The sequence below is a fragment of the Micromonospora sp. GCM10011542 genome, assembly GCF_042650685.1.
Classification (GTDB): Bacteria; Actinomycetota; Actinomycetes; order Mycobacteriales; family Micromonosporaceae; genus Micromonospora.
The window spans coordinates 56501-169958 of the sequence record NZ_JBHSBO010000007.1; the positions used below are offsets into that span (position 1 = coordinate 56501).

Below are 113458 nucleotides of genomic sequence, written 5' to 3' on the forward strand. Positions count from 1 at the left end.
CGGTGCCTGCGTCGGCGAGGTCGTCCTCAACAACTGGGACCCGCCCAACCGGAACTGCAACTTCCGCACCCTGCTCGGCGCCGCCGGGCGGGACCGGGGGCTGGGCACCGAGGCGGTACGCCTCATCGTCGGCCACGGCTTCGAGCAGCTCGGCCTGCACCGGATCTCGCTGGAGGTGTTCGCCTTCAACCCCCGCGCCCGACGGGTCTACGAGAAGGTCGGCTTCGTCGCCGAAGGCGTACTGCGACAGGTGCTGCGCGACGGCGACGGCTGGACCGACGCCACGGTCATGTCGATCCTCGCGGCCGAGTGGGCGACGCATCGGGGGTATCCCGAGCGGTAGGGCCGCCACGCCCTGGGCGGGCCGGACTGACGGCGGGTTGCCGGAGCCCGACGCCGGACCGCCGGCCGTTCACTGGTCCCGGCGGCCCTGCTGGCGGTGCTGGGCCATCCCACCCTGGATCGCCTCCCAGACGCTGCGACCGGCCTGCCGCAGGCTCTCCCCCGCCTGTTCCGCGAGCTGCGCCGCGCTCTGCGCCCCACCCGGCAGCTCACCACGCCGGCCGCCTCCACCGTCACCGGGCTGCTGTCCCTGCGGCCGCTGCGTCTCCTGCCGCTGTTGCTGACCCGGTCCCTCGCGCCGCTGCCCCTCCTGCTGCTGACCCGGCTGGCCCTCCCGCCGCTGACCACCCGGCTGGCCGCCCTGCGGCTGGCCGCCCTGCGGCTGGCCGCCCTGCGGCTGGCCCTCACGCTGCTGGCCCTCACGCTGCTGGCCGCCCTGCTGGCCCTCACGCTGCTGGCCCCCCTGCGGCTGGCCGCCCTGCGGCTGGCCCTGCGGGCCGCTCGTTCCGGGGGCGCCCCGGCCGCCGGCGGTCATCTGTTGAGCCCGGCCGCCGATCGCGCCCACCTGCTGGCCCAGTTCGTCGGTGGCACCGCCGGGCCGCTCCCCTGAGGCGGCGAGGTCCACAGCCCGGGCCGCCAACTGCTGGTTGCTGCGGTTGACGTCCTCGATGGCCGGACCGGCCGCCCGGGAGAGGGCGTCGATGATCTGCGGGTTGTCGTCGATCGTGCGCAGCGTCCGGTCGAGGATCGCCACCAGCTTCTCCAGCCGCACGGTCAGCTGGGCCTCGGCGTGCACCCCCGTGATGTCCAGTTCGACGCCCTTCAGGTGCACCCGTACGCCGGCGTCCAGCTGGAGCAGGTTGGCCAGCCGGGTCCGGAGGGACAGGTCAGCGTCCAGGCCGTCCACCGCCAGCCGAATCGAGTCGACCGACACCTTCGGAATGTCGAGCCGTACGTCCGGGTCCCGGCCGCCGTCGCCGCGATCCGGCTGACCGCTCTCCCGTTGCGGCTCCCCCTGCTGCGCGCTATCGCTCATGGTCTCCGCTCCGCCTCGGACCGGCCGGGTCGTCCGGGCCGGTCCGGCGCGGTTACCCGCTTTCCGGGCGGGCACCCTTGGTGACCGCACGACAACCGACTGTCCGGAACCGGGCACCTCGCGAAGCTGCACACCGGGGAACCAGCCGGTATGGTCCGGGCCTATGGGACAGGGGATGGCTGATCCGGCCGACATCCGGCAGGACCTGGAACGGTTCTCCTTACGGTGCAGCCTCCTCGTCCCCGGCCCCGCGGAGCACGCGTTCGCGGTCTTCACCGGCGAGCTGACCGACTGGTGGGTCACCGAGTACACCTGGTCCGGCCCCGAGGCCCTCGCCGAGCTGGGCATGGAGCCCAGGGCCGGCGGCATGCTCTACGAGGTCGGCCCGTACGGCTTCCGCGCCGACTGGGGCCGGGTGCTCACCTGGGACCCGCCGCGCCGACTGGTCTTCGCCTGGCAGCTCGGCCCGGACCGGGTGCCGGTGCCGGACCCGGCCCGGGCCAGCGAGGTCGAGGTGCTCTTCCTCCCCGACGGCCCCGAGCGCACCCGGGTCGAGCTGGAACACCGGCACTTCGACCGGCACGGCGAGGCCGCCGAGGGTTATCGCAAGGCGCTCACCGCCGGCTGGCACGAGCTGCTCACCCGTTACCTCGGCTCGGTCGGTCGTACCCGCCCGACCACCACCGGCTGAGACCCGACAGCGGGCGCGAGGATCGGCCAGCGGCCGGGTCGGCCCGCGGGGGGGGTCAGCGGCCGAGCCGGCGTGCCCGACCCGCGCCGGCGTCGATGTCCCGACCGCCCAGATCCGCCCGTCGCCCGGCCTCCGCTCCGGAGCCGAAGCCGGTGCCGGCCAACCGGCGGGGCGGTGCGGTACGCAGCCGTGGGTACACCTCGGCGAGCCGGCGGGCCACCCGGTCGGAGCGATCGGCCAGCACCAGCGCGACCGACGGTGTGTCGGTCCCGGTGGCCGCCGCCGTCTCGGCCGCCCACAGCCGTCCGCCGACCACCTGGGCGAAGCCGGCCAGCCAGGACCGGCGGAACGCGGCCGGGTGCTCGTCGGCCGGCACCACCGTGCCGGCCAGCCCGTGTGCCGCCTGCACCAGCAGTGAGGTGAAGAGCAGGTCGACCCGTTCGAGGTCGCTGGCGAAGCCGAACAGGTGCAGCGCGAACCCACTGCCGTGGCGACGGCGCACGCAGCGGCAGCGCAGCGGTTCGGCGACCGCGGCGAGCAGGCCGGCCTTGTCCCGGGCGTACGGGGCGACCACCTCGACCACGCGGTCGCCGACCGGGTCGGTGGTCGGGTCGCGGGCGGCGAGCAGCGCCCGGTCCACCCCGTAGCGGGCGATCAGCTCCGTCGCCTTGGCGGTGAACGCCGCCGACTCGGCCGGGGTGCAGGCTGGATCCTCGGCCTGCGCCAGCAGCTTGCGCACCTTGCTGAGCATCGCCTCGGACATGCCTCAGAGCTATCACACCCCGCCGACCGACACGGGGCCGCGGGACAACTGATCGATTCGTATCATCGCCACGATCGGTCCTCCGTCCAATACGGACGGTCAGTTAACTGTTCCGGAGGCACGCATGTCATCGCCGACCGCACCGACTCCTGCAACTACTGGACCTACCTGCCCGCCAAGTCCGGCTGGATCGTGGTGGCGACCAACGTCCGCGACGGGGTCAACTTCCGGGTCCGCTTCGACAACCTGCGCTACGAGTACGAGTCGCTGGTCGCCCGCCACGCCTTCTGACCAGCCGACGCGGCGCCCGCCCCCCGACGGGCGCCGCGTCGGTGCGGTCAGTCGGCTCGGCTGCGCAGGGTGGCGATCGTCGAGCCGGCGAGCGTGAGCAGGCAGTCCGGCAGCAGCCCGTCGGCCGCCGCCGCGCCGAACAGCGCCTCCCCGGTCGGCACGTCGGAGTTGGCGTACGCGCTGACGAAGCGGGCCACCCAGCGGGTGTCGTAGCCGGCCTGGTCGATGCCGGGGAAGTCCAGCGCGCATCCGCCCGCCGACGGCGTGTCACCGACCATGGTCGCGGCGAGGCACCAGGCCACTCCGTACGCGCCGCTCAGGCCGGAACGGTCGACGACCGCGTCGAACGCGCCCACCACGGCGTCGCCGTCCCCGGCCAGCGCCGAGTGGAGCACGGCGGTCGCGTCGTCGAGCGTCTGCTGTGGTAGGTCCGTCACGCAGCGCACAGTAGGAGGGGCGGTCAAGGACCACTCCGATCCTCACCCCGATCCTCACTCTGCGTAGGCGACCCGGGCGACCTGCGCATTGCGTCACCTCCACGGTCCCGCCGTCGGCGCGGGCACGCTAATGTGCGCAGCGGACCTTCGCCGGAGGAAGGACGACCATGCTCGTATCTCGCCGCTCGCGGGTGGCCTCACTGGCTGCCTGCGCGACGATCCTGCTCGCCACCAGCGCCTGCGGGACTGACAAGCCCGAGGAGGCGACCACCCAACAGGTGCGCCTCTACGGCACCGACGGCAACATGCTCAACTCCTACCCCGCGGAGTTGAAGGAACGTGCTGATCTCGTGGACGGGATGAAGGGCACCACGCCACTCACCCCGCTGCCGGAGGACTTCAAGAGCCGGCTACGGTCCGTCGACCCGGCGCTGACGGACTACCTCTACGCCGCGGAGACGTACGACGCCGTGGTGATCAGCGTGCTCGCCGCCCAACTGGCCGGCAGCACCGACCCCGCGGCCATCGCCAAGCAGATCGTCGGCGTGACCAACGGCGGCCAGCGCTGCGAGGACCCGGCGAGCTGCCTGGCGCTGGCCCGCGCCGGGCAGGACATCGAGTACCGCAGCGTGTCGCTGACCCGGGCCGGCTTCACCGACGAGGGCGAGCCCTCCACCGCGAGCTACGCGACCCTGAACTTCGACGGCCAGCAGATCAACGACGGCAAGACCGAGTTCGTCGGGGCCGGCAGCGAGTCGTCGGCGAGCACGAAGACGCCGCCGAAGCCGAAGAAGCAGCGCCCCGGTGGGGCGGAGGGCCAGAAGTCGCTGATCATCGGCGGCCTCCTGCCCAAGACCGGTGACCTCGCGCTGGCGTACCCGCCGATGGCCGCGGGCGCCACGCTGGCGCTCAAGGAGATCAACGCTGCCGGCGGCGCGCTCGGCAAGCCGGTGGTCTGGATGGACGGCGACGACGGCACCAGCACGGCGGTCGCCAAGGTGACCGTGGCCAAGCAGGTCGCGGACGGCGTCAGTGTGATCATCGGCGCCGGCGCCTCGGGCATCTCCCGCGAGGTGCTGCCGGACGTGGTGAAGGCCGGGAAGATCCTCTTCTCCCCCTCGAACACCGACAGCACCCTGACCGAGGTGGAGGACAAGGGCCTCTACTTCCGCACCGCCCCGCCGGACAGCCTCCAGGGGCGCGCGCTGGCCGACGTGATCCTCCGCGACGGCTCGCAGAAGATCGTCATCGTGGCCCGGAAGGACTCCTACGGTGAGGGCCTGCAGGCCACCGTCCGTGGCGAGCTGGAGAAGGCCGGCATCCCCGCCGACCGGCTCAAGCTGCTCACCTACGAGCCGCCGGCGGACGCCAAGGCCCCGCCGCTGGACTTCACCTCCGGCGCCAAGGAGATCAAGGAGTTCGGCGCGGACGCCGTACTGATCATCGGCTTCGGCGAGTCGGCCCAGGTGATCCGTGCGCTGGCCGACGCCGGGGTGCAGATCCGGCACTGAGCACCGACCGCGGACCCACGACGGCCGCACCGGCAACTGGCCGGTGCGGCCGTCGCCGTCGTGGGGTCAGCGCTCCCGCCGGCGCTCCAGGAACTCGGTCATCCGCCGGTGCTTCTCCTCGTCCTCGAAGAGCACCGCCTGGCTGACCAGGTCGAGCTGGGGGTGCGCGGCCGCCGGCGCGTCCACGGCCAGCTTGGTCAGCCGCAGCGCCAGTGCCGAGCCGCGGGCCATCTCGTCCAGCAGTCCGTGCGCCACCGTGAGCAGTTCGTCGGGCTCGTCCACCACACGGTTGACCAGGCCGATCCGTAGTGCCTCCGCAGCGTCCACGCGCCGGCCGGTGAAGAGCAGTTCCTTGGCCCGGCCTTCGCCGACCAGGGCGGGCAGTCGGTGGGTCGCGCCCGCGCCGGCCAGGATGCCCAACCGCACCTCCGGCTGGCCGAAGACCGCCCGCGCCGTGCACACCCGCAGATCGCAGGCGTACGCCAGCTCCGCGCCGCCGCCCAGCGCCGGCCCGTCGATGGCCGCCACGCTCGGCATCGGCAGGGCCCGGATCCGGGCGAAGGCGGCCGAGTTGATCGCGGCGAGGGCGTCCAGCCGGCCGCGCTCGCGGAGCTGACCGATGTCCGCGCCGCCGGCGAAGATGCCCGCCGCGCCGCCGGTGAGCAGCAGCAGTCGGGGGCGCGCCTCCAACTCGGCACAGACCTGGTGCAGTTCGGCGATCAACTCGGCGTCGATGGCGTTGCGCTTCTCCGGCCGGTCCAGGGTGACCACCAGCCGGTCCGGCCGCTCCTCGATCCGCAGCCCGCTCATTGCCTGACCCCGCCTTCCCAGCGGTAGAACCCCTGCCCGGACTTCTTGCCCAGCCGCCCGGCGGCCACCATCTCCTCCAGCAGCGGCGGCGGCGCGAAGCGCTCCCCGTACGCGGCCTGGAGGGTGCGGGCGATGTCCAGCCGGACGTCCAGGCCGACGAGGTCGGTCAGCTCCAACGGCCCGACCGGGTGCCGGTAACCGAGCACCATCGCCTTGTCGATGTCGGCGGGGCTGGCCACCCCGTCGGCGACCATCCGGATCGCCTCCAGCCCGAGTGTCACCCCGAGCCGGGACGTGGCGAAGCCGGGCAGGTCGCGTACCACCACGGGGTCCTTGCCCAGCCGCCGCGCCAGCTCGACGGCCGCGGCGGTGGTCTCCGCGGCGGTGGCCGGGCCGACCACGACCTCCAGCAACGCCATCGCCCAGACCGGGTTGAAGAAGTGCAGGCCGAGGAAGCTCTCCGGGCGATCCAGCCCCTCGGCCAGCTCACCGATGGCGATGCTGGACGTGTTGCTGCCCAACAGGGCGGGGTGCAGTGCCGCCGCATCCCGCAGCACCGCCCGCTTCAGGTCGAGCCGCTCGGGCACCGCCTCCACGATCACCTGCGGGGCGGCGGCGACCTCGGCGAGGGCCGGGCGCAGCGTCACCCGCTGCCGGTTCGCGGCGGCCTCGTCGGCGCTCAGCCTGCCCCGTTGCACCGCCCGCTCCCACAGCTCGGCGAGCCGATTCTGGGCAGCCCTGCCCCGGGCCGGATCCACCTCGACCAGCTCGACGTCGTACCCGGCCCCGGCCGCCACGTAGGCGATGCCGAGCCCCATCGTGCCGGCCCCGACGACCACGAAACGATCGCTCATCACGCCTCTCCATCCCGCCTGGCAACGCGCGGGGTCGCCGCCGCGCCGGCCCGGACGATCCGCCCACTCAGCTCGCTCATGGTGCGACCCTATGCAGCGCGGCGGCCCGGGCCATGCGTGGGGGAGCGTGGGATCGGGTACAGACGGCCGTCAACCGAGGGAAGGACCAGTCGACATGAGCCAGGCACCGGAGAGCGTCACCGACCCGGGCAGCACCGACGGCGAGACCGTGGAGACCCGGGGGGACGAGCGGGTCGACCTGCTGCGCGCCGACACCAACAACGACGGCCGGACCGACGTGTGGGTGGTGGACACCGACGGCGACGGCAAGGCCGACCTGTTCCAGTTCGACACCGACGGGGACGGCAAGGTGGACATCACCATGGTCGACCTCGACGAGGACGGCACCCCGGACGAGGTGGTCGACGGCGACGGCGGCCTCCCGCCCGAGCAGTTGCCCCCGACCGTCCAGGTCTGAGCGGTAAGGAGGGGCCCCTTGTTAACGCCTGGGCGTTAACAAGGGGCCCCTCCTTACCGGCCCAGGCGCAGGGTGGCCAGGTAGTACGGGGCGTCGGAGTCGTCCACGTCGGTGAGCCGCCAGCCGCTGCCGTGCACCAGACCGGCGAACTCCTCCGGGGAGCAGACCAGGTAGTCGAACCAGTCGGTGCCCAGTTCCCGGTAGCGCAGCCGCAGCCGCAGTTGCCCGCCGAGCCGGCCGCGGTCCCGGTTGCGCTGGTGGTAGCCGGTGTGCAGCGGGTCCGTGGTGCCGTACGGGTCGGTGCCGTGCGCGATGACCTGCGCTCCCGGCCGGGCCAGTGCGGCGAGAGCGGCCAGGAAGGCGGGTGCCCGCTCCCGTCCCTCGATCAGCCCGAGATTGTTGCCGAGCAGCAGGAACGTGTCGTAGCGGTGGCCGTCGGCCACGTGGCTGTCCACGGTGCCGTGCGCCAGCCGGCGGACGCCGCGGCGGCGGCACACCTCCAGCGCGCCGGCCGAGGTGTCCAGGCCGGTGACCGGTACGCCGCGCTCCTGGAGCAGCAGCGCGATCCGGCCGGCGCCGGTGCCGATGTCCAGCGTCTCGCCCCGGACCCGGTCCACCGCCCGGTGGTCGTACGGCTGCCAGTCGGCCGGCGCGTCCAGGTAGTGCGCGGCGGGCGCCCCGTTGATCAGCCCGTCGTCGCGCTCGATGATCTCGATGACCGGTCGGGGCAGTCGACCGCCGACCAGCGGCCGGGGGCCCACCCCGGTGGCCACGGCGAGCGCGTCGCGCAGCAGTTCACCGACGACGTCACCGATCAGTGGCTCCCCTGTCACGGCGTTCACGCTATCTGGCCGTCCGGCGGACCGCGCGGTCGTATCCTTGCGGCGTGACCACGTTGGACCGCCTGTCGGCCGAGAAGTACCTCCTGCTCACGACCTTCCGCAAGGACGGGCGGGCGGTGCCGACGCCGGTCTGGGCGGTCCGCGACGGCGAGGCGCTGGCGGTCTGGACGCGGGCCGACTCGGGCAAGGTGAAGCGGATCCGCCGCAGTGGCGACGTGACCGTGGCGCCGTGCGACGTGCGGGGCCGTCCGCACGGCGCGGCGGTACCGGCCCACGCGACCCTCTACGGCGGTGCCGAAACCCGCCGGGTCCGCGACCTGCTGAAGCACAAGTACCGGCTGATCGGCCGGCTGAGCCTGCTCGGTAGCCGGCTGCGCCACGGCGAGGGCGGCACGGTGGGGATCAGGGTGACGCTAGCCGACGGGCAGAGCGGATAGCGGGTCGGGCTCCAGAAACGCGTCAGGGGCGGCGGACCGAAGTCCACCGCCCCTGACCGTGAAAAGCTGGTGCCGGCTCAGTCGCCCTGGCGCTGCTGGGGAATCTGCCCCTGCAGCAGGGCCCTGACCTCCGACTCGCGGTATCGACGGTGGCCACCCAGGGTGCGGATGGCGCTCAGCTTTCCGGCCTTGGCCCACCGGGTCACCGTCTTCGGGTCGACACGGAACATCGACGCCACCTCGGCCGGCGTGAGTAGCGGCTCTGGTTCGTGCGTTCGCGATGCCATCGGTCACTCCTCCACATGTATAGACATCGGCCGGGGTCCCGCCGGCCGACGCGTCTCCCATGGTCCGGCTAGTCCCCGATGTCCGACATGGGCCGAACGGATGAAGGTCCCTAGACGGACGGATGAACCATGCCCGATTTTTACGACTTTTACACGGCAGAAAGTACCTTATTCGGACTCATGATCACGGTTCGTGATGTGCCAACTACGAGCACGCCTCACCTTGGAAGCGTTCCTCGGGCGATTTGCCTCAGTTGCACCGCTCGAGCAGCTGCACCGCGCGCCACCGGGCCACCAGGGTGTCGTACGCCGCGGACGCCTCGTCGGCCTCGCCCCGGGCCAGCCCGGCCAGCCCGCCGGCGACCAGCTCGGGCGAGTCGTCCGCGGCCAGTGTCTCGTCGGAGAGCAGGTCGACCAGGCCCCCGTAGTCCAGCTCCACCATCGAACGTGGGTGGAACTCCTCCAGCCAGCGGGCCGCCTCCTCCACCGCCTCGGTGATGGGCGCGTCCCCGACCGACTTGCGCAGCACGGACAGGGCGCGCGAGGAGCGCCGCCGGGCCTTGGAGATCTCGGTGCGGTAGCGCAGCGACCGGCGGTCGGGCCGGGTCACCAGCTCGCGCTCCTCCGGGTCGACGAGCACGAACCAGCGCAGCGGCACGCCCCAGGTGGCGATCTGCTCGTGCACCCGGGGCACCCCGTGCTCGAGTACGCGGGCGCCACTGCGCCAGTCCTCCACCACCGCGCGGGCCTGACCGGCCAGCACGGGCGGCACGAAGGCGTCGGCGAGCACCGAGGGCACCCCGTCCCGGGCGCTGAGCGCCGCCTCGGCGACCCGGATCCGGAGGTTCCAGGGGCAGACCAGCAGGCTGTCGTCCGTCTCCAGGACGTACGCCTCCTCCGGCAGGTCCGGCAGCCGGGTCCAGCCGGCGCCGAGCGCCTCGATCACCGCCGTCCGCTGCCGGCCCGGCCCCTCGACCGGGGCCACCGCCCGTCCCTCGGAGACGTAGCGCCGCCAGTAGCTCTGGCGGTCCCGGTCGAAGGCGGTCAACGGCTCGTACACGCGCAGGTATGAAGCGAAGAGCGACGGCACCGCGCGATCCTCCCACGAACGGCACCCGCACGGCGTCAGCGGCCGGACCGCGCGTGCCGCGACGTGGGACGGCGGCGGCGCGTCGGGCGCCGCGACGGGGGCCGATACTAGGCTCGACGGCACCGGCAGCATCCCCGCCGGGGTCCACGAGGTCCGCGTCCCACAAGGACGCACACCACACCAGGAGCCAGTCATGGGCGTATTCGCCAGCACCGACGACCCGGTATCGACCGGTCACGAACAGGTCGTGTTCTGCCAGGACAAGCAGAGCGGCCTGAAGGCGATCATCGGGATCTACTCGACCGCGTTGGGGCCGGCGCTGGGCGGCACCCGCTTCTACCCGTACGACAGCGAAGAGGCCGCGCTCGCCGACGTGCTCGACCTGTCCCGTGGGATGGCGTACAAGAACGCCCTGGCCGGGCTCGACCTGGGCGGCGGCAAGGCGGTCATCTGGGGCGACCCGGAGCAGGTCAAGAGCGAGGCGCTGCTGCGCGCGTACGGCCGCTTCGTGGAGTCGCTGGCCGGCCGCTACTACACCGCCTGCGACGTCGGCACCTACGTGGCGGACATGGACGTGATCGCGCGGGAGACCAGCTACGTCACCGGCCGCAGCGTCGAGCACGGCGGCGCCGGCGACTCGTCGATCCTCACCGCCTGGGGCGTCTTCCAGGGCATGCGGGCCGCCGCCGAGCACGTCTGGGGCACCCCGAGCCTGCGCGGCAAGCGGGTCGGCGTGGCCGGCCTGGGCAAGGTCGGCAAGTACCTGACCGGGCACCTGCTGGAGGAAGGCGCCGAGGTGGTGGCCACCGACGTCAACCCGAAGGCGCTGGCCTGGGTGCGGACCAACCACCCGCAGGTCACCCTGGTCGACGACGCCGCCGCGCTGGTCGCCGCCGACATCGACGTGTACGCCCCCTGCGCGCTGGGCGGTGCGCTGAACGACGACACCGTGCCGGCGCTGCGCGCCAAGGTGGTAGCCGGTGCGGCCAACAACCAGCTCGCCCACCCGGGCATCGAGAAGCTCCTGGCCGACCGGGGCATCCTGTACGCCCCGGACTACGTGGTCAACGCCGGCGGCGTGATCCAGGTGGCGGACGAGATCGAGGGCTTCAACTTCGACCGGGCCAAGCTGCGGGCCACCCGGATCTACGACACCACCCGGGAGATCCTGCACCTGGCCGACGCCGAGGGCGTGCCACCGGCGGTGGCCGCCGACCGGCTGGCCGAGCGGCGGATGGCCGACGTCGGCCGGCTACGCACGATCCACCTGCGCTGAGCACCCCGGAGGCGGATCGACCGGGATCCGCCTCCGGGCCCTCTCCGGGCACCCTGGTCGGTAAGCTGATGCCGGGCTAATTTCGCGTGGTTTGTCCGGTGTCACGGGTGCTCTCGGTTCCGCTCCTTACCAGGTACACTGGGTGACGGCCGGCTCGCCGCGACGCGCAGAGCCGACTGGCGGTAACCCGAGGTGCCGAACGATGGCATCCCCATGTACCGTAAGAGCCACGAGAGATGCCTGACGTCATCGGGGCCCGCCTTCGGGCTGCCCCGCATTCTGTGCGAGGGGGTCGAGCCATGGGGCGCGGCCGTGCTAAGGCCAAGCAGACGAAGGTGGCCCGGGAGTTGAAGTACCACTCCCCGAACACCGACCTCACCGCCTTGCAGCGTGAACTGGCGGGTGCTGGTAAGTCTGAGCACCACATCGACGACGACTACAAAGAGTTCGTCGACGATGATGATGAGGATCACGCGGACGAGGACCCGGATCCCTGGGTCCGTCCGACCCGCTGACCTCTCGACGCAGCTGAGCACGCGGTACGCCCCGCGTGCTCACGCATGTGCCCGTCGGGAGCTGAGCCGGGCCGATGATCAGGGACCTGGCCAGGCCGGACGCCGTTCCGGCCGGTCGGCAGGTCCCTGATCTCGGTTACCTTCAGCGCGGCCGGTTGTTCCAGTTGTAGAAGGTCGGGATGTTCTCGAAGTGGTTCCAGGCGCAGACCGCGCTGGCACCGTCCCCGCCCGACACCTCCGCCCGCAGCCGGCGCGCGTCCGCGGCTTCCTGAAGCAGCGCGACCAGCCCAGGGGCCACCTCCCGCACCCGCTCGGTGACTCCGTCCGGGGCGTCGCCCGCTTCGCGCTCAGGCCGCCGGTCACTGGTGGTCTCGGGCATGCTCCAACACTCCCTCCAATAGGCGGATCTTGCTGTTGCGGCAGTGCTCGGTCTCGGTACCGTCGAAGCGCCCCAACTCGAAGTAACGGTTGGCCGCATGGCCACCGCCGCAGAAACCGAAGTACGGGCAGGACGCCCGACACGCCTCCACGCCGGCGAGGAACTCGCCCACCCACGGCGTCGCCGCCGCACCGGCCAGGATCTCGGCCAGCGGGGTGGTCAACACGTTGCCGCTGCTGAAGTCGCCGTACTTGGGGTCGGTGAAGCCGGCCAGCTCCGGGGAGAGCACGGTCACCGAGCCGTCGTGCCCGATCGTCGGGATCGGGTCCAGTTGACGGGGCAGCACGTCGTCCGCCGCGTCGTCGAGCACCGCCGCGGCGAAGCGCAGCGACCACTCGACCTCCCGCAGGTGGATCCGGGGCTCGCGCCGCCAGGCTGCCACCAGCTCGGCCCAGAACCCGGTCACCGCCGCGGGGTCGTGGCTGTTGTCCCGGGTGTTGACCCCCTCGGTCTCCTCGATGTTGATGCCGAGCACGTCGCAGCCCAGGCCGAGGAAGTAGTCGTACAGCTCGCTGGCGAGCCCCGGCGCCGGCTCGGACACCACGGCCAGGGCGGAGAACGGCAGGCCGTGCCGGCGCAGCGCCGCCACGCCGCGCAGGATCCGGTCGTACGCCGGCTGCCCGCCCCGGCCCACCCGGTCCCCGTTGCGCTCCCTCGGGCCGTCCACGCTCACGCTCACCCGCACCTCGCGTGCGGCGAAGAACGCACACCAGTCGTCGTCGATCAGCGTGGCGTTGGTCTGCACGTGGTGCTCGACCTCCGGCCCGAACGGGGCCAGCAGGGCGGCCAGGTGCTCCCGCCCGGCCGCCAGCGGCTCACCGCCGTGCCACACCACCGAGAACCGGCCGGCCGTGGCCCACGGGTTGACCGCCTCCGCCACCGCTTCGGCCACCGACACCGGCATCCGCCGGTCGGCCGCGCGGAACGGCAGGTAACAGTAGGCGCAGTCGAGGTTACACAGGGTGGTGGGCTGCATGACGACGTACGACGGAATGGCGGCCAGGCCGCGCATCCCGCTGAATGACTGTCCCCGAGCAGCCATCGCCCTCCTCCGCCTAGTCTGAAGGGTGCCCTTCAGGCTAGGCGGCATCGGCCACTCGGGTGAAGCCCTGATCAGGTGCCCGTACGATCACCGGAGCGTGATCATCCTCGGGTGTGCTGGCCGACCATCTGCACGTTGCCGGTGCCCTCGATGATCTCGCCGGCCTGCCACGCCTCGACCCCGCGGCCGGTCAGCGTGGCCAGCGCCCGGTCGGTGTCCTCGGCGGAGACGATCGCGAACATGCCGACGCCCATGTTGAAGGTCGCCTCCATCTCCGGGTCGTCGATCCGGCCCTTCGACTGGATCAGGTCGAAGACCGGCTGCGGCTTCCAGGTGGACCGGTTGACGACCGCGTCGACGTGCTCCGGCAGCACCCGGACCAGGTTGCCGGGGATGCCGCCGCCGGTGACGTGGGCCAGCGCCCGCACCTCGGTCTCGGCGATCAGCTTGAGGCAGTCCTTCGCGTAGATCTTGGTCGGGGTGAGCAGTTCCTCGCCGAGGGTGCGCTGCCGGCCGAAGTCGTCGATCACCACGTCCAGCCGCATCCGGCCGGCACCCAGCAGCACGTGCCGCACCAGGGAGTAGCCGTTGGAGTGCAGGCCGGAGGAGCGCATCGCGATCACCGCGTCGCCCACCTCGACCCGCTCCGGCCGGAGGATGTCGCTCTCCTCGACCACGCCGACGCCGGTGGCGGAGATGTCGTACTCGTCCGGGCGGAGCACGCCCGGGTGCTCCGCGGTCTCGCCGCCCAGCAGCGCGCAGCCGGCGTACCGGCAGCCGTCGGCGATGCCCGCGCCGATCTCGGCGACCTTGTCCGGCACGACCTCGCCGGTGGCGATGTAGTCGAGCAGGAACAGCGGCTCGGCGCCGCACGCCACCAGGTCGTCGACGACCATCGCGACCAGGTCGATGCCGACCGTGTCGTGGATGTCCATCTGCTGCGCGATCACCAGCTTGGTGCCCACGCCGTCGGTGGACGAGGCCAGGATCGGGTTCTTGTACTTCTTCGTGTCGAGCCGGAACAGGCCGGCGAAGCCGCCGAGGTCGCCCAGCACCTCGGGGCGGCGGGTCTGCTTCACCTTCGACTTGAGCAGCTCCACCGCGCGGTCGCCCGCCTCGATGGACACCCCGGCGTCGGCGTACGAGACCGAGCGTTTGCGCGCCGGACGGCCGGCGCCGGCCGTCCAGGGCTGGCGGTCGCCGCCGGCGCCGGTCGGGCTGCTTCCTGCGCCGCTGCGCTCGGACACGTGCGTCACGGTTCTCCCCTTTGTGGTTCTCGGTGCCGCGCCGGCGGTGGCCGGGCCGCGCCGGTGGTGCTACGGGCGGTGTGCGGTCACGCCGCCCGGAGTGGCGACGAGCGGAAGGGCGGAGTGCCCCGGGGCGTCCGGAGCCGAGTTGGCGACCCGCCGGCCCACCCCTTCGAGCACGTGCTTGCCGATCAGGTTGCCGGCCGGCAGCTCGATCGGGTACTCACCATCGAAACACGCGCGACACAGCCGGGTCTTCGGCTGCTCGGTCGCGGCGATCAGGCCGGGAAGCGATACGTAACCCAGCGTGTCGGCGCCGATCGAGCGCCGGATGCCGTCGTTGTCCAACCCGTTGGCCAGCAGCTCCGCCCGGGTGGCGAAGTCGATGCCGTAGAAGCACGGCCACCTGACCGGCGGCGAGGAGATCCGGACGTGCACCTCCAGCGCGCCCGCCTCGCGCAGCATCCGCACGATGGCCCGCTGGGTGTTGCCCCGCACGATCGAGTCGTCCACCACCACCAGCCGCTTGCCCCGCACGTTCTGCCGCAGAGGATTGAGCTTGAGCCGGATGCCGAGCTGACGCAGGGTCTGCGACGGCTGGATGAAGGTACGCCCGACGTACGGGTTCTTCATGAGGCCGGCGCCGTAGGTGATGCCGGAGGCCTCCGCGTAGCCGATCGCGGCCGGGGTGCCGGACTCCGGCACCGGGATGACCAGGTCGGCCTCGACCGGGTGTTCCTTGGCCAGCTGGCGGCCGATCTGCACCCGGGCGGCGTGCACGTTGCGCCCGGCGATGGTGGCGTCCGGGCGAGCGATGTAGACGTACTCGAAGAGGCAACCCTTCGGCTCCGGCGCGGCGAACCGGGTGGAGCGCAGCCCGTCCTCGTCGATCGCGATCAGCTCACCGGGCTCGACCTCGCGGACCACGCTCGCCCCGACGATGTCCAGCGCGGCGGTCTCGCTGGCCACCACCCAGCCGCGCTCCAGCCGGCCCAGCACCAGCGGACGGACGCCGTGCGGGTCGCGGGCCGCGTAGAGGGTCGACTCGTCCATGAAGACGAAACTGAAGGCGCCGCGCAGTTGCGGCAGCACCTCCAGCGCGGCCGCCTCCACGGAGAGATCCGGCCGGCTGGCCAGCAGCATGGTCACCAGCGAGGTGTCGTTGGTCGAGCCGTCCGCGACGAGGCCGCGCTCGGCGACCTCCTTCTGCAGCTCGGCGGTGTTGACCAGGTTGCCGTTGTGGGCCAGCGCGATGGTCGTGCCGGAGCTGGTCGACCGGATGGTCGGCTGCGCGTTCTCCCAGGTCGAGCCGCCGGTCGTGGAGTAGCGGGCGTGCCCGATTGCCAGGTGGCCGCGCAGGCTGGCCAGGGTCGGCTCGTCGAAGACCTGGGCGACCAGGCCGAGGTCCTTGTAGACCACCACCCCGGAGCCGTCGCTCACCGCGATGCCCGCCGCCTCCTGGCCCCGGTGCTGGAGCGCGTAGAGACCGAAGTAGGTCAGGTTGGCGACCTCTTCCCCCGGCGCCCAGACGCCGAAGACGCCGCAGGCGTCCTGGGGACCGGGTCGTTGGGGGTCAAGGTCGTGGCTCAGCCGGCCGTCGCCTCGGGGCACCTACCGCTCCCTCATGCTGGTCTGGACCGACCCGGTGGGATCACGGGGCGATCCACACGCCCGGGTCGGGACCACTGTCGTCGCCTGACAGTGTACGCGAATCATCGTCGATACAGATAGTCACGATTTGTGCGCCGAGCGTTACCATCATCCGGACGTCTACGCAGCTAGAGGGGCAGATGGGCGGAGAGGTCCGCGCGGACACCGCTCACCTGGACACGACCCTGGGTAACCGCCTCGGCCCACGCGAGTCGCCCGGTGGCCAGCGCGAGCCAGGTGTCCGGGGCCATCTCGACCACGTTTGGCGGGGTCCCCCGGGTGTGTCGGGGCCCGGGAACGCACTGGATCGCGCCGTAAGGTGGGACGCGCACCTCCACCGATCGGCCGGGGGCGCGCTCCGCGAGGACGGCCAACAAGGACCGGACCGCCTCCCGGAGTACCGGCCGTTCGGGCGTACGCCCATCATCGAGCGCCGACAACGCCGCCGCTACCGCGGCGGACTTAATGTGCGGAGTGGACACGACGGGACGATACGACCTGACGGTAGGACGCCTGACGCTGGCCCTGGGTCGCGCCGACCCGGTCGGACAAGGCATAGTTGCCGACGGCGTATTCGTACCGTGATGATCCCCGGCCGGCGCCTCGCCGGTCAGGGAAGTCAGCCCGGAAGGCGGTGGACGTGTCAACACACCGACGTGCCTGGAAGCAGCGGGCCGGTGTGGTCGTAGCGCTGGTTGCCGGCGCCCTACTGGCCGTCCCCGCCACACCAGCCCTGGCCGCGCCCGACGTCACAGACGTCTCGGCCTCGCCGAGCAGCGTCGAGGCTGGCAAGACTACAAAGATCAGCTACAAGCTGGCCTTCCAGGATGGCGCTCAACCTGCCGACATCAGTTTCAGCTCGAGCAACCCGAAGCTGACGTGCGTCGACGGGTGCTCCCGCGGCCGGGTGACGGAGAGTGGGACCTACGACGCCACCTTCAAGCTCGCCGACGACGCTGCCAACGGCACCGCCCAGATCACTGTGAAGGCCACAGACTCCAACGGCCCGATCAAGCAGAGCCAGGATGCGTCGACCACCGTCACGCTGGTCGCCAAGGCCGCGCCGCCACAGCAGGCGCAGACCGTGCGGTCGATCTCCGGCAAGGTGGTCAAGAAGGCCGACAGCGAGGCGGTGCCCAACGCCTTCGTGGTCCTCCAGGACACCGCCGGCCACCGCTACGACACGATGAGTGACGGCAGCGGCAACTTCCGCTTCACCGGCACCACCGAGAAGCCGATCGCTCCCGGCCGGATCGACCTGGGCGCGTCCTTCGACAACATCAAGGCCTTCAAGACCGTCAACGCGACCGCCGGGCAGGCCGTCACCGGTCAGCGGATCGCCTTGGAGATCAAGGTCGAAGTGACGCCGAGCGCCACCCCGTCCGCCAGCGCCGAGGCCACGCCCACCGAGGAGGCGACCGAGGAGGGTGCCGCGGAGGAGCCCTCCGAGGAGCCCAGCCCGGGCGCCCCGGCGAACGCCGCGAACAACGAGGACGACGGCGGCGGCTTCGGCTCCTACCTGATCATCCTGCTCGGCGGCCTGCTCGTCGCCGCCGGCGTGGGCACGATCGTGCTGCTCTGGATGCGGCGCAAGGAGAGCGGCGACGACGACGCGGACGTGCCGGCGGGTGCGGCCGGCGCGGTGCCGGCGGCCCGAGGTGCGTACCGCGACGCCGACGACCGGACCCGCGTGGTCAACCGCGTCGGCGGCGGACCGGACCCGACGATGGCCGGCGGCGCGGCGCTGAGCGACGCACCGACGATGATGCACCGCCCGGTGGTCGACGACGTCCCGCCGGATCCGTACGGCGCGCCCGCGCAGCCGTACGGTGCGGCGGGTCAGCAGAACTGGGGCGGCGCCAGCTACGGCGAGGAGCCGGCCTCTGGCGGCTACGGCGCGGGCGGCTACGGCGCCGCACCGGCCTCCGGTGGCGGCTACGGCACGGCGGCGACCCCCGAGGCTGGCTACGGAGCCGGCGCCCCCGGTGGTGAGGGCTACGGCGCCGCACCGGGTTCCGGTGCCGGCTACGGCGGCGCACCGTCCTCCGGCGGCGGTTACGGCAGCCGTGACTACGGTGCCCCGGCCGGCGACGCGGCCTACCCGCCGGCCCCGGCGGGCCCCGCCTACGGCGAACGGTACGACGAGCCGACCGGCCGCTACACCGGCGACAGCACCCAGTACCCGGCCCCGGCCGACCCGTACGCCACCGGCGTCTACCAGCCGGAGCAGGGTGCGGGGTACGGCCAGGCCGACCCCGCGCCGTACGGCCGGGGCGCGGAGCCGGCCGGCGGCGGCTACAACCAGCGCGGTGGTTACGAGCAGGGCGGCTACGGCCAGGCCGGCGGCTACGGCCAGGAGTCGCAGCCGGAGCACGGCAGCTACGGCCAGGAGGCTCCCCCGCAGCGCGGCGGATACGAGCAGGGCGGCTACGGCCAGGCCCCTGGCTACGGCCAGGATGCCCCGACGCAGCGCGGTGGCTACGACGATCGCGGCTACGAGCAGGGCGGTTACTACGGTGACCAGGGTCAGGCCGGCCGGGCGCGCCCGGATGCGCCGCCGCAGCAGGATCGCGGCGGCCGGCGACTGGACTGGCTGGACGACTGACGATCAGCGGGCTCACGCCCGTCGCACGACCACGGAAGGGCCGTCGGGATTCACCGGCGGCCCTTCCGCTTGCGGCGAGTGCTCCCCTGCGCACGACAACGGGCCGACGGAAGGTCGCGGGCCGGCTGATCACGGGTAGCGGGTCCGCGACGACCCGCGTACCGGTCAGGCGGCGGAGAAGACGCCGTGCCGGAGCAGCGGGACCACGTCCGAGACGCCGACCTGGACGGCGACCTCGACGTCCTCGGCGAACCCGCCTTCGACCAGTTCCCGACCGGAGACGCAGCCGCGTACGGCGGCGGGCAGGTCCGGAGTGCTGGCCAGCGCGGCGAGCGCCATGGCCGCCTCGACGGAGAGCCCGCCCGGCACTCCGGAAAGCGCGTCCAGCACGCTGGCGGCGCCGAGCTGGTCCTCCACCGACGGGCGGAGCGAGCCGTCCGGCCAGCGCTCCCCCGCCGCGATCACGCCGATCGGGGCGTCCGTCGTGCCGTACCCCTGGCGGCGCAGCCAGCTGCCGACGGCCGGGGCGTTGCGCAGGCAGGCCGCCACCACCGGCAGGCCGGTGGCGCTCGCCGCGGCGCTGATCGCGGAACCGTTCGGCGAGGGCAGCACCAGGTCGGACACCACCGGCGCGGTGCTCAGCGCGGCGGGCGAGAGCGACCACGGATGGTCCGCGGTCGTCCGTCGGCGGCCCACCGCGGCGACCGCACCGACCCGTACGGCGTAGTCGGCCGCCTGCTCGCCCCAGGGGAACGGGTGCACCCGCATGCCGCGCGCCACCGCGACCTCGACGGCGGTGGTGAACGAGAGCACGTCCACCACCACCAGCACCGCGCAGACGCGGCCGAGCTCGGCCGCCCCGCTCAGCCCCCAGTCGAACCGGGCACCGGAGCCGGGCTGGCCGTAGACGGCGGCCGCCACCGCCTCAGCGCTCGTCGGGCGCTTCGGTGACACCGGAGTCGGACTCGGACCCGCTGGTCGGCGCGTCCGGGTCGGCGGCTGCGGGCTCCGCGCCGGGAACGACCGGCTCCACCGCGCCGGTCGACGGAACCGGCCCGGCCGAGGCGATCGGCTCGGCGGCCACCGCCGCCGGGTCCACCGGCGCCATCTGCGCACCCTCGGCGACGGGCAGCGGCGCGGCCTCGACCGCGCCCGCCACTCCGGCCGCCGGCGCGGGCACCTCGACGGCCGCCGCGCCACCGAAGAGGCGCGGCAGGGTCGCGGTGTGCGCGGCACGCAGCTCGTCCAGGCCGATCCGGAACTGGCCGTGCACCTCCAGCGCACCGCCGGCCGGGTCGGTGACGCCGATCAGCTCGAACGGCACGCCACGCTCGGCGCAGAGCGCCGCGAACGCCTTGTCGTGGCCACGCGGCACGGAGACCAGCGCCCGCCCGGCGGACTCGCTGAACAGGTAGACGAACGGCATCGAGCCCTCGGCGAACTGCTCCGGCACCGCGATCCGGGCGCCGACGCCGCGCCGCAGGCACGACTCGACCAGGCTCTGGGCCAGGCCACCGTCGGAGAGGTCGTGTGCCGAGCTGAGGTGCCCGACCCGGGCCGCCTCGGCCAGCAGGTCACCGAGCGCCTTCTCGCGGGCCAGGTCGACCTGCGGCGGAATGCCGCCCAGGTGCTCGTGCGTCACCCAGGCCCACTCCGAGCCGGAGAGCTCCACGTGCGTCTCGCCGAGCAGGTAGAGCTGGTCGTGGTCGCCGCCGGCACGCGGGACGAAGCCCATCGACACCCGGTTGGCCACGTCGTCCAGCACGCCCAGCACACCGACCACCGGGGTCGGGTGGATGGCTGCCGCGCCGGTCTGGTTGTAGAAGCTGACGTTGCCGCCGGTCACCGGGATGCCCAGCTCCAGGCAGCCGTCCGCCAGGCCGCGCACGGCCTCGGCGAACTGCCACATCACGGCCGGGTCCTCCGGCGAGCCGAAGTTGAGGCAGTTGGTCACGGCGATGGGCTTCGCGCCGGTCGCCGCCACGTTCCGGTACGCCTCGGCCAGCGCCAGCTTGGTGCCGTGGTACGGGTCGAGCCGGGTGTACCGGCCATTGCCGTCCACGGACAGCGCGACGCCGAGCCCGGTCCGCTCGTCGATCCGGATCACGCCGGAGTCCTCCGGCTGGGCGAGCACGGTGTTGCCCAGCACGTAGCGGTCGTACTGCTCGGTGACCCAGGTCTTGTCGGCCAGGTTTGGCGAGGCGATCATGCGCAGCACGGTCTCCCGCAGCGCCTCCGGGTCGGCCGGGCGGGGCAGCGTCTCGGCCCGGTCGGCCTGCAGCAGGATCAGGTCGGCCGGCTCGCGCATCGGGCGGGCGTAGACCGGACCGTCGTCCACCAGCGAGCCCGGCGGCACGTCCACCACCAGGTGATCCCGCCAGGTGATCAGCAGACGGCCGGGCCGGCCGTCCGGCTCCGGCGCGGTGACCTCGCCGATCGCGGTGGCCAGCACGCCCCACTTCTCGGCGGTCTTGAGCACCGCATCGAGCTTCTCCGGCTCGACGACCAGCAACATCCGCTCCTGCGACTCGCTGGCCAGGATCTCGTGCGGCTCCATCGAGGGCTCGCGCAGCGGCACCCGCTCCAGCCACACCCGCATGCCGGTGCCGGCTGCGGCGGCGGTCTCGGTGAGCGCGCAGGTGAGCCCGGCGCCACCCAGGTCCTGGATGCCGACGACCAGCTGGCCGTCGTACAGCTCCAGGCAGGCCTCGATCAGCAGCTTCTCGGTGAACGGGTCGCCGACCTGCACCGACGGGCGGCGCTGCTCGCTGCCCTCGTCGAAGGTGGCGCTGGCCAGCACGGAGACGCCGCCGATGCCGTCCCGGCCGGTCTTCGCGCCCATCAGCACGACCACGTTGCCGGGGCCGGCGGCGGCCTTGTTCTGCAGCCGGTCGACCGGCAGCACACCCAGGCAGAGCGCGTTGAGCAGCGGGTTGCCCTGGTAGCTGGGGTCGAAGACCAGCTCGCCGCCAATGTTCGGCAGGCCGAGGCAGTTGCCGTAGCCGCCGACGCCGGCCACCACGCCGGTGAGCACCCGGGCGGTGTCGGGGTGGTCGGCGGCGCCGAAGCGCAGCGGGTCCATCACCGCGACCGGGCGGGCCCCCATGGCCAGGATGTCCCGGACGATGCCGCCGACGCCGGTCGCCGCGCCCTGGTAGGGCTCGACGAAGCTCGGGTGGTTGTGCGACTCGACCTTGAAGGTCACCGCCAGCTCGTCGGAGACCTGCACCACGCCCGCGTTCTCGCCGATGCCGGCGAGCAGCCGGTCGCTGTGCGGGGCCTTCTCACCGAACTGGCGCAGGTGCACCTTGCTCGACTTGTACGAGCAGTGCTCGCTCCACATGATCGAGTACATGGCCAGCTCGGACTGGGTGGGCCGGCGGCCGAGGATCTGCCGGATCCGGTCGTACTCGTCGTCGCGGAGCCCCAGCTCGGTGTACGGCTGCAGCTCGGCGGGAGTCCCGTCAGCGCGCGGCACGGTGTCGACGCCCTCGGTCCAGTTGGCGACGGCCGGCTGTGCGGGGACGGCCGCCGGAGCGGCCGGTCGCGACTCGGCGGACTGCGCCGGGTGGGGCTCGGTCGCCTGCGCCGGGGCGGGGAACGCCTCCGGCGTGTCCCGTACCGGGTCCGGATGGGTGGTCATGACCTCTCCTCGCTGCGCTCGTGCCCGCCGAATGAGCGGTCGAGCAGACCGAACATGCCGCCGCCGGTCACGCCGGCGCCCCCACCAGGTGCTTGAGAACCGAGGTGAAGAAGCCGAGGCCGTCCAGCGAAGGGCCGGTAAGCGCCTCCACCGCGTGCTCGGGGTGCGGCATGATGCCGACCACGTTGCCGGCGGGGTTGGTGATGGCGGCGATGTCACGCTGCGACCCGTTGGGGTTGCCGCCGACGTAGCGCGCGACCACCCGACCCTCGGCTTCGAGCTGGTCCAGCGTCGCGGTGTCGGCGACGTAGCAGCCCTCGCCGTTCTTGACCGGGATCAGCACCTCCTGGCCGGGCTGGAACGCGTTGGTCCACGCGGTGCCGGCCGACTCGATGCGCAGGATCTGGTCCCGGTTGCGGAAGTGCAGGTGCTGGTTGCGGGTGAGCGCGCCGGGCAGCAGGTGCGCCTCGCAGAGGATCTGGAAGCCGTTGCAGATGCCGAGCACCGGCAGGCCGCCCCGGGCGGCGTCCACGATCGTCTCCATCACCGGGGCGAACCGGGCGATGGCGCCGCAGCGCAGGTAGTCACCGTACGAGAAGCCGCCGGGCAGGACGACCGCGTCCACCCCGTGCAGCGCCGGGTCACCGTGCCAGAGCCGGACCGGCTCGGCGCCGGCGATCCGTACGGCGCGGGCGGCGTCCCCGTCGTCGAGCGAGCCGGGGAAGGTGACCACACCGACCCGGGCGGTCACGAGCGGGCGTCCGCGGTCTCGTCGGCCTCGACCAGGCGGACGGTGAAGTCCTCGATGACCGGGTTGGCGAGCAGCTTGTCGGCGATCTCCCGGGCCCGGTCCAGGTCCGGTTCACCGGTGAACTCGATCTCGATCCGCCTGCCGATCCGAACTGAGGCGACGTCGCTGACGCCGAGCCGGGGCAGCGCGTTTGCGACGGCCTGGCCCTGCGGATCGAGGATCTCGGGCTTGAGCATGACGTCGACGACGACGCGAGGCACTGGGCACTCCTGACTGTGTACGCAGTTGGGTGCCGACCCACAACGGGCGAGCGCAGCCAGCGTACCTGGCAGATTCCGTGCCGGACGCACCGGCCGGGTGCAGTTCAGGCAGTGATCAACATAACCGGCGGTCCGGATGGCCCGGAACCGACCAGTAACCCATGACATGCCATCCCACCAGGGCATGTATGGCGCAGCGGGTCGCCGAATCGTTACATTGGTCAGCCTCGATCGAATTCTTGAAAACGGACGCCGGAGGCCCTACTGTTCATCGACATCAGTCGATGAATGCGCCGGCGGGACCCCGCCGACGTGAATCCCGAGACCCGGCGACCCCGGGTCCGCCCCCGCCAAGGAGTCCCCCGATGCGCATCCGTCCCCTGCTCGCCCTCATCGGCACCGCGCTGGTCGGCGTCCTCGCCGCCGCCTCCGGCGCGTCCGCCGCCCCGGCCGGCCCGCAGCCCATCATCGGCGGCAACACCGTCTCCTCCGCACCCTGGGCCGCCGCGGTGTTCAGCAACGGCTCGTTCACCTGCTCCGGCAGCGTGATCGCCGCGCAGTGGGTGCTCACCGCCCGGCACTGCGTCAACGGCTCGATGTCGGTCCGAGTCGGCAGCGTCTACTACGCCTCGGGCGGGACCACCCGCACCGTGAGCGCCACCTACACCCGCAACGACCTGGCCCTCCTGCGGCTCTCCAGCGCGGTGAGCACGTCGGCGGTGACGCTGGCCAGCAGCAACCCGCCGGTCGGCTCGACGAACTCGATCTACGGCTGGGGCAGGACCTGCTACAGCGGCTGCTCGGCGTCCAGCCAGCTCAAGACCGCCACCGTCCAGGTCACCAGCAACAACGCCACCGACGCGTACGGCGGGCAGGCCATCCGGAGCACCGAGATCAGCGGCAACGCCTGGAAGGGCGACTCGGGCGGTCCGCAGTTCTACAACGGCCGGCAGGTCGGTGTCGCCTCCACCGCCGACGGCTACAGCATCCAGAACTACGGCAGCGTCGCGTACAACCGGGCCTGGATCACCTCGGTGGCCGGTGTCTGACGGTTAGCGCCGGCGCGGCGCGGATGGTCGGGCGATCACCCGCCGTCCGCGCCGCGTCGTTTTGCAGCATCCGATCAGGTGAACACGGCTCGCGATCGGGCCGGGCAACCCCTGACAGCATCGGAAACGTGCTGGTCGTGACGACGGAGCAACTGCCCGGCTACGAGATCCGCCAGATCCTCGGTGAGGTGGTGTCATCGATGGCCAGGACGCGCAACCCGTACCGCGAGGGGGTCAAGAACCTGCGCGGTGGCGCGTACGACCCGATGGCGCCGGACAACCTGACCCGGTGGCGCACCGACTCGGTGGCGCGACTCGGCGAGGAGGCCATGCGGCTGGGCGCGAACGCGGTGATCGGCATGCGGTTCGACAGCCGGGACTGCGGCGAGATGTGGATGGAGATCTGCGCGTACGGCACGGCGGTGATCGTCGTACCCAAGGTGCCCGACGTCATGCCGGCCGACCAGCCGGCCGTTGCCGCCGACACCGCGCACCAGTCCGAGTTCGCGTCGTCCCCGGGCGGCATCGCCGAGCCGGCCAGTGCCCCCAACCTCCGCAGCGCACCCGAAACTCCCACCGGCGGCTGACCGCCCGCCCCACTCGCCGCCTTGACCAACCGGGTCAGAGGATGGGGGGTGGGGTGTAGGTGGCCGCGGCGGGGTGGTTTTCGACGATCTTGGTGATGCGGCGGGTCACCGCTTCCACCTGGGATCGGGCGGCGCCGGCGAAGGCGTTGCGGTCGGCGACCAGGGTGTCGATGTCGGCGCGGGAGAGGCCGAGTCGGCCGTCCGCCGCCAACCGGTCGAACAGGTCGTTCTCCGGGGCGCCCTTCTCCCGCATGGCCAGCGCCACGGCGACCGCGTGCTCCTTGATCACCTCGTGCGCCACCTCCCGACCGACGCCGCGCCGGACCGCCGCCACCAGGATCTTCGTGGTGGCGAGGAAGGGCAGGAAGCGCTCCAGCTCCCGGTTGATCACCGCCGGGTACGCCCCGAACTCGTCGAGCACGGTGAGGAAGGTCTGGAACAGCCCGTCGGCGGCGAAGAAGGCGTCCGGCAGCGCCACCCGGCGGACCACCGAGCAGGACACGTCCCCCTCGTTCCACTGGTCGCCGGCCAACTCGCCGACCATCGACAGGTAGCCCCGGATGATCACCGCGAAGCCGTTCACCCGCTCCGACGACCGGGTGTTCATCTTGTGCGGCATCGCGCTGGAGCCCACCTGGCCCGGCTTGAAGCCCTCGGTGGCCAACTCCTGGCCGACCATCAGCCGGATCGTGGTGGCCAACGACGACGGCGCGGCGGCGGTCTGTGCCAGCGCGGCCAGCACGTCGAAGTCGAGCGAACGCGGGTAGACCTGCCCGACGCTGTCCAGCACCCGGGAGAAGCCCAGGTGCTCGGCCACCCGCCGCTCCAGCTCGGCCACCTTGTCGGCGTCGCCGTCGAAGAGGTCGAGCTGGTCGGCGGCCGTGCCGACCGGCCCCTTGATCCCGCGCAGCGGGTAGCGGCCGATCAGGTCCTCCAGCCGCTCGTACGCGATCAGCAGCTCCTCCGCGGCCGACGCGAAGCGCTTGCCCAGCGTGGTGGCCTGCGCCGCCACGTTGTGCGAACGACCCGTCATGACCAGCTCGGAGTGCTCGTGGGCGAGGTGGGCCAGCCGAGCCAGGGTGGCCACCACCCGGTCCCGGATCAGCTCCAGCGAGGCACGCACCTGGAGCTGCTCGACGTTCTCGGTGAGGTCCCGCGAGGTCATCCCCTTGTGCACGTGCTCGAACCCGGCGAGCGCGCTGAACTCCTCGATCCGGGCCTTCACGTCGTGCCGGGTGACCCGCTCCCGCTGTGCGATCGACGCCAGGTCGACCTGGTCGAGCACAAGCTCGTACGCCTCGACCACGCCGTCCGGGACGGCCACGCCCAGGTCCCGCTGCGCCCGGAGCACGGCGAGCCAGAGCCGCCGCTCCATCCGTACCTTCTCCTCGGGTGACCAGAGGGCGACCAGCTCGGGCGAGGCGTAGCGGTTGGCGAGCACGTTCGGGATCGTCACGTGCCTCAGTCTTTCATGAGCGCGGACGCGGCCCGGAGGAGGACGTCCCGGCCGCTCACCGGCCGCGACGCCGCCGGCCGCGCTACCCGACGACCACACCAGGGCAGAGCCGTCCCTGCTCCGTGCGTCGGGACCACTCGACACGGGCGGCGAGAACGTCGCCCGCGCGCCGCCGTTCGGACGATCAGCGCTCCAGGATCGCGGTGACACCCTGGCCGCCGGCCGCGCAGATCGAGATCAGGCCCCGCCCGCTGCCCTTTTCGGCGAGCAGCTTGGCGAGCGTGGCCACGATCCGCCCACCGGTCGCGGCGAACGGGTGCCCGGCCGCCAGCGACGAGCCGTTGACGTTGAGCCGGTCGGTGTCGATCGCGCCCAGCGGCGCGTCCAGGCCGAGCCGGTCCTTGCAGAACTCCGGCGACTCCCATGCGGCCAGGGTGGCCAGCACCTGCGAGGCGAACGCCTCGTGGATCTCGTAGTAGTCGAAGTCCTGCAACGTCAGCCCGGCCCGGGCCAGCATCCGGGGCACCGCGTACGCGGGCGCCATCAGCAGCCCCTCGTCGCCGTGTACGAAGTCGACGGCCGCCGTCTCCGACCAGCTGAACCAGGCCAGCACCGGCAGGCTGTGCTCGCGCGCCCACTCCTCGCTGGCCAGCAGCACTGTGGACGCGCCGTCGGTGAGGGGCGAGGAGTTGCCGGCGGTCATGGTGGCCTGCTCGGCGTCCGGGCCCTTGGCGCCGAAGACCGGCCTCAGTGAACCCAGCTTCTCAAGACTGGTGTCGGCGCGCAGGTTCTGGTCGCGGGTGAGCCCGAGGTAGGGGGTCATCAGGTCGTCGAAGAAACCGCGCTCGTACGCGGCCGCCAGCCGCTGGTGTGAGCGCAGCGCCAGCTCGTCCTGCGAGCGCCGGTCGATCTGCCAACGCAGCGCGGTGCGCGCGGCGTGCTCCCCCATGGACAGGCCGGTACGCGGCTCCGCGTTGCGCGGGACGTCCGGCTTGAACGGCTGGAGCGGGCGCAGCCTGGCGGCGATCTTCAGCCGCTCGCCGAGGGTGCGGGCGCTGTTGAGCTTGAGCAGCGTCCGGCGCATCTCCTCGTTGACCGCCAGCGGCGCGTCCGAGGTGGTGTCGACGCCACCGGCGATGCCGACGTCGAGCTGGCCGAGGGCGATCTTGTTGGCGACCAGGATGGCCGCCTCCAGGCCGGTGCCGCAGGCCTGCTGGATGTCGTACGCCGGCGTGTGCGGGTCGAGCCGGGAGCCGAGCACCACCTCGCGGGTGAGGTTGAAGTCCCGGGAGTGCTTGAGCACCGCCCCGGCGACCACCTCGCCGACGCGCTGCCCGGCCAGCCCGTACCGGGCGATGAGACCGTCCAGCGCCGCGCCGAGCAGGTCCGCGTTGGACGCGTCCGCGTAGCGGGAGTTGGAACGGGCGAACGGGATGCGATTGCCGCCGATGACCGCGACCCGCCGGATGCTCTGCACGATCCGCCTCCTCGACATGTGTTGCTCGAACCCTACTCGCCAGTAGGCTACGCCCATGACCGACAGGTACGCGAGCTTCGTCCAATCGGCGGCCGGCCGCGCGCTGGTCAAGCGCCTCGGGCTGCCCGACCCGCCGCGACTGCGCCGGCACGGCCCCGGTGCCCCACTGCTGCCTGGCCCCGCCCTGCTCGGGGCGGCCACCGGCGGCCGGCTCACCGAGCCGGTCACGAAGATCCTCACCGCCGCCGGGGTCGAGCTGACCGACCCGGCCGCCGTCGAGGCCACCGCACGGTTCGGCGCCCTGGTGTACGACGCCACCGGCATCACCGACTCGACCGAGCTGCGCCAGCTCTACGACTTCTTCCACCCGCAGGCCCGCTCGGTGCTGCCCAGCGGTCGGGTGATCGTGCTGGGCACCCCGCCGCGGGAGTGCGTGTCGCCGCGCGAGGCGACCGCCCAGCGGGCCCTGGAAGGGCTGGTCCGCAGCATCGGCAAGGAGTTCGGCCGGGGTGTCACCGCGCAACTGGTGTACGTCACCCGCGACGGCGACCCGAGCACGCTGACCAGCCTCGAATCGACCCTGCGTTTCCTGCTGTCGGGCCGGTCCGCGTACGTCTCCGGGCAGGTGATCCGGGTCGGCGCCGGGGACGCGAGCACGCCGGCCGACTGGGACCGCCCGCTGGACGGGCAGGTCGTCCTGGTCACCGGCGCGGCCCGGGGCATCGGCGCCGCCCTGGCCCGGGTGCTCGCCCGGGACGGCGCGCGGGTCGTCGCGCTGGACGTCCCGGCCGCCGGCGACGCGCTGGCCGCGGTGGCGAACGACATCGGCGGCACCGCCGTCCAGCTCGACCTGACCGCCCCGGACGCGCCGACCCGACTCGCCGAGCACCTGGCCAGCCGGCACGGCCGGGTCGACGTGGTGGTGCACAACGCCGGCATCACGCGGGACAAGACCCTCGGCCGGATGGACGCCGACCGGTGGGACCAGGTCCTCGACGTCAACCTCTCCAGTCAGGAACGGATCAACGACGTGCTGCTGGAACGGGAGCTGATCCCGGCCGGCGGGCGGATCGTCGCGGTCTCCTCGATCGCCGGGATCGCCGGCAACCGGGGGCAGACCAACTACGCCACCAGCAAGGCCGGCGTGATCGGGCTGGTCGATTCCCTCGCCCCGGCCCTGTGCGAGCGGGGGATCAGCGTCAACGCGGTGGCCCCGGGCTTCATCGAGACCCGGCTGACCGCCCGGATCCCGCTGGTGGTGCGCGAGGCGGGCCGCCGGATGAACAGCCTGGCCCAGGGCGGGCTGCCGGTGGACGTGGCCGAGACGATCGGCTGGCTGGCCTGGCCGGCCAGCGGCGCGGTCAGCGGCAACGTCGTACGGGTCTGCGGCCAGAGCCTGCTGGGGGCGTGATGGCCGACGTGGACGACCCGCCGGTCCGGGCCGGCGTGGAGCTGCCCCGGCTGCCCGCCACCGGCCCGCTCTACCGGCGGGCGCTGCGCGGCGCCCTGCCCGGCGGCGGCCGGCGCGCCACGAGCCTGCCGGCGGTAGAGCTGACCGTTCCCGGCGTCCGGGTGGACCGGGCGCACCTGGCCGACTACGACCGGGTCTGCGGCTTCCCGCTGACCGAGCGGCTGCCGGTGACCTACCCGCACGTGCTGGGCTTCCCGCTGGCGCTGCGCCTGATGACCGCGCCGGAGTTCCCGTTCCCGCTGATCGGACTGGTGCACGTGGCCAACCGGATCACCACGCGCCGACCGGTGCTGGCCACCGACGAGCTGGCCTTCACCGCGTACGCGGAACACCTGCGCCCGCACGACCGGGGGCGGCAGCTCGACGTGGTCCTGGTCGCCTCGGTCGCCGGGGCGGAGGTGTGGCGCGGCGTGTCGACGTACCTCAGTCGGGAGCGTGGCGACGGCGCCCGGCGCGACCCGCAGGACCGGCCCGCGACGTCGGCCGCCACCGCACAATGGCGGGTCGGCACCCGGGTCGGCACCGACTACGCGCGGGTCTCCGGGGACCACAACCCGATCCACACGTCCCGGCTGGGGGCCCGGCTGTTCGGCTTCGCCCGGCCGATCGCGCACGGCATGTGGAGCAAGGCCCGCTGCCTGGCCGCGCTGGAGAACCGGCTGCCGGACGCCGGCACGGTCGAGGTGGCGTTCAAGCTGCCGGTGGCGCTGCCCGCCACGGTGGGTTTCTCCGCCGACCGGGTCGACGCCGGCTGGAACTTCGCCCTGCACGACACCCGCACCGGCCGGCCCCACCTCACGGGGTCCACCCACAAGGAAGGTGCCCCTATTAACGCCTGATGTAGAGGAAGGGGCCCCTACTAACACCCGACCGCCGAGCATGGGGGCATGGACGCCCTGCTCGACCCGCTCCGGGAGACGGTCACCTCGCCGTGGGTGTACCTGGTGCTCTTCGGGCTCACCGCGGTCGACGGGTTCTTTCCCGCGGTGCCCGGCGAGGCGGCGGTGATCACCGCGGCGGTGCTCTCCGCCGACGGCGGGCACCCCAACGTGGTCGCGGTGGTCGTCACCGCCGCGCTCGGGGCGCTGACCGGCGACCACATCTCGTACGCCATCGGCCGGGGCGGCGGCGCGAACCGGCTGGCCCGGCTCCCCGCCCGGAGCCGCCGGCGCACCAGCTCCGACTGGGCCCGGCGGGCACTGGAGCGGCGCGGCGGGCTGATCCTGACCACCGCCCGGTACGTGCCGGGCGGTCGGACCGCGGTGACCCTCACCATGGGGGCGGTGCGCTATCCGCGCCGGTCGTTCCTGCTCTTCGACGGCATCGCGACATCCACCTGGGCGCTCTACTGCGGCCTGCTCGGCTACTTCGGAGGGCTGGCCTTCGAACGCGACCCGATCCGGGGCATCCTGGCCGGAGTGGGGCTCTCGGTGGCCATCACGCTCGGCCTGGAGGGGTTCCGCTGGCTGCGGCGGCGGGCGCACCGCCGGGCCGCCGCCAGCCGCTGACGGCCGTCCGTCAGAGTAGGTCGGCGTCGTGCACCAGGATCGCCAGCCGCACCCGGTTGGCCACCTGGAGCTTCGCCAGCGCCCGGCTGACGTGCGCCTTCACGGTGGCCTCGCTCATCGTCAGCCGCCGCGCGATGTCCGCGTTGCCGTGGCCCCGCGCCACCTCCCGGACGATCTCCAGTTCGCGCGGCGTGAGCGGCGCGAGACGCCGTCGGGCCGCGTCCCGGCGGGCTGGCCCCCGCTCGGCGAAGGAGTCGATCAGCCGCCGGGTCACCGTGGGGGCGAGCATCGCGTTTCCCGCCGCCACGGCGCGCACGGCGGCGGCCAGCTCGCGGGGTGGGGTGTCCTTGAGCAGGAAGCCGACCGCGCCGGCCCGCAGCGCCCGGTGCACGTACTCGTCGAGGTCGAACGTGGTAAGCATGATCACCTTCGGCCCTGCCGCCACCACCTCCGGTGCCACGGTCAGCCCGTCGACACCCGGCATCCCACGTCGAGCAGCACCACGTCCGGGTGCAGCCGGCGAGCCTGCTCCAGCGCGCCGGCGCCGTCCGCCGCCTCGCCCACCACCGCGATGTCCGACGCCGCCTCGAGGATGAGCCGCAGGCCGGCACGGATCAGCTCCTCGTCGTCGACGACCACGACCCGGATCACGGCCAGTCCGCCACGGGGATCAGGGCCCGAACCTGGAACCCGTCGTCCACGGGCGCCGCCTCCAGGCGCCCGCCGAGCAGTTCGAGCCGCTCCCGCAACCCGAGCAGCCCCAGCCCGGCTCCGGGCAGGGCCGGCCCACCCGTGGACGGACCGTTGCGCACCACCACTTCCAGACCGTCGGGCAGATGGCGCAGCAGGACCGTCGCGTCGGCGTCCCCGGCGTGCTTGCGTACGTTGGTGAGTGCCTCCCGGACCACCCGGTTCGCGGTGCGTCCGACGGTCGCCGGCAGTGGCCGTGCGGCGCCCTCGTCCCGCCGCCGCACCTGGAGCCCGGCGGCGCGGGACTCGCGGATCAGCTCGTCCAGCGCGTCGAGCGCGGGTTCGGGTGTGCGTCCCGGGCTCGCCTGGCGCAGCACGCCCAGTACCTCGCGCAGGTCGGTGAGCGCCCGCCGGCCGGTGGACCGGATCAGCGCGGCGGCCTCGACGGTCGCCGGGTCGGCGGCGGTCACCTCCAGCGCCCCGGCGTGCACCACCATCAGCGACACCCGGTGCGCCACCACGTCGTGCATCTCCCGGGCGATCCGGGTCCGTTCCTCGGCGCGGATCCTCTCGGCCCGGGCCTCCTGCTCGCGTTCCAAGCGCTCGGCCCGGTCGCGGTGCGCGGTGAGCGCGTCCCGGCGGGCACGTACCCAGAGGCCGACGAGCAGCGGAAACCCGACCAGGTAGGCGGCGGTCACCAGCGCGTTGGCGGGGCTGGCGGTGGTGAGCCGACGCATGCCGCCCATGTGCAGCCCGATCAGCACTCCCGCCGCGAGCACCACGGCGGCCCCACCGAGGTAGCCGGCGAGCCGGCGCCCGCGCAGCCGCAGGCCCGCCTGGTACGAGGCGAGCACCCCGGCCGGCGCGGCGGCCAGGACCAACCAGCCGGCCGCGGCGGCCAGGAACAACGGCCAGCGGCGATCACGGACCTGGGCAGCCGCCCAGCCCGACGCCACGGCGAGGAGCACTGCGACGACACCGGGCAGCGGGGAGCGGGGACCCATGTCACCGGTCGCCGTCGCCCAGACGCCGGCGGCGACCACGACGCCGAGCAGCCACGGGGCGTACCGCTGGACGGCCTGGCGGAACAGGGCGGGGCTGGAGGCCACCAGGCGAGCGTAGGACCGTGCCGGCGGTTCGGGCGCCCCACGCCGACGGGACCCGGGTGACGTGGGGGAAGACCCCGATGCGCCGTCCGGGGTCACCGCGACCTAAGTAGTGGCGCCCAACTGACCAGCGGCCGATGGCGGGAGCCGCCGGGGGAACCAGCATCGGGATCATGGATCTGCTCGACCTGTTGCACCAGACGATGTCCTCGCCCTGGGTCTATCTCGCGATCTTCGCGATCGCGGTGCTCGACGGCTTCTTTCCGGTGGTGCCCAGCGAGACCGCGGTCATCACCGCCGGGGTGTTCGCGGCCTCCGGCGCGCCGGACCTGCCGGTGGTGATCCTGGTGGCCGCCGCTGGCGCCCTGGTCGGCGACCACGTCTCGTACGCCATCGGGCGGGGCGGCGGCGCCCGGCTGCTCGCCAGGCTCCCGGCCGGCGGCCGACGGCGAAGGGCCGTCGACCGGGCCCGCCGTGGGATCGCCACCCGGGGTGGCCTGATCCTCACCGTGGCCCGGTACGTGCCGGGTGGTCGGACCGCGGTCACTCTCACCATGGGGGCCGTGCACTTTCCCCGGCGTCGCTTCCTGGCCTTCGACGCGCTCGCCGCCGGATCGTGGGCGCTCTACTCGGCGCTGGTCGGCTACCTCGGCGGGCTGGCCTTCGAGCAGGACCCGCTGCGCGGCCTGCTGCTCGGACTGGGGCTGGCGCTCACCGTGACCGTGCTCGTCGAGGCAGCGCGGTGGGCACGTCAGCGCCGGTCCCACCGACCGGCCGCCGCTCACCAGCTTTGAGAAGGATCCCTTTCTCTACCGCAGGCGTTAACAAGGGGCCCTTCCTTACAACACCGGTGGGCGCCAGGTGACGCCGTGCAGCAGTTGGCCGGCGCCGACCCAGGCCACGTTCATCATCCGGGTGGCGGTCTTCTCGGGGTCCGCCTCCGGGTGGTCGGCCAGCCAGTCGGCCAGCGACTCGGTGGCGCCGACCAGGGCGTACGCGACGACTTCCAAGTCGGTGGCGGCGACCTCGCGCCCCTCGGCGCGCAGTGCATGGTCGAGCATTCCGGCGACCACCTCGACCAGCCGGGCCCGCATGGTGGCCAGCTCGCCGGCGAACGGCTGCTCGCCGCGGGCCTGCCGGTAGAGCACGGCCCAGCCGTCCCGGTGCGCGCCGACGAAGCCGAAGAACGCGCGCAACCCGCGCCAGAGCCGTTCGTCGGCCGGCAGGTCGGGCGCGGCGGCGCCGGCGATCGCCTGCATCATCCGGGTGCCCTCCCGGTGCAGACAGGCGACGAAGAGCTCCTCCTTGGTGCCGAGGTAGGCGTAGACCATCGGCTTGGAGATGCCGGCGTCCTCCGCGATCTCGTCCATGCTGGCGGCGTGGAAGCCGCGCCGGGAGAAGACCTTGACGGCCGCGTCGAGCATCTGCTGCTCGCGTACGGCCCGGGGCAGGCGCTTGAAGGTGGGACCGGAGGGCACCCTTGCGAGCATACCTACTCGTGCGTAGGGTTACGCCGGAGTAACCAAAGTCGGACGGCCCGAGAGGTGTTTCCCCCATGACTGACTTCGACCCGGCCAACTTCGCCAACGTCGGCCCGAAGGAGTTCGCCCAACTGGTCAAGTCCACCCCGGACGACAAGATCGCCCAGGTGATGTCCGGTGACCTGCGCGACAAGATCCTGGGCGAGGTGTTCGGCCGGATGCCGTCGCTGTTCCGCGCCGACCGGGCCGGTTCCACCAACGCGGTCATCCACTGGGTCATCACCGGTCGCCCGGACGGCGGCAGCGACACCTACGAGGTGGCCATCGCCGACGGCAAGTGCACGGTGAACGAGACCCCGCAGCACGACCCGAAGCTGAGCCTCACCATGGGCCCGGTGGAGTTCCTGAAGATCGTCTCCGGTGGCGCCAACCCGGTGATGATGTTCATGACCGGCAAGTTGAAGGCGAAGGGCGACCTCGGCCTGGCCGCCAACATCGCCAACCTGTTCGACATCCCCAAGGCCTGACATGGCTGAGTTCTCGCTCGACCTGAACGAGGAACAGCGGGATCTGCGCGACTGGGTGCACGGCTTCGCCGCCGAGGTCGTGCGCCCGGCCGCCGCCGAGTGGGACGAGCGCGAGGACACCCCGTGGCCGGTGATCCAGGAGGCGGCCAAGGTCGGCCTCTACGGCTTCGAGTTCCTCGCCACCTGCTGGGCCGATCCCACCGGGCTCTCCCTGCCCATCGCCAGCGAGGAACTCTTCTGGGGTGACGCCGGCATCGGTTTGAGCATCTTCGGCACCTCCCTCGCCGTCGCCGCCATCTACGGAGCGGGCACGCCCGAGCAGATGGTCGAATGGGTGCCGCAGTGCTTCGGCGACGTCGACTCGCCGGCCGTGGCCGCGTTCTGCACCAGCGAGCCCGAGGCCGGCTCGGACGTCGGCGCGATGCGTACCCGGGCCGTCTACGACGAGGCCGCCGACGAGTGGGTGCTCACCGGGCAGAAGGCGTACGCCACCAACGGCGGGATCGCCGGCGTGCACGTGGTCACCGCCTCGGTCGACCCGGCACTCGGCTCGCGCGGCCAGGCCGCGTTCGTCGTACCGCCGGGCACGCCCGGCCTGGCCGCCACCCGCAAGCTGCGCAAGCTGGGCCTGCGTGCCTCGCACACCGCCGATGTCTTCCTCGACGGGGTACGCGTCCCCGGGCGCTGCCTGCTCGGTGGGCGGGAGGCCCTGCTGGAACGCCTGGACCGGGCCCGCTCCGGGCAGCGCGCCTCCGGGCAGGCCGCCATGCGTACGTTCGAGCTGTCCCGACCCACCGTCGGCGCGCAGGCGCTCGGCGTGGCCCGGGCCGCCTACGAGTACGCGCTGGACTACGCGAAGGACCGGGTCCAGTTCGGCCGGCCGATCATCGAGAACCAGGCGGTCGCGTTCGCGCTCGCCGACATGCGGATGGAGATCGACGCCGCCCGGCTGCTGGTCTGGCGGGCCTCCTGGATGGGCCGCAACAACCGCCCGTTCACCGCTGGCGAAGGCTCGATGTCCAAACTCAAGGCCGGCGAGGTGGCCGTGTCGGTCACCGAGAAGGCGGTCCAACTGCTCGGCGGGGCCGGCTTCCTGCGCGACCATCCGGTGGAGCGCTGGTACCGGGACGCCAAGATCTACACCATCTTCGAGGGCACCTCGGAGATCCAGCGACTGGTCATCTCCCGGGCCATCTCCGGGATGCAGATCCGCTGACCCGCAACCGGCCTCCGCTGGGCTCCACGGCCCAACCGATGCATGATCGAGTAGAGCCCGACGAAGGGCCCCTCGGGGGCCCTTCCGTGCACCCCTGAGGAGGCCAGCGGGATGGATCTGCCGTTCATCGTCGCCACCCTGACCCGGCGCGGCCTGCTCACCCCCGGTCGGCCCATCCGGGTCGCCGCCCAGCTCGGCGCGCTGCGCAAATGGGGCTGGAGCCTCGCCGGTGAGCTGCGCCAGGCCGCCGCCCGGGATCCCGGCCGGACGGCGGTGATCGACGAGCAGGGCACCGAACTGACCTACCAGGAGCTGCTCGACCGGGCCGAACGGCTGGCCCGGTCCCTGCGCGCGGCGCTCGGCGTCCAGGTCGGCGACCGGATCGGCGTCCTCTGCCGCAACCATCACGGCCTGATCGAGACGATCGTCGCCGCCACCCTCCTCGGCGCCGACGCGGTCCTGGTCAACACCGGGCTCTCCGCCGCGCAACTGGCCACCGTCGCCGACGAACAGCGGCTGCGGGTGCTCGTGCACGACGACGAGTTCGCCGAGCGGGTCCTCGGGCTCCCCGCCGAGCTGCACCGCGTCGACGAGCGCGCCCGGCACGAGCTGATCGCCGGGGCGCTCCCCGGTGAGCTGCACCCGCCGGAGCGCGACGGCCGGATCATCGTGCTCACCTCCGGCACCACCGGCACCCCCAAGGGCGCCCGCCGGCCCACACCCAACGGCTTCGGCCCGCTGGTGTCCATCATCGACCGGATCCCCCTGCACGCCCGGGACCGCGTGATGATCGCCGCGCCCATCTTCCACACCTGGGGGTACGCGGCGCTCCAGGTCTGCTTCGCGCTGCGGGCCACCATCGTGCTGCACCGCCGCTTCGACCCGGCCGCCACGCTGACCGCACTCGCCAGCCAGGAGTGTGACGCGCTCTTCGCCGTACCCGTGATGCTGCAACGCCTTCTCGAGGTGGCGCCGCCGGACCCGCGGCCCCCGCTGAAGGTGGTCGCGGTCAGCGGCTCGGCGCTGCCCGGCGGCCTGGCACCGGCGTTCATGGACGTCTACGGCGACGTGCTCTACAACCTGTACGGCTCGACCGAGGTCTCCTGGGCCTCCATCGCCGGGCCGGCGGAGCTGCGCGAGGCACCCACCACCGCCGGTCGGCCGCCGCACGGCACGCGGCTGGAGATCCTCGACGACACCGGCGAGCCGGTGCCCAGCGGGCGGGTGGGTCGGATCTTCGTCGGCAACGAGATGCTCTTCGAGGGCTACACCTCCGGAGCGTCCCGGGAGACCCGCGACGGTCTGCTGGACACCGGTGACCTCGGTCGGGTCAACACCGACGGCCTGCTCTTCGTGGACGGCCGGGCCGACGACATGATCGTCTCGGGTGGTGAGAACGTCTTCCCCTCCGAGGTGGAGGACCTGCTCGCCGGGCTGCCGCAGGTGCGCGAGGCCGCCGTGATCGGCGTGCCCGACCCGGAGTACGGCCAACGCCTCGCCGCGTTCCTCGCCCTGCACCCCGGCGAAACCCTCGACCCGGAGGCGGTCCGCGAGTACGTCCGGCACTATCTGGCCCGCTTCTCCGTGCCCCGGGACGTGGTCTTCGTGAAGTACCTGCCCCGCAACGCCACCGGCAAGGTGCTCAGCCGCGAGCTACGGCGCTACTACGGCTGACGCCCGCACCGGCTTGCCCCGCCATGCCCGGGCTCAGCCGGGAATCGTGATCCGGCCATCGATGGCGGCGGCGGCGATGTCGGTGCGGTGCTGCGAGCCGGCCAGCTCCACCCCGTTCACCAGCGCGTACGCGGCGTCCCGGGCGGCGGCCAGGTCGGCGCCGGTGGCCGTACCGCAGAGGACCCGGCCGCCGGCGGACAGCAACGCGCCGTCGCCGGCCCGGCGGGCGGTGCCGGCGTGGATGATGCCCGGCCGGTCGGCGCCGGTGATCACGTCACCGGTGCGCGGCGCGGCCGGATAGCCCGCCGCGGCCACCACCACGGTGACCCCGGCGCCGACGCGCCAGCGCAGCGGGGGGTGCCCGGCCAGCGTGCCGGTGGCCGCCGCGTGCAGCAGCCCGCCCAGCGGGGTCTCCAGCAGGGCGAGGACCACCTGCGTCTCCGGGTCGCCGAAGCGCGCGTTGAACTCGATTACCCGCGGGCCGTCGGCGGTGATGGCGAGGCCCACGTAGAGCAGGCCGGCGAACGGGGTGCCCCGACCGCGCAGCTCCGCCAGCGTCGGGTGCACCACGTCGGCCATCACCTCGTCGACCAGGCCCGGCGGGGCCCACGGCAGCGGGGCGTACGCCCCCATGCCACCCGTGTTCGGGCCGGTGTCGCCGTCGCCGATGCGCTTGAAGTCCTGCGCGGGCAGCAGCGGCACGGCCGCCTCGCCGTCGGTGACCACGAAGAGGGAGACCTCCGGGCCGGCGAGGAACTCCTCGACCACCACCCGGCCACACTCGCGGGCGTGCGCCAGCGCGGCGGCGCGGTCGTCGGTGACCACCACGCCCTTGCCGGCGGCCAGCCCGTCGTCCTTCACCACGTACGGCGGGCCGAACTCGTCCAGGGCCCGGCCGGTGCTCTCGTCGTCCGTGCAGGTGTACGCGCGAGCGGTGGGCACATTGGCGGCGGTCATCACGTCCTTGGCGAACGTCTTGGAGCCCTCCAGCCGGGCGGCCTCGGCCGACGGCCCGAACACCGCGATGCCCTTGGCCCGCACCGCGTCGGCGACCCCCGCCACCAGCGGCGCCTCCGGCCCGATCACCACGAGATCGGCTTCCACCTCGACGGCCAGCGCGGCGACGGCCGCCGGATCGGTGGCGTTCACCGCCCGCAGCTCGGCCACGTCTGCGATACCCGGATTACCAGGCGCCGCGATCAACGCGGTAACGGCCGGATCCGCAGCCAACCCCAGGGCGAGCGCATGCTCCCGCCCCCCACCACCCACCAAAAGAACCCGCACAACGGCATCCTACTGACCCCCACGCCCGACCCCGTTGATCATGAGGTTAACGGCGAAGTCGATCGCAGAAACCGCTGCCAACCTCATGATCAACTGTGGATGGCTGTCGCGATGGCCTGACGGACCGTCCAGGGGATGTAGTCGGGGTCGAGAGTGTCCTGCCAGGTGAAGCGCAAGATGTTCCAGCCTGCGTTGGTTAGGCGGTTCTGCCGACGGCGGTCGATAAAGACCGCGTCCGGGGTGTCGTGGGCGGACCGGCCATCGGCTTCGGCCACGATCCTGGGGCCGCGCCAGCCGAGATCCCCGATGCCGAGCAGGTAACCGTCGGCGTCGCGTACTTCGAGTTGCAGGGCGTCGGGCGGAACCCTGCCGTCGACGCACCGCAGTCTGGTGCGGGTCTCCAGGGGCGACTGGGCCCGGCCATCCGCCTCAATCAGATAGCCGCGGGCCGCCACGGCTCCGCGCCGCCGCCGAACGAGTGCGGGCACCAACGACAGATCGGCCTCGGTGATGAGCCGACGGTTCAGCGCGGAGTCGAGCACGGAAACCGCCGGGTAGCGCGGCGTTCTCAGGATGATGTCGACGACCGTCCGCAGCGGGGAGGTCGTCGCTATCCCCCGCACCGGTACCACCGAGCCGGAGGGTCCGTCGAGCTGATGCAGCACGATGGCCTGATCCCGCACCCGCGTCGCCCGCGCCGCCCGCCCGGGCAGCGCCAGGTGAATCTCCTCGGTCCGCGGAAGACCCGCAATCCCGTGCAGTTCGGCGGCGGTGCCCAGGACAGCGCGAGCCGAGGGCCCCAGGGAGAGAGCGGCGGCACGGATGCGGCTACGGCGGGTCACCGGAGCCTGCGGATCGATCAGATAGACCGCACGGGCGAGCGGACGCCAGCGACCGAAGGTGACCAGGTTGTCGATCTCATGTCGGCCGAACCCGAGCTGGAGCGCCTGCGCCCGGGTCACCACACCATCCTGAGCCCCGGCGACACGACCGAGAAGCGTCCCCCGTTCCATCGCTCACACGATGGACCACAGCCCGCCCGCCCCACACCCCCTGTGGACAACCCCGCCGATGCCTGTGGACAACCGCGTTCGCCTCAATTGTTGATCATGAGGTTGGCGGCGGTTACGGCGATCAACTTCACCGCCAATCTCATGATCAACGCGTTTGGGGTTAGGGGAGGAGGGGGTGGCGGAGGACGTTTTCTTCTCGGCCGGGGCCTACGCCGACCACGCTGACTCTGGTGTTGCAGAGTTCTTCGATGCGGGCGATGTAGCGGCGGGCGTTCTCTGGCAGCTCGTCCTCGGTGCGGGCCTTGGTGATGTCCTCCGACCAGCCGTCGAGTTCCTCGTAGACCGGCGTGGCGTGGTGGAAGTCCGTCTGGCTCATCGGCATGTCGTCGACCCGCTCGCCGTTGATCTCGTACCCGACGCAGATCGGCACCTTGGGCAGGCCGGTGAGCACGTCCAGCTTGGTGATCACCAGGTCGGTGACGCCGTTGAGGCGGCAGGCGTACCGGGCAACCACCGCGTCGAACCAGCCGCAGCGGCGCTCACGGCCGGTGGTCGTGCCGTACTCCGCGCCGATCTTGCGCAGGTGGTCGCCGTTGGCGTCGAACAGCTCGGTCGGGAACGGGCCCGCACCGACCCGGGTGGTGTACGCCTTGCTCACCGCGATCACCCTGGTGATCGCGGTGGGCGGGATCCCGGCGCCCACGCAGGCGCCGCCGGCGGTCGGGTTGGACGAGGTCACGAAGGGGTACGTGCCGTGGTCCATGTCGAGCATGGTGGCCTGGGCACCCTCCAGCAGCACCGTCTCGCCCCGGTCCAGCGCGTCCCAGAGCATCGCCCGGGTCTCCGCGATGTACGGCTTGAGCCGCTCCGCGTACCCCAGGTACTCCTCGACGGTCGCGTCGACGTCGATCGCCTTGCGGTTGTAGACCTTGAACAGGATCTGGTTCTTCTCGCGCAGCGCGAGTTCCAGCTTCTTGCGCAGGATGCCCGGGTCGAGCAGGTCCTGGAGCCGGATGCCGATCCGGGCGACCTTGTCGCCGTACGCCGGGCCGATGCCGCGGCCGGTGGTGCCGATCCGGGACGAGCCGAGGTAGCGCTCGATCACCCGGTCCAGCGCCCGGTGGTGCGGCATGATCAGGTGGGCGTCGCCGGAGATCCGCAGCCGGGACACGTCCACGCCGCGCTCGGCCAACCCGTCGATCTCGGTGAGCAGCACCTTCGGGTCGACCACCACGCCGTTGCCGATGACGATCATCGCGCTCGGCGAGAGCGCGCCGGAAGGCATCAGGTGCAGCGCGTACTTCTGGCCGTCCGGGGTGATCACCGTGTGGCCGGCGTTGTTGCCGCCGGAGTAGCGCACGACGTAGTCGACCCGCTCACCCAGCAGGTCGGTAACCTTGCCCTTGCCCTCGTCGCCCCACTGAGCGCCGATGAGCACGATCGCTGGCATCTCTTCCGCCTCCAGAAGGCTCGGGTGCCAGGTGGCGACCGGTTGGCGAGCCCGGGGTGTCAGGCTAACAAGTAGTGACGGCGCGGCCGGCAGGGGTCGCGTCGAGAGGCAGGAGGCTCCTTCCGTGTACGACGTGGTGCTGCTCACCCTCGGTTCCGAGCGGAACGCTCCCGGGGGCTGTGGCAGCGGCGGGGCCTGCTGCGGCGGCGCGACGGACACCGCCGCCGACCAGCAGGGAAGCGCGACGGACGCCGCCGGGACCCAGCCCGCGAGCGCGCAGGACCGGCCGGCGACGGCGGCGGAGCGCTGCGAAACCCCCCGGGTGCCGGTGCTGGCGTGCGCCGACGCGCTGACCGCCCGCGGCGCCCGGGTGGAGACGGTCACCGCCCGCTCCGACGCGGAGATCGACGAGGTGCTGGCCCGACTCGACGGCCCACCCCGCCCGGACGGCCTGACCTGGCCCGACCCGGACAGCAAGACCCGGCTGGTCGTCGCCACGGCGAGTGACGGTCAGTTGCGCGCCGTGCTGCGCCGGATGGTGCGCCGGTACGCTCCACCGCCGAGCCGCCGCCCGGCGGACCTGCCCAGTGACCGGACCCTGCCGGACCTGCCGCCGGTGGCCGTACTCCCGCTGGACCCGGCGCGCGGCGGCACCCACCGGGACCTGGCCGCGCAGCTCGGGTTGCCCCGGGACCCGACGGCCGTGGCCGCCGCCGTGCTCGACGGCACGCCGCGCCGGCTGGACCTGCTGCGCAACGACGGTGGCTCGGTGACCCTGGATGGCGCGCTGCTCGGCGCCGCCGACGACGCGGGCCGGCCGCTGCACTGGCGGGCCCGGGTGGAGGTGGACGACGCCGTCCTCACCGATGGTGACGAACCGCTGCTGGCCTGCGCGATCGGCAACGCCGGCGGGTACGCGACGCTCGACGACGTGGCGCTGCTGGCGGCCCCGGACCCGACCGACGGCCGGGTCGAGGTCGCGGTGGCCGTCCCGGTGGTGGTCCGCTCGGCGTTGGGTCGCAAGCGGGTACGCCTGGAGGTGCGCCGGGCCCGTGGGCGGGCCGTGTCGGTGCTGCCCCGGGAGGGGAAGGTGCCCTTCCTGGACGACGGTGTCGAGGGCGAGCTGACCCGCAAGCGGTCCTGGTGGGTGGAGCCGGGCGCCTGGGCGGTCTGGTCGGCCTGACCCGGCTGCGCTGACCGACCCCGGTCGGCCGGTGGGCCTATCCTCGCAGGAGGACTGGGGAGGAACCGTAATGGACGAGAACGCCGACCGGGCGCAGGTGCCCGGCCAGCAGCCGGTGCCGGAGCGGGACATCGAACCACTGTGGCCCCCGGAACCGGCCGACCCGGCCGCGGGCGGCACGCTGCCCCCGTGGGCGTCGGTCGCCGCGCAGCAGGCCGGCCCGCCGGCTCCCGCTCGACCGCGGGTACCCGGCCAGCCCGGGTCCACCGACCCGACGCTGTCCCCTCCCTCGCCGGCGGACTATCCGTCCCTCACCGGCGCCGTGCCGCCCCCGACCGGCTGGGCGGCCACCGGTGCGTCCGGCAGCGGGCCCGACGGCTGGGCCGCCAACGGCCCGGGCGGCACCGGATCGGGCGGTTGGGCACCGGCGCAGCCGAGCTGGGCTCCGGGGCCGGCACAGCCGAGCTGGACGCCGCCGCCGAACGACCCGGCCACCCCGCCGCCCGGCACCCCAGCCCCACCGGTCGGTGCCGCGCCGACCGTGCCAGCGCCCGGCACGCCGGCCGCACCGACGGTCGGTGCAGCGGCGACGCCGTCGGTCAGCCCGGTCCCGCCCGCCGTCGGCAGCTTCGCGACGCCTGTCGCCGGCAGTCCGGCCCGGACGGACAGCACCACCGAGGGGACCAGCCCCGCGACCGGGGGCGACGCCGACCCGCAGGGCACCAGCGCCGCGGTGAGCGCCGCCGGCGAGCCGACCCAGGGCCTCCCGCAGCAGAACGACTCGCACACCGGTGCGCAGGCGGTGCCCGCCGCCCCGATCGCACCCGGCGGCGTCGACCTGGACCTGCCCTTCACCCTGGACGCTCCGGTCGCGCCCGTCCCGCCGGCCCCCAACCGTGCGGCAACGGGAGCAGGGGCGCCAGCCGCAGCGTCGGCGGCAGACGGACCGGCAGCGGGCGAACCGGCGACCGGTCCGGCCGATGCCGGCACACCGACGGCTGAGGCGGCACCGGCGGCGGTCAGCGGCATCCCCGGGCAGGACGAACCGGCCGCCGGAGCGGCACGGGCCATGGCGGACTCTCCGTGGGCCTACCCACCGCAGCGGCCGGGCGGCACGTCCAGCCCGGCGGGTGAGGAGGCCGCGGGCGACCGCTCAGCGACCGGCCTGCCGCCGATCCCGGCCCCACCCGGTCCGCCGCAGCCCGGCCGGCAGGGGTCGAACCTCAGCGGTCCGGACGCCGGTCACCCCGGCGCGGCGACCGCTGGTTCCCCCGACGCGGCAGCGGCGTACCCGGCGGCACCGGGGTATCCCGGCAGCGCCGGCCCTGGTCAGGGCCTCGCCGGCTCCGGCCCGGCCCAGCAGCCGGCAACCCCGCCGCCGATGCCACCCGGGCCCGGCAATTCGGCGTTGCCCGGCACACCCGGACCCGAGCCGCACGGCAGTCCGGCGTCGCGTGGCGGACCAGCAGCCCACGGCAGTCCGGCACAGCAGGGCGCGCCGGCGCAGCAGGGCGGGCCGGTGCCGCCGCCGGGGCCGTTCCCGCCCTCGCCGGGCTGGTACCCGCCACCGTGGCAGCAGGGCACCCCGGGGGTGCCGCCGGTGCCGCAGCAGTCCTACCCGGAGCCCGAGGCGCGGATCCCCGCCGCCTACCCGGACGCCGCCTGGACCCCGGAAACCACCGCGGCACCGACCGCCGAGGACTTCGCCCGTCGTCGGCAGGTACGGCCCGCCGACCCGGTGGCGACCATGGGCGTACGCGCCGTGGTCAACAAGATGGGTCTGCTCCGGCTGGCGCCGGGGCGGCACGAGCAGGAGCTCAAGCGGGACATCGAGATGGTGCGCCGCAACTTCGGCGGTCTACGCCAGGTGACCGTGGTCAACCCCAAGGGCGGCGCCGGTAAGACGGTGGCCATCCTGCTGCTGGCGATGACGTTCGGCCAGAAGCGTGGCGGCTACGTGCTGGCCTGGGACAACAACGAGACCCAGGGCACCCTCGGAATGCGGGCCCAGCAGGACTTCCACTCGCGCACGGTGCGCGACATGCTGCGTGACCTGGGCCAGTTCCAGGGTGCGCACGGGCGGGTCGGCGACCTGTCGCAGTACGTCCGCTCGCAGGGCGAGGGGATGTTCGACGTGCTCGCCTCGGACGAGTCGGCGACCGGCGGCGAGATGCTCACGGCGGCGGCGTTCGCCGAGATCCGCGAGGTGGTCAGCCGGTTCTACAAGCTGATCTTCGTGGACACCGGGAACAACGTCCGGGCGCAGAACTGGCAGGCCGCGATGGACGCGACCGATCAGCTGGTGGTCACCATGTCCGCCCGGAACGACTCGGCGGAGACGGCCGCCCGGATGCTCGACCATCTGGAGCAGAGTGGCCGGCAGCGGCTGGTCCGGCAGGCGGTCACGGTGGTGTCGATGCCACCGTCACGCAAGGAGATCGACCTGCCGGCGATCCAGGAGCACTTCGCGGCCCGGACCCGGGCGGTGCTGCTGGCGCCGTACGAGCGGCTCATCGACAGCGGCGAACCGATCCGGTACGGCGGTCTCTCCTCGGCCACCCGGGACGCCTGGCTGAAGATCGCCGCCTCGGTCGCCGAGGGGCTCTAGCGGCCGAACCCGACGGCCGGTGCCGGACAGCGCCGGACCGGCCGTCGGGTGGGGTCAGTTGCTGGCCAGCGCGTCCGCGGCCGCGGGGTCGCAGTCGCGGAGGAACTGGGCACAGCGCGCGGCCTCGTCCGCCTCGCCGATCTCGTCGGCGGCCCGGGAGAGCACGTACAGGCAGCGGAGGAAGCCGCGGTTCGGCTCGTGCGACCACGGCACCGGGCCGTGGCCCTTCCAGCCGCTGCGGCGCAACTGGTCCAGGCCGCGGTGGTAGCCGGTGCGGGCGAAGGCGTACGCCGGGATGACCTGGCCCTGCGCGAACGCCCGGGTCGCCAGCGCCGCCCAGGCCGCGCTGTAGGTCGGGTAGCGGGCCGCCACCTCGGCGTACGCCTGGTCGCTGCCGGCCTGTTCGGCGGCGGCCAGGGCCGCGTCGGCATCGTCGTGCGCGGGGAGGTGGGTGGCCGGTGGCTCCGGCAACAGGTTCTGCATCGCCCCATTCAACCCGCTTCGGACGGCGACACGCGAGCGGGTCGGCCGACCCGGTCCGCTGAACGGCTGAGGAGTTGGTCACGCCTGCGGCCTATGCCGTGGTCAAGTGTTTTCCACTACAACTAATGGTCCGGAGCCTCCCCAGGACCCGGTAAGGCAGGAGCCCGGTGGCCACGACCACCGGGCTCCTGTGCGTCCGCCCCCGGGCCGACGTTTGGCCAGCCCCGCCGGGCGGGCAGGATGGCCGGGTGCCGACCCCACCTCCCGCGGACGTCATCGAGCCGCACCTGCGCACCGACGAGGTCCAGACCCGCGACGAGTTCGACCGGCGACTGGCCACCGGACGGCTGACCGGCCTGACCGTGCAGGGGCTGCGCCTCGACCTCGCTCCCGTGCCCGACCTCACCGCCGTGGAGGTGACCGGCACGCTCTTCGTGGGCTGCCGCTTCGCCTCCCGGGAGGTCGGCGCCGATCTGGTCCGGCGGGGCGCGAACGTGGTGCCACCGTTCTCCGGGCTGCCGTACCCGACCCAGCCGGCGCACCTCTACACCCCGGAGGACCTGGCCGCCGGCTTCGCCGAGGGTGGCTTCGCCGGGATGTACGACACCCGGGTGTACGAGCACTTCCGGGCGCACGGTGGCGCGCTGCCGGACGTCCGGGAGGCGCTCGGCCAGCGGCTGCACGACCACGGTGTGGACAACGCGCTCGCCGACGCCACCCGGGCCTGGCTGGCCGCGCACGGGCCGCAGTCGGTGGTGGGGATCATGGGCGGGCACGCGGTGCAGCGGGGCAGCGCTCCGTACCGGATGGCCGCCGTGCTGGGCTGGGAGCTGGCCCGGGCCGACCGGCTGGTGGTGACCGGCGGCGGCCCCGGGGTGATGGAGGCGGCGAACCTCGGCGCGTATCTGGCCGACCGGCCGGCGGCGGAGTTGACCGCGGCGATCGACCTGCTGGCCACCGCGCCCGACTTCACCGACCACGACCGCTACACCGCCACCGCGCTGACGGTCCGGCAGCGGTACGCGGTGGTGCCCCGGCAGCGTGGCGCCGGTTCGGGGTGGGCGCGGGCCGGCGGGCTGGCCATCCCGACCTGGCTGTACGGGCACGAGCCGGCGAACCTGTTCGCCGGCCGGATCGCGAAGTACTTCTCCAACGCCATCCGGGAGGACACCATCCTGCGGCTGGCCCGGGGCGGCATCGTCTTCGCGCCCGGGCGCGCGGGCACGGTGCAGGAGGTGTTCCAGGCGGCCACCAAGACCTACTACGGCACGGACGGGGCCAGCGGCGCGTACGTCTTCCTGGACCGGGCGTACTGGACCCGGGAGCTGCCGGTGGAGGCGCTGCTGCGCCCGCTGCTGGCCGCGTCCCCGTTCGGTGACCTGTCCGGGTCGATCCACCTGACCGACGACGTCCGCGAGGCCGTCCGGGTGCTCACCGCCTGAAAGGAGGGGCCCCTTGTTAACACCCGTGTGTTAACAAGGGGCCCCTCCTTCCCGCTGGAACTACTTCGACATCGTGGTGCCGGTGGAGCGCAGGTCCTCGCACGCCTTGACGACGCGGGCGGCCAAGCCGGCCTCGGCGGCCTTGCCCCAGGTGCGCGGGTCGTACTGCTTCTTGTTGCCGACCTCGCCGTCGATCTTCAGCACGCCGTCGTAGTTGCGCAGCATGTGGTCCGCGACGGGCCGGGTGAAGGCGTACTGGGTGTCGGTGTCGATGTTCATCTTCACCACGCCGTAGTCGAGAGCCTCGCGGATCTCGCTCAGCAGGGAGCCGGAGCCGCCGTGGAAGACCAGGCTGAGCGGCTTCTCCTTGCCGTACTTGGCGCCGACCGCCTCTTGGATCTGGTTGAGGATCTCGGGACGGAGCTTGACGTTGCCCGGCTTGTAGACGCCGTGCACGTTGCCGAAGGTCAGCGCTGCCATGTAGCGGCCCTTCTCGCCGAGGCCGAGCGCCTCGACCATGGCCAGGCCGTCCTCGACGGTGGTGTAGAGCTTGTCGTTGATGGCGTTCTCGACGCCGTCCTCCTCGCCACCGACCACGCCGACCTCGATCTCCAGCACGATCTTGCCCTTGGCGGCCTCGTCGAGGAGCTGGGCGGCGATCTGCAGGTTCTCGGCCACCGGAACGGCCGAGCCGTCCCACATGTGCGACTGGTACAGCGGCTGCTCGCCGCGCTTCACCCGCTCCTGCGAGATGCCCATCAGCGGCCGGACGAAGCCGTCCAGCTTGTCCTTGGGGCAGTGGTCGGTGTGCAGGGCGATGTTGACCGGGTACTTCTTGGCCACCTCGTGCGCGTACGCGGCGAACGCCACGGCACCGGTGACCATGTCCTTGATCGACGGACCGGAGAGGTACTCGGCGCCACCGGTGGAGACCTGGATGATGCCGTCGCTCTCCGCGTCGGCGAAGCCCTTGAGCGCCGCGTTCAGCGTCTGGGAGGAGGTCACGTTGATCGCGGGGTACGCGTACCGGCCGGCCTTGGCGCGGTCCAGCATCTCCGCGTAGGCCTCGGGGGAAGCGATGGGCATGTGATGCGCTCCTTACTTACCACTCTCGGCCGTACTGGCCGCTGTTGTTCACGTGTGCGCCGGACCGCGCTGTCCTCCGCCCGGCAGTATCCCGCAGAAGACGTACGCCGACACAACCGACCCGGTGCGGGCGTGCCGCGCTCGCGGTCACCGGTCGTCCAGGCGGTCCGGCACGATGACGCTGATCAGCCAGGTGACCACGGTCATCACGATGGCTCCCCAGAACGCGGGCCAGAAACCGTCCACCTGGAACGGCAGGTCCAGACCGCCCGCGATCCGGTCGACGAGCAAGAACAGCAGCGCGTTCACCACCAGGGCGAACAGGCCCAGGGTCAGCAGGTAGAACACGCAGCCGACCACCCTGATGACCGGCTTGAGCACGGCGTTGACCACGCCGAAGATCAGCGCCACCACCACCAGGGTGAGCACGGTGCTGCCGCCCGACCGACCGTTCACGTCGACGCCCGGCACGATCAGCGTGGTGATCCACAGCGCGACGGCGGTGATCGCCAGCCGGATGAGGAAGCCCACGGGACCATCCTGGCACCGGCCGCCGCACCCAGGGGCGATTCCGCCGACTCGGCTTCCGCGCGCGACGCGGGCCCAACCCGTACGGTGGTGGGGAACCGAGCACCGAGACCCCGGGAGGGACGATGGGTCAGCCCGACGAGGACTTCGCCCCCGGCGACCACCTCGACCCGGACGAGCGCGACCCCGAGGCGGAGCCGGCCGACGCGGTCGAACAGGCCACCACCGTCGACCCCGCCGACACCGACGGTCCACCGCACCGCGGCATGGAGGTCGACGACTGGGACGCGATGGAGCAGGCCCGGGTGGTCACCGGGGACGACGACGACTACCGCTGACCCGATCCGCGCCGGCCGTCAGTCGGTGCCGTCGACCAGGCCGGGGTGGCGTGCCGCCCACTCGCCGAGCCGATCCTCGCGCAACGCGGTGCGCAACTCCGGCATCAGCCGCGGGGCGGGGCGCAGGTGATAGCTCGGCCCGGTGGGCTCGGTGGTCGGCACATCGAGCCCGACCGGTTCGGCCGTCGCCAACCGCGGGATCACCCGCATCAGGTCCAGCACAGTCGTCCGGTCGGGTGCCACGGTGAGATCCGGCTCCAGGGCGCCGAGCAGCGCGGCGAGCCGCACCGGGTCGGTGAGCACGTCCCGATCCGTGGCCTGGCGCAGCAGGGCGGCGGCGAAGAGACGGGCGGTCTGGTCCCGATCCCTGCCCCCCTCGGGCAACCCGTACCGCTGACGGAGCAGGTCCATCGACGCGGCGCCGTCGAGCCGCTGGCAGCCGGCCGGAAAGATCCGGCCGCTGTGGACCGAACGCACCTTCCACGGCAGGCACACCGGTACGCCGCCGACCGCGTCGGTCAGCGTCCGCAACGCGGCGTACGTGAGCACGACACCCGCGTCGATCGACGTACCGGTCAGCTCCTCGACCGTCCGGCGGGTCAGTTCGTACCCGCGGGCCAGATCCGGGCGGTCGAGCCCGGCACCCAACGCGAACGCCGCGTTGACCTTGTCGGTCCCGTGGCCGGGGATGGGCAGCTCCAGGTCCCGGGGGACCGACATCAGGTACGGGCGGCTGCGATCGGCCGGGATGTGCAGGATCAGCAGGGAATCCGCCCGGGGCGGCGCCGACGTGGCGCCGGTGCCGTCGAGGCCGAGCAGCAGGATGGTCAGCGCGCCCACCGGCGCCGGTCGACCCGGATCACCCAGCAACTCGGCCGGCGCGGGCGACCGCGAAGGGTCCGGCGTGAACAGCGGAACGCCGATCCCCAGCACGCCGAGCAGGGCCAGTGCGACACCGCCGGCCCGCCAGTTCCGGCGGCGCCGCCGTCGGCGTACGGCCAACCGGTCGATCGCTGCGCGCAGCGGGCCGGGCGGCGGGGTCAGTGGCTCGTGTCGCACGAATGCGGCACGCAGGTCGTCCTCGATCACGAGCAGGCCTCCACGTACTCGGCCCGGAGCGTGGCCAGCGCCCGGGAGATGGACGAGCGGACGGTGCCGACGGCACAGCCGAGGATGTCGGCGATCTCCGCGTCGGGCAGGTCCTCGTAGTAGCGCAGCACCAGCGTGGCCCGCTGTCGGCGCGGCAACCGCGACAGCCAGGACCAGACCTGGTCGCGGTCCACGGCGGACTGGGCGTGGTCGGCGGGAGCCGGCACGGCCTCGTCGGCTTCGGCCCGCAACAGCACCCGACGCATCCACGAGCCACGTCGCCAGTCCACGTACTGATTGGTCAGCATCCGGCGCACGTACCGCTCGGGCGAGTCCGCCCGCGCCACCCGCCGCCAGTTGAGCTGGACCCGAACCATCGTCTCCTGCACCAGATCCTGCGCCTGGTGCGGGTCACCGCTGAGCATGACCGCGTACCGCAGCAGTGGGGCCAGCCGCGTGTCGGCGAACTCCTCGTACGTCACTGCACCTCCCGGGCTCCTGCCTGGGATGACGGGAGCGGACCGACCGAACGTTGCGGTGATGCCGGTCAACCTTTCGGCTCGTGTTGGCGATCCGACGTCGCGGAGGGCGGCGGTTCACCTTAGGGATTCCTTAGGATCCGCAGGCTGCACCTGAATCCCCCTACTGGAGGAATCCCCCTGATGCTCAGCCACTCCACCCGGCGCTGGCTCGCCGGACTGGGCGTAGCAGGCGCGCTCGTCGCCGCCTCCGCCACCCCGGCCGTCGCCGCACCGGCGACAGAGTTCGACCTCTACTTCTCGGACGTCACGGTCGCGGCCGATTCCGCTGGCGTGGTCCGGGGAGCGCGCGTCTACAGCAGCGAGCCGGCTGTCCTCAACGAGGTGAGCGTCCGCTACGACTACCGCAGTCTCGCTGGGAAGGTCACCCTGGTCGGTGACACCGGCAACGACTGCGCTGCCGACGGAGAGGGTGTCCTGGTCTGCCGGGAGTACTCCCCGCTCACCATTGACGAGCTGTACGGCGGGTTCCCTGGCAAGGTGGTCGTGGCACCGACCGACAAGGCGGCCACCGGCGACGCGGGCGAGCTGAAGGTCAGCCTTCGGACCGCCGACAAGGAGATCGCGTCCTCCACCTCCCGCATCCGGGTGGCCGAGGGCGTCGACCTCGCGGGTGGGCCGGACGTCACGACGAAGGCAGCGCCGGGCGGCAGCTTCGAAGCGCCGCTCGCGGTGCGCAACGTCGGCAAGACCGAGGTCGACGGCGTGGTGGCCGTGTTCGACAGCGACTACGGCATCCGCACCAAGGAGCGCTTCGCCAACTGCCTCTACTTCGAGGACTACCTCTACGCCTGCCAGTTCGATGAGAAGATTCCGAGCGGCGAGGGCCGTGCGACGACCTTCAACTACGAGCTTGCCGCCGACACCTACGCGCCGGGAAGCCAGTCCAGCTACGTCACGTTCATGACGCCCGCTGAGTTCGAGGGCAGCACGGAGGCCCGCAAGGAAGCTGGCGCCGAGGTGGCCCGTAAGGGCAATGGCAAGACGCTGGCGTTGAAGTCCCTGGCCACCGCCGGCAGCGCACGTGCCGTGCAGATCGACACCGACCCCACCAACAACGTTAGTGGCGTCACGGTGGAGGTCACCGGCAAGAACGGGGCCGACCTGGCGGCGATCGGTGCCACGCTCAGCGGCAAGAAGGGCGCGGTGCTCACTGCCGCCCTCGGCTTCCGCAACAACGGCCCGGCCACCCTGGAGAACCTCCGGACCGAGTCGGATGTGACCTACGTGGATGTCACGGTGCCGACCGGAACCACCGCGGTCGAGGTGCCGTTCGAGTGCGCTCCGCGTGACGGCAAGGACGCCGACTGGGGCGACGCCGGCACTCCGGGCGCCAAGGAGTACCGCTGCTACCCGGGGCCGTTCGCTCCGGCCGGCGAGGACCTGACCGGGGAGTTCAAGTTCCGGATCGACAAGGTCGTCGCCAACGCCACCGGCACCGTGAAGGTCAACGTCCCGTGCGAGTGCGACGGCGGCTTCTACGCCGACCTGAAGCCGGCCAACGACACCGCGAAGATCCTGGTCAACGCCGAGGGCGGCCATGGTGGCGGTGACGGTGGCACCCTGCCGATCACCGGTGCGTCCACCGGCCTGATCACCGGCATCGGCGCCCTGCTGCTCGCCGCCGGTGTCGGCGGCTACCTGGTGGCCAAGCGCCGCCGGACCCGCTTCGTCGCCTGATCCACCCGCATCACTGGTGCCCCGCCGACCACCACGGTCGGCGGGGCACCGTCGTTCATGGCCCGCGACCGCAGCGAACGCGGTCCGGGCACGGCGCCGGACCAGGCTTCGGTACCCTTTGTGGCCGTGGACACAGCTGAGAACACCCGGGCACTCTCGGAGAGCATCGCCCTGAACCCGCTCGACCCCAAGGATCTGTTGCACACCTTCGGGCTGGTCGGCGTGTGGGTGATCCTCTTCGCCGAGACGGGCCTGCTGGTGGGCTTCTTCTTCCCGGGCGACTCGCTGCTCTTCCTGGCCGGGGTGGCGGCCTCGCCGGTGGCGGACGCGATCTTCGGCGACGGCACCCGGATCTCCCTGATGGGGCTGCTCATCGGCGGGCCGATCTGCGCGATCGTCGGCGCCCAGCTCGGCCACTGGCTCGGCGCCCGGTACGGCCGCCGCATGTTCGACCGGCCCAACTCCCGCCTGTTCAAGCGGGAGTACGTGGAGAAGGCGGAGTACTACTTCCAGAAGTTCGGCCCGGCGAAGGCCGTCGTGCTGGCGCGCTTCATCCCGATCGTGCGGACGTTCCTCAACCCGGTGGCCGGAGCGCTCGGCATGCCGGCCCGGCAGTTCCTGCTCTGGAACATCGTCGGCGCCGTGCTCTGGGTGGACGGCATCCTGCTGATCGGCTACCTGCTGGCCGAGCAGATCTATGACGCCATCGGCGACAAGATCGACCGGTACATCCTGCCGGTGGTGGCCCTGATCATCCTGATCTCGGTGCTGCCGATCTTCTTCGAGTTCCTTCGCGACCGCCGGGCCCGTAAGCGCGGCGAGGCGGTCGCGGTGGTGGCGGCGGCCAGCGCCGTCGGTGCGGTGGAGGCCGTCCGTGAGGCGTTCGACCACGACGAGCACCCGCGCGACCGCCGGCGTCCGGAGCACGGCCAGGAGCACTGACCCGGGTACGACGACGGCCGGCCCCCTGGTGGGGACCGGCCGTTGTCATGTTCGGGCCCGGCCTCGGCGGTGCGGCCGGGGACGAGCAGGCGTCACCGAGCGGTGGCGCCACCCCTGGCTCGCCACCGGACACCGCTCCGATGCGGAACGGTGCACAGCGCCTGCTTCAGCGGGCCTTCTTGGTGGCCCGCTTGCGCGGCGGGGTCAGCAGGTCGGCGATCGTCGCGATCGCACTCGGGACCAGCCGGTAGTACGCCCAGACACCGCGCTTCTCCCGCTCCAGCAAGCCGGCCTCGGTGAGGATGCGCAGGTGGTGACTGACCGTCGGCTGAGAGAGGCCGAGCGGCGCCGTCAGGTCACAGACGCACGCCTCGCCCTCGGGGGCCGACTGGATCAGGCTGAGCAGCCGCAACCGGGCGGGATCGGCAAGGGCCTTGAGGACCCCCGCCAGACGCTCGGCATCGGCACGTTCGATCGGCTCACCGGCAAGCGGCGAGATCTGAGGCATAGTCATTTCGGCCAACGCAGTTCCCACGTATTCCATCCTTCCACCAGCAGCATCGATCCGCCTGCATATCAGCAGATCCGAATCGGCAAACTTTTACGCCACAAGGCCGAGGTCAGCCAACGTATAGGCCGCCCGATACGGCAGTCCGGCGGCTCGCACCGCGTCGCCGGCGCCTCGATCAACAATAACCGCCACGCCCACGACTTCGGCCCCGGCCTCACGAAGCGCCTCGACCGCCGTCAACACGCTTCCGCCCGTCGTCGACGTATCTTCCACCGCCAACACCCGACGACCGGCCACCTCCGGTCCCTCGATCCGCCGCTGCAGACCGTGCGCCTTGCCCGCCTTGCGCACCACGAAGGCGTCCAAGGATCGGCCCGACGGGGCGGCGTGCAGCATCGAGAGCGCGACGGGGTCCGCGCCCAGAGTGAGTCCACCGACGGCCTCGTACTCCCAGTCGGCGGTGAGGTCGAGCAGCACCCGACCCACCAACGGAGCGGCCTGGTGATGGAGCGTGACGCGTCGCAGATCGACGTACCAGTCCGCCTCGCGTCCCGAGGAGAGCACCACCCGTCCGTGGACCACAGCCAGGTCGGTAATGAATTTACGCAGGTCGTCGTGGTCCCCCATGGCGATAGAGCGTACTGCGCAAGTCTGGGGGCCGCGTGCGGGGTCCACCCGGATCAACCCTGTGGGCGAACGATGAGTGGCAATGTTCGATTACGCTCCGCCACCGCACAGGTGGCGGTACGGCGACATGCCGCCGGAGACCTCCGCGGGCCGTGCGGCCCGACCTCGCTCAGTGCTCGTCGCGACCGATCCGGCCGCGGGTGTCCCGGGCGACCGCCTGGAGCAGCCGACGCGGCGCGTGCCGCAGACCGGCGACGGCCAGCTTGTACTTCCACGCGGGAATACTGACCAACTTGCCTTTGCGCAGGTCACGCAGGGCCTCGTCGACCACGTCGTCGGCCCGTAGCCACATCCACTCCGGCGTCTTCGACATGTTGATGCCGGCCCGCTCGTGGAACTCGGTACGCGTGTAGCCGGGGCAGAGCGCCATCACCCGGACACCGAACGGCCGCGCGGACTGGCCGACGGATTCGCTGAAGTTGGTGACCCACGCCTTGCTGGCGGAATAGGTCGAGCCCGGCATCACCGCGCCGAATCCGGCAACGGAAGAGACATTTATCACTGCCCCACCGCGCCGTTCGGTCATCGGCCCCAACGCGGCCAGGGTCAGCCGCATGACCGCATGCACGTTGAGCCGCAGCAGCCGCGCCTCGTCGTCGACGGAGGACCGTAGGAAGGGCCGGTTGAGGCTGATCCCGGCGTTGTTCACCAGCAGGTGTATCGGGCCGCCGTCGGCCAGACGCCGTTCCACGGCGGCGCAACCGTCGTCGGTGGACAGGTCGGCGGAGATGGTCTCCATCTGCCGGCCGTGCCGACCGCCCAACTCGGCGGCCAGGTCGTTCAGGCGGCTCGCGTCCCGGGCGACCAGCACCAGGTGCCAGCCGTCATCGGCGAGCCGGCGGGCGAAGGCCGCGCCGATGCCGGCGGTGGCACCGGTGATCAGGGCCCGTCGCTCGGCGTTCGGAGAATCGAGCGTCACGGGCGGTCCTCACCTGGGCGGAACGGGGGCGCGGCCGGCGCCGGCGGAGGCTGGTACGGGACGGTCGACGGGGAACGGTGCCGACCGAACCATGCGTTCGCGGCCGGCAGGGCCAGCAGCGTAGCTACCACAAGGTAACCGAGCCCCTGCCCGACCGAAAGCCCGGCGTTCACCGGGATCCACCACGACGGGTACGCGTCGGAGACGAGGCCCAGCAGCTCGGCGGTGGCCCGCTCGTCGGCACCCAGTCGCAGCGGCGCGGTCCGCTCGCCGACCAGCACCGCCAGACTGCAGCAGCCCGCGAGCAGGCCGATCCCGCAGACCACCCAGGTGGCCACCCGGACGCCCGAGCGTCCGATGAGCAGGCCGGGGCCGAGGCCCGCGAGCAGCACCGCGCCCAGCACGGCGACCACCGCCGCCAGGACCACGGACGCGCGCAGCAGGGTCACCAGGTCGTCGATCTGCTCGCGGCTCGCCGAGGTGTCGCGGGCGGCGGCGCGGAACGCGTCGACGGTATCGCCGAGGACCGCCAGGCCGACCACGGCGTACGCGAGTGCGGCGACGGCCATCAGCAGCAGCACCGCGGTGGCCAGCGCGACGACGGCCGGCCGGCGGGCCGGTGCCGATTGCGGGTACGACACGACGGATCCCTCCGGTAGGCGCTGGGTTGCAACCTACTCGGAGGGATCGTGGGCGTCGCGCTTATCGGTGCGTCAACTCGTCGGGCCGGGGCGGTCCGACGGAGGTGTGTCGCCCGGGCCCGGCTCACCGGCCGAAGTGGACGGCCCGGCCGGCGGGTACCCCGGCTGACCCGACTGCGGCGGCTGGCCCGGCGTCGACGGGTAACCCGGCTCGCCGGTCGACGGGTAGCCCGGCTGCCCGGAGGACTGCGGGTAGCCCGGGTAGGCGGCGCCGGGAGTCGGCGGCTCCCAGGCCGCGGTGGGCTTGCGGAAGAACTCGTTGGCCTTGGGCAGTGCCAGCAGGATCAGCGCCGTGATCAGCGCGATCAGACTGATCACGCCGAGCAGGATGCTGACCGGGGTGAGCCAGGAGGGCAGCACCTCGTCCAGTCGACGTTGCACCTCCTCGCCGCTCGGCATGTCGCCGCCGGTGTTCCCACCGGTGGTGAAGTTGCCGGCCACACCGCTGAGCAGCGTCCCGCCCGTGCAGCAGACCATGATGCCGCCGACGATCCAGGTGGCGATCCGTGCGCCGTTGCGGCCCCGGTTGTTGAGCAGGGCCAGCACGGCGAGCACGACGGCGAGCAGCAACAGCAGGATGCCGCTGCCGATGCCGACGGCGAAGGCGAAGTCCGCGATCTGGTCCGCGCCTTCGGCGGTGCTGCCCGCGTACGCCTCCCGAAGTGCGTCACGGGTCTTGCCGATTGTGGCCAGGGTGAGGATCAGACTGATCACCTGGCACGCCAGGAACAGGAAGAGCAGGTAGCTGGATATCGTCACGACGGACGGCCGCTGGCGGGCCGGCGTGCTCTGGGAATCGACCACGATTCTCCTTCCCTTAAGATCGCGCCCACACCGTATCGACAACCGGCAACTCCGGCATGCCGTCACGGCCCCGGCGCTTCCTCGGGTCCTCGTGGCGCGGGCTCAGCCCGCCGCGGGTCGCGGGCGGATCGTCACCTCGGCAGGGTCGAGCCGGTCACCCCGGGCGACCCCCCAGCCCTGCTCGCCGTACGCCTCGAAGGAGAGTCGGGCGCCGCCGGCGGCCTGGTAGTCGTGGTAGCGCACGGTGCCGGTCGGCGGCAGCCCGGTCTCCCCGATCGCGGTGTACCGGGCCTGCCCGGACTCCGCCCAGGTGTAGCGCCGACCGGCGAGGTCGATGGTCGGCGCGCCCGGGGTGACGGTCGCGCCCGGTTCGGCGGCCCAGAGCACCAGTTCCGGCTCCTCACCGCCCTCGACGGACATCCATCGGCGAGCACCGGATCCGTCGTCGAGCAGGTGCTGCGCCCAGCTCCAGTCCCCCTCGACAAGCCGGATGGTGCCGCACACCGCGTACGGCAGCCCCCGGATCTCCAGCCGGTCGCCCGGGGTCACGCCGAGCGGGCCACCGCGCAGCGGTCCCGCCGCCTGGTCGCGGGGCCGCTTCCCAGCGGTCGCCGCGCCGCCCGGTGTGGTCGCCGAGCGGCGCCGGACCAGCACGACGATCGCGAGCACGGCCACCGCGAGCACGACCACCGCCGCCGCGAGCAGGATCGCCACCGAGCCGTTCACCCGACCACCTCCCCAGGTACGTCGGCGCAGACGGTAACAATCCCCGGCACCTGGGGAAACTTCTCCTGCTGCCAGCCGGTCAACGACCGGTCATACCCGGCGATCCGCCAGGTATGCCCGGCGGCACTGTGGATGGTCCCGTCGACCCTGGTCGGCCCTCGCCGGACACCGCCGGGTCGGGCGTGGTCACCGGCACCTCGGGGGCGGGTGCCAGGTGTGCGGCCGGGTCGGGACAGATCAGGAATCCGGGCGGGACCGGCTGGCCCGGCGGGAGGAAGCCGGGCGTCCCGAGGGCTGGCGGCACGGGCGTTCCGAGGGCTGGCGGCACCGGTGGCCAGGCCGCGCCGGGCATCGGGGGCCAGGCCGCGCCGGGCACCGGTGGCCAGGCCGCGCCGGGCACCGGTGGCCAGGCCGCCCCGAGCACCGGTGGCCAGGCCGCGCCGGGCACCGGTGCCACGGGCGGGGTCTCCGCGCGGGGCACGAAGTAGCGGTTGGCCGGTGGCAGCGCGAGCAGCAGCACCAGCGTCGCGGTCAGTGTCAGCACGGCGAACACGGTCAGCCCCGCGGCCGGGTAGAACAGGTTGTCGAAGGGGTCGGTGCCCGAGTAGAGCGTGTCGAAGAACTTCGACTCCTGCCAGTAATCCTCCGAGGCGGCGGGACCCTCCGCGTACTCCTCGTCCGGGACGTTGGCGGCGAACAGCAGGGGCACGAGGAACCCCCCGGAGCAGCACTGGCCGAGGCAGATCAGCAGTTGGGCGCCCCCGGCGACGAAGACCAGGATGCGCGCGGTGTTGCCGCCCCGGAGTACCGGCCGGGCGGTGACCGCCAGCCATCCCGCGAGCAGGAGGGCGGGCACGCCGAGAACCAGCGTCATCGCGACGTTGCTCTGCCGTTCGCCGCGTACCTCGGCGGGATCGGCGTCCGGCACCAGCCGCGCCGCCCGGGAGATCTGCCCGTCGAAGTGCACCGCCTCGGCGACCACCAACCCGATCAGGGCGAGCAGCAGCAGCACGGCGGTCAGTTGCAGCCAGAACGCCACGGTGACGATGGTGGGACGGGGTGGACGGACCAGCGCGGCGGGCGGGCTCATGGCTGGCAACGTACGGAAAGCCGGCAAACGCCGGCAGCACCGATCAGCCAGCGTTCGTCGACGAGCAGATCAAGATCAGGCGGCGGCGAGCCGATCCGCGGCGTAGCCACCGAGGGTGGCGCGCCCCATCACGCATCCGGTGAACGTGGTGAACTCGGTCGGGTCGTCCCGCAGCGCCGTCCAGGCCGCCCGTGCCGCCGCCGGGTCGATCCGCTCCAGCAGCGTGGCCGCGTACGCACGGCCGGCCGGTGAGCCCTCGGCCAGCAGCCGGTCGAGTTGCCGGCGTACCTCCTCGGGGTGTTCCTCGAGGTCGGCCTCGATCCGCCGGTACGCCTCGGTCACCGGTAGCAACGCCCCGGCGATGCCCACCCCGCCGAACGCCAACGTGTCGGCCCGAGCCAACTCGTCGGCGGCCGCGTCCAGTTCCCGCTCCCACTGCTTCTTCCCGATCCCGAACATGCCCTCATCCTTTCCCCGCCCGCCCCCGCTCCACCCTGTTGATCAAGAGGTTTGCGTCATGGGAAGCGTCCTCGATGACGCGAACCTCTTGATCAACCCGGGTGGGCGGGGGCGGGGGCGCGGGTCAGGCTGGGGTTACCGTGAGGGTGTTCGTGGGGGTGGTCAGGTCGACCTTGACCGTGTCGCCGTCGCGGATGGTGCCCGACAGGAGGGCCCTGGCCAGTTGGTCGCCGATCGCGGTCTGGACCAGGCGGCGCAGCGGGCGGGCCCCGTAGATCGGGTCGTAGCCGTGTTCGGCCAGCCAGCCCCGGGCCGCGTCGGTGATCTCCAGGCCGAGCCGGCGATCCGCCAACCGGCGTCGCATCCGGTCGAGCTGGATGTCCACGATCGAGCGCAGGTCGTCCCCGCGCAGCGCGGCGAAGACCACGATGTCGTCCAGCCGGTTGAGGAACTCCGGCTTGAAGTGCGAGCGGACCACCGCGAGCACCCCCTCGCGCCGCTGCTCCTCGGCCAGCGTCAGGTCGCTGATCACCGACGACCCGAGGTTGGAGGTGAGGATCAGGATCGCGTTGCGGAAGTCCACCGTGCGGCCCTGCCCGTCGGTGAGTCGACCGTCGTCGAGCACCTGGAGCAGCACGTCGAAGACGTCCGGATGGGCCTTCTCCACCTCGTCGAGCAGGATCACCGAGTACGGCCGGCGGCGCACCGCCTCGGTGAGCTGGCCGCCCTCCTCGTACCCGACGTAGCCGGGCGGGGCACCGACCAGGCGGGCGACGGAGTGCTTCTCGCCGTACTCGCTCATGTCGATGCGGACCATCGCCCGCTCGTCGTCGAAGAGGAACTCGGCGAGCGCCTTGGCCAGCTCGGTCTTGCCGACACCGGTCGGGCCGAGGAAGAGGAAGCTGCCGGTCGGGCGGTCCGGATCGGCGACCCCGGCGCGGGCGCGGCGGACCGCGTCGGAGACCGCACCGACCGCCTCGGTCTGGCCGACCACGCGAGAGCCCAGCGACTCCTCCATCCGGAGCAGCTTGGCGGTCTCGCCCTCCAGCAGCCGACCGGCGGGGATGCCGGTCCAGGAGGCGACCACGGCGGCGATGTCGTCCGCGCCGACCTCCTCCTTGAGCATGGCGCCGTCGGCCTGGAGCCGGGCCAGCTCCTCCGCGGCCTGGGTCAGCTCCACCTTGAGGGCGGGGATCCGGCCGTAGCGCAGCTCGGCCGCGCGCTCCAGCTCGCCGTCGCGCTCGGCCCGCTCGGCCTCACCGCCGAGCCGCTCCAGCTCCTCCTTGGCGGTGGAGAGCTTGGTGATGTGGCTCTTCTCGGTCTGCCAGCGCTCGGAGAGCGCGGTGAGCTGCTCGCGCTTGTCGGCCAGCTCCTTGCGCAGCCGCTCCAGCCGCTCGGCGGAGGCGGCGTCCGGCTCCTTGGCCAGCGCCATCTCCTCGATCTCCAACCGGCGCACCGCCCGCTCGATCTCGTCCACCTCGACCGGCCGGGAGTCGATCTCCATCCGGAGCCGGGACGCGGACTCGTCGACCAGGTCGATCGCCTTGTCCGGCAGGAAGCGGTCGGTGATGTAGCGGTCGGAGAGGGTGGCGGCGGCGACCAGCGCGGCGTCGGTGATCCGGACCCCGTGATGCACCTCGTAGCGCTCCTTGAGCCCGCGCAGGATGCCGATGGTGTCCTCGATGGTCGGCTCGCCGACCAGCACCGGCTGGAAGCGGCGCTCCAGCGCCGGGTCCTTCTCGATGTGCTCGCGGTACTCGTCCAGCGTGGTGGCGCCGACCATCCGCAGCTCACCGCGGGCGAGCATCGGCTTGAGCATGTTGCCGGCGTCCATCGAGCCCTCGCCCTTGCCGGCGCCGACCACGGTGTGCAGCTCGTCCAGGAACGTGATGACCTGCCCGTTGGAGTTCTTGATCTCCTCCAGGACGGACTTGAGCCGCTCCTCGAACTGGCCGCGGTACTGCGCGCCGGCGACCATCGCGCCGAGGTCCAGCGAGACGAGCTTCTTGTCGCGCAGCGACTCGGGTACGTCGCCGGCCACGATCCGCTGGGCCAGGCCCTCGACGATCGCGGTCTTGCCGACGCCGGGCTCGCCGATCAGCACCGGGTTGTTCTTGGTACGCCGGGAGAGCACCTGGATCACCCGGCGGATCTCCGAGTCCCGGCCGATGACCGGGTCGATCTTGCCGTCCCGGGCGCTGGCGGTCAGGTCGACGCCGTACTTGGCCAGGGCCTGGTAGGTCTGCTCGGGGTCGGCGGTGGTGACCCGCCGGTCTCCGCCGCGCACGGTCGGGAAGGCCGCGACCAGGTTCTCCTCGGTGGCGCCGACAGCCTTCAGCGCGCCGGACACGGCACCGCCTACCCGGGCCAGGCCGGCGAGCAGGTGTTCGGTGGAGGTGTACTCGTCACCCAGCGGCCGGGCGATCTGCTCGGCGGCGCCGATGGCGTTGACGAACTCGCGGGCCAGGGTCGGCTCGGCGATGCTGGAGCCACGGGCGGCCGGCAGGGCGTCGACCGCGCGCTGGGCGGCCCGGCGCAGCTCGGCAGGGTCGGCCCCGGCGGCGCGCAGCAGGCCGGCGGCGGTCGAACCGTCGGTGTCCAGCAGGGACAGCAGCAGGTGCCAGGGCTCCACGGTGGCGTGACCGCGCTGGTTGGCCAGCGCGACGGCACCGGTGATGGTCTCGCGGCTCTTGGTGGTGAGGCGTTCGGTGTTCATGGGCTCCCCCGGATCGGCGTTGTCCACTGGGTTGGACGCAACCAGGGTTGAGCGTATTCCGCTCAACCCTAGCGCTGTGACGCCCATCACTCTCGGGGCCGCCACCGCCAGTCGAACTCCCCGGCCGCCGGGGGCGGGCCGGGCAGCGGGTCGGCGTCGGCCGCCGTCGACAGGCCGGCCAGCAGCACCGCGAGCTGGCGGCGGCGCAGCTCCGCCGTGCGCCGCGGATCCGGTACGCGCACCGCGGCGCACCCCTCCAGCAGCAGCCCCAGGTCCTGCACCACCACGTCGGGGCGCAACCGCCCGCTCGCGTGGGCCCGCTCGACCAGCGCGGTGGCCAGCTCGTTGGCCCGCATCGCGTCCCGGCCCATCTCCTCGGTCGGGGTGAAGGTACCGGCCAGGTGGACGGTGAGCGAGTGCACGTCGGCGTCCACCACCCGGGCCAGGAACCCGGCGAACGCGGTCCAGTCGTCCTGCTCGGCGAGCGCCGCCTCGGCCTCGGCGAGGTAGCGGCGCAACCCGTCGTGGCAGAGCTGACGCAGCAGGTCCTCCTTGCCCGCGTACCGCCGATAGAGGGCGCTGATGCCGACGCCGGCGCGTTCGGCGACGGCGGCGATCGGCGCCTTCGGGTCGTCGAGGAAGACCGCGCGGGCGGCTTCGAGGATCACCTCGTCGTTGCGGGCGGCCTGGGCACGACGGCCGGCCAGGGGCGCGGCGGCCTTTCCGGTGGGGGTCGGCATACCCCCAGACTATCAGTGGAACGGATCGTTCCGGTCTGCTATCGTCGTAGCAGAACGAAACATTCCGTTCCGAAGGAGTCCCGAGATGACCGGCACCGCGATCCGCCCGTTCCGCGTCGAGATCCCGCAGACCGCCCTCGACGACCTCGCCGCCCGGCTGAGCCGCACGATCTGGCCTGCCGAGCTGCCCGATGCCGGCGCCGCGTACGGGATGCCCACCGAGCGGGTCCGCGCCCTCGCGGAGAAGTGGCGCGACGGGTTCGACTGGCGGGCGGTGGAGGCCCAGCTCAACGCGCACCCCCAGTTCGTCACCGAGATCGACGGCGACCAGATCCACTTCCTGCACGTCCGCTCGTCCCGGCCGGACGCCACCCCGCTCGTGCTCACCCACGGCTGGCCCGGCTCGGTGCTGGAGTACCTGGACGTCATCGCCCCGCTCACCGAGCCGGCCGCGCCGGACGCGCCGGCCTTCCACGTGGTCATCCCGTCGCTGCCCGGCTTCGGCTTCTCCGGCCCGACCCGTAGCGCCGGCTGGAACCGGTACCGCACCGCCCGCGCCTGGGCCGAGCTGATGAGCCGGCTGGGGTACGACCGGTACGGGGCGGTCGGCAACGACGCCGGCTCGATGGTCGCCCCGGAGCTGGGCCGGACCGACCCGGAACACGTGCTCGGCGTGCACGTGACCCAGCTCTTCTCGTTCCCCTCCGGCGACCCGGCCGAGTTCGTCGGGCTCTCCGACGCCGACCAGGCGGCGCTGGGGCACCTCCAGTGGTTCTACGAGAACAAGTTCTCCTTCAACCAGGTGCACAGCCAGCAGCCGCAGACGCTCGCGTTCGCACTGGCCGACTCACCGGTCGGGCTGCTGGCCTGGAACGCCCAGCTCTTCGACGAGAGCCTGGACGCCGAATTCATCCTGGCCAACGTGGCGCTCTACTGGTTCACCGGCACGGCGGCCTCGGCGATCCGGTTCTACTGGGAGGACGCCCACGCGGGCGAGCCACTGACCGGCCCGACGACCGTGCCGACCGCGCTGGCCATGTTCCCCGGCGACTTCCAGTCCATCCGCCGCTTCGCCGAGCGGGACCACGCCAACATCGTCCGGTGGACGGCGTACGACGCGGACGTCGCCGGGCGCGGCGACGTGGGTGGCCACTACGCCGCCCACCAGGCCACCGACGTGCTGGTCGCCGACATCCGCGAGTTCTTCGCCAGCCTGCGCTGACCACCGCGCGTCCGGCGCCGAACCAGGCGTAGATCTTGGCGGGAAAGTGCCCCTGGAGGGGCCGACTTCGACCAAGATCTACGCCTGGTTCAACAAGCGGTAGCCTTGGCGCGTGCGAGTACGTGTTGAGCAGACCGCCCTGCCGGGGATCGGGGTACGCCACGATCTGGTGACGGAGTCCGGACGCCGACTGGGCGTCGTCTCCCACCGCAACGGCCGCCGTGATCTCGTCCTCTACGACCCGGACGACCCCGACGCCTGCCAGGCCGACATCCCGCTGACCGACGACGAGGCGGAGGCGCTGGCCGACATCCTCGGCGCGTCGCTGATGCTCGGTCAGCTCTCCGGGCTGCGCGAGCAGGCAGCCGGGCTGCTCACCGAGCAGATCGCCATTCCGGCCGGCTCGGCGTACGTCAACCGGAAGCTCGGTGACACCAAGGCGCGTACCCGCACCGGCGCCTCGATCGTGGCGGTGCTCCGCCACGGTGAGGTGAACGTGTCGCCCGACCCCTCCTTCCGCTTCGCGGCCGGTGACGTGGTGGTCGTGGTCGGGACCCGCAAGGGTCTCGACGGCGTGTCCGCCATCCTCGCCGACAGTGACCCGGACGGCTGAGGCGGATGCACGAAACCACCACACTGCTCGTCGAAGTCGGCGCGCTGTTGCTTCTGCTTGGGCTCCTCGGCCGGCTCAGCCGCCGGGTCGGCCTCTCGCCCATCCCCCTCTACCTGCTCGCCGGGCTCGCGTTCGGGCACGGCGGGCTGCTGCCGCTCAACGCCAGCGAGGAGTTCTTCGCGGTCGGCGCCGAGATCGGCGTGATCCTGCTGCTGGTGATGCTCGGTCTGGAGTACTCGGCCAACGAACTGGTGGGCAACCTTCGCTCGGCGGCCCCGGCCGGCCTGATCGACGGCGTGCTCAACGCGCTGCCCGGTGCCATCTTCGCCCTGCTGCTCGGCTGGGACTGGGTGGCCGCCCTGGTGCTCGCCGGCATCACCTGGGTCTCCTCCTCCGGGGTAATCGCCAAGGTCCTGGCCGACCTGGGCCGGCTCGGTAACCGCGAGACGCCGGTGATCCTCTCGGTCCTGGTGATCGAGGACCTGGCCATGGCGCTCTACCTGCCGCTGGTCACCGCGGTGCTGGCCGGCACCGGCCTGCTCGGCGGCGGCATCGCGCTGGGCGTCGCGGTCGGCACCGTGCTGCTCGTGCTGGTGGTCGCCATCCGGTACGGCCATCTGATCTCGTCCGCCCTGTCGGCGAAGGACCCGGAGGCGCTGCTGCTCGGCGTACTCGGTCTGACCCTGCTGATCGCCGGCGTCGCCGCGAAACTCCAGGTGTCGGCGGCGGTCGGCGCGTTCCTGGTCGGCATCGCGCTCTCCGGCCCGGTGGCGCACCACGCCACCCAGCTGCTCTCCCCGCTGCGGGACCTGTTCGCCGCGGTGTTCTTCGTCTTCTTCGGGCTGGTCACCGACCCGCGGGACATCCCGCCGGTGCTGCTGCCGGCGCTCGCGCTGGCTGTGATCACGATGGCGACGAAGACCCTCACCGGCTATCTCGCCGCACGCCGGGTCGGCATCGCCGAGCCCGGTCGTTGGCGGGCCGGCCTCGCGCTGGTGCCCCGGGGTGAGTTCTCCATCGTCATCGCCGGTCTCGCGGTGGCCGCCGGCAGCGTCGAGCCACGGCTGGCCGCGCTCGCCACCGCGTACGTGCTGATCACCGTGGTGACCGGCCCGATGCTGGCCCGGCTGCCGGACTTCCCGTGGTTCAAACGGTGGCTGCGCGGCCGCGCGGCCGCCCAGCGCCGCGAGCAGGTCGCCGCCACGGACTGACCCGCCCGCCGCCGCTGCCGTGGCTCCGGCTTGTACGGCAGCGGCGGCACCCGCACGGGTCGACCGTCCGGCTGACCGGGCCGGGCCAACGGTTGCCGAATTGCTCCCCCCGGGGACTACCGCGGCACACGACGGCGGGTTACCGTTTCGCCCCAGCAGCCCGGTCCGCGGGTGGCCAGTGCCAACGCGGGCGAGAGCGGAAGGTTGGCCGGTGAGCGTGCAGGAGTCGACGTTCCACGGCTTCGCCAACCCCGTCGATCCGACTCCGGCGGAGTTGCGAGCATGGGCGTACCAACCCGATTCGGTGCCGCTGGCGTCGATGCCGCCGGACTGGGACCTGCTGGTCTCCGGTGACCGGCTGGTGCTGACGCTCTTCGACCTGGCGATGGACCCGACCTGCCCGGCCCGACGGTTCGCCCTGCACTGCCTCTACATCTACGCCGCCGACGGCATCCGGACCAACTTCCGCGCCCACCCCAAGCGCCGCTTCCGCAAGCTGGTCGAGCAGGCCGAACGCGAGGGCGACGAGCTGATGAAGACCTGGGCGCACAACGGCCGGGTGCTGCTGGCCCGACCCGACCTCTTCGTCTACCGGGACTGGTGCGAGGGCGGTCTGGTCCGGGAGAACCGCCGCCTCGGCTGACGCCTTCCCGCATTCCTGAACGGCGAACGGGCCGCGACCCCCGCCGCAGCGTCACCGCGTCCCGGCACGCACATGGCGAACGGGCCGGGGCCCCCGCCGCAGCGTCACCGCGTCCCGGCCCGCACACGGCGAACGGGCCGGGACCCCCCGTGGGTCCCGGCCCGCACGTCGGTGACCGGTCAGTCCTGCTTCGGGCGCGTCTCGGCCCGCCCCTGGTCGACGCCGTGGTCGACCTGGTCGATGAACCGCCCGTCGGTGATCCGGTCCCGGAAGCTTTCCCCGGTCACCTTGTCGAACTTCTCGCGGACGGTGTCGGCCAGGTGTTCCAGCCGGTCCTCCGTCTGTTGAGCCACCTGCTGGGCCGCCTTCTTCGCCGGCTCCGCCATCGCTCCCCCTCGCCATCCGGTTGGTCCGGATTAAGCCGATAGGAACCTTATGGACAGGCTAGCGGAAGCGGCCCGGCCCACGCCGAGGAATCGGCGAGCGGGCCGGGCCGAAGTGACGGAATCCGGGTGAGCGGCGGATCAGCGGTCGGGCGCCCGCCGGGGCCGCCAGACCACGAGGGCGGTGGAGGTGCGGTTGGTCGGCACCAGGTCGCGGCCGGGGAAGCGGGCCAGCGATTCCAGCTCCGCCACGCGGCGGTACGCGGCGTCCAGTTCGGCTTCCAGGCGGGCCACCCGCTGCTGCGCCTGCTCCAGCAGCCGCTCCAGCCCGATGATCCGCTTGACGCCGGCCAGGTTGATCCCGTCGTCCTGGCTGAGCCGCTGCACCTCGCGCAGCAGCACCACGTCACGAACGCTGTACCGGCGCCCGCCCCCGGCCGCCCGGCCCGGCTGCACCAGGCCGAGGCGGTCGTACTGGCGCAGGGTCTGTGGGTGCATCCCCGCCATCCGTGCCGCGACCGAGATCATCAGCACCTTGGCCTCGTAGGCAGGGTCACCCGAACCGAGGAACTCGCCCGACATGCCGCTCACCTCCGCGTCCATCCACCGCGCTAACCGACCCGACGCACCCGTGCGTCGAGATGTTCCCGGGCGGCCGGCGGGGTCTGCTCGGCGAACGCCTCCAGCGCCGCCCGCGCCTCGTCGGACACCCGTGCGGGCACCACCACGTCGAGCGTGACCAGCAGGTCGCCGGCCTGCCCGTCGCGGCGGACCACACCCTTGCCCCGCGCCCGCAACACCCGCCCGCTGGGCGTACCCGGCGGCACCCGCAGGGTCACCGCGCCGTCGAGCGTGGGCACCCGCAGGTCCGTGCCGAGTACGGCCTCGGTGAAGGTGACCGGCACGGTCAGCGTCAGGTCGTCACCGGTACGCCCGAACAGCTCGTCCGGCCGCACCTTGACGTGCACGAACAGGTCACCGGCCGGGCCGCCACGCTCGCCCGGCTCGCCCCGCCCGGCCAGCCGGATTCGCTGGCCGTCGGCCACCCCGGCCGGGAACCGCACGTTCAGCGTGCGGGTCTTGGTGACCCCGCCGCTGCCGTGGCACTCCGGGCACTTCTCCTCGACCACCGTGCCGACGCCCTGACAGTTGCGGCACGGCTCGGAGAAGCTGAACGAGCCCTGGTTACGGGTGGTCACCCCGGCGCCATGACAGACCGGGCAGGTACGCGGCTGCGTGCCGGGCTTGGCACCGTTGCCGTGGCAGGTGTCGCAGACACCCGGGGCGCGCAGCGTCAGGGGCAGGGTCACCCCGCGTACCGCGTCCCCGAAGTCCAGCGCCACCTCGGTCTCCACGTCCCGGCCCCGGGCCGGGCCGCGTGGCGCGGCCTGGCCCCCGGCCGAGCCGCCGGAGAAGATCGAGCTGAACAGGTCCTGGAAGCCGGCCCCGCCGAAGCGGCGGTCACCGGCTCCGGCCCCGCCGCCGCCGAACAGGTCGGAGACGTCGAACGGCATGCCGCCCGGCTGGCCCCCCGCGCGGGCGCCACGCCGGAACGCGCCGGAACCGAACAGCGAGCGCATCTCGTCGTACTCCCGACGGCGGCCGGCGTCGGACAGCACGTTGTACGCCTCGGACGCGGCCTTGAACCGTTCCTCGGCCTTGGGGTCGCCCGGGTTGTGGTCCGGGTGCGACTCCCGGGCCACCTTGCGGTACGCCTTCTTGATGTCGTCCGCGGAGGCGGCCTTGTCCACGCCGAGCACGGCGTAGAAGTCCTTCTCGAGCCAGTCCTTGGAACTCACCGGTCCACCCCCTTCCGACCGTCGTGGCCCGGCCGTCCCACCCGCCGAACGGCGGGTGGGACGGCCCGGTCACCGTCTCGCACTATTCCGGATCCGCGACCGCGACCAGTGCCGGCCGCAACAGCCGCTCACCGAGCTGGTAGCCACGGCGCATGACCTGCACGCAGGTCGGCTCGCTGACGTCGGCCGAGGTCTGGTGCGCGACCGCCTCGTGCCGGGTCGGGTCGAACGGGTCGCCCTGCTCGCCGAAGGCGGTCAGGCCGAACTTGCCCAGCGCGCTGGTGAGCTGGTCCGCCACCGTGCCGAACGGCCCGACCAGGTCGCCGTGTTCCCGGGCCCGGTCCAGGTCGTCCAGGATCGGCAGCAGCGCGGCGAGCACCGAGCCGGTCGCCTGCTCCTGAACCAGGCTGCGGTCCCGGTCCACCCGCTTGCGGTAGTTGGCGTACTCCGCCGACACCCGCTGCAGGTCCCGCGTCCGCTCGTCGAGCTCGGCGCGGAGCGCCTCCATCTCGGCGCCGAGCGGCGTGCCGGTGCCGCCGCCGCCCACCGGCTGCGCCGGGGCGTCCACCACGGGCGGACCCGCCGGAGTGGGCCCGTCGACCGAAGTGGCCTCGATCTCGATCTCGTCGACCACGATCTCGGCGTCCTCGACCAGGCCCTCGGCCGGTACGTCGCTGCCGGCGTCGGTGGCGGTGCCCTCCGGCTCCGCCGTGTCGCCGATCTTGCGGTTGTTGCGGATGACGACCCGCTCCCCGTCGCCGGTGGCCGGCTCGGCGGGCGCGGAGCCACCCGGCGCCGACCCGGTGTCGCCCGGGTCGGCGGCTCGTGGCTTCTGCGTCATGCGGCTACCTCATCCCTTCGCCATCAGGTACGTGTCGGAGGCCGACGGTCACTTCTTGCCGTCCTCGTCCACGATCTCCGCGTCGACCACGTCGTCGGCACCGCCGGCACCGCCGGCCTGCGGGCCGGTCGCCCCGGTGGCACCCGGGCCAGCCTCGCCGCCGGGCTGCTGACCCTGCTCGGCCTGCTGCGAGTAGAGCAGTGAACCGGCCTGCTGGGAGACCTGCGCCAGCCGCTCGTGCGCCGACTTGATCTTCTCGATGTCCTGCCCGCCGAGGGCGCCGCGCAGCTCACCGAGCGCCTCGTTGAGCTGCTCGCGGTTCTCGCTGGGCAGCTTGTCGCCGCTCTCGGCCAGGAACTTCTCGGTCTGCCACTGGAGCGCCTCGGCCACGTTGCGGGTTTCGGCGTCGTCGCGGCGGCGCTTGTCCTCCTCCGCGTGCTCCTCGGCGTCCCGACGCATCCGCTCGATGTCATCCTTCGGCAGCGAGGAGCCACCGGTGATCGTCATCTTCTGTTCCTTGCCGGTGCCCAGGTCCTTGGCGTGCACGTTGACGATGCCGTTGGCGTCGATGTCGAACGCGACCTCGATCTGCGGCACGCCGCGCGGCGCCGGCGGGAGGCCGGTCAGCTCGAAGGTGCCGAGCTTCTTGTTGTAGGCCGCGATCTCCCGCTCACCCTGGAACACCTGGATCAGTACCGACGGCTGGTTGTCGTCCGCCGTGGTGAAGACCTCGGAGCGCTTGGTCGGGATGGTGGTGTTGCGCTCGATCAGCTTGGTGAAGATGCCACCCTTGGTCTCGATGCCCAGGCTCAGCGGGGTCACGTCGAGCAGCAGGACGTCCTTGACCTCGCCCTTGAGCACACCGGCCTGCAGCGCGGCGCCGACGGCGACGACCTCGTCCGGGTTGACGCCCTTGTTCGGGTCGCGGCCGGTGAGCTGCTTGACCAGGTCGGTCACGGCCGGCATCCGGGTCGAGCCGCCGACCAGGATCACGTGCTCGACGTCGGAAATCTTGATCCCGGCGTCCTTCACGGCCTGCTCGAACGGGCCCTTGCAGCGGTCCAGCAGGTCCTGCGTCATCCGCTGGAACTCGGCGCGGCTGAGCGTCACGTCGAGGTGCAGCGGGCCGGCGGAGCCGGCGGTGATGTACGGCAGGTTGATGTTGGTGGTGGTGGCCGCGGACAGCTCGATCTTGGCCTTCTCGGCGGCCTCACGGAGCCGCTGCAGGGCCATCTTGTCCTGACCCAGGTCGATGCCGTGCTCGCCGCGGAAGGTCTTCACCAGGTGGTCGATGATCCGCTGGTCCCAGTCGTCGCCACCGAGGTGGTTGTCACCGCTGGTCGACTTGACCTCGATGACGCCCTCGGCCAGCTCCAGCAGCGACACGTCGAAGGTGCCGCCGCCGAGGTCGAAGACCAGGACGGTCTGCTCCTTGGAGCCCTTGTCCAGCCCGTACGCCAGGGCGGCGGCGGTCGGCTCATTGACGATCCGCAGCACGTTGAAGCCGGCGATCTCACCGGCCTCCTTGGTGGCCTGGCGCTGGCCGTCGTTGAAGTAGGCCGGGACGGTGATCACCGCGTCGGTGATCTGCTCGCCCAGGTACGCCTCCGCGTCCCGCTTGAGCTTCATCAGCGTCCGGGCCGAGATCTCCTGCGGGGTGTACTTCTTGCCGTCGATGTCGACGGACCAGTTGGTGCCGATCTCCCGCTTGACCGAGCGGATCGTCCGGTCCGGGTTCGTCACCGCCTGCCGCTTGGCGACCTCACCGACGAGCACCTCGCCGTTACGGGCGAACGCGACGATCGACGGGGTCGTCCGCGAGCCCTCAGCGTTGGCGATGACGGTGGGCTCACCGCCCTCGAGAACGCTGACGCAGGAGTTCGTCGTGCCGAGGTCGATACCGACCGCACGTGCCATCTTCGCTTCCTCGCTTCGTAAGGTTGAGCAGGTGACGGGCACCGCCCGCGTGCTGCCTGGTGGGCACCGCCCGGAGCGGGCCGCCCACAAGTTGAGTGGACTTGACTCAATAGTGCCACGCCCTCCGCGATCGTCAAATCCGGGTTGAGCCAACCCGACGCAACCCAGCCGTTATTACCGTCCGGTTGTCTTCCCTTGCATCGGTCGGGCACGCTTTAGCGGTGACGACGCAAGGCGATTCCGCCACCAGTTCCGGCGCGCCCGCCGTCGCAGCCCGCACCGGCTCCTCGGACGCCGCGGAGGACCAGCCCGCGACCACCGGGGACGACAGCCTCCCCGGCGCGCTCGGCGGCCTGCGGGCCGCGATCGGCGCGACCCGCTATCCCCTCGCGCTGCCCTCGGCCGAGCCCGCCCGGCAGACCGCCGCGGGGCTGGCCGACCAGCTCGACGACTACCTGCTGCCCCGACTCGCCCGGCTCGACGCTCCCCTGCTCGTGGTGGTCGGCGGCTCCACCGGCGCCGGCAAGTCGACCCTGGTCAACAGCCTGGTCAAGGCCCGGGTGAGCGCCGCCGGGGTGCTCCGGCCGACCACCCGCTCCCCGGTGCTGGTCTGCAACCCGTCCGACGCCGCCTGGTTCCGTCAGGGCGAGTTGCTGCCCGGGCTCACCCGGACCACCGAGCCGAGCGAGGACCCGCGGGCCCTGCACCTCGTCACCGCCCCCGCGCTCCCGGCCGGCCTGGCCTTCCTCGACGCGCCGGACATCGACTCGGTGGTCGACGCCAACCGGGCGCTGGCCGGCCAACTGCTCGCCGCCGCGGATCTCTGGCTCTTCGTCACCACCGCCGCCCGGTACGCCGACGCGGTGCCCTGGGAGCTGCTGCGCAGCGCCCGGGCCCGGGGCGCGGTCATCGCCATGGTGCTGGACCGGGTGCCCCCGGAGGCGGCCGACGAGATCGCCACCCACCTGTCGGAGATGCTCGCCGCACAGGACCTCGGGCGGGCCCCGCTCTTCGTGCTGCCGGAGACCTGGGTCGACGGCCAGGGGCTCCTGCCCGAGCGGGTCACCGCTCCGCTGGCCGACTGGTTCGCCCGGCTGGCCGCCGACGCCGACGCCCGGTCGGCAGTGGTCCGGCAGACCCTGGACGGGGCGCTGGCCGCGCTGCACCCGGCGGTCGAGCAGCTGGCCGACGCCGCCGACGAGCAGGTCACCGCCGCCGACGCGCTCGACGAGCGGGTCCGCGCCGCGTACCGGGGCGCGCACCGCACGGTCGAGCAGGGGCTGCAGGACGGCCGGCTGCTCCGCGGCGAGGTGCTCGCCCGGTGGCAGGAGTTCGTCGGCACCGGCGAGTTCTTCCGCACCCTGGAGGCCAGGATCGGGCGGCTCCGTGACCGGGTGGTCGCCGCCGTCACCGGCCGGGCGGCACCCGCCGCCGAGCTGCGCCACGCCATCGAGTCGCAGCTGGTCACGCTGCTGCGCGGGGTGTCCGCCGAGGCGGCGGAGAACGCGTACACCGCCTGGAAGGCGCACCCGGCCGGGGCGGTTCTGCTCGAACCGGGGCTCGCCCACCCGGCCGACGACCTGCCCGAGCGCGCCGAACGGCTGGTCCGGGACTGGCAGCGCGGTGTGCTGGAGCTGGTCCGGGTCGAGGGCGGCGACAAGCGCTTCGTGGCCCGCACCGCGGCGTACGCGGTCAACGCCACCGGGCTGGCCGTGATGATCGCCGTGTTCGCCTCGACGGCGTTCATCCCGACCGGGTTGGAGCTGGCCACGGGCGCGGGCACCACCGTGGCCGCGCAGGCCGTGCTCCAGGCGATCTTCGGCGACCAGGCGGTCCGTACCCTGGCCAACAAGGCCCGGGCCGACCTGCTCGACCGGGTCCGGGCGCTGCTCGACGCGGAGGCCGACCGCTACCTGATCCGCACCGCCGAGGCCCGCCCGGAGGCGGACGCCGGCACCGCGTTGCGCCGCGCCGCCGGCCGGGTGGAGCTGGCCCGGCACCGCAGCGGCCTGACCGGAGACGACGCTTCCGACCTGCCCGCCGCCGACGAGAGGGGTACCCGGTGACCAACATCGTCGGCCGGGTGCGCGAGGCGTTCCGCGGTGACCAGCGGGTCGACCCCGACGCGCTGCTCGCCCGCCTGGACGCGGTACGCCGCTTCCTGGCCGCCGTCGACGGCCTGCTGCCCGACGGCGACCTGGTGCCCGCGCACACCGTGGTCGAGCGGGCCGGCACCCGGCTCGCGCTGTCCCGGGACCACACCGTCGTCGCCCTGGCCGGCGCCACCGGCAGCGGCAAGTCCAGCCTGTTCAACGCGCTGGCCCGGCTGGAACTCTCGCCGGTCGGGGTGCGCCGCCCCACCACCGGCGTCACCCACGCCTGCGTGTGGGGGCCGCTGGAGGGCGCGACCCGGTTGCTGGACTGGATCGGCGTCCTGCCCCGGCACCGCTTCGTCCGGGAGAGCGCGCTGGACGCCGACGACGAGACGGCGCTGCACGGGCTGATCCTGCTCGACCTGCCCGACTTCGACTCGGTGCAGCGCTCCCACCGGCTCGAGGTGGACCGGCTGCTCGGCCTGGTCGACCAGGTGGTCTGGGTGGTCGACCCGCAGAAGTACGCCGACCGGGTGATCCACGACAGCTACCTGCGCGAGTTCCACCGGCACCGCGACGTCACCCTGGTCGTGCTCAACCAGGCCGACCGGCTGCCCCCGGCCGAGCTGCCCCGGGTCCTCGACGACCTACGGCGACTGCTCGATGCCGACGGGCTCGGCGACGTGCCGCTGCTGGCCACGACCGCCATCGACCCGGCCGGGATGGTCGGGCTGCGCTCGGCTCTGGAGCGCACGGTGGCGGAGCGGCAGGCGGCGCTGCGCCGGCTCGCCGGCGACGTGGACGCCGTGGTCGCCGGGCTGGACGAACTGGTCGGCTCCGCCCGCCCGGCGGGTGGGCCGGACGACGGCGCGGTCGCCGCGCTGAACCGGGCGCTGGCCGGCGCGGCCGGCGTACCGACCGTGGCCGACGCGGCCGAACGGGCGTACCGCCACCGGGCCGGCACGGTCACCGGCTGGCCGCTGGTACGGGGTTGGCGGCGGCTGCGGCCCGACCCGCTGCGCCGGCTGCACCTGCCCGGCCCCACTGGCGACCGGGACGACCCGGCGGAGAGCCTGGTCGCGGCGACCTCGGTGCCGGACCCGACGGTCGCCCAGCGTTCGGCCCTCGGGCTGGCGATCCGGGCCGTGGCGGACCGGGCCGCCGCCGGGCTGCCCGCCGCCTGGCCGGCCGCCGTCACCACCGCCGCCCGGTCCCGCCTCGGCGACCTGCCCGATGCGCTGGACCGCGCGGTCGCCGGCACCGACCTCGGCCTGGACCGCCGGCCGGTCTGGTGGCGGCTGGTCGGTGCCGTGCAGTGGCTGGTCACCGTGGCAGCGGTCGTCGGCCTGGGCTGGCTGGTGCTCGGGTACGCGCTACGCGCGCTCGGCCTCCCCGCGCTGGACAACCCGATGGTCGGGGAGGTCCCGCTGCCCACCGTCCTGCTGCTCGGTGGCCTGCTCGCCGGGCTGCTGGTGGCGGCGCTCACCCGACCGGTGGTCCGCTGGGCCGCCCGCCGGGTCCGGCGCCGCGCCGAACAGCGGTTGACCGTCGCGGTGGCCGCGGTGGGCGGAGACTACGTGCTCGCCCCGGTACGCGTCGTGCTCGCCTCCTACGCACAGGCCCGGGACGCGCTGCGCGACGCCGCGCGGCGCTGACGGCCGGGCTCGCTCCCCCTCTGCTCGGCCCCGAAGCGGCGTAGGGTCGGTGCATGGCCACGCCTCAGACCCCCTACGACGCGGTGCTGCACGCCGCACGCGACGTGACCAAGCTCGACTCCGCCCTGGACGCGGAGATGCTCGGCAGCGCGCTGCTCGGCAGCGTCTACGCGATCGCGGAGACCGACCGGGACACCGCAGTACGGGAGTTCGTCTCCGGGTTCCTCGCCGCCACCGCCCGCCGTCGGGTCGCGGCGGCCACCACCATCCGGCAGGTCTTCGCCGCGCTGGTGCCGCAGGCCGAGGGCGCCGACCGGGTCCGCCCGGGCAGTCAGGCGCCGGTCTGGTCCGACCAGCTCGGCCGGGTCCGCCTGACCGGCACCTGGGCCTACGGCGACGTGTACGGCGACCAGACCTCCTACCTCGCCACCTTCGCCTACGACGACACCGTCGGCGGCCCGGAACACGCCCTGGTGGCCCTGGTCGACCACAACATCGGGATCACCAAGGACATCTTCGTCGGCGGGCCGGCGGAACGGATCCTGGACCAGGTCCGGCAGATGTGCGCGGACGACGAGCTGACCTGGTTCCGCGAGGAGGACCCGGCCCGGATGCGGGGTGAGGTTTCCCGGCACCTGGCGGTCACCGACGACCTGGGCGAGCTGCCCGGGGAGGGCTCGCTCGCCACGGACCGCGCGCTGGTCGGCGCCCGGCTGACGGTGCTCCCCGCCGGCACCGACCCGACCGGACCGGCCGAGGTGGAGCCGCTGTCCGCCGCCGAGCGCACCGACCTGGTCCGACGGTTCCTGGCCGCCCCGGAGGCCGCCCGGTTCGGGCTGGACGCGGTGGACGGCGCGGAGCTGGCGTCGCTGCACTTCTGCCTGAGCCTGCTGCTGGACCACTCGGCGACCTTCCCGGACGCCGACCCGATGCGGTGGAGCCCCGCCGTGTCCGGGCTCTTCCTGCTGGACTGGGTGCACCGGCGCGCGGTGCTGGACATGGACGACGCGGCCATGCTGCCCCGGGTCCTGCGCGCCTGGGCCCGGTACGCGGCCCGCCAGCGAGGGCTGCCCGAGGCCGCGGCGGCACAGACCGACGAGGCGATCGAGGAGATGGTGCCGGAGTTCGCCCGGCTCTACTCGACCGGCGAGCGGCGCAGCCCGGCCACCGCGGCGGTGGCTCAGCTGATGGCCGACGGGGTCGACCCGGACGACCCGGCCGCACTGGACGCCTGGATCGAGGCCAACCGGCACCGCCTGGCCGACGACGGCGCCTGACGGCCGGCGGCCGCGGTCGGCGGTCGTCGCCTGACGGCCAGCGGTCGGCGGTCGGCGGTCGGCGGTCGGCGGGTCAGCGGAGCAGGCCGAAGACCACGCCGGCGATCAGGGCGCCGAGTACCCCGCCGGCCAGCACCTGCGGCACGGTGTGGTCTCCCAGCCGGACCCGGGACCAGCCGACCGCGGCCAGCAGCGGCACACCGACCAGCAGCCGCCACCCGAAGGTCAGCACCAGGATGACCACCATGCCGGCGGCCACCGCCGAGTGGATGGACATCTTCCACCAGTGGCTGACGGACACGGCGACCACCAGGCCGACCAGACCCGCCACGGCCAGCGCCAGCACCGGGCGGGGTGCGCCGAGCACGGCCAGCAGAGCAAGCCCGGCGGCGACCGAGCCCAGGCCGACCAGCAGCGGCACCCGGCGCTGTTCGCGTAGCCCGATGTGGTGGTCGGTGAGCCGGCCGCGACGTACCCCACCGACGATGTAGGCGAACGGGATTCCGGTGACGAAGAGCGTGGCGAGCAGGCCCCAGGCGAGACCGTGACCGGTGCCCCGGGAGCTGTGCCAGCCGACGGTGACCATCAGCAGTGACACCAGGACGGCCGGGGCGCTCAGCTCGGTGACCAGCCGCGCGATCCGCAACCCGGAGCCGGGCTTGGCGGTGACCGGGCGGGGTTCCGCACCGCCGCCCACGCCACCGCCCCCCTCCGCGCCGTCTGATCGTCACCGTACCGCCGTGGGCGGGGGGAGGTGCCCGGGACCGGCGCGACGGGACGGGGGTCGACTACGCCACGGTCCTCCGGACGGGCACGCCGCCTGCCGACGGCCGGCGGGCCAGCGGGCCGGCGGGCCGGCGGGCCAGCGGGCCGGCGGGCCAGCGGGCCGGCGGGCCAGCGGGCCGGCGGGCCAGCGGGCCAGCGGGCCGGCGGGCCAGCGGGCCGGCGGGCCAGCGGGCCGGCGGGCCAGCGGGCGATGTCCCCTTGGTCCCTGTCGAGCTGCCCCAGAAATGGGGCGTCTCCGTCGGTTCACGAGTCGGCGGCGGGGCGTCTCCGTCGGCCCCACCAGTCGGCAGCGGGGCGTCGCCGTCGGCCTCATCAGTCGGTGGCGCGGGAGTCGTTCAACGATCGCCCCAGATGTGGGGCAGCTCGACAGGGACCACGCCGCGCACGCCGCCGGTGCGAGCGGCCGGTGAGCCGCCGCGCGCAGGGGACGGGCTGAGGGACGCCGGCGTGATGACCGGCGACGGCGAGTCGCCAGGGACGGTCGGTCCGGGCGTGGGCTCGGTGGCCGGCGCGGAGAGCGTGCTGGTTGGGGCCGGCGCGGAGAGCCTGCTGGTCGGGGTCGACGTCGCCGTCGAGGAAGGAGTCGCCGTCGCCGTCGAGGAACCGGTCGCAGTCGGCGTCGCGGTCGGCGTCGAGGAACCGGTCGCAGTCGGCGTCGCGGTCGGCGTCGAGGAACCGGTCGCAGTCGGCGTCGCGGTCGCCGTCGAGGAACCGGTCGCAGTCGGCGTCGGCGTCGCCGGAGCGGTCTGCGTCGGGGTCGGATCAGGGCCGGGCGGACTGGTGGGCGAGGCGGGCGGGGACGGACTCGGCGCGGGAGCGGGTCCTGCCGGTGTGCCGCCGCTGGTGGGGTGGGGCGCTGGCGGGGGCACCGCCCCCCGGCGTGGCTCCAGGACCGGCGGGCGCACGGCCCGCTGGGGAGAGCGCCGGGGCGCGAAGGGCAGCCAGCCCCCGGTCGCGCTCGCAACCGGGCCGGGTCGGGTCGGTACGGGGAGCGCCGGCTGGCTGGTCACCGGCAGCGGGAGCACCACCGGGCCGACCGACGGGGTGGGAATGAACGGGGTGCCGCTGTCCGGCATCGCGGTGCTGCCGACGGTGGCCGAGCCGGCGCTGATCGCGGCGAGGATCGGCATCGAGGCGGTGCCGGCCAGCAGCGCGACGGTGAACAGGTAGCCCCGGGTGGGGGCGCCGGAGCCGGGGGCGCGGTGCACGCCGACCACCCGGCGGTAGCCGCCGGTGGCCCGGTGCTTGCCGAGCGCGGGCGGGCCGGGACCGTCACCTGGCTCGTGCACCGCACACCTCCTGTCGTCGGCCGCCAAGCAAGCATGGAGGGCACGCGTCGACGGAGAACCCGGCAAACTGCCCGATCGGCGCGAGCCTGCGGGCATCAGCCTGACCCAGTAACGCTGCGTTGGCCAACCCTCCACAGCGTGTCGACACGCAGAGTTGGCCGAACGGTGACGAATCAGCGCTGGGCAGCCCTCCCGCCGCGCATGGCAACGAGGTGGGCAAAGGCCGCGAAGCATCTCGGGCTCCGAAAGGGGGGCGGGCGTACTGTGGGCCCGCTCACCTCCTCTGCGAATATGGAGCACGACGGCAACGCAGCCGCTACCTCCGCGCACCCTCGCGGCAGGCGCGGTGAGCGCCGGCGCTCCCGAACCGGGTTCGGCCAGAATCCGGCTCACGCCGCGCGGCAACCCCCACCGGGGCTAGGCGCGGCCGCCAGGAACCGGTCCGGCAGCAGCCGGACAGGCGCACGAGTTGCGCGGCCGGGTGACCCCCCGGTGCCGACGCAGACACGACAGGGAGACACGGATGGCAAAGGGCGACCCCGGGGTCACCACCCGCGGCAGGCGGGCGGCACCCCGCTCCAGGAAGGGCGCGGCCGGCGACCCCGAGCTGGTACAGCTACTCACCCCAGACGGTGAGCGCATCGAGAGCGCCACCGGGCCGGACGGCACAGAGTACCGCGTCGACTTCACCGACGAGGAGTACCGCGGTCTCTACCGCGACCTGGTGCTGGTCCGGAAGCTGGACGCCGAGGCGACCGCTCTCCAGCGCCAGGGCGAGCTGGGCCTCTGGGCCAGCCTGCTCGGGCAGGAAGCCGCCCAGGTCGGCTCCGGCCGGGCGCTGCGTACCCAGGACATGGCCTTCCCGACCTACCGGGAACACGGCGTCCTCTACTGCCGGGGCATCGACCCGATCATGCCGCTCGGCTTGTTCCGTGGCGTCGACCAGGGCGGCTGGGACCCGAACGAGTTCAAGTTCAACATGTACACGATCGTCATCGGCGCGCAGACCCTGCACGCGACCGGCTACGCGATGGGGATCACCATCGACGGCAAGACCGGCACCGACGACGGCGAGGCGGCGATCGCCTACTTCGGCGACGGCGCCACCAGCCAGGGCGACGTGAACGAGGCGTTCGTCTGGGCCAGCGTGTTCAACGCGCCGCTGGTCTTCTTCTGCCAGAACAACCAGTACGCGATTTCCGAGCCGCTGGAGCGGCAGACCCGTGTCCCGCTCTACCAGCGGGCCGCCGGCTTCGGCTTCCCCGGCGTACGGGTGGACGGCAACGACGTGCTCGCCACGTACGCGGTCACCCGCACCGCGCTGGACAACGCCCGGCACGGGCAGGGCCCGAGCCTGATCGAGGCGTACACCTACCGGATGGGCGCGCACACCACCTCCGACGACCCGACCCGCTACCGGATCGCCAGCGAGGTCGAGGCGTGGCAGGCGAAGGACCCGATCGCCCGGGTCAAGGCCTTCCTGGAGAAGCAGCAGATCGCCGATGCCGGCTTCTTCGCCGAGGTCGACGAGCAGGCCCGCCGTGAGTCGGTGCACCTGCGCGAGCGGGTGCTCGAGATGCCGAACCCGGAGCCGGTGACGATGTTCGACCACGTCTATCCCAACGGGTCTCCGCTGCTCGACGAGCAGCGCGCGAAGTTCAGCCGGTACATGGAGTCGTTCGAGGGGAGCGCCCACTGATGGCCACGGAGACGCTCACCATCGGCAAGGCCCTCAACACCGGTCTGCGCCGCGCCCTGGAGAACGACCCCAAGGTCATCATCATGGGCGAGGACGTCGGCAAGCTCGGCGGTGTATTCCGGATCACCGACGGTCTCCAGAAGGACTTCGGCGACCAGCGGGTGATCGACACCCCGTTGGCCGAGTCCGGCATCATCGGCACCGCGGTCGGCCTGGCCATCCGCGGCTACCGACCGGTCTGCGAGATCCAGTTCGACGGCTTCGTCTACCCGGCGTACGACCAGATCGTGTCGCAGGTGGCGAAGATGCACTATCGCTCGGGCGGCAGGCTCAGCATCCCCATGGTGATCCGGATTCCGTTCGGCGGCGGCATCGGCGCGGTCGAGCACCACTCCGAGTCACCGGAGGCGTACTTCGCGCACACCGCCGGCCTGAAGGTGGTGACCTGCGCCAACCCGCAGGACGCGTACGTGATGATCCAGCAGGCCATCGCCTCGGACGACCCGATCGTCTTCCTGGAGCCCAAGCGGCGCTACTGGGAGAAGGGTCAGGTCGACCTGGACGCGCCGCTGTCCGACGCGTACCCCCTGCACTCGACCCGGGTCGTGCGGCCCGGCACCGACGTCACCGTGCTGGCCTACGGCCCGATGGTGCGGACCTGCCTGGACGCGGCGACCGCCGCCGCCGAGGACGGCCGGGAGCTGGAGGTCATCGACCTGCGCTCGCTCTCGCCGCTGGACCTGACCGCGGCGTACGAGTCGGTGAAGCGCACCGGCCGTGTGGTCGTGGTGCACGAGGCGCCGTCCAACATCGGCCTCGGCGCCGAGCTGGCCGCCCGGATCACCGAGGAGTGCTTCTACTCCCTGGAGTCGCCCGTGCTGCGGGTGACCGGCTTCGACACCCCCTACCCGGCCGCCCGGGTGGAGGAGGAGTACCTGCCCGACCTCGACCGGGTGCTCGACGCCGTCGACCGCACCTTCGGTTGGTGAGCGACATGTCCCGGATAAAGACGTTCAACCTGCCCGACCTGGGCGAGGGGCTGACCGAGGGCGAGATCCTGTCCTGGCTGGTCAAGGTCGGCGACACCATCGAGCTGAACCAGCCGATCGTCGAGGTGGAGACGGCCAAGGCGGCCGTGGAGATCCCCGCGAAGTGGGCCGGCCAGGTGCAGGCGATCTTCCACCCGGAGGGCACCACGGTCGAGGTCGGCACGCCGATCATCGCGATCGATACCGACCCCGGCGCCGGCCCGCTGGACGCGCCGTCGACCACCGCCACTTCCGGCGGCGACCTGCCCACCCCGTCGGCCGCCTCGCTGGCCGCCGTCGAGGTGGCACCGGCCGAGGGCATGGTGGAGCCGGGCCTGATCGGTGGTCCGGCCCCGGGCGGGCGGACCGCGGTGCTGGTCGGCTACGGCCCGCGTACCACCGCGGCGAAGCGCCGCCCGCGCAAGGGTGCCGTCCCGGCCCAGGCCGCGGCGGCTCCGGCGGCGACGCCGCAGCCGGTCGCGCCGGCCCCGCAGCCGGTGGCCGCGGCCCCCGTGGTCGCTCCGGCCCGCAACGGGCACGACGGTCCGACCACCGGGGCGGTGCTGGCCAAGCCGCCGGTACGCAAGCTCGCCAAGGACCTGGGCGTCGAACTGGCGACGCTGACCGGGTCGGGCCCGCTGGGCTCGATCACCCGGGAGGACGTGCAGCGGGCGGCGAGCGGCACCACGGTCGCAGCCCAGCCACTGACCGTCACGGCACCCGCCACGGCGAGCGCGAGCTTCGGCGCGGACCGCGAGCAGCGCATCCCGGTCAAGGGGGTACGCAAGCTCACCGCCGAGAACATGTCCCGCTCGGCGTTCACCGCCCCGCACGTGACGGAGTTCCTGACCGTCGACGTGACCCGGGCGATGAAGGCGTTGGAGCGGCTGCGCGGCCGGCGGGAGTGGCGCGACGTACGGGTCTCGCCACTGCTGCTGGTGGCGAAGGCGGTGCTGCTGGCGGTCAAGCGCCACCCGATGGTCAACTCGACCTGGGCCGGCGACGAGATCGTGGTCAAGGAGTACGTCAACCTCGGCATCGCGGCGGCCACCGAGCGCGGCCTGATCGTGCCGAACGTGAAGGACGCCGGCCGACTCTCGCTGCGAGAGCTGGCGGACGCGCTCAACGACCTGGTGCAGACGGCGAAGTCGGGCCGTACCTCGCCGGCGGACATGTCCGGCGGCACCCTGACCATCACCAACGTCGGGGTGTTCGGGGTGGACACGGGTACGCCGATCCTGCCTCCGGGTGAGTCGGCGATCCTGGCCTTCGGCGCGGTGCGCGAGATGCCCTGGGTGCACAAGGGCAAGGTCAAGCCACGTCAGGTCACGACGCTGGGTCTCAGCTTCGACCACCGGATCATCGACGGCGAGCTGGGCTCGAAGTTCCTGCGCGACATCGGCGACTTCCTCGCCGACCCGGAGGCGGCGCTGCTCGCCTGGACCTGACGGCGGAGGAACGCCAGCCACGGCCGGTGTGCCACGGGTTAACGCCCGGCACACCGGCCGTGTCTGTTGGACGACGGAAACGTCGGCGGCCAGGCCCGTTCACCTTTGATTGTTAGGCGGGTGTCCCAGCTCACCTAATAATCGATGGAAGTTGGCCGCGTTCTGCGGTTGAATAGAGGCATCAAGGGGCTGACAACCGAATAGCCAGGAGGAGACCACCAATGAGCATGATCGAGCGAATCCGCAACCGCCGCGACGCCACCCGCCGCGCCCGTGCCATCGAGCACGCGCTGCGCAGCGCCAACTCGCCGGCGGTCCGTGACGAGATCCTCGCCATCGCCCAGCGTCACATGAGCTGACGCTCCACGACATTCCTCATCTCCTCCAGATCGATGGCCCATCCGGCTCGCCGGGTGGGCCATCGGCGTTTCGCCACCGCCTGACACCGGGATTCCGCCCCGCCGCAGCGCCCGGTACGGTGGGCTTCGGTCGCCGCCCGCCGGCCCGGTCAGTGTCGAGCCGATAGAAGCTCCTCGACACCGAACGGCAACGCGCAGTGACGACCGGTGCTCCCCGGACGCAGCCGCGCGACCACCGGATACGGTGCGGGGAGCCGGCACGGCCGGTACGCCGGCAACGCCGGCAGCCATGCCGAGGAGACCGATCGGCACCGGCGGCCGACATGTGATGGAGGAGGCGCACCCATGACGTCCGAGGGCCCGCACCGCACCGGCCAGGAGCCGGACGAGGTGTCACCGGGCGCCGGACCGGCGCCGTACGGCGACCGCCCGGCGCAGCCGGACAACGGCTACGGCGCCGCCGGACCCGACCTGGGATGGGCGCCCCCGCCGCCAGCGCGGCCGAACCCGTCCGCCCCCGCCTGGGCGAACCAGCAGGACCAGCCGCCGGCCGCGACCTGGGGTGCCGCAGCCGCACCGCAGGCCAACGACCCGGCACAGCCCGCCTGGGCCAGCGGTGCCGGCACGAGCGAGCCGCCGCAGCCCGCCGCCTGGACCGGCGGCGCACCCGAGTCGCCGCAGCCGGCCCCGTGGGGTGGGCCGCCGCAGCAGCAGGGCTGGGCACCGGAGCAGGGCGGCCCGACCTGGGCCGGCAACGCCGGTGCGCCGGAGCAGCCCGGCTGGGCACAGACCCAACCGGCCGTCCGGGGCGCCGCGCAGGTGCCGCCCGCCACCGCCGCCTGGCCCGCCCAGGACGACCCGGCCCGCTCCGGCGGGTGGCACGCCGACGCCGCTCCCCAGCAGGACGACCCGGCCCGCTCCGGCGGGTGGGGCACCGCTGGGCAGCCGGACCAGGCCGCGGGTGACTGGCGCACCGGCGCCGAGCAGCAGCAGCCCGAGCCGGCGCAGGCCGGTGGCTGGGGCGCTGGCGCGGCCCAGCAGGACGATCCCGCCCGCTCCGGCGGCTGGACCGTCGACTCCCCATCGGACGACCCCGCCCGCTCGGGCGGGTGGGCGGTCGGCGGCGCCGGACGGGACGACCAGCCCGCCTGGACGGCGCCTGAGCAGTCGCCTCCGGGCTGGGCCCAGGGCGACCCGGCCGAGCCCGGCCAGGGGCAGCGTGAGTCGGCCGCCCGCGGCGCCGCCCAGGTGCCGGCACCGGCGGCGTCCAACTGGCCCGGCCAGGACGACCCGGCCCGCTCCGGCGGGTGGGCTGCCCAGCAGCAGCCGGCGCAGCCCGCAGCCTGGGGCAACGGCGCCCCCGGGCCGCAGGACGAGGCCGCACCGCCCGCCGCCCGAGGTGGCGGGGAGGCCCGCCCGCAGCAGCCCGACTGGGTACTCGCGCCGCAGGACCAGCCGGAGCCGGCCGCGTGGAGCCCGCCGGAGCCGAACGGGACGCCGGTCCGGGCCAGCGCCAGCGTGCCCGGCACCGATGGCACGCCCGCCTGGGCGGCACAGGACAACCAGGCGCCGCGCGTCGGCGCGGTACCCGAGGTCGAGCCGTGGGCGGCCAGTGAGGCGTGGGGCAGCGCCGAGGCGGAGGTCCCGGCCCAGTCCCGCGGTGGCTGGGAGCACGACCGGGGCGAGGACGCGCCGGTCTACCAGCCCGCGCCCGCGCCGGGCATCTCGCCGGCCAACGCGGTGCCGCTGCCCCCGCAGGAGCAGCGCGTGCCGGGCGCCAGCCTGGCTGCCGCGCCGCCGGCTCCGTACACCCCGGCCCCCGCGCAGCCCGCCTACGAGGAGCCCGACGCCGCCCAGCAGTACGAGGCGGAGCAGGCCGGTTGGGGTCGCGGCGAGGAGCCCGCATCGGGTGCGGCCGTGTTGCCCGCCCCGCGTACCTCCCCGGAATCCGGTGCGGCGGCCCGTGCCGCCGTACCGCAGCAGCCCGAGGCGGACGTGGCGGCGGGCCGCGCCTCGGCCAGCGCATCCGTGCCGCTGGCCAGCCGGGTCATGCCCCCGACCGACCAGGCCCTGCGCCCGGCCGGCGCGCCCGCGCCGCAGCCCCGGGTGTACGGCCGCCCGGCCCAGCCCGAGCCGGAGAACGAGCCGGAGCAGGCCGAGCCGGCGGCGTTCCACGGCGGTCCCGGCTCGGAGCGGCGGGCCGCCCAGGAGTGGCAGCAGGCACCGGACCGGCAGAACGGACCGGACTGGCAGCAGGCACCCGACCGGCAGAACGGACCGGACTGGCAGAACGGTCCCGACTGGCAGGACAACTCGGACCGGCAGAACGGCTCGGACCGGCAGGGCGGGACGGACTGGCAGCAGGCGCCGGACTGGCAGCAGGGGCCGGAGCGGCAGGCCGGCCCGGGTTGGGGTGGCGAGTCCGACCCGCGCTTCGACGACCGCGACCGACCGGCAACTCCGAACGGCTTCCCCGAGGCCACCGCGTCCGCCCCGCCGGCGTTCCCGCCCGGCGTGCCGTCCTTCGTCGACGCGCCGAACAGCAACCGGCCGGTGAACGGGGTCCGGCCGCAGTCCGGTGGCGAGCGTCCGGCCGACCACTTCGGTGGCCCCGTATCCCCGGCTGCCGCCGGGGCGGCCCACGGCGGGCCCGGCTTCGGCCCCGGGCCGTCGGCCGAGCCGGGCGGCGGCTTCCCGCCAGCGCCCCAGCAGCCGGCGCCCTCCTGGGGCCAGCAGCCCTCGGAGTCGGACCAGAGCCGGTTCGACGCGTTCAAGCCGGATCCGGAGCCGAAGGCAGAGGCGCCGGTGCCGAAGGTGCGCAACGGTCGGGTGCTGGCCGCGGTGCTGGTCGCCGCGGTGCTCATCCTGGCCGTGCCGCTCGGCCTGCTCATGCTGCTCGGCAAGTTCGGCGGCGAGGACGCGGCTCCGGCCTTCGACCCCGCTGTCGGCACCTGCGTGAAGCAGTCCGGTCAGGGCGCGTCGGCGGCGGACTGCGGCGAGGCGGACGCGTTCACGATCGTCTCGAAGGTGGACGCCAAGGACAAGTGCGCCGACCCGGCCCAGCCGTACGTGGTGCTGCCCGGTGAGGGCACCAACCGGGTGCTCTGCCTCAAGCCGGCCAACAAGTAGACGACACGACGGCGGGGTCACGGGCGACCGTGGCCCCGCCGTCGTCGTTGCGGCCCCTCCGCCCGATGGGCGGCCGGTGGTCAGGCACGATGGGGTCATGAGCGCACGAGTACGGGCCCCCGAGCTGCGCGGTCGGGGCTGGCTGAACACCGGTGGACGCGATCTCACGCTCGCCGACCTCCGCGGCAAGATCGTGTTGGCTGACTTCTGGACCTTCTGCTGTATCAACTGCCTGCACGTCCTCGACGAGCTGCGTCCGCTGGAGGAGAAGTACGGCGACGTACTCGTCGTGATCGGCGTGCACTCGCCGAAGTTCGAGCACGAGAAGGACGCCGACGCGTTGGCCGCGGCGGTGGAGCGGTACGGGGTGCACCACCCGGTGCTCGACGACGCCGACCTGGAGATGTGGCAGCAGTACGCGGCCCGGGCCTGGCCGACCCTGTCGGTGATCGACCCAGAGGGGTACGTGGTGGCCACGATGGCCGGCGAGGGGCACGCCGAGGGACTGGCCCGGCTGATCGACGACCTCATCGCCACCCATGACGCGAAGGGCACCCTGCACCGCGGCGACGGCCCGTACGTCCCGCCCCCGCCGCCGGAGACCACGCTGCGCTTCCCCGGCAAGGCCGTACTGCTGGAGAGCGGCAACCTGCTGGTCTCCGACTCGGCCCGGCACTCGCTGGTCGAGGTGGCCGCGGACGGTGAGACGCCGGTGCGCCGGATCGGCTCGGGTGAGCGGGGCCGGGCCGACGGTCCGGCCGCGGTGGCGACCTTCTCCGAACCGCAGGGGGTCTGTCTGCTGCCCGCGCACGTCGCCGAGGTGGCCGGCTACGACCTGGTGGTCGCCGACACGGTCAACCACCTGCTGCGCGGCGTACGCCTGGAGACCGGCGAGGTGGTCACAATCGCCGGCACCGGGCGGCAGTGGCGTGCCACGGTCGACGACCACGCGCACGACGCGCTCGCCGTCGACCTCTCGTCCCCGTGGGACCTGGCCTGGTACGACGACAAGCTGATCATCGCGATGGCCGGCATCCACCAGCTCTGGTGGTTCGACCCGATCAAGCGGACCGCCGGCACGTACGCCGGCACCACCGTCGAGGCGCTGCGCGACGGGCCGCTGGCCGAGGCGTGGATGGCCCAGCCCTCGGGGCTCTCCGTCTCCGCCGACGGCGCCCGGCTCTGGATCGCCGACAGCGAGACCAGCGCCGTCCGGTACATCGAGAACGGGGTGCTGGGCACCGCCGTCGGGCAGGGGCTCTTCGACTTCGGGCACGTGGACGGGCCGGCGGAGTCGGCGCTGCTTCAGCACCCGCTGGGGGTGTGCGCGCTGCCGGACGGTTCGGTGCTGATCGCGGACACGTACAACGGCGCGGTACGCCGCTTCGACCCGGACACCAACCAGGTGTCCACGGTCGCCGACGGGCTGGCCGAGCCGAGCGATCTGGTGCTCACGCCGGCCGGCGAGGTGCTGGTGGTGGAGTCCGCCGCGCACCGGCTGACCCGCCTCGCCCCGGGCGCGCTGTCCGCGGCGGGCGCCAGCACGGTGGACGGACCCCGGCACCGTACCGAGCGCAAGCCGACCGACGTCAGCGCTGGCGAGGTCACCCTGGACATCGTCTTCACGCCGGCGCCGGGGCAGAAGCTGGACGAGACGTACGGTCCGTCGACCCGCGTGGTGGTCTCCGCCTCTCCGCCCGAGCTGCTGATCGAGGGAGCGGGCACGACCACCGAGCTGTCCCGCCGGCTGGTGCTCAACGGCGAGGTGGGCGGTGGCGTGCTCCAGGTGACCGCGCAGGCGGCCACCTGTGACGCGGACGTCGAGCACGCCGCGTGCCACCTGACGCGACAGGACTGGGGCGTACCCGTGCGGGTCGTCGACTCCGGCGCGTCCCGGCTCCCCCTGGTGCTGCGCGGCCTGGACGCCTAGCTGTTAGGAAGGGCCCCTTGTACAACAAAATCCGATAACAAGGGGCCCTTCCTTTCACGCGAACGGGGCGAGCGGCACGCCGGCGTCGATCAGGGTGGCGCGGACCAGTTCGGCGGCGGCGACCGCGTGGTGGGTGTCGCCGTGCAGGCAGATCGACTCCACCGGGCACGGAACGACGGTGCCGTCGACCGCGACGACGGTCCGCTCGGTGGCCATCCGCAGCGCGCGGGTGGCTACCTGCTCCGGGTCGGTGATCAGCGCGCCGGGGGCACCGCGGGGCACCAGGGTGCCGTTGGGCAGGTAGCCCCGGTCGGCGAAGCCCTCGGCGACCGCCCGTAGCCCGGCGCCGACGGCGAGCTGGGCGAGCATCGAGCCGGGCGCGCAGAGCACCGGCAGCTCCGGGTCGTAGTCGCAGACGGCACTGACCAGCGCCGCCGCCTGGGCCTCCTGGGTGCTGGCCGCGTGGTAGAGCGCGCCGTGCGGCTTGAGGTAGCGGACCTCGGTGCGGGCCAGCCGGCAGAACGCGGCGAGCGCCCCCAGCTGGTAGGTCACCTCGTCGCGCAGCTCGGCGAAGTCGTACGCGATGTGTCGGCGACCGAAGCCGGCCAGGTCCCGGTAGCCCACCTGCGCGCCCACCGCGACGCCCCGCCGGGCGGCGCCCGCGCAGACCCGGCGCATGGTGGGTGCGTCGCCGCCGTGGAAGCCGCAGGCGACGTTGGCGGAGGTGACGAGGTTCAGCAGCGCCTCGTCGTCACCGAGCCGCCAGATGCCGAATCCCTCGCCCAGGTCAGCGTTGAGGTCCATGGAATCTGACGGTAGTACCTGGCCGGGCCTGCGCGAGCGGGGTCACGTCGGCGACCACCCCGACGACGGGGTATCCGCCGGTGGTCGGATGGTCGGCGAGGAAGATCAGCGGTTGCCCGTCCGCCGGCACCTGCACCGCGCCGAGCACGATCCCCTCGCTGGGCAGCTCGCCGGCGACCGCGCGGGGCAGGGCCGCGCCGGCGAGTCGGGCACCGACCCGGTTGCTCACCGGGCTCACGGTGTACGCGGTGCCGAGCAGCCGGTCCAGCGCCGTCGGGGTGAACCAGTCCTCGCGGGGGCCGGCGAGCAGGGTCAGGTGCAGCTCTGCCGCTGGTCGCTCCGGGACGGTCAGGTCCACCGGTGCGGGGCCGCCGAGCGGGGCGCCGAGCGGCAGCCGGTCGCCGTCGCGCAGCGGAGGTGGGCCGAGCCCGGAGAGGGTGTCGGTGGCGCGGCTGCCCAGCACCGGGGGCACGTCGATCCCACCCGCCACGGCCAGCCAACTCCGTACCCCGTGGCGGGCCGGACCGATCCGCAGCACCGTCCCGGCCGGCACGGTGAGCGGCCGTCCGGTGTCGCCGGGCCGGGCGCCGGCGGTGACCGGTACCTCGGCGCCGGTCACGGCGACGGTGGTGGCCCGGGTCAACCGCAGCTCGCACCCGGTCAGGGTGATCTCCAGCCCCGCGGCCCGCTCCGGGTTGCCGACCAGTCGGTTGGCCAGCCGCAGGGCGGCCAGGTCCAGGGCGCCACTGCGGGGAACGCCGAGGTGCGCCCAGCCGGGCCGGCCCAGGTCCTGCACGGTGGTGAGCGCCCCGGCGCGGAGCACCTCGATCTCGCCGGTCACGCCGTCGCCAGCCGGACCCGGGTGCCCGGCCCGAGCCGGGCCGGCGGGTCGGCGCGCACGTCGAAAAGCACCAGATCGGTCCGGCCGACCAGCAGCCAGCCACCCGGGGACGCTCCGGGGTAGATCCCGGCGTACGGGCCGGCGAGGGCGACCGACCCGGCCGGCACCCGGGGGCGCGGGGTGGCCAGCCGGGGCAGCGCCAGGTCGGCGGGGAGCCCGGTCAGGTACGGGAACCCGGGAGCGAAGCCGCAGAAGGCCACCCGGAAGGCGGTGCCGGTCAGCCGGCGCAGCACGGCCGGCACGTCGACCCCCCAGTGCCCGGCCACCACGGGGAGGTCCGCCCCGTCGAACTCGACCGGCACCACGACCTCCGCGCCGTCGGGCGGGCGGACATCGGCGCTGGCGGCAGCGACGGTGGTTGCCCAGCGGACGAGCAGCCCGGCGGTGGCGTCGGCGTCGGGGAGGCCGTCGAGCAGGACCGTGCTGGCGGCGGGCACGATCTCGGCGGCGGCCAGTTCGCCGCCCTCGCGGCGCCGCCACAGCTCCGCCCGCCACGCCTCGACCCGGGCGGCCACGGGCACGTCGGCTGGAGGGTCGGGTTCCGCGCAGTCGAGCAGCAGGGCGTGCGCCCCGACGGGTCGGATCCGCATTCCGCCATCCTCGCCGACGCCGGCCGGCAGTGGTGTTCACGACGGCGGTGCCGGGAGTCACCAGCCGCACTACTTGCAAGTAACCTACGGTGCCGTAACCTGATGGCGTGACCACCTCCGCTCCGCTTCGACTCAAGCCGGTCGACATCGGTAAGCCCCGGATGCGCGGCTGGCTGCACACGTACGCGTTCTTCGCCGCTCTGGTCTGCGGCATCGTGCTCTGCTCGATCGCCGCCACCCGGCCGGGCTGGGCACCCCTGGTGAGCTGCGTCGTCTACAGCCTGACGGTCTGTGGACTCTTCGGCACCAGCGCGCTCTACCACCGTCGTGTGTGGTCGGAGCGCGGGTACCAGATCATGCGCCGCATGGACCATTCGATGATCTTCGTGTTCATCGCGGGCACGTACACGCCGTTCTGCGCGCTGCTGCTCACGCCTCGGCCGGCCACCGTCATGCTCGCCCTGGTCTGGGGCGGCGCGCTGGCCGGTGTGGCGCTGAAGATGGCCTGGCCCCACGCACCGCGCTGGGTCTCGGCTCCGCTCTACCTGGCGCTCGGCTGGGTGTCGGTGGCGATGCTGCCGGAGATCCTGCACCGCGGCGGCGTCGCCGCGCTGGTGCTGCTGATCATCGGCGGGGCGATCTACAGTGTCGGCGCGGTCTTCTACGCGCTGCGCAAGCCCGATCCGTGGCCGACCATCTTCGGCCACCACGAGTTCTTCCACGCCTGCACGCTGGTGGCCGCGATCTGCCACCACATCGCGATCTACTTCGCGCTCTTCGCCTGAGACCGCCCGCCCTCCGGCGCGGCCAGGTGGGCCGCACAGACGGAATCCGGGGCCCCGCGACACTGCGGGACCCCGGACCACGCGACGACGTCAGACCGGGCGCCCGGGGCGGCGCACCTCGCGGTACTCCCGCGTGACCTGGTCATCCTGCACCGGCACGACCCGCTCGGCCACCACGTGGTCCTCGCGGACGGGCGCGGCGACCACCGGACGGCGACGGCTGTTCCAGAAGTAGAGGGTGGTGAGCAGGCCCGCCACGCCGGCGAGCATCAGCACCCAGCCGACCACGGAGAGGTCCAGCCAGCCCAGGTCGGCCTCCACGGCGAATGCGAAGATCGCGCCCAGCGCGATCAGGAAAATGCTGGCACCAATGCCCATGTCTCGCTCCTCGGCTCGAAGCTGGCGTACGTCCCGCCGCGGCCGTCGGTGCGGATGCGGCACCCCTGGACTTACCCCGGCACGGAGATCGCCAATCGGGCAAGCTGGGGGCATGAGGGACGCGCATCCGGAGACGAGGACGCTGGTGCTGCTCCGGCACGCCAAGGCTGAGCAGGACATCGAGGGCCCGGACGCCGAGCGCATGCTCACCACCCGGGGGCAGGCCGACTCGGAGGCGGCCGGCGCCTGGATGGCCCACCACGGGCTGCTGCCCGACGTCGTGCTCTGCTCGACAGCCCGGCGTACCCGGCAGACCTGGCACGGGGTGGCGCTGGGCATGACTGGCTCACCGCCGGAGGGTGGCCCCGCCGGCCCCCGCCCGACGGTCCGCTACGAGTCGGACGCGTACGACGCGACCCCGGAAGAGCTGCTGACCCTGGTCCGCAGCGCGGACCCGACGGCCCGGACGGTGCTGCTCATCGCCCACAATCCGGGCATCTCGCTGCTCTCCGCGCTGCTCACCGCCGAGGAGCAGTCCGACGAGGAGGGGCTGCGCACCACGGAGTTGGCGGTGCACCGACCCAGAACGGACTGGGCGGGGCTGGACCGGGGCGGTGCCCCGCTCGCCAGCCGGCACACCGCACGCGGCTGAGCCACCCACCGGCGGGCGGTGGGTGGCTCAGGACGAACCGGTCAGGAGGGCGGTGCGGTCGGCGGAGGCGGGTCGGGCGGAGGCGGCATCATCGCGGTGGGGTGCGAAAGTCGGTTCTCCTCCACGATGAGCGTCCGCGCCCGCTTGCGCCGGTCCTGCCAGAACCAGAGCGTGGTCAGCAGCACGGCCAGCCCGGCGAGGATGAACACCCAGCCGACCGCCCGCAGGTCCAACCACCAGACGTTCGCCCGTATCGCGAAGGTCAGGATGGCGCCGATCGCGATGAGAAAGATGCCACTTCCTACACCCATGTGCGCTGCACTCCCCCGTGCGGTGGCTCTGGGCGTTCCCTGTCGTCGTCCCGCGACGGTTACCCGCCACGCCGCCCGCCTACCCGACCGGTGTCGCCGAATGCGGGCGCACGGGCCACCGCTGCGCGCGGCCGGCGCCCGAACTCCCCGCTGAAGCGGCCTGCTCGCACCCCGTTCGGTCGCCCTCGTACCCCACCCCACCACCTGCCGACTGCCGCCTTTGCTCTGCTTCAACCGACGCAGCGATTACCGGCCGTACCTGTTGCGTGGGTTGAAGCAGAGCAAAGGACGGTAGGCGAGGTTCGGACCGGCCTGGACCAACGCGACCAGTCCGACGCGCCGTCGCCGCCGTCCACGCAGAGCACGGGCCGCGCTCGCGGCATCCGGCCGAACCGGTCGAGCCGGTGGTGCGGTCGTGCCCCGGACAGCGCGACGGCCGACGGGCTGCTGCCCGCCGGCCGTCGGTGCCGGGTCGTGCTGGCCGGAGCCTTCACGCGTGCCGTGGCACGGTCAGAAGGCCTCCTCCGGCAGGTCCATGATCTCCAGGTCGGCACCCTCGATGATCCGCCGGTCCGCGCCGATGCGCGGCAGTACCTCACGGGCGAAGAACCGGGCGGCGGCCACCTTGCCGGTGTAGAAAACCTTGTCGGTGGCGGAGACTTCGCCGGCCAGCGCCTTGAGCGCGACGTCGGCCTGCTTCTGCAGCAGCCAGCCGACGACCAGGTCGCCGATGGCCAGCAGGAACCGGCGGCTGCTCAGGCCGACCTTGTACAGCGCGCGGGTGTCGCCGGCCTGCGCCTCGCCCAGCCAGCCGGTCAGCACGCCGAGCATGTTCTGGATCTCCGCGAGCGCCTTGCCGAGCGCCTGCCGCTCCTCCTTGAGCTGGCCGTTGCCCGCCTCGGAGGAGATGAACTCCTGGATCTCGCCGGCGACCGCCATGAGCGCCTTGCCGTTGTCCCGCACGATCTTCCTGAAGATCAGGTCGAGGCTCTGGATCGCGGTGGTGCCCTCGTACAAGGTGTCGATCTTGGCGTCCCGGACGTACTGCTCCAGCGGGTAGTCCTGGAGGAAGCCGGAGCCGCCGAAGGTCTGCAGCGCCTCGTGCCCGAGCAGCTCGTACGCCCGCTCCGAGCCGACGCCCTTGACCAGCGGCAGCAGCAGGTCGTTGACCCGCTTGGCCAGCTTGGTGGCCTTCTCGTCGCCGGCCGCCTCGGCGATGGCGACCCTGTCCTGCCAGGTCGCGGTGTAGAGGACCAGGGCACGCAGCCCCTCGGCGTACGACTTCTGCAGCAGCAGCGAGCGGCGCACGTCCGGGTGGTGGGTGATGGTGACCCGCGGCGCGGTCTTGTCCGCCTGCTGGACGAGGTCGGCGCCCTGCACCCGGCTCTTTGCGTACTCCAGGGCGTTGAGGTAGCCGGTGGAGAGGGTGGCGATGGCCTTGGTGCCGACCATCATCCGGGCGTACTCGATGATCATGAACATCTGCCGGATGCCATCGTGCTTCTCGCCCAGCAGCCAACCCTTGGCCGGCACGCCGTGCTCGCCGAAGGTCACCTCGCAGGTGTTGGAAACCTTCAGGCCCATCTTGTGCTCGACGTTGGTGGCGTAGACGCCGTTGCGCTCGCCCAGCTCGCCGGTCTCCTCGTCGAAGTGGTACTTCGGCACGACGAAGAGCGACAGCCCCTTGGTGCCGGGGCCGCCGACACCCTCCACGCCGACCGGGCGGGCCAGCACGTAGTGGACGATGTTGTCGGTCAGGTCGTGCTCACCGGAGGTGATGAAGCGCTTGACGCCCTCGATGTGCCACGAGCCGTCCGGCTGCTGGACGGCCCGGGTGCGGCCGGCGCCCACGTCCGAGCCGGCATCCGGCTCGGTGAGCACCATCGTGGAGCCCCACTGCTTGTCGATGAAGAGCTTCGCCCACTTCTTCTGCCGCTCGGTGCCCTCGACGTGCAGCACGTGCGCGAAGGACGGGCCGGAGGCGTACATCCAGACCGGGGCGTTCGAGCCGAGCACCAGCTCGGCGAGCGCCCACCAGAGGGCGCGCGGGGCGTTGGTGCCACCCAGCGCCGGCGGCAGGTCCAGCCGCCAGAACTCCGAGTCCATGAACGCCTGGTAGGACTTCTTGAACGACTCCGGCAGCGGCGCGGTGTGCGTGGTCGGGTCGAAGACCGGCGGGTTACGGTCACTGTCCGTGTAGCTGGCGGCCAGGTCCTCGCGGGCGAGGCGGTCGACCTCGGCGAGGAAGCTGCGCGCGGTGTCGGTGTCGAGATCCGAGTACGGCTCCTGGCCGAACGCCCGGTCCGCCCCGAAGACCTCGAAAAGGTTGAACTCGAGGTCCCGGAGGTTGCTCTTGTAGTGGGTCATGCTCACTGGCCCCGCTTCCGGACAGGTGTTACCGATCAGTAACCACGACTGTATTACTCGCGGGTAGCCAGCGACAAGCCGATCTCGCAAGTGACGGCGATTACACACTTCCGGTTCGGCCGTCGATCAACTCTCGGTGGCTCCGACCTCCCAGCTCGGCACGGCCGCCGCCGCACCGGTACGCGGGCCGGCGTACTCCATCAGGACCAGGGCGATGTCGTCGTCGAGCCGACCGTGCACCCACTCGACCAGGGCCGTCTCCAGCGAAGCCAGCCCGTCGGCGACCGTGCCGTGCCCGAGCAGCCGCCAGGCGCGGTCGGCGGTGGGGAAGAACTCGCCGTCCCGCCGGGCCTCACCGAGGCCGTCGGTGAACAGCAGCAGTCGGTCGCCGGGCTCCAGCCGCTCCACCCGGGGCCGGACCACCGGCATGAAGCCCAGCGGGGGCGCGGGTGCGGGCGGCTCCAGCGGGATCACCGCGCCGCGGCGCAGCAGCAGCGGTGACGGATGCCCACAGTTGACGATGGTGAGCGTGCCGCCGCGCTCCTCGACCAGCGCGGCGGTGACGAAGTCCTCGTCGCCCACGCTGCGGGCCACGGCCCGGTCCAGGTCGGCGACGATGGCGCGCAGGTCGGCCCGCTCGTACGCGACGTGCCGGTAGGAGCCGAGGACGATGCTGGCCAGCCGGACCGCGTCCAGACCCTTGCCGCGTACGTCCCCGATGATCATCCGTACCCCGTACGGGGTGTCGACCGCCTCGTACAGGTCCCCGCCGATCTCGGCGGTCGCGGTCGAGGAGATGTAGCGGCCCGCCACCGAAAGCGTGCCCACCTGCGGACCGAGCGGGCGCAGCACCGCCTGCTGGGCCACCGCGGCGAGTTTGGAGAGCTCGGCGATCCGCTCGGCCTGCCGCTGCCGCATCGACGCCACCGCACCCGCGAGCACGGTGGCAATCGCGATCCCGACCACGTTCACCGAGGTCACCAGCGACATCTTCGGCTCGGCCAGGGCGAAGCCCGCCCCGATCAGGGTGGCCGCGGCGCCCACCCCCAGCACCACGCGCCAGGACGCCAACGCCGCGGCCAGGAACGGAGCGGCCACCATCAGCGCGACGTAGTGCGCCACCCACCCGTCCGCGAACTCCACCGCGGACACGATCGCGAGCAGGACGAGGGCCGCGCCGAGGCCGGCGCGGGATCCGGGGCTCAGCGGGCTACGGCCCGACTGGAGGAGTCGCGTGGGTACGAGGGACAGCATGCCCGATAGGCGTGAACGGGTGAATGAACCTGACCCGTCGTCCGAGGAGGTTCTGACCGGCCGGCCGGAGCAACCGGTCCGATCGCCGCCGCCCATCGGTTCAGCCCAGCACCTCGTACCGCACGGTGAGCGCGCCGACGTCGACCGAGGCGATCGTCGCGAACGCCGCCCGGGACAGGTCCAGGCAGCGGCCGTCGACGAACGGCCCACGGTCGTTGATCCGCACGGTGACCGACTTGCCGTTGGCCGGGTTGGTGACCCGCACCTTGGTGTTGAACGGCAGCGTCTTGTGCGCGGCGGTCAGCTCGTTCGGGTTGAACGACTCGCCGTTGGCGGTGAGCTGACCGTCGGAGTAGAAGGACGCCCCGCAGCTACCGCTGTCCAGCACCTTCGCGGCCGCCACGGTCTTCTTCACGGTCGGGCGGGGCTTCGGCGCGGCGGTACGGGCCTTGCCGCGGGAGGCGGCCTGCGCCGACCGGCTCGACTGCGGGCTGGCCGTCGCGCTCGGCGAGGCGCTGGCGCTCGGCGAGGCGGCCGGCGAGCTGGCGGCGAGGCTGCTCGGAGCCCCGGTGGGGGCCAGCTCGACGGCGACCGGCTCGGGCTGTGGGGAGCCCGAGGTGAGCTGCACGGCGCCGACGGTGCCGCCGACGGCGAGGGCGACGCCGACCGCCGCGGTGGCCACGATGCCCGCGGGGGAGGAGAAGATGCGGGTACGGGAGTGCCTACCTGCCACCGGCCCGGTCCTTTCGTCGGTTGAACAAACCGGGTCGGACCGTAACGAGCGAAGCACTTCCGAAGTCAACGTGACCATGATGGTATGCCCGTATTTGCGCGGGTACGTGTAGCCGATCATCCGACCCCGGATAGGCCGCTCGGCCCAGCCGATGAGCTGCGCAAACGTCGCCCGGAGCGGCGACCCACGGCTGGCCGCCGACGGGTGGCGGAACCAGGTTTCCCCCGGCCCCGCCACCCGGCCGTGACTACTCGAAATGCGTCGGCTCGGGAACCGGCGACGCGGGTCGGGTGCGCTCCATCGGCACCTTCGTGGCCCGGACCGCCGGGCCGGGCTCCAGCATCCGGTCGAAGACGTTGCGGAAGAGGGTCGACATCGCCGGGTCGCTGTCGAGGGCGGCGACGAAGGAGATCGACGATGCGCTGAAGACCAGCGCGCCGTTCCGCTTCTCCATGAACACCATGGCCGCGCCGCCGCCAGGGTTCTGCCCGCGGGCGATCACCTGGCTCTCGACCGCCTCGCCGGCTTGGCCGACCATTCCGTCGGTCTCCCAACCGCTCGCCGCGCCGTTGTAGCCGTCCCGGCCGAAGAGGCTCCCCACCGTCAAGCCCGTGCCCGCGAGCAGCGGGTGGTCGCGGAGCACCTTGTACGGGGCGTACGTGCTGTGGTTGGAATAGTTGACGCCGACCAACTGGGAGGCGGGCAGCCCCAGCGCCGCGTAGGCGTCCCGCAGCCCGTTCGACCGGCGGTACGTCACGACGGTGCGGCTGGCGTCGACCTGCACCCGCTCGTACAGACCGTTGCCACCGGCATAGACGATCCGGCCACCACCGGCCTGGTAGTTGACCAGGTTCTGCCGCATCGCGTCGGACCAGTACTCCGGGTGGCTGCCCAGCACGAGTACCCGGTACTGGGTCAGCCACGTTCCGGAGGCGTGCAGGTCCATGTCCTCGTAGCAGTCGTACGCGAGGCCCTGCCGCGACATCCACCGCAGCAGCATCAGGTCCGAAAACAGCGTGTGGTCGTGCATCGCCGGGTCCTCGATGTTCCACTCGAAGGACGGCCGGCGGGTGGTGAACGGGCGGCTGCCCGCGAGGTCTTTGCAGTACTGGCTGTGCCCGCCCCAGTTGTTGTACGCGTTGTAGGTGAAGGTGGGCAGCAGGACCGCGATCGGGTTGGTCACCTGCGCCGGGCGGACGACGAACGGCACGTACCGGTGGAGCCGGTGCGGCCCCTCCAGGCGGGCCGCGTAGAGGCCGGGCTTCCAGGTGTCGGGGATCTGGTACGTCAGCCGGTCCTGCCAGCCGCAGCCCACGGTGACGAACCCGGGCGGAAGCTGCTGGATGCCTCCGGTCACCGGAATCGGGTCCGTCATGACCGTGGGTTCTTTCTCGGTGTTCGGCGCCAGGCGGACCAGCGACGCGGTGGACGACGTGAAGCCCGTCGAGACGGCCACCCGGACCGTCTCCCCCTGCTTGATGCTCGGGGTGTTCGGGTAGCCCTGGAGGGCGGCCCGGCTCTGCATGGTCCAGCCGCGCCCCACCTTCGGCGCCACCCCGTTGTTGGCCCAGACCGCCCGGTTGTCCGAACCCACCGAGCGGTAGTTGAGGATGCGGTGCTGGATGAGGGTGCCGGTCTGCGTGGCGGCCGCCGGGTCCGGCGAAACGCCGTACAGGACGCCCTGGCCGGTGAACCACAGACCGTCGTTGTAGCCCATGTTGCGGTACCCGCTGCCGAACTGGATGCCGGACCCGGACGCCCACCGCGGGCCGCCCAGGTGGCGGTACCAGTGGAGGTTCCCGAAACGGTAGGCGTAGATGACGTTAAAGTCGTCCGCCTGGAGTATGCCGTCCTGGAACTGGTTGCCGAGGTACACCCCCGCGGCCGTCCACCGCCGCATCGTGGGGACGTAGTGATGCCAGTACAGCCGGCCCTTGTTGTCCTGGCCATAGATGCTGCCGTTGAAGCCGGCCAACCGGGGATAGCGGTCGAAGCCGCGGCCGACCTCGCCCTCGTCCACCCACGATCCGGCGCCGGAGAGCGAGTCGGTGAGCACGTACCGGCGAAGGTGGACCGTTCCGTCGGCCCGTACGCCGTACAGGGAACCGCTGTTGCCGCCGAACACCGCCCGGTATCCGTGCCAACCGGAGTCGATGCGCCGGCCGGACCCGCTCGCCCACGTCGCCGCCCCGGTCTGCCATCCCAGGTGCCGATACCACAGGAGGCCGCCGTCGGCCTGGATGGCGAAGATGACCCCGTTGCCGCCACCGACGAGCCGGATGAACCGCTGCTGGGGGTCGACCTTGATCGTCTCGGCCGCCTGGGCCGGCGCGGAGCCAGGATCGACCATCAGCAGCGGCGGCACTGCGGCCGCGATGACCGCCCCGTCGCGGAGCACGCGACGTCGCGAGACGCCGTCCGGTTTCAGTCCCTCGGACATGACCGCCCCCTCAGTCGCACGGATTGTCGAGGCACCCTAGAGCGAGTTGGGCTCACGTGCCGCCCCGCAGTGCCGGATGGGCCGCCGAATCATCCGTCGCCCGGCGAAGTTCGGACCGAACGAGCTGCCCTGATCCGTCGATCAGCCGATGCCGGAGCTTCCGGCGACCGTCCGGCTGACCGGCTGACCGGCTGACCGGCAGGATGGTGGGGTGCCCGCCGATCTGCGCGACCGTCTCATCTCCCTCTGTCGTTGGATCGATCCCGGCCCCGGCTCCACGCACCTGGTCAGTGACGTGTCGGGCTGGTGGCGGGACGCGGACGTGCTCGCCGCCCTCGGCCCGGCGCTCGTGGAGCAGTTCCGGGCAACCCGGCCGACGGTGGTCGTCGCGCCGGCGGTCACCGGATTCCTGCTCGGGCCCCTCGCGGCGACCGCGCTCGGCGTCGGCTTCGTCCCGGCGCACAAGCCGGGCGACGGCCGTCTGCCCGCCGGCCCGCTCACCTGGGCGCGGAGCCCTCCGGACTTCCGGGGCCGGCGGGTCGACCTGGCTGTCCGGGAGCGGCACCTCGGGCCGGACGACCGGGTGCTGGTGGTGGACGACTGGGTGGCCACGGGCGCGCAGGTCCGCGCCCTCTACGACATCTGTGCGGCCCGTGGTGCGAAACCCGTCGGCACCGCCGCGGTGGTGTCGGACTGCCCGCCGGAGGTCGCCACCCAGCTCGGCGTCCGTGGCCTGGTCACCGGTGGCGACCTAACGACCTGAGCCGCGATGCGGGGCAGCGTGGGCTGGGCGGCCTGCTCTACTGTGAAGCGGCGCCGCCCCGGCCGTCCTCCGGACCCGATCCCACAGCCGCGGCGCGAATCGATCTCTAGGAGCTTCCTTGCTTCGAACCTCTCTGTCGCGCCGATCGGCAACGTGTGCCACGTTGCTGGCCATCGGCGTCACCACGCTGTTCGGCGGCGCCAACGCCGCGTACGCGACCCACGGCCCCAGCGGCGCCCTCACCTCGAGCAACGGCTCAGTCACCATCGCCACCACCAGTGGCGCGCCGATCGTCTCGGAAGACGGCTACACCATCACGGACGCGGCCTGGTCGCCCGACGGCAGCCGCGCGGTCTTCGTCAACAACCGCGGCGACATCGCGACGATCGGCAAGTCCCCGCTGTTCCCAGCTTCCATCGTCTACCCGATCGACCAGGACGTCGACGGACTCCAGCGCGCCACCCCGGAGTGGGTGGGTGACGGATCCACCGTGGTCTGGGCCGAAAGGTCCGCCGGCGGTCTGTGGCGGATCCAGGAAGCCCTCGCCGGTCAGGGCTGGGGGTCCGCCCAGCGCTCGCCGAACGACGGCAAGCACTACCTGGAGCCGGACACCAACGCCGACCAGCGGATCGTCGTGCAGCGGCAGAGCGACGACGGCGCTGGCAACCCGACCGGCACGCCGGAGATCGGCTTCCTGGACGGGGACGTCTTCACCCCCATCGCCACGGACGCGGCCAGCCCGACCATCTCCGCGAACGGCCAGAAGGTCGCCTTCATCCGGGGCGGTCAGGTCTGGACCGTCAGCGCGGCCGGTGGAAGCGAGGTCCAGGTGACCTCCGGTGGAGCGGTCAAGTCGGACCCGGTGCTCAACGCCGACGGCACCCAGGTCGCCTTCGCGCAGGGTTCGGCCATCGCGACCGCGCCGACCACCGCCGGCGCCACCCCGACCGTCGTCAGCGGCCTCTCCGGGGTACCGGACTACCGGCCCATCAAGAAGGACCGCGTGGTCCGGCTCGCCGGGTCGGAGCGTTTCACCACCGCCACGGCGATCTCCCAGTCGCACTGGGCCAGCCGTAGCAACGCTTCCGACCCGCGCGCCAAGGCCAACGCGGCCGTCCTGTCCCGGTCGGACAACTTCGCCGACGCCCTCGGCGGGTCGGCTCTCGCCGCCGCCAAGAACGGGCCGCTGCTCATGACCAAGCCGGCGGGGCTGCACCCGGCGACCGCCGCCGAGCTGACCCGGGTCCTCGCGCCCGGCAAGACGGTCTACCTGCTCGGCGGAACGGGCGCGGTCTCGACCGCCGTCGAGAACCAGGTGAAGGCTCTCGGCTTCGCGACCGTGCGGCTCTCCGGCGCGGACCGCTACGCCACGTCGGTCTCCATCGCGAACGCCATCGACCCGACCCCCGACATGGTGCTCGCGGCGACCGGCGCCAACTTCCCGGACGCTCTCGCCGCCGGTGCCGCCGCCGGCGCGCAGAACCTGCCCGGCAAGGGTGTCTCCGCCGTCGTGGTCCTGACCAAGGGCGCCGGCCTCACCCCGGCGACGAAGGCCTACCTCGACGCCCTGCCGGACACCACCGGCATCTTCAGCGTCGGTGGCGCCTCCGACCTCGCGACCCAGGCCTACCTGCCGGCGCCGCTGGTGGGTACCGACCGCTACGAGACCGCCGCGCTGGTCGCCTGGGTCTTCTTCGGCGGCTTCAACCACATCGGCGTGGCGACCGGCGGCAACTGGCCGGACGCGCTGGCCGGTGGCGCCCTGATGGCGTCGCTCGACGCCCCGCTGGTGCTGGCCCCCGGTAACGGCGCACGGATCGGCGACTACCTGTGGGCGGTCGGCGACGAGTTCGCCGGCTCCATCCACACCGGCATCATGTTCGGTGGTTCCGCTGTGCTGAACGACATCCAGCGGGACGGCCTCGGCCAGACCATCAGCGGTCCTGCCGGCTTCACGACCGCCAACAACCCGACGGACGTGCAGCGCGCCGCGACCGGCGTCCAGGCCACCACCGCCAAGCGGGCGGCCGCCGCCGAGGCGACCGGCGCTCCGCGTACGGTGGCGGACTTCAAGGCGGCTGCGGAGGCTGTCGCCGACCGGTTCGCCGAGAAGCGCCGCTGACTCAGGCGTAACAGCAGCGGGGCCCGGCCGATCGGCCGGGCCCCGTCGCGTTGCCGAGGGCCGAGGGCGGCCCTGTGCCCCCGACAGCCGCGCCTGCTCCCCGGGGTCGCCGCCGGTCCGCTCACCGCACCGGCGCAGCGGCCCGAAGTGGGGACGGCAGCCGGTAGCCTCGGCAGGATGTGGCCTCGGATCGGTGGACTGCGCACCCTCGCCCTCGGCACGCCCGGCGAGCTGCGGGCGACCCTGAACACCCTGGTACTGGCGGGGGTGAAGACCGCCACCGCCGGCCTGCTCAGCGAGTACGCCCAGGAGGGCGAGGAGCTGGAGCAGGTCGGCGAGCGGCTGGTCCTGGTCGACGACGAGGGCGCGCTGGCCGGCCTCGTGGAGATCACCGGAGTCGAGATCGTGCGCTTCGCCGACGTGCCCTGGGACTTCGCCCGCTCCGAGGGCGAGGGTGACCGCTCGATCGAGGAGTGGCGGGCGGGCCACTCGGCCTACTGGGCGCGGGTGGGCACGCCCGTCGACGACGACAGCGACATCGTCTGCCTGCGCTTCCGGCTGATCTCCGCCGGTGCGGGCGGGGTCGCGAGCGGGGACCTGAGCACCTGACCTGCGGCGCTCCCCGCCGCGTCGGCCGGGGATTCAGCCGCGCAGCTCCGGCAGCAACCTGGTGGCGACGTCCACCAGGACCTCCTCGTCGCCGGCGTACCAACTGCTGGCGCGCGGCCAGTGCGTCACCACGTCGGTGAAGCCCAGCGCGGCGGCCCGGCCGACCTGGTCGGCGAAGAACTCCGCGCTGCGCAGCGAGAACGCGGGTGCCGCGTCCAGCGACAGGTAGCGGTCCAGTGTGGCCGGATCGCGGTCGGCCGCGTCCAGGGTCCGGTCGAGCCGTTCGCAGAGCGCCGCCACGCCCCCCCACCAGCTCTCCAGATCTTCCTCACCGGTGCCCGTCGTCACCCAGCCCTGCCCGAACCGGGTCACCAGCCGCATGGAGCGCGGCCCGTTGGCGGCGACCACGAACGGCAACCGGGGCGTCTGCACACAGCCCGGATTGTTGCGGGCGTCCACCGCCGCGAACCACTCGCCGCGCCAGGTGGTGCCGTCCTCGCGCAGGATCAGATCCAGCAGTTCGGTGAACTCGGCGAAACGGTCGACCCGCTGGCGCGGCGGCAACGTCTCGCCGCCCAGCACGGCCGAGTCGAAGCCGATGCCGCCGGCTCCCAGACCGAGCAGGAGGCGACCGTCGGAGACGTCGTCCACCGCGGTGATCTGCCGGGCGAACGCGGCCGGGTGCCGGAAGTTCGGCGACGCCACCAGGGTGCCCAACCGGATCCGGGACGTCACCGTGGCGGCGGCGGTCAGCGTGGTCATCGAGTCGAACCAGGGCCCATCGACCAGATCGCGCCAGCCCAGGTGGTCGTACGTCCAGGCGTGGTCGAAGCCCCACTCGTCGGCCTGCCGCCAGCGACGCTGGGACTCGGACCAGCGCTGGTCCGGAAGGATCACGATGCCAATCCGCATGATCGCCAGCCTACGTCCCGGCAGCGAGCGCCGGGCCGGGCGCGGCCGCCGTCCCCCGCCACGAGGAAGGGCCCGGCCGTCATGGCCGAGCCCTTCCCTTTCGCCCTACCGGTCCGGCGCGGCCTGCCGCGTCGCGCCGATCGTGGTCCTACCGCTTGGCGGCCTGCCGCGCGTTGCGCACCGCCTCGGCGACGGCAGCCCGCTGCACGTCCTGTGCGGCGCGTGCCGTCGCGGCGTCAGTCGCCGTCGGAGCGCCCCGCAGCGTGACACCCACGTCGGTGGGGTTGGTCACCACGGTCGAGCCGAGCGGACCGCCGAGCCACGCCCCGACCTGGGCCGCCTGCCGGTCGGTGACCACACCGGCCGCACCGAAGACCAGGCCCTGGCTCACCGCGCCGCTGGTCTCGTCGAGCGAGTCCCGCGCCGCGACGCCGAGATCGGCTGCCGTTCCCGGAGTGAGCAGCAGCGGGCCGTTCAGGGCACCCATCAGCGCCCCACCGGCGAGCGCGTCCGGCCAGTTCGACCCGGTCGCGATGCCAGCATACTGCTGCCCATGGAAGAAGATCTGCGCCACGTAGGCGGCAGTCCCGTAGCGGTCCGCCTCGAACAGGCCATACGACTCCGGGTCGAAGGTCTGCGCGGCGGCGGAGCCGTGCCCTCCGATCCCCCACACCGAGGGCTTGACCAGCGATTCCAGGTAGGACCTGGTTGCCGGGGGCAACGCGGCTCCCTTGCTCAACACCACCACACCGCGGGTGGTGCCCGGGAAGATCTCGCCACCGGCGACGGCACCGGCGGCGAGTGCGTCCGGGAAGTTCATGCCGGTCGCCACGAACACGAACGCCGGGTCGACATCGACCTCCCTGGCGATGGCGACCGCCGTGGCGAACCGGTCCGCGCCGGCCAGGCGCTTGACCTGAAAGCCCAGGGCTCGGACCTCGTCCTCGACAGCGCTGGAGAGCGCGCCGACGCTGCCGAGCAGGTAGACCGTGCCACCGGGGGCCAGCACCCGCTGCATTTCCGCCCGGGCGTTCGCCTCCAGGCTGGTCGGCGGGGTCAACAGCAGCGGTGCGCGCTTGGCCCCCGCCAGACCTGAGCCGGCGAGCGCGTCGGCGAAGGTGTCCGACCGGGACAGCACCACCGCTCCAGCCCTCGCCCGCTTGTCGTTGGCGTCCCCGGCGGTCGCCCAGTGCGACCGGGAGACCTCGGCCGCGGTGCCGAACCGGCTGACGCCGGCGAGCCGGGCGACCCGGTCCTTCTTCTGCGGCTGGTACGCCGGCACCCCACCGGTGGTGGAGACGACGGTGGGCGAGTCGGCACGTGAGCCGTCGGCCGGCGCGGTGGCCACCGTCGTGCCCTGGCTAAAGGCGATCGTCGAGCCGTCCGGGGACCAGGTCGGGTTGTCGTGGACCGCTGCGTTGCTGGTGACCGCCACCTCGTTGCCGCCGGTGAGGTCGGAGGTGATGATCTGGTTGTCCCGGACGAACGCGACCCGGCTGCCGTCCGGCGACAGCGCGGGGTTGGCGCCGTGCTCGTCCACCACGGTGACCTGCTTGTACTCCGGCTTGGCGCCGTCGTAGAGCAGCACGGCCGGCTGACCTGTCGGCTGACCGCTGCCGTTGTCGTCCTCCCGTTGGAAGACGACCGTTCGGCCGGGGCCGCCATCCGGGTTCCGGTAGTGCTTGGTGGAGTCGCCGGCGTAGATCGACTCGGACCAGCCGCTCCAGGTGCTCTCCGCGATCCGGATGGACCACCTCGAGTACGGGGAGGTGTTCCACTTCTCCGCCCAGACCACCCTGCTGCTGTCGCCGAGCCAGGACGTGCCCGCCCGCTCGATGTCGCTGGAAGCGAAGAAGTTGACCTCCCGAACCGTGTCGGCGCCGGTGTACCGGAGAGACTTGATCTTGCCGTCGGGGGCGTGGTAGATCAACCGGCTGCCGTCCGGTGACCAGGACACGTCCCGCATCGCCTCGCCGTCGGGATTCTTCAATGTGGAACGAGTCGTGCCGCTGATGACCTGGACCGAGCTGGTGCCGTTGCTGATGGTCAGCACCTGGCCGCTGCCGGGCAGGCTGGCATGGGCGGCCGGCGCAGCGACCACCAGGCCGGCGGCGCCGATCGCGAGCGCCGAGGCGCGCGCCAGCGCACGGCGCGAAGACATGGATGACAAGTGGAACTCCCCGTTTCGTACGGTGCGCCGTCGGAGGGGACGGGCGAAGGACCGGTTGACGTGACGGTGGGAAGACGTTGCGCCGATCGAAGAAGCTGAGCGGGCGGGCCCGAGCGGGCCGCGGCGGCGCTGCCGACAGCTTAGCGAGTCACCCGTCTATCGGCTGACCCGACAGAACGGACCATGCGGCCACCCTCGCTCGGGACGAGCCAACGGCGAAGGGCCCGGCCGAGATCGGCCGGGCCCTTCTGAGGTGCCTTGTTCAGCTCAGGCTGGCGCGGTGCTCGCGCACCGACTTGGCGGCCTCGGCCGCCTCCTTCGCGGTCCGGTGAGTGCCGGTCACCGGAGCGCCCGCGGTACGCAGGTTGGCGCCGCTGCGGGCGGTCAGCCCGACATCGGTCGGGTTGTCGACCCGGTTCGACCCGAGCGGGCCGCCGATCCAGTAACCGGCCTGGTCGCGCTGCGCGTCGTTGACCACGCCGGCCCCACCGAAGATCAGCACGTCACGGACGGAGCCGCTCGCGTCGGCGAGCAGGTACTCGGCGTCGAGGCCGAGGGAGCCGGCCATGCCCGGGGTGAGCATCAGCGGGCCGTTGAGCAGGCCCATCAGCGCGCCGCCGGCGAGCGCGTCCGGCCAGTTGGTGCCGGTGGCGAGCCCGACGTGGTTCTGCCCGCCGAAGAACACCCAGGCGGTATAGAGCGCGGTCTCGTAGCGGGTCTCGCCCCAGACCTCGATGGCGTCGTCGCCGTCGTAGTTCGTCGCGGCCGTGCTGGCGAATCCGCCGATGCCGAACAGCACGCGGTCGGCCTTCGGGAGGGTGTCCAGGAAGCTCTTGGTGCTCGCCGGCATCTGGGCCCCCTTGGTGAGGACCACCACCGCCGACTCGGTGCTGCCCGGGTAGTCGAACGAGCCAGCCGCGGCGCCGGCCGCGAGCGCGTCCGGGAAGTTGGTGCCGGTGGCCAGCAGGACCAGTTCCGGCTTCGGGTCGATCGCCTTCGCGATCTCCACGGAGGTGGCGTACCGGTCGGCGCCGGCGGCCCGCACCACGTTGTAGCCGAGCGCCCGGATCGAGTTCTCGACACCGACGGAGAGCGCGCCGGTGCCGCCGAGCAGATAGACCGTGCGGCCCGGTGCCAGCACCCGCTGGAGCTCGGCCTGGGTGGCGGGCGCCAGGGCGGTCGGAGTGGTCATCAGCAGCGGGCCACGCTTGGCGGCAGCCAGTGCCGAGCCGCCCAGCGCATCGGCGAAGGTGTCGGACCGGGACAGCACGACCGCCTGGGCCTGCTCACGCGTGTCGCCACTGTTGGTCGCCGTCTTCCAGTGCGACTGGGAGACGGCGGTGGCGGTGGTGAACCGGGTCTGACCGGCGAGCCGGGCGACCCGGTCCTTGTTCCGCGGCTGGTAGGCGGGAACGCCGCTGGCGCCGGGAACGTTGAGCGGGGCCGCTGCCTGCGAGCCGTCGGCCAGGGCCGTCGCCACTGGGGTGCTGCCCTGGTTGAAGGCGATGGTCTTGCCGTCCGGCGACCAGACCGGGTTGTCCTTAACCCCGCTGTTGCTGGTGACGACGACCTCGTTCCCGCCGCTCAGGTCGGAGACGATGATCTGGCCGTCGCGGACGAAGGCCACCTTGGTGCCGTCGGGCGACAGCGCCGGGTCGGAGCCGTTTCCGTCGACCAGCGTGATCCGCTGGTCGGCCGGCTTCGCCGGGTCGTAGAGCACCACGCTGGACGCTGCGGCGGGCTGGCCGCCCCCGTTGTCCTCGTGACGCTCGAAGACCACCTTCTGGTCCCGCCCGCCGTCGGGGTTGCGGTAGTGCCGGGTGTCGTTGGCCGGGCTGAGCTGGCCAGTCGGGTCGTAGAACGAGGAGCTCGGCGTGGTGCGGATCCGCCACGGCAGGCCGGAAGGCTTCTCCGCCCAGATGATGCTGGAGCCGTTGCCCCGCCAGGTGGTGCTCTCCCGGAGCACATTCGGGTCCTCGTCCTCGGCGACCTTCGGGAACCAGCCCTGGCCGTCCCAGCGGAGGGTGTTGATGCCGCCGTACTGGCTGACGTAGGCCGCGACGCTGCCGTCGGGCGACCAGGACACGTCCCGCATCGTCTCGCCGTACTCATTGAACAGCGAACTCCGGCTCGGGTCGTTGTAGAACCCGAGCGACGCGGAGCCGTTGCTGGTGGTCAGGACATTGCCGGAGCCCGACAGGCTGGCGCTGGCGGCGGGGGCGCCCGCCACGAGCGCGGTGGAACCGACCGCGAGGGCCGAGGCGAGGGCCGCGGACCTGCGAAGGGAAGATGAAGGCAAGGGAACTCCCTGCTGATGAGGCGCGCCGTTGGAGATGGCACCCGTCCGCCGGCTGATCCGGCGCGGGGCGGCGCAGATGGGTAGCACCTTAGGAGATCTTTAAGCTCCGCGCAGCCCCAAATCGCCGATGGGGTGGTGACATCTGGCTGAACGATGGAGCGGTTCGGCCGGTAGGCCCCAGGTAGGGCACAGCCCTGCTTGGAGGGGTTCGTCCGAGCAGGGCTGTGCGATGTCCGCTGGGGACTAACGTCCGAGGTTCGTGGGGTTGCTCACCGAGGTGGCCCCGAGCGGCCCTGCGAGCCACGTCCCGATCTGCGTCTGCTGCGACGGGCTCACCACTGCGGACGCGCCGAAGACCAGGCCGGTGTGCACCGACCCGCTCGACTCCTTGAGCAGCGACACCCCGGGGGCCGCGAGGGTGGTGTCGGTGCCCCGGGTGAGCATCAACGGGCCACCGAGCACGCCCATCAGCGCCCCGCCGGTCAGCGCATCCGGCCAGTTGGTCCCGGTGGCGAAGCCGGTGTACCGCTGGCCCTCGAAGAACTCCAGGGTGACCTGGTGCGCCGTCTCGTACCGGGTCTCGCCCCCGAGCCCACGGACGTACGGACCGACCGGGTCGTACGCGTAGGCGGCGGCCATGCCCTGAATCCCGATGCCGTACAGCATTCGTTGGTCCTTCGGCTGCGCGTCGAGGAACGCCTTCGTCACCGGCGGGATCACCTCATTCCGGGTGAGCAACACCACCGCGGACTCGTAGCGCTCGAAGTCTGCGTTGGTGGCACCGGCAGCGGCACCAGCGGCCAGAGCGTCCGGGAAGTTCATCCCCGTGGCCAGCAGGATCTGATCCGGATTCGGATCGATCGCCTTCGCAATCTCCACCGACGTCGCGAAGCGATCCACGCCAGCGAGCCGCTCCACGGAGTAGCCCATCGCCCGGACCTGATCCTCGACCGCCTTCGACAGCGCCCCGGTGCTACCCAACAGGTAGACGGTGCTGTGTCCCGGCAGCAGGATCCGCTGCATCTCCGCCTTCGTCGTCGGCTCCAGCCGGCCGGGAGGCGTCAACAACAGCGGGCCGCCCTTCTCCGCCGCCAGCGCCGCGCCACTCAGCGCGTCGGCATAGGTGTCCGACCGTGTCAGGACCACCGCGGTGGCCCCGCGGTCAGCCCATCGCGACCGGGACACCGCCACCGCGGTTTCGAACCGGTTCGCACCGGACATCCGCGCGACCCGCTCCTTCGTCCGCGGCTGATACGCCGGCACACCGTCCAGACCCGGCACCGCCGACGGCGCGGCCGTACCGTCCGCCAACGCCGTGTACACCGGCCACGCACCGGTCGACGTCACCCTGCTGAACGCCAACGAGGTGCCGGCTGGCGACCAGGTGGGGTTGTCGTACTGGACGCCGGCGGGGGTGACCGTCACCTCGTTGCCACCGGCGAGATCGGACACGACGATCCGGCCGGCGCGAACGAAGGCCACCCGGGAACCGTCCGGCGAGATCGACGGATTGGACCCGTCGTCGTCGACGAGTCTCCAGCGCTCGAACCCCTCCTGCGAACCGTCGTACAGCATGACGGCCGGCTGCCCGGTCGGCTGGCCCGAGCCGTTGTCGTCCTGACGCTGGAACACCACCAGCCGGCCGGGCCCGCCATCCGGGTTCAGATAGTGCTTCCCGTCCCTGGGCGAGAGCCAGCTGTTGCCCAGAAGCCCCCCGACCTGCTCCGTCGCCACCCGCCAGGGGGCGCTGGCTGAGGCCTTCTCCGACCAGGCGACAGCGCTGCCGTCAGCCCACCAGGTCAGGCTGCTGCGTCGGATCCCGCCATCCGGTGGTGAGCTCACCGTGTAGCGGGTCGCGCCGTCGTTGTACCGAATTCTCTGAATGCCCGCCTGCTGGTCGAGGTAGACCGCCTGACTGCCATCCGGAGACCAGGCGGCGTCCGTGATGGTGTCCGGCGAGCTGAGGGACGTCCGGGACGGGTCCCCGTGGAACCTGATGGCCGTTCCGCCGTTACTGCTCGTCAGTACGTTGCCCGAGCCAGGGACACTGGCCGTCGCGGGCGTACCGCCGGCCAGCACAACGGTCGTAGCGATTGCGAGGGCCGACGCAACAGCGACCGGCCCTCGAATCGGAGTTCGAGGCACGTGGACACTCCTTGCTGGAAAGCGCGCCTCACTCCGTGCGTCGATTGATCGGACGGGGGCAGCGCGCACCGGCGACTATATAGCCGTCGGCCGACGCGGCCGTACCACGTCGAAGGCTGGGCTGAGACCCGCGTCCTGGCCGGGGCCTTCGTGGTGGAGCCGGACAGGCCGCGGATCGGGCCATCACCCAGGGGCTGCCCGCTGGTGACCGTCGGCGGTACGGGCTACTGGCACGTGGGTGGCACGGATGACCTACGCGTTACGAGATCAAGTTGGCGACCCGTGCCCACCTGACCTCGACTGGCCTGACGTGCGGAGATGCCTCGCGGCATCTCTCAGCGTCGATGGTCACGGTCGGGCGTCTTGAGGACTGGATGAGGACTGCCGCCAGCGGCACGCCCCGACCACCTGGTCCGTCGGCGTGCTGGTCGGCCGGCTCTGGGGAGGTGCCGGCGTTCGTCGCCCGGTTCGGCCTAACGGCTCGGCCGGACATGGACGGATCATGGGTTGACCGGTATCGCGAAGCCTCGTTAGGGTCGGCCGGCTATTGATCATGGAAAGCGCTCACTTCAGGAATTGGTACGGCGAAGACGGAGGCGACCGTGGGTGCTGAGAAGGCCAGACAGCGGCTCATCGATGCGGCGTCGCCGTTCCTGCAGCAGGGCGAGCGTGTTGAGGTGGCCAGCGTGGCGATCGTTGGCTCTGTCTCGACGAAGGACCAGGTCTTGATGGGGGTAACGACAGCTGTCTTGTCCGGCGGCCTGTTCACCGCGTTCTCTGTCGCGGTGAAGCAGTATGTGCTGTTGACTGATAGGCGTCTGCTGTTCTTCGCAATGAACCAAGTGACTGGCCGACCGACCCAGAACGTGCTCGGTGAGGTGCCGCGTCCGATCCTGCGTGCGTCCGATGTTCGCGGTCGGTTGACCCGTGTTGTCGTCTTGACAGCAGACGGTGAAGCGGCGGATCTCAAGCTGCGCTTTCCGTGGCCTGCACGTCGCGATGCGGACGCCCTGGCCGCCGCGCTGACGGCGCCCGCGCGAACTGGCGGTGGTCCGGCCACCGGAGACTAGTCTCCGGCTGGTTGCGGTTCCGCGTGCTGCCCAACAGCAGCCGCGCCGGTAGTAAGCGTGTTCGGTGTGGAGCCGGATCTCCTCGTCGGGCAGTCTCCGACCGAGATCTTGCCGTCCGTCAGCGTGGCTGGCCGGCCCGGCCGATGCCGGCCGAAGGTCGCCAGCAGGCCGGGGCCGGGCCGGCGCGGCCCCCTTGCGGGCCGCCTTGATCCTTAAGAGGTCAAGAACAAGAAGGCGGGCAAGAAGCGTGGCCAGTGGCCCGCGGATGGCCCACCGGCGCTAACGGCCGCTGCGATATCGAAGGCCCTGGCTGGGACTGTCGTCCTGGCCAGGGCCTTGATCGTGGAGCGGGTGACGGGAATCGAACCCGCACTGTCAGCTTGGGAAGCTGATGTTCTGCCATTGAACTACACCCGCAGGCGGCACCACTGTACCTGAGTCACCGAGCCGGTGCACCCAGGTACCCCCGCGGGCCGGCCCCACCACCCGCCAGCACCGCGGAGATGACAATTCATCGCCTCTGGGCCACCCCCACACACGAAGAAGTTTCCCTGTGGCAACATACGTCCGTTCTCAAATCGGTCGATGGGTTGTAACGTCTGCCGCACGTTGCCAGCCACGGCGTGACATAACCCCCTGTCACGCCGCCAGAAAGAGGTGGGCCCATGGGACTTCGTCCCAACATGCTGACCCGGCGTGCCGCCGGCGTCGCATCGACGACACTCGCGCTGCTGCTGAGCACCGCGGCGGTCGGTGTCGTTCCGGCCGCTTCGGCCTTCTCCGCCGCGCCCGGCGGTGCCTGTGTCGAGCCGGTCGACGTCCACGCCAACGCCCGGGTGAAGCCCGGCGGTGCGGCGAAGCACGAACCAAACGAGCTGACCGCCAAGCAGTTCCGCCAGCGGGAGGCCGACCTGGCCGCAGCACTGCGCGAGCGGGCCAACACCCGGCTCGGCGCCGGCGCCAGGACGCTGGCCTCCGTCACCATCCCGGTGGTGGTGCACGTAATCCAGCGGGACAGCACCCGGGCCGGCGGCAACATCCCGGACTCGCTGATCACCTCGCAGATCAACGTGCTCAACCAGGCCTACGCCGGCGGGACCGGCGGCGCGGCCACCGCGTTCTCCTTCCGGCTCGACAAGATCAATCGAGTGACCAACCCGGCGTGGTACCCGATCGTGGAGGGGTCGTCGGCCGAGCGCCAGATGAAGACCTCGCTGCGCGTCGGCGGCAAGAACACGCTCAACATCTACCTGGGTGAGCTGAGCCAAGACCTGCTGGGCTGGGCGACCTTCCCGCAGCGGAGGCTCAACAGCATGGACGGTGTGGTCGTGCTGAGCGAGTCGCTGCCGGGCGGCTTGGCGACCAACTACAACCAGGGCGACACCGGCACCCACGAGGTGGGCCACTGGCTGAACCTCTACCACACCTTCCAGGGCGGCTGCGGCGGCTCGGGTGACAGCGTCGGGGACACCCCGGCCGAGGCGTCGCCGGCGTTCGAGTGCCCGACCGGGCGCGACACCTGCTCGGCGACCGGGCTGGACCCGATCACCAACTTCATGGACTACACCTACGACTCGTGCATGTACCAGTTCACCCCGCAGCAGGCGAGCCGCATGCTGACGGCGTGGAACGCGTACCGCGCGGCGTAGCTCTTCCGCGTACCACCGGTGCCGGCCTCGTCACGACGAGGCCGGCACCGGCATTTCCCCCCAGGAACCGCCGGTCAGGCGGCGGAGCGGTGGACGTCGCGGCCGCGGCGGGCCGGGCGCGGCTCGGGTACGGCGGTGGGGCCGGTCATCGCGGGCGCGGCCAACGGGTCGAGCCAGACCTGCACGGCCGGCCGGCCGGGCGCGTCACCCGGGCCGATCGCGGGGGCGTGGTCGCGGCGGGCCAGCATCGCCACGTCGACAGTGAACTCGAACAGCCGCCAGTCGACCTGCGGCGCCGCCCGCACGCTCTGTGCCAGCCGGGCCACCTGGGCCGGGTCCGTCACCGGTTGGGCGTGCCCCGCCACGTACGCCTCGTCGTCGCTCTCCTCCGGCGGGAACGAGTGCAGCGCGTAGCGGCCGTCGCGTTCGAGGTCGCGGCGCTTCGGCGAGTCGATGATGAAGCAGAACAGCCCCTCATCGGTGATGACCGGAGAGACCGGGTGGACCCGGGGCCCGCCGTCGGCGCGGACGGTGGCCAGGTAGCCGAAGCCCGGCCCGTACTGCTGCAGGAGAACGCGTATCCCGTCGGCGAGTCGGGGCTCGTCGGCGGCGAAATCGGACCAGG

103 protein-coding genes, 1 tRNA gene and 1 pseudogene (2 of these 105 cut by a window edge) are annotated in these 113458 nt (G+C 72.7%); 44 read left to right on the plus strand and 61 right to left on the minus strand.

Annotated elements, in window-relative coordinates; translation table 11 throughout:
• Positions 1-343, plus strand: the 3' portion of a protein-coding gene (locus tag ACFOW4_RS01790; RefSeq protein WP_377523820.1) for a GNAT family N-acetyltransferase. Its footprint begins 248 nt before the window's first position; only the last 343 of its 591 coding nucleotides appear in the window; the start codon falls outside the window, past its left edge; its stop codon occupies positions 341-343.
• Between the two features lie 69 nt (positions 344-412).
• On the opposite strand, the gene ACFOW4_RS01795 is transcribed toward ACFOW4_RS01790, so the two are convergent.
• Positions 413-1378, minus strand: coding sequence for a hypothetical protein (locus ACFOW4_RS01795; protein WP_377523822.1), 966 nt, complete (start codon positions 1376-1378; stop codon positions 413-415).
• Positions 1379-1541: 163 nt separating this feature from the next.
• On the opposite strand from ACFOW4_RS01795, the gene ACFOW4_RS01800 reads away from it, so the two are divergent.
• Positions 1542-2069: an SRPBCC family protein gene (locus ACFOW4_RS01800; protein WP_377523823.1), complete on the plus strand. Its 528-nt coding sequence runs from the start codon at positions 1542-1544 to the stop codon at positions 2067-2069.
• 55 nt (positions 2070-2124) lie between these two features.
• Here the strand turns inward: ACFOW4_RS01800 and ACFOW4_RS01805 are convergent, their stop codons facing one another.
• Both ACFOW4_RS01805 and ACFOW4_RS01810 read right to left on the minus strand, forming a co-directional pair.
• Positions 2125-2832: a DUF2786 domain-containing protein gene (locus ACFOW4_RS01805; RefSeq protein WP_377523825.1), complete on the minus strand. Its 708-nt coding sequence runs from the start codon at positions 2830-2832 to the stop codon at positions 2125-2127.
• 338 nt (positions 2833-3170) lie between these two features.
• On the minus strand, positions 3171-3560 hold the full coding sequence (locus ACFOW4_RS01810) for a hypothetical protein (protein ID WP_377523826.1): 390 nt from the start codon (positions 3558-3560) through the stop codon (positions 3171-3173).
• A 167-nt stretch (positions 3561-3727) separates the two neighbouring features.
• On the opposite strand from ACFOW4_RS01810, the gene ACFOW4_RS01815 reads away from it, so the two are divergent.
• Positions 3728-5071, plus strand: a complete 1344-nt coding sequence (locus tag ACFOW4_RS01815; protein ID WP_377523828.1) for an ABC transporter substrate-binding protein — start codon at positions 3728-3730, stop codon at positions 5069-5071.
• A 66-nt stretch (positions 5072-5137) separates the two neighbouring features.
• On the opposite strand, the gene ACFOW4_RS01820 is transcribed toward ACFOW4_RS01815, so the two are convergent.
• Both ACFOW4_RS01820 and ACFOW4_RS01825 read right to left on the minus strand, forming a co-directional pair.
• Positions 5138-5881, minus strand: a complete 744-nt coding sequence (locus ACFOW4_RS01820; RefSeq protein WP_377523829.1) for an enoyl-CoA hydratase/isomerase family protein — start codon at positions 5879-5881, stop codon at positions 5138-5140.
• Positions 5878-6735, minus strand: coding sequence for a 3-hydroxyacyl-CoA dehydrogenase family protein (locus ACFOW4_RS01825; RefSeq protein ID WP_377523831.1), 858 nt, complete (start codon positions 6733-6735; stop codon positions 5878-5880). The genes ACFOW4_RS01820 and ACFOW4_RS01825 overlap by 4 nt, the downstream gene beginning before the upstream one ends.
• Before the next feature lie 175 nt (positions 6736-6910).
• Here ACFOW4_RS01825 and ACFOW4_RS01830 point away from each other — a divergent pair, with 175 nt between their 5' ends.
• Positions 6911-7213, plus strand: a complete 303-nt coding sequence (locus ACFOW4_RS01830; protein WP_377523832.1) for a hypothetical protein — start codon at positions 6911-6913, stop codon at positions 7211-7213.
• Between the two features lie 53 nt (positions 7214-7266).
• Here ACFOW4_RS01830 and ACFOW4_RS01835 read toward each other — a convergent pair whose 3' ends face one another.
• Positions 7267-8046 (minus strand): class I SAM-dependent methyltransferase, encoded by a 780-nt coding sequence (locus ACFOW4_RS01835; RefSeq protein ID WP_377523834.1) that lies wholly within the window; start codon positions 8044-8046, stop codon positions 7267-7269.
• Between the two features lie 53 nt (positions 8047-8099).
• On the opposite strand from ACFOW4_RS01835, the gene ACFOW4_RS01840 reads away from it, so the two are divergent.
• Positions 8100-8492, plus strand: a complete 393-nt coding sequence (locus ACFOW4_RS01840) for a PPOX class F420-dependent oxidoreductase (protein ID WP_377523836.1) — start codon at positions 8100-8102, stop codon at positions 8490-8492.
• 77 nt (positions 8493-8569) lie between these two features.
• Here ACFOW4_RS01840 and ACFOW4_RS01845 read toward each other — a convergent pair whose 3' ends face one another.
• Positions 8570-8779, minus strand: a complete 210-nt coding sequence (locus tag ACFOW4_RS01845) for a BldC family transcriptional regulator (protein WP_007073996.1) — start codon at positions 8777-8779, stop codon at positions 8570-8572.
• 250 nt (positions 8780-9029) lie between these two features.
• The gene (locus ACFOW4_RS01850; protein ID WP_377523838.1) at positions 9030-9869 is read right to left on the minus strand and encodes a hypothetical protein; all 840 of its coding nucleotides are present in this window, start codon (positions 9867-9869) and stop codon (positions 9030-9032) included.
• A gap of 193 nt (positions 9870-10062) precedes the next feature.
• Between ACFOW4_RS01850 and ACFOW4_RS01855 the strand changes: the two genes are divergently transcribed.
• Positions 10063-11145: a Glu/Leu/Phe/Val dehydrogenase gene (locus ACFOW4_RS01855; RefSeq protein ID WP_377523839.1), complete on the plus strand. Its 1083-nt coding sequence runs from the start codon at positions 10063-10065 to the stop codon at positions 11143-11145.
• A 299-nt stretch (positions 11146-11444) separates the two neighbouring features.
• Positions 11445-11660 carry a DUF3073 domain-containing protein gene (locus ACFOW4_RS01860; RefSeq protein WP_377523841.1) on the plus strand — a complete coding sequence of 72 codons (216 nt, stop codon included), beginning with the start codon at positions 11445-11447 and terminating at the stop codon, positions 11658-11660.
• Positions 11661-11802: 142 nt separating this feature from the next.
• Here the strand turns inward: ACFOW4_RS01860 and amcA are convergent, their stop codons facing one another.
• The 5 genes from amcA to ACFOW4_RS01885 form a co-directional block, all read right to left on the minus strand.
• A complete protein-coding gene (gene amcA / locus ACFOW4_RS01865) occupies positions 11803-12039 on the minus strand; it encodes a multiple cyclophane-containing RiPP AmcA (RefSeq protein ID WP_377523842.1) in 237 nt (78 codons plus the stop codon).
• On the minus strand, positions 12020-13111 hold the full coding sequence (amcB, locus tag ACFOW4_RS01870; RefSeq protein ID WP_377523968.1) for a cyclophane-forming radical SAM peptide maturase AmcB: 1092 nt from the start codon (positions 13109-13111) through the stop codon (positions 12020-12022). Before amcB ends, amcA begins: the two co-directional genes overlap by 20 nt.
• Before the next feature lie 131 nt (positions 13112-13242).
• Positions 13243-14397 (minus strand): phosphoribosylformylglycinamidine cyclo-ligase, encoded by a 1155-nt coding sequence (purM, locus tag ACFOW4_RS01875; protein ID WP_377523844.1) that lies wholly within the window; start codon positions 14395-14397, stop codon positions 13243-13245.
• 60 nt (positions 14398-14457) lie between these two features.
• On the minus strand, positions 14458-15999 hold the full coding sequence (gene purF / locus ACFOW4_RS01880) for an amidophosphoribosyltransferase (RefSeq protein WP_377523845.1): 1542 nt from the start codon (positions 15997-15999) through the stop codon (positions 14458-14460).
• A gap of 167 nt (positions 16000-16166) precedes the next feature.
• A complete protein-coding gene (locus ACFOW4_RS01885) occupies positions 16167-16520 on the minus strand; it encodes a sterol carrier family protein (RefSeq protein ID WP_377523847.1) in 354 nt (117 codons plus the stop codon).
• A 158-nt stretch (positions 16521-16678) separates the two neighbouring features.
• Here ACFOW4_RS01885 and ACFOW4_RS01890 point away from each other — a divergent pair, with 158 nt between their 5' ends.
• Positions 16679-18643 (plus strand): hypothetical protein, encoded by a 1965-nt coding sequence (locus ACFOW4_RS01890; RefSeq protein WP_377523848.1) that lies wholly within the window; start codon positions 16679-16681, stop codon positions 18641-18643.
• A 165-nt stretch (positions 18644-18808) separates the two neighbouring features.
• Here ACFOW4_RS01890 and ACFOW4_RS01895 read toward each other — a convergent pair whose 3' ends face one another.
• The 4 genes from ACFOW4_RS01895 to purS form a co-directional block, all read right to left on the minus strand.
• Positions 18809-19597, minus strand: coding sequence for a 2-phosphosulfolactate phosphatase (locus ACFOW4_RS01895; protein WP_377523850.1), 789 nt, complete (start codon positions 19595-19597; stop codon positions 18809-18811).
• On the minus strand, positions 19569-22286 hold the full coding sequence (gene purL / locus ACFOW4_RS01900; protein WP_377523852.1) for a phosphoribosylformylglycinamidine synthase subunit PurL: 2718 nt from the start codon (positions 22284-22286) through the stop codon (positions 19569-19571). The genes ACFOW4_RS01895 and purL overlap by 29 nt, the downstream gene beginning before the upstream one ends.
• A 67-nt stretch (positions 22287-22353) precedes the next feature.
• Positions 22354-23037, minus strand: coding sequence for a phosphoribosylformylglycinamidine synthase subunit PurQ (gene purQ, locus ACFOW4_RS01905; RefSeq protein ID WP_377523854.1), 684 nt, complete (start codon positions 23035-23037; stop codon positions 22354-22356).
• Positions 23034-23297, minus strand: a complete 264-nt coding sequence (gene purS, locus ACFOW4_RS01910) for a phosphoribosylformylglycinamidine synthase subunit PurS (protein ID WP_030332194.1) — start codon at positions 23295-23297, stop codon at positions 23034-23036. Before purS ends, purQ begins: the two co-directional genes overlap by 4 nt.
• A gap of 365 nt (positions 23298-23662) precedes the next feature.
• Here purS and ACFOW4_RS01915 point away from each other — a divergent pair, with 365 nt between their 5' ends.
• Both ACFOW4_RS01915 and ACFOW4_RS01920 read left to right on the plus strand, forming a co-directional pair.
• On the plus strand, positions 23663-24346 hold the full coding sequence (locus ACFOW4_RS01915) for a S1 family peptidase (RefSeq protein WP_377523855.1): 684 nt from the start codon (positions 23663-23665) through the stop codon (positions 24344-24346).
• 23 nt (positions 24347-24369) lie between these two features.
• On the plus strand, positions 24370-24933 hold the full coding sequence (locus tag ACFOW4_RS01920) for a YbjQ family protein (RefSeq protein ID WP_377523857.1): 564 nt from the start codon (positions 24370-24372) through the stop codon (positions 24931-24933).
• Between the two features lie 34 nt (positions 24934-24967).
• Here ACFOW4_RS01920 and purB read toward each other — a convergent pair whose 3' ends face one another.
• Together purB and ACFOW4_RS01930 are read right to left on the minus strand one after the other, a co-directional pair.
• A complete protein-coding gene (gene purB / locus ACFOW4_RS01925; RefSeq protein WP_377523858.1) occupies positions 24968-26389 on the minus strand; it encodes an adenylosuccinate lyase in 1422 nt (473 codons plus the stop codon).
• 184 nt (positions 26390-26573) lie between these two features.
• Positions 26574-27866: an acetyl-CoA C-acetyltransferase gene (locus ACFOW4_RS01930; protein ID WP_377523860.1), complete on the minus strand. Its 1293-nt coding sequence runs from the start codon at positions 27864-27866 to the stop codon at positions 26574-26576.
• A 55-nt stretch (positions 27867-27921) separates the two neighbouring features.
• Here ACFOW4_RS01930 and ACFOW4_RS01935 point away from each other — a divergent pair, with 55 nt between their 5' ends.
• From ACFOW4_RS01935 to ACFOW4_RS01945, 3 genes are read left to right on the plus strand one after another with little or no spacing between them, the layout of a single operon-like run.
• On the plus strand, positions 27922-29277 hold the full coding sequence (locus ACFOW4_RS01935) for a 3-oxoacyl-ACP reductase (RefSeq protein ID WP_377523861.1): 1356 nt from the start codon (positions 27922-27924) through the stop codon (positions 29275-29277).
• Positions 29277-30176, plus strand: coding sequence for a MaoC/PaaZ C-terminal domain-containing protein (locus ACFOW4_RS01940; protein WP_377523970.1), 900 nt, complete (start codon positions 29277-29279; stop codon positions 30174-30176). Before ACFOW4_RS01935 ends, ACFOW4_RS01940 begins: the two co-directional genes overlap by 1 nt.
• A 48-nt stretch (positions 30177-30224) precedes the next feature.
• Positions 30225-30845 carry a DedA family protein gene (locus ACFOW4_RS01945; RefSeq protein ID WP_377523863.1) on the plus strand — a complete coding sequence of 207 codons (621 nt, stop codon included), beginning with the start codon at positions 30225-30227 and terminating at the stop codon, positions 30843-30845.
• 10 nt (positions 30846-30855) lie between these two features.
• Here the strand turns inward: ACFOW4_RS01945 and ACFOW4_RS01950 are convergent.
• Positions 30856-31496: pseudogene (locus ACFOW4_RS01950) on the minus strand (response regulator).
• Entirely contained in the window at positions 31493-32644 is a 1152-nt protein-coding gene (locus tag ACFOW4_RS01955) for a sensor histidine kinase (RefSeq protein WP_377523864.1), read from the minus strand. The pseudogene ACFOW4_RS01950 and the gene ACFOW4_RS01955 overlap by 4 nt, the downstream one beginning before the upstream one ends.
• A 167-nt stretch (positions 32645-32811) precedes the next feature.
• Between ACFOW4_RS01955 and ACFOW4_RS01960 the strand changes: the two genes are divergently transcribed.
• Positions 32812-33435, plus strand: coding sequence for a DedA family protein (locus ACFOW4_RS01960; RefSeq protein WP_377523971.1), 624 nt, complete (start codon positions 32812-32814; stop codon positions 33433-33435).
• Positions 33436-33480: 45 nt separating this feature from the next.
• Here the strand turns inward: ACFOW4_RS01960 and ACFOW4_RS01965 are convergent, their stop codons facing one another.
• Entirely contained in the window at positions 33481-34131 is a 651-nt protein-coding gene (locus ACFOW4_RS01965) for a TetR/AcrR family transcriptional regulator (protein ID WP_377523866.1), read from the minus strand.
• Between the two features lie 65 nt (positions 34132-34196).
• Here ACFOW4_RS01965 and ACFOW4_RS01970 point away from each other — a divergent pair, with 65 nt between their 5' ends.
• The 3 genes from ACFOW4_RS01970 (at position 34197) to ACFOW4_RS01980 (ending at position 37539) form a co-directional block, all read left to right on the plus strand.
• Positions 34197-34649 (plus strand): SCP2 sterol-binding domain-containing protein, encoded by a 453-nt coding sequence (locus tag ACFOW4_RS01970; protein WP_377523867.1) that lies wholly within the window; start codon positions 34197-34199, stop codon positions 34647-34649.
• 1 nt (position 34650) lies between these two features.
• A complete protein-coding gene (locus ACFOW4_RS01975; protein ID WP_377523870.1) occupies positions 34651-35865 on the plus strand; it encodes an acyl-CoA dehydrogenase family protein in 1215 nt (404 codons plus the stop codon).
• Positions 35866-35976: 111 nt separating this feature from the next.
• Positions 35977-37539 (plus strand): AMP-binding protein, encoded by a 1563-nt coding sequence (locus tag ACFOW4_RS01980; protein ID WP_377523871.1) that lies wholly within the window; start codon positions 35977-35979, stop codon positions 37537-37539.
• Positions 37540-37572: 33 nt separating this feature from the next.
• Here ACFOW4_RS01980 and purD read toward each other — a convergent pair whose 3' ends face one another.
• The 3 genes from purD to ACFOW4_RS01995 all read right to left on the minus strand — a co-directional run bounded on the left by purD (position 37573) and on the right by ACFOW4_RS01995 (position 41286).
• Positions 37573-38823: a phosphoribosylamine--glycine ligase gene (gene purD, locus ACFOW4_RS01985; RefSeq protein WP_377523873.1), complete on the minus strand. Its 1251-nt coding sequence runs from the start codon at positions 38821-38823 to the stop codon at positions 37573-37575.
• A gap of 89 nt (positions 38824-38912) precedes the next feature.
• Positions 38913-39785 carry a hypothetical protein gene (locus ACFOW4_RS01990; RefSeq protein ID WP_377523874.1) on the minus strand — a complete coding sequence of 291 codons (873 nt, stop codon included), beginning with the start codon at positions 39783-39785 and terminating at the stop codon, positions 38913-38915.
• A gap of 211 nt (positions 39786-39996) precedes the next feature.
• Positions 39997-41286, minus strand: a complete 1290-nt coding sequence (locus tag ACFOW4_RS01995; protein ID WP_377523876.1) for an adenylosuccinate synthase — start codon at positions 41284-41286, stop codon at positions 39997-39999.
• 124 nt (positions 41287-41410) lie between these two features.
• Between ACFOW4_RS01995 and ACFOW4_RS02000 the strand changes: the two genes are divergently transcribed.
• Together ACFOW4_RS02000 and ACFOW4_RS02005 are read left to right on the plus strand one after the other, a co-directional pair.
• Complete coding sequence (locus ACFOW4_RS02000; RefSeq protein WP_377523877.1) at positions 41411-42469, plus strand: hypothetical protein; 1059 nt, start codon at positions 41411-41413, stop codon at positions 42467-42469.
• 802 nt (positions 42470-43271) lie between these two features.
• Positions 43272-45077: a chromosome partitioning protein gene (locus ACFOW4_RS02005; protein WP_377523973.1), complete on the plus strand. Its 1806-nt coding sequence runs from the start codon at positions 43272-43274 to the stop codon at positions 45075-45077.
• Between the two features lie 54 nt (positions 45078-45131).
• On the opposite strand, the gene ACFOW4_RS02010 is transcribed toward ACFOW4_RS02005, so the two are convergent.
• Complete coding sequence (locus ACFOW4_RS02010; RefSeq protein WP_377523880.1) at positions 45132-45560, minus strand: DUF3151 domain-containing protein; 429 nt, start codon at positions 45558-45560, stop codon at positions 45132-45134.
• 248 nt (positions 45561-45808) lie between these two features.
• Between ACFOW4_RS02010 and ACFOW4_RS02015 the strand changes: the two genes are divergently transcribed.
• Complete coding sequence (locus tag ACFOW4_RS02015; protein ID WP_377523881.1) at positions 45809-47002, plus strand: LOG family protein; 1194 nt, start codon at positions 45809-45811, stop codon at positions 47000-47002.
• 60 nt (positions 47003-47062) lie between these two features.
• Here the strand turns inward: ACFOW4_RS02015 and fbaA are convergent, their stop codons facing one another.
• Both fbaA and ACFOW4_RS02025 read right to left on the minus strand, forming a co-directional pair.
• The gene (gene fbaA, locus ACFOW4_RS02020) at positions 47063-48088 is read right to left on the minus strand and encodes a class II fructose-bisphosphate aldolase (protein ID WP_377523883.1); all 1026 of its coding nucleotides are present in this window, start codon (positions 48086-48088) and stop codon (positions 47063-47065) included.
• A 147-nt stretch (positions 48089-48235) separates the two neighbouring features.
• On the minus strand, positions 48236-48619 hold the full coding sequence (locus ACFOW4_RS02025; RefSeq protein ID WP_377523884.1) for a phage holin family protein: 384 nt from the start codon (positions 48617-48619) through the stop codon (positions 48236-48238).
• Between the two features lie 122 nt (positions 48620-48741).
• Between ACFOW4_RS02025 and ACFOW4_RS02030 the strand changes: the two genes are divergently transcribed.
• A complete protein-coding gene (locus ACFOW4_RS02030; protein ID WP_377523886.1) occupies positions 48742-48954 on the plus strand; it encodes a hypothetical protein in 213 nt (70 codons plus the stop codon).
• Positions 48955-48972: 18 nt separating this feature from the next.
• On the opposite strand, the gene ACFOW4_RS02035 is transcribed toward ACFOW4_RS02030, so the two are convergent.
• Both ACFOW4_RS02035 and ACFOW4_RS02040 read right to left on the minus strand, forming a co-directional pair.
• Positions 48973-50043: an LCP family protein gene (locus ACFOW4_RS02035; RefSeq protein ID WP_377523887.1), complete on the minus strand. Its 1071-nt coding sequence runs from the start codon at positions 50041-50043 to the stop codon at positions 48973-48975.
• Positions 50040-50525, minus strand: a complete 486-nt coding sequence (locus ACFOW4_RS02040) for a SigE family RNA polymerase sigma factor (RefSeq protein WP_377523889.1) — start codon at positions 50523-50525, stop codon at positions 50040-50042. The genes ACFOW4_RS02035 and ACFOW4_RS02040 overlap by 4 nt, the downstream gene beginning before the upstream one ends.
• A 180-nt stretch (positions 50526-50705) precedes the next feature.
• Between ACFOW4_RS02040 and ACFOW4_RS02045 the strand changes: the two genes are divergently transcribed.
• The gene (locus ACFOW4_RS02045) at positions 50706-52262 is read left to right on the plus strand and encodes an LPXTG cell wall anchor domain-containing protein (RefSeq protein ID WP_377523890.1); all 1557 of its coding nucleotides are present in this window, start codon (positions 50706-50708) and stop codon (positions 52260-52262) included.
• A gap of 120 nt (positions 52263-52382) precedes the next feature.
• Positions 52383-53204 carry a DedA family protein gene (locus ACFOW4_RS02050; RefSeq protein WP_377523892.1) on the plus strand — a complete coding sequence of 274 codons (822 nt, stop codon included), beginning with the start codon at positions 52383-52385 and terminating at the stop codon, positions 53202-53204.
• A gap of 166 nt (positions 53205-53370) precedes the next feature.
• Here ACFOW4_RS02050 and ACFOW4_RS02055 read toward each other — a convergent pair whose 3' ends face one another.
• The 10 genes from ACFOW4_RS02055 to ACFOW4_RS02100 form a co-directional block, all read right to left on the minus strand.
• Entirely contained in the window at positions 53371-53748 is a 378-nt protein-coding gene (locus ACFOW4_RS02055) for a helix-turn-helix transcriptional regulator (RefSeq protein WP_007454255.1), read from the minus strand.
• Positions 53749-53805: 57 nt separating this feature from the next.
• The gene (gene pyrE, locus ACFOW4_RS02060; RefSeq protein WP_377523893.1) at positions 53806-54342 is read right to left on the minus strand and encodes an orotate phosphoribosyltransferase; all 537 of its coding nucleotides are present in this window, start codon (positions 54340-54342) and stop codon (positions 53806-53808) included.
• A gap of 169 nt (positions 54343-54511) precedes the next feature.
• Positions 54512-55321, minus strand: a complete 810-nt coding sequence (locus ACFOW4_RS02065; RefSeq protein WP_377523895.1) for an SDR family NAD(P)-dependent oxidoreductase — start codon at positions 55319-55321, stop codon at positions 54512-54514.
• On the minus strand, positions 55318-55962 hold the full coding sequence (locus tag ACFOW4_RS02070) for a hypothetical protein (protein ID WP_377523896.1): 645 nt from the start codon (positions 55960-55962) through the stop codon (positions 55318-55320). The genes ACFOW4_RS02065 and ACFOW4_RS02070 overlap by 4 nt, the downstream gene beginning before the upstream one ends.
• Positions 55963-56034: 72 nt before the next feature.
• Positions 56035-56826: a hypothetical protein gene (locus ACFOW4_RS02075; RefSeq protein WP_377523898.1), complete on the minus strand. Its 792-nt coding sequence runs from the start codon at positions 56824-56826 to the stop codon at positions 56035-56037.
• A 102-nt stretch (positions 56827-56928) separates the two neighbouring features.
• Positions 56929-57552, minus strand: a complete 624-nt coding sequence (locus ACFOW4_RS02080; protein WP_377523899.1) for a DUF4178 domain-containing protein — start codon at positions 57550-57552, stop codon at positions 56929-56931.
• 79 nt (positions 57553-57631) lie between these two features.
• Complete coding sequence (locus tag ACFOW4_RS02085; RefSeq protein WP_377523900.1) at positions 57632-58642, minus strand: hypothetical protein; 1011 nt, start codon at positions 58640-58642, stop codon at positions 57632-57634.
• A 75-nt stretch (positions 58643-58717) separates the two neighbouring features.
• On the minus strand, positions 58718-59101 hold the full coding sequence (locus ACFOW4_RS02090) for a hypothetical protein (protein WP_377523902.1): 384 nt from the start codon (positions 59099-59101) through the stop codon (positions 58718-58720).
• Between the two features lie 124 nt (positions 59102-59225).
• Positions 59226-61817, minus strand: a complete 2592-nt coding sequence (clpB, locus tag ACFOW4_RS02095; protein WP_377523903.1) for an ATP-dependent chaperone ClpB — start codon at positions 61815-61817, stop codon at positions 59226-59228.
• Positions 61818-61903: 86 nt separating this feature from the next.
• Complete coding sequence (locus ACFOW4_RS02100; protein WP_377523905.1) at positions 61904-62557, minus strand: TetR/AcrR family transcriptional regulator; 654 nt, start codon at positions 62555-62557, stop codon at positions 61904-61906.
• A gap of 85 nt (positions 62558-62642) precedes the next feature.
• Here ACFOW4_RS02100 and ACFOW4_RS02105 point away from each other — a divergent pair, with 85 nt between their 5' ends.
• The 4 genes from ACFOW4_RS02105 to ACFOW4_RS02120 all read left to right on the plus strand — a co-directional run bounded on the left by ACFOW4_RS02105 (position 62643) and on the right by ACFOW4_RS02120 (position 66246).
• Positions 62643-63779 (plus strand): epoxide hydrolase family protein, encoded by a 1137-nt coding sequence (locus ACFOW4_RS02105; protein WP_377523906.1) that lies wholly within the window; start codon positions 62643-62645, stop codon positions 63777-63779.
• A 112-nt stretch (positions 63780-63891) separates the two neighbouring features.
• A complete protein-coding gene (locus ACFOW4_RS02110) occupies positions 63892-64392 on the plus strand; it encodes a cation:proton antiporter regulatory subunit (RefSeq protein ID WP_377523908.1) in 501 nt (166 codons plus the stop codon).
• Positions 64393-64397: 5 nt separating this feature from the next.
• Positions 64398-65603 carry a cation:proton antiporter gene (locus tag ACFOW4_RS02115; RefSeq protein WP_377523909.1) on the plus strand — a complete coding sequence of 402 codons (1206 nt, stop codon included), beginning with the start codon at positions 64398-64400 and terminating at the stop codon, positions 65601-65603.
• 211 nt (positions 65604-65814) lie between these two features.
• Positions 65815-66246, plus strand: a complete 432-nt coding sequence (locus ACFOW4_RS02120) for a hypothetical protein (RefSeq protein ID WP_377523911.1) — start codon at positions 65815-65817, stop codon at positions 66244-66246.
• A gap of 179 nt (positions 66247-66425) precedes the next feature.
• Here ACFOW4_RS02120 and ACFOW4_RS02125 read toward each other — a convergent pair whose 3' ends face one another.
• From ACFOW4_RS02125 to dnaK, 5 genes are all read right to left on the minus strand, one after another.
• Complete coding sequence (locus ACFOW4_RS02125; protein ID WP_377523912.1) at positions 66426-66632, minus strand: hypothetical protein; 207 nt, start codon at positions 66630-66632, stop codon at positions 66426-66428.
• 138 nt (positions 66633-66770) lie between these two features.
• Positions 66771-67211 (minus strand): heat shock protein transcriptional repressor HspR, encoded by a 441-nt coding sequence (locus ACFOW4_RS02130; protein WP_377523913.1) that lies wholly within the window; start codon positions 67209-67211, stop codon positions 66771-66773.
• A gap of 29 nt (positions 67212-67240) precedes the next feature.
• Positions 67241-68428 carry a molecular chaperone DnaJ gene (gene dnaJ / locus ACFOW4_RS02135; RefSeq protein WP_377523915.1) on the minus strand — a complete coding sequence of 396 codons (1188 nt, stop codon included), beginning with the start codon at positions 68426-68428 and terminating at the stop codon, positions 67241-67243.
• Positions 68429-68510: 82 nt separating this feature from the next.
• Positions 68511-69269, minus strand: coding sequence for a nucleotide exchange factor GrpE (gene grpE, locus ACFOW4_RS02140; protein WP_377523916.1), 759 nt, complete (start codon positions 69267-69269; stop codon positions 68511-68513).
• Positions 69270-69317: 48 nt separating this feature from the next.
• The gene (dnaK, locus tag ACFOW4_RS02145; RefSeq protein ID WP_377523918.1) at positions 69318-71186 is read right to left on the minus strand and encodes a molecular chaperone DnaK; all 1869 of its coding nucleotides are present in this window, start codon (positions 71184-71186) and stop codon (positions 69318-69320) included.
• A gap of 221 nt (positions 71187-71407) precedes the next feature.
• Between dnaK and ACFOW4_RS02150 the strand changes: the two genes are divergently transcribed.
• The 3 genes from ACFOW4_RS02150 to ACFOW4_RS02160 are packed head-to-tail and all read left to right on the plus strand — an operon-like array spanning position 71408 to position 76211.
• Positions 71408-73252: an ABC transporter gene (locus tag ACFOW4_RS02150; protein ID WP_377523919.1), complete on the plus strand. Its 1845-nt coding sequence runs from the start codon at positions 71408-71410 to the stop codon at positions 73250-73252.
• A complete protein-coding gene (locus tag ACFOW4_RS02155; protein WP_377523920.1) occupies positions 73249-74934 on the plus strand; it encodes a GTPase in 1686 nt (561 codons plus the stop codon). Before ACFOW4_RS02150 ends, ACFOW4_RS02155 begins: the two co-directional genes overlap by 4 nt.
• Before the next feature lie 53 nt (positions 74935-74987).
• Complete coding sequence (locus tag ACFOW4_RS02160) at positions 74988-76211, plus strand: hypothetical protein (protein ID WP_377523922.1); 1224 nt, start codon at positions 74988-74990, stop codon at positions 76209-76211.
• 73 nt (positions 76212-76284) lie between these two features.
• Here ACFOW4_RS02160 and ACFOW4_RS02165 read toward each other — a convergent pair whose 3' ends face one another.
• Positions 76285-76908, minus strand: a complete 624-nt coding sequence (locus ACFOW4_RS02165) for a phosphatase PAP2 family protein (protein WP_377523923.1) — start codon at positions 76906-76908, stop codon at positions 76285-76287.
• 536 nt (positions 76909-77444) lie between these two features.
• On the opposite strand from ACFOW4_RS02165, the gene ACFOW4_RS02170 reads away from it, so the two are divergent.
• From ACFOW4_RS02170 to ACFOW4_RS02200, 7 genes are all read left to right on the plus strand, one after another.
• Positions 77445-78167 carry a hypothetical protein gene (locus ACFOW4_RS02170; RefSeq protein WP_377523925.1) on the plus strand — a complete coding sequence of 241 codons (723 nt, stop codon included), beginning with the start codon at positions 77445-77447 and terminating at the stop codon, positions 78165-78167.
• 642 nt (positions 78168-78809) lie between these two features.
• Positions 78810-79985 (plus strand): pyruvate dehydrogenase (acetyl-transferring) E1 component subunit alpha, encoded by a 1176-nt coding sequence (pdhA, locus tag ACFOW4_RS02175; RefSeq protein WP_377523926.1) that lies wholly within the window; start codon positions 78810-78812, stop codon positions 79983-79985.
• A complete protein-coding gene (locus ACFOW4_RS02180; RefSeq protein WP_377523927.1) occupies positions 79985-80974 on the plus strand; it encodes an alpha-ketoacid dehydrogenase subunit beta in 990 nt (329 codons plus the stop codon). Before pdhA ends, ACFOW4_RS02180 begins: the two co-directional genes overlap by 1 nt.
• Positions 80975-80979: 5 nt before the next feature.
• Entirely contained in the window at positions 80980-82461 is a 1482-nt protein-coding gene (locus ACFOW4_RS02185; protein ID WP_377523974.1) for a dihydrolipoamide acetyltransferase family protein, read from the plus strand.
• A gap of 221 nt (positions 82462-82682) precedes the next feature.
• Complete coding sequence (locus ACFOW4_RS02190; protein WP_363762950.1) at positions 82683-82820, plus strand: hypothetical protein; 138 nt, start codon at positions 82683-82685, stop codon at positions 82818-82820.
• Between the two features lie 345 nt (positions 82821-83165).
• The gene (locus ACFOW4_RS02195; RefSeq protein WP_377523929.1) at positions 83166-85949 is read left to right on the plus strand and encodes a hypothetical protein; all 2784 of its coding nucleotides are present in this window, start codon (positions 83166-83168) and stop codon (positions 85947-85949) included.
• 97 nt (positions 85950-86046) lie between these two features.
• The gene (locus ACFOW4_RS02200; RefSeq protein ID WP_377523930.1) at positions 86047-87879 is read left to right on the plus strand and encodes an NHL domain-containing thioredoxin family protein; all 1833 of its coding nucleotides are present in this window, start codon (positions 86047-86049) and stop codon (positions 87877-87879) included.
• A 54-nt stretch (positions 87880-87933) separates the two neighbouring features.
• Here ACFOW4_RS02200 and ACFOW4_RS02205 read toward each other — a convergent pair whose 3' ends face one another.
• Genes ACFOW4_RS02205 through ACFOW4_RS02215 form a run of 3 tightly spaced genes read right to left on the minus strand, consistent with a single transcriptional unit; the run spans position 87934 to position 90174 of the window.
• Complete coding sequence (locus ACFOW4_RS02205) at positions 87934-88683, minus strand: LamB/YcsF family protein (RefSeq protein ID WP_377523932.1); 750 nt, start codon at positions 88681-88683, stop codon at positions 87934-87936.
• Positions 88667-89623 carry a biotin-dependent carboxyltransferase family protein gene (locus tag ACFOW4_RS02210; RefSeq protein ID WP_377523976.1) on the minus strand — a complete coding sequence of 319 codons (957 nt, stop codon included), beginning with the start codon at positions 89621-89623 and terminating at the stop codon, positions 88667-88669. The genes ACFOW4_RS02205 and ACFOW4_RS02210 overlap by 17 nt, the downstream gene beginning before the upstream one ends.
• The gene (locus ACFOW4_RS02215) at positions 89521-90174 is read right to left on the minus strand and encodes an allophanate hydrolase subunit 1 (protein WP_377523933.1); all 654 of its coding nucleotides are present in this window, start codon (positions 90172-90174) and stop codon (positions 89521-89523) included. The genes ACFOW4_RS02210 and ACFOW4_RS02215 overlap by 103 nt, the downstream gene beginning before the upstream one ends.
• A gap of 107 nt (positions 90175-90281) precedes the next feature.
• On the opposite strand from ACFOW4_RS02215, the gene ACFOW4_RS02220 reads away from it, so the two are divergent.
• Entirely contained in the window at positions 90282-90959 is a 678-nt protein-coding gene (locus ACFOW4_RS02220; RefSeq protein ID WP_377523935.1) for a hemolysin III family protein, read from the plus strand.
• 90 nt (positions 90960-91049) lie between these two features.
• Here the strand turns inward: ACFOW4_RS02220 and ACFOW4_RS02225 are convergent, their stop codons facing one another.
• Entirely contained in the window at positions 91050-91337 is a 288-nt protein-coding gene (locus ACFOW4_RS02225; RefSeq protein WP_377523937.1) for a DUF6458 family protein, read from the minus strand.
• 112 nt (positions 91338-91449) lie between these two features.
• Between ACFOW4_RS02225 and ACFOW4_RS02230 the strand changes: the two genes are divergently transcribed.
• Positions 91450-91989, plus strand: a complete 540-nt coding sequence (locus ACFOW4_RS02230; RefSeq protein ID WP_377523939.1) for a SixA phosphatase family protein — start codon at positions 91450-91452, stop codon at positions 91987-91989.
• A gap of 41 nt (positions 91990-92030) precedes the next feature.
• On the opposite strand, the gene ACFOW4_RS02235 is transcribed toward ACFOW4_RS02230, so the two are convergent.
• The 5 genes from ACFOW4_RS02235 to ACFOW4_RS02255 form a co-directional block, all read right to left on the minus strand.
• On the minus strand, positions 92031-92300 hold the full coding sequence (locus ACFOW4_RS02235) for a DUF6458 family protein (RefSeq protein ID WP_377523941.1): 270 nt from the start codon (positions 92298-92300) through the stop codon (positions 92031-92033).
• 510 nt (positions 92301-92810) lie between these two features.
• Positions 92811-94667 carry an acyl-CoA dehydrogenase gene (locus ACFOW4_RS02240; RefSeq protein WP_377523977.1) on the minus strand — a complete coding sequence of 619 codons (1857 nt, stop codon included), beginning with the start codon at positions 94665-94667 and terminating at the stop codon, positions 92811-92813.
• A 126-nt stretch (positions 94668-94793) separates the two neighbouring features.
• Complete coding sequence (locus ACFOW4_RS02245) at positions 94794-95921, minus strand: PP2C family protein-serine/threonine phosphatase (protein ID WP_377523942.1); 1128 nt, start codon at positions 95919-95921, stop codon at positions 94794-94796.
• A gap of 100 nt (positions 95922-96021) precedes the next feature.
• The gene (locus ACFOW4_RS02250) at positions 96022-96654 is read right to left on the minus strand and encodes a septal ring lytic transglycosylase RlpA family protein (RefSeq protein ID WP_377523944.1); all 633 of its coding nucleotides are present in this window, start codon (positions 96652-96654) and stop codon (positions 96022-96024) included.
• Between the two features lie 247 nt (positions 96655-96901).
• The gene (locus ACFOW4_RS02255) at positions 96902-99094 is read right to left on the minus strand and encodes a N,N-dimethylformamidase beta subunit family domain-containing protein (protein ID WP_377523945.1); all 2193 of its coding nucleotides are present in this window, start codon (positions 99092-99094) and stop codon (positions 96902-96904) included.
• A gap of 211 nt (positions 99095-99305) precedes the next feature.
• On the opposite strand from ACFOW4_RS02255, the gene ACFOW4_RS02260 reads away from it, so the two are divergent.
• The 3 genes from ACFOW4_RS02260 (at position 99306) to ACFOW4_RS02270 (ending at position 102588) form a co-directional block, all read left to right on the plus strand.
• A complete protein-coding gene (locus ACFOW4_RS02260; RefSeq protein WP_377523948.1) occupies positions 99306-99857 on the plus strand; it encodes a phosphoribosyltransferase family protein in 552 nt (183 codons plus the stop codon).
• 163 nt (positions 99858-100020) lie between these two features.
• Complete coding sequence (locus ACFOW4_RS02265; protein ID WP_377523949.1) at positions 100021-101979, plus strand: cell wall-binding repeat-containing protein; 1959 nt, start codon at positions 100021-100023, stop codon at positions 101977-101979.
• Between the two features lie 177 nt (positions 101980-102156).
• Positions 102157-102588, plus strand: a complete 432-nt coding sequence (locus ACFOW4_RS02270) for an ASCH domain-containing protein (RefSeq protein ID WP_377523951.1) — start codon at positions 102157-102159, stop codon at positions 102586-102588.
• A gap of 33 nt (positions 102589-102621) precedes the next feature.
• Here ACFOW4_RS02270 and ACFOW4_RS02275 read toward each other — a convergent pair whose 3' ends face one another.
• The 4 genes from ACFOW4_RS02275 to ACFOW4_RS02290 form a co-directional block, all read right to left on the minus strand.
• On the minus strand, positions 102622-103500 hold the full coding sequence (locus ACFOW4_RS02275) for an LLM class flavin-dependent oxidoreductase (protein ID WP_377523952.1): 879 nt from the start codon (positions 103498-103500) through the stop codon (positions 102622-102624).
• Positions 103501-103648: 148 nt separating this feature from the next.
• Entirely contained in the window at positions 103649-105661 is a 2013-nt protein-coding gene (locus ACFOW4_RS02280; RefSeq protein WP_377523953.1) for a cell wall-binding repeat-containing protein, read from the minus strand.
• A 271-nt stretch (positions 105662-105932) separates the two neighbouring features.
• Positions 105933-107969, minus strand: coding sequence for a cell wall-binding repeat-containing protein (locus ACFOW4_RS02285; RefSeq protein WP_377523955.1), 2037 nt, complete (start codon positions 107967-107969; stop codon positions 105933-105935).
• Positions 107970-108212: 243 nt separating this feature from the next.
• On the minus strand, positions 108213-109811 hold the full coding sequence (locus ACFOW4_RS02290) for a cell wall-binding repeat-containing protein (protein ID WP_377523956.1): 1599 nt from the start codon (positions 109809-109811) through the stop codon (positions 108213-108215).
• A gap of 905 nt (positions 109812-110716) precedes the next feature.
• Between ACFOW4_RS02290 and ACFOW4_RS02295 the strand changes: the two genes are divergently transcribed.
• Positions 110717-111184: a hypothetical protein gene (locus tag ACFOW4_RS02295; RefSeq protein ID WP_377523958.1), complete on the plus strand. Its 468-nt coding sequence runs from the start codon at positions 110717-110719 to the stop codon at positions 111182-111184.
• 343 nt (positions 111185-111527) lie between these two features.
• Here ACFOW4_RS02295 and ACFOW4_RS02300 read toward each other — a convergent pair.
• Positions 111528-111601 (minus strand) — tRNA-Gly (locus ACFOW4_RS02300).
• A 248-nt stretch (positions 111602-111849) separates the two neighbouring features.
• On the opposite strand from ACFOW4_RS02300, the gene ACFOW4_RS02305 reads away from it, so the two are divergent.
• Positions 111850-112833 carry a zinc metalloprotease gene (locus ACFOW4_RS02305; RefSeq protein ID WP_377523959.1) on the plus strand — a complete coding sequence of 328 codons (984 nt, stop codon included), beginning with the start codon at positions 111850-111852 and terminating at the stop codon, positions 112831-112833.
• Between the two features lie 74 nt (positions 112834-112907).
• Here the strand turns inward: ACFOW4_RS02305 and ACFOW4_RS02310 are convergent, their stop codons facing one another.
• Positions 112908-113458, minus strand: the 3' portion of a protein-coding gene (locus tag ACFOW4_RS02310) for a pyridoxamine 5'-phosphate oxidase family protein (protein WP_377523961.1). Its footprint extends 7 nt past the window's final position; 551 of the gene's 558 nt are visible here — the last part of the coding sequence; the start codon falls outside the window, past its right edge — the gene reads right to left on this strand; its stop codon occupies positions 112908-112910.

Bases quoted from the DNA above. Each gene is read 5' to 3' on its own strand.
- ACFOW4_RS01795 (WP_377523822.1), bottom strand. From the start codon at position 1,378: ATGAGCGATAGCGCGCAGCAGGGGGAGCCGCAACGGGAGAGCGGTCAG.
- ACFOW4_RS01800 (WP_377523823.1), top strand. From the start codon at position 1,542: ATGGGACAGGGGATGGCTGATCCGGCCGACATCCGGCAGGACCTGGAA.
- ACFOW4_RS01805 (WP_377523825.1), bottom strand. From the start codon at position 2,832: ATGTCCGAGGCGATGCTCAGCAAGGTGCGCAAGCTGCTGGCGCAGGCC.
- ACFOW4_RS01815 (WP_377523828.1), top strand. From the start codon at position 3,728: ATGCTCGTATCTCGCCGCTCGCGGGTGGCCTCACTGGCTGCCTGCGCG.
- ACFOW4_RS01820 (WP_377523829.1), bottom strand. From the start codon at position 5,881: ATGAGCGGGCTGCGGATCGAGGAGCGGCCGGACCGGCTGGTGGTCACC.
- ACFOW4_RS01825 (WP_377523831.1), bottom strand. From the start codon at position 6,735: ATGAGCGATCGTTTCGTGGTCGTCGGGGCCGGCACGATGGGGCTCGGC.
- ACFOW4_RS01830 (WP_377523832.1), top strand. From the start codon at position 6,911: ATGAGCCAGGCACCGGAGAGCGTCACCGACCCGGGCAGCACCGACGGC.
- ACFOW4_RS01845 (WP_007073996.1), bottom strand. From the start codon at position 8,779: ATGGCATCGCGAACGCACGAACCAGAGCCGCTACTCACGCCGGCCGAG.
- ACFOW4_RS01855 (WP_377523839.1), top strand. From the start codon at position 10,063: ATGGGCGTATTCGCCAGCACCGACGACCCGGTATCGACCGGTCACGAA.
- ACFOW4_RS01860 (WP_377523841.1), top strand. From the start codon at position 11,445: ATGGGGCGCGGCCGTGCTAAGGCCAAGCAGACGAAGGTGGCCCGGGAG.
- amcA (WP_377523842.1), bottom strand. From the start codon at position 12,039: ATGCCCGAGACCACCAGTGACCGGCGGCCTGAGCGCGAAGCGGGCGAC.
- amcB (WP_377523968.1), bottom strand. From the start codon at position 13,111: ATGCGCGGCCTGGCCGCCATTCCGTCGTACGTCGTCATGCAGCCCACC.
- purL (WP_377523852.1), bottom strand. From the start codon at position 22,286: ATGACCACCCATCCGGACCCGGTACGGGACACGCCGGAGGCGTTCCCC.
- ACFOW4_RS01915 (WP_377523855.1), top strand. From the start codon at position 23,663: ATGCGCATCCGTCCCCTGCTCGCCCTCATCGGCACCGCGCTGGTCGGC.
- ACFOW4_RS01920 (WP_377523857.1), top strand. From the start codon at position 24,370: ATGGTCGGGCGATCACCCGCCGTCCGCGCCGCGTCGTTTTGCAGCATC.
- ACFOW4_RS01935 (WP_377523861.1), top strand. From the start codon at position 27,922: ATGACCGACAGGTACGCGAGCTTCGTCCAATCGGCGGCCGGCCGCGCG.
- ACFOW4_RS01940 (WP_377523970.1), top strand. From the start codon at position 29,277: ATGGCCGACGTGGACGACCCGCCGGTCCGGGCCGGCGTGGAGCTGCCC.
- ACFOW4_RS01945 (WP_377523863.1), top strand. From the start codon at position 30,225: ATGGACGCCCTGCTCGACCCGCTCCGGGAGACGGTCACCTCGCCGTGG.
- ACFOW4_RS01965 (WP_377523866.1), bottom strand. From the start codon at position 34,131: ATGCTCGCAAGGGTGCCCTCCGGTCCCACCTTCAAGCGCCTGCCCCGG.
- ACFOW4_RS01970 (WP_377523867.1), top strand. From the start codon at position 34,197: ATGACTGACTTCGACCCGGCCAACTTCGCCAACGTCGGCCCGAAGGAG.
- ACFOW4_RS01975 (WP_377523870.1), top strand. From the start codon at position 34,651: ATGGCTGAGTTCTCGCTCGACCTGAACGAGGAACAGCGGGATCTGCGC.
- ACFOW4_RS01980 (WP_377523871.1), top strand. From the start codon at position 35,977: ATGGATCTGCCGTTCATCGTCGCCACCCTGACCCGGCGCGGCCTGCTC.
- ACFOW4_RS01995 (WP_377523876.1), bottom strand. From the start codon at position 41,286: ATGCCAGCGATCGTGCTCATCGGCGCTCAGTGGGGCGACGAGGGCAAG.
- ACFOW4_RS02010 (WP_377523880.1), bottom strand. From the start codon at position 45,560: ATGCAGAACCTGTTGCCGGAGCCACCGGCCACCCACCTCCCCGCGCAC.
- fbaA (WP_377523883.1), bottom strand. From the start codon at position 48,088: ATGCCCATCGCTTCCCCCGAGGCCTACGCGGAGATGCTGGACCGCGCC.
- ACFOW4_RS02030 (WP_377523886.1), top strand. From the start codon at position 48,742: ATGGGTCAGCCCGACGAGGACTTCGCCCCCGGCGACCACCTCGACCCG.
- ACFOW4_RS02045 (WP_377523890.1), top strand. From the start codon at position 50,706: ATGCTCAGCCACTCCACCCGGCGCTGGCTCGCCGGACTGGGCGTAGCA.
- ACFOW4_RS02055 (WP_007454255.1), bottom strand. From the start codon at position 53,748: ATGGAATACGTGGGAACTGCGTTGGCCGAAATGACTATGCCTCAGATC.
- pyrE (WP_377523893.1), bottom strand. From the start codon at position 54,342: ATGGGGGACCACGACGACCTGCGTAAATTCATTACCGACCTGGCTGTG.
- ACFOW4_RS02085 (WP_377523900.1), bottom strand. From the start codon at position 58,642: ATGAGCCCGCCCGCCGCGCTGGTCCGTCCACCCCGTCCCACCATCGTC.
- ACFOW4_RS02090 (WP_377523902.1), bottom strand. From the start codon at position 59,101: ATGTTCGGGATCGGGAAGAAGCAGTGGGAGCGGGAACTGGACGCGGCC.
- clpB (WP_377523903.1), bottom strand. From the start codon at position 61,817: ATGAACACCGAACGCCTCACCACCAAGAGCCGCGAGACCATCACCGGT.
- ACFOW4_RS02100 (WP_377523905.1), bottom strand. From the start codon at position 62,557: ATGCCGACCCCCACCGGAAAGGCCGCCGCGCCCCTGGCCGGCCGTCGT.
- ACFOW4_RS02105 (WP_377523906.1), top strand. From the start codon at position 62,643: ATGACCGGCACCGCGATCCGCCCGTTCCGCGTCGAGATCCCGCAGACC.
- ACFOW4_RS02115 (WP_377523909.1), top strand. From the start codon at position 64,398: ATGCACGAAACCACCACACTGCTCGTCGAAGTCGGCGCGCTGTTGCTT.
- ACFOW4_RS02125 (WP_377523912.1), bottom strand. From the start codon at position 66,632: ATGGCGGAGCCGGCGAAGAAGGCGGCCCAGCAGGTGGCTCAACAGACG.
- ACFOW4_RS02130 (WP_377523913.1), bottom strand. From the start codon at position 67,211: ATGTCGGGCGAGTTCCTCGGTTCGGGTGACCCTGCCTACGAGGCCAAG.
- grpE (WP_377523916.1), bottom strand. From the start codon at position 69,269: ATGACGCAGAAGCCACGAGCCGCCGACCCGGGCGACACCGGGTCGGCG.
- dnaK (WP_377523918.1), bottom strand. From the start codon at position 71,186: ATGGCACGTGCGGTCGGTATCGACCTCGGCACGACGAACTCCTGCGTC.
- ACFOW4_RS02160 (WP_377523922.1), top strand. From the start codon at position 74,988: ATGGCCACGCCTCAGACCCCCTACGACGCGGTGCTGCACGCCGCACGC.
- pdhA (WP_377523926.1), top strand. From the start codon at position 78,810: ATGGCAAAGGGCGACCCCGGGGTCACCACCCGCGGCAGGCGGGCGGCA.
- ACFOW4_RS02180 (WP_377523927.1), top strand. From the start codon at position 79,985: ATGGCCACGGAGACGCTCACCATCGGCAAGGCCCTCAACACCGGTCTG.
- ACFOW4_RS02185 (WP_377523974.1), top strand. From the start codon at position 80,980: ATGTCCCGGATAAAGACGTTCAACCTGCCCGACCTGGGCGAGGGGCTG.
- ACFOW4_RS02190 (WP_363762950.1), top strand. From the start codon at position 82,683: ATGAGCATGATCGAGCGAATCCGCAACCGCCGCGACGCCACCCGCCGC.
- ACFOW4_RS02195 (WP_377523929.1), top strand. From the start codon at position 83,166: ATGACGTCCGAGGGCCCGCACCGCACCGGCCAGGAGCCGGACGAGGTG.
- ACFOW4_RS02200 (WP_377523930.1), top strand. From the start codon at position 86,047: ATGAGCGCACGAGTACGGGCCCCCGAGCTGCGCGGTCGGGGCTGGCTG.
- ACFOW4_RS02205 (WP_377523932.1), bottom strand. From the start codon at position 88,683: ATGGACCTCAACGCTGACCTGGGCGAGGGATTCGGCATCTGGCGGCTC.
- ACFOW4_RS02215 (WP_377523933.1), bottom strand. From the start codon at position 90,174: ATGCGGATCCGACCCGTCGGGGCGCACGCCCTGCTGCTCGACTGCGCG.
- ACFOW4_RS02225 (WP_377523937.1), bottom strand. From the start codon at position 91,337: ATGGGCATTGGTGCCAGCATTTTCCTGATCGCGCTGGGCGCGATCTTC.
- ACFOW4_RS02230 (WP_377523939.1), top strand. From the start codon at position 91,450: ATGAGGGACGCGCATCCGGAGACGAGGACGCTGGTGCTGCTCCGGCAC.
- ACFOW4_RS02235 (WP_377523941.1), bottom strand. From the start codon at position 92,300: ATGGGTGTAGGAAGTGGCATCTTTCTCATCGCGATCGGCGCCATCCTG.
- ACFOW4_RS02240 (WP_377523977.1), bottom strand. From the start codon at position 94,667: ATGACCCACTACAAGAGCAACCTCCGGGACCTCGAGTTCAACCTTTTC.
- ACFOW4_RS02245 (WP_377523942.1), bottom strand. From the start codon at position 95,921: ATGCTGTCCCTCGTACCCACGCGACTCCTCCAGTCGGGCCGTAGCCCG.
- ACFOW4_RS02255 (WP_377523945.1), bottom strand. From the start codon at position 99,094: ATGTCCGAGGGACTGAAACCGGACGGCGTCTCGCGACGTCGCGTGCTC.
- ACFOW4_RS02270 (WP_377523951.1), top strand. From the start codon at position 102,157: ATGTGGCCTCGGATCGGTGGACTGCGCACCCTCGCCCTCGGCACGCCC.
- ACFOW4_RS02275 (WP_377523952.1), bottom strand. From the start codon at position 103,500: ATGCGGATTGGCATCGTGATCCTTCCGGACCAGCGCTGGTCCGAGTCC.
- ACFOW4_RS02280 (WP_377523953.1), bottom strand. From the start codon at position 105,661: ATGTCTTCGCGCCGTGCGCTGGCGCGCGCCTCGGCGCTCGCGATCGGC.
- ACFOW4_RS02305 (WP_377523959.1), top strand. From the start codon at position 111,850: ATGGGACTTCGTCCCAACATGCTGACCCGGCGTGCCGCCGGCGTCGCA.